The following is a 115,343-nucleotide window of genomic DNA, read 5'->3' as shown; positions in this document are numbered from 1 at the left end:
TCATTTGCCAATATACCAAATTCGTTTTCGGTTTTCAGATTCACCCGTTCAGACAGATTCCCTTCGCTTACGCTACGGGTGGCCTTTCGCAGTTTTTGCATAGGTACGATAAAAGATCTCAGAATGAAGAAAATAATTACACTGGCAATCAATACAGATATAACAATGACCGTTAGACTCGATACCATAATGGGTTTCGCTGCGGCGATAAAATCTTCATGGCCCATCAAAGCAATGACATTCCAACCCGTCAAAGCGTTAATACCGTTATACACTTCCAGATCATACGCCAGATCCGTTCTAACAAATTGGGAAAATGCCATCGGTTCATCGGAACTTGAAGCCGTATTAGGATGGACTGGAATTCCCTCAATAAGTGCTCCGCCGAGCTCTCCTCCTCCACCTTTTGCAATCGCACCGGACCAAGCCGCAATCGTTCGATTGGAGTCAACCACAATCAGACTTCCATTCCCTCCGACATCCACAAGCGATATTTCATTTGCTAATCGCTCCAGATCAAGTTTAATACTTGCTACACCATGTTCATCTGAAAGAGCTTTTGAAATCTCTACGTAAATCTTCCCGGATGCCGGATCATTCATAATACTCGAAAAATAGAGTGATCCATTGTTACTTATACCATTGGTGTACCATTCTGTGCTGCGTGGATCATATGTTGCATCCTCAATTGCTGGAGAAGATATAACACTGCCTTGGTCGTTGCCTACGGTTATGGCAAGAATATCAGGATATGTATCAGCTAACTGGTCGATTCCTAATTGTACTGCTTCGTTGTTCGCCTGACTGGGATTGGAACCATACATGCTGTCTATGTAACTCAATAATGCTGCTTTTTCCCCCACCAGATTGTTAATATGTTGTCCTGTCATCGTTAATATGGTATTGATGGGCTCTGTCATTTTTTGTTGTACTTGATCTTTGGCACTATGATACGAGAAATATCCGATAAGTGCAGTGGGGATAATAAGTACCGCAAGGAAAGCTGCAATGAGTCGAGTACTCATTAATCGTAAAACGGCTCCTCCTTTCTTATAAAATGACCTTTTTTCACTTTCCTTTTTCAAGTTCAATCTTCCTCTCTTTATTCATTTTTGGTAGAACTAATCGGCCAGTAAACGCAAAAAAACCCATATATATGCACACCCAAAGAAACTTTGAGCATGTATATACATAGGTATTGCCTGAATGAATTCAGTAACAAGCCGTATTTGTTTAGTATTATAACATAAATAAAAAGGGTTTGTTAACTATGATTGGGTCTTTATACCAGACATCTGTTGTTTATAATCCGTAGGACTTAGCCCCGTATACTCTTTGAACACCTTCGAGAAATAGTGCTGGTCGCTAAATGACAACAAATCGGATACTTCCTTAAACTTCATGTCGGGTTGACTTTCCATCAGTCTGCAGGCCTCCTGAATGCGAAGCCGGGTGTAATACTGAACAAACGTAATTTGCGTTGCATTTTTGATCACTCTGCTGACATACGACGGGCTAACGTGAAACTTCAAAGCAATGTCGTTGATAGATAATTGAGAGTATTTATTTAGTTTTACGTAATCGTCGATCTGTTCGAACAGAATCGCCTTGCTTTTTCTAACGTGGGATTGCAGCATATCGAAGCACTGTTCCGTCCATTCCGTCAGTTCTCGGCAAAAATCGGCATAGGACTGTGCTTGGGCGAATTGTCTTGACCGAAGCTCCAGACCCAATCTCATGCCCGCCCCTTGTTCCTCGTACAGATGAGCAAACGTGTCTACGATCAATCCGATAAACCGCTCCACCTCGGTCATATGTACATTTTCCTCTGCCCATCGATTCAGTAATTCGGATAATTTAAGAGCAAACCGTTCTTTCTGCCGAGCCTGTATCATCTGTACAAAAGCAGATTCCTGCACCGGATCCAGACAACCTGTCTCGGATCTGGCCATCGACACCGGACTCCCGGTATCCAACACCATTCCTTGTTTCAACCGTTGCTGCTCCGACAAAATGGTCGACACGCGGTGATAGAGCTCAGGCAGATTACCAGACTCAGTGAATAGAAGTTGTCCTCCAATGATCGCATCGATGTCATGCGCAACCAAATGCCGTCGCAACGACTCAAGACATTCATGTACGGAAGAGTACACCTCAAGTGCACTCTTGTTGATAAAAGCAACAAATTGATATGGGGTTTGACTAGTGTAAACACGACAAGGATGGAATGCAAAAAAATCCTGCACTATACCCTCAAGTTTCACCTGCACCCATCGTTCATGCCCTGCGGTAAAAGGCTGTTTGCTCATAATGATCATCATCTGGCTGAATAAAGGCGGAAACGCCTCCCCCTGTTTCGGCGTAGTCTCACATTGGGGATGAATGATTTCCTGCAAATCCAGCAGTTCCTTGGACATCTGTTGATCAAGTTGGTCAATTACCCGACCCATGACTTCTTCAAGCGCCTCTCGCTCGACAGGTTTTAACAAATAGTCAAACACTTGCAGGTTCAATGCTTTTCTTGTGTATTCAAAATCGCTATAACCGCTAATCAAGATGACCTTCAGATCCGGGTTGGCAATTTTGGCTTGCTCAATCAGGGACAGCCCATCCATTTTCGGCATTCGTATATCGGTCAACAGCAGATCAATCGGTGACTGCTTGATCGCTGCCAAGGCTTCTTCTCCATTCGTTGCCGTAGCCGCTACACGAATCGGGAAGCTCAGCGTCTCCAAGAGCATTTTAATATTACGTAATATCGGTTTGCTATCCTCAACGATCATAACGTTATACATCGCCTGTCCCTCCTCGCTAGTAAAAATCTCTCGTCAGTGAGCCGATGATTTGAATCGTTGCTCCATGTTGCTCTTCCGCATGATTGTTAAATATATTAATAAAGAGCCGGTTGTTATACATTAGTTTGAGTCGATTGACACTGTTGATAATTCCCATGTTACCAAGGGCTGTCCCACCATCGGCAGTCTGGTTCATTCCAGAACCCGATGCCTGAATATTGGTTAAAATCTCCTGGATCTTATCCGGTGGAAAGCCCTCACCGTTATCTTTGATCTCCAAAGCCCATAATCCGTTATATTGCTTCACGGTAATCTGGATACGCCAAGGCGGCGCGGTGTTGGCAAAGGCATGTTCAATGCAGTTTTCCACAAATGGCTGAATGACCAAGCGCGGCAACCGGATTTCGTTCGCCAGCTCGTCTGCACGGATGTCCCACTCCAGATCCTCTTCGTACTTTTGTTGTACAAGGGACAGATAATGTCTCGTATGTTGAAGCTCCTCAGCCAAAGTCACATGCGCGTAGGGTGAAGAGACAATATAACGCAGACTGTCCGAAAGATGTTTGCACATATCCGATACAACTTTGGTCTTCCCCTCTTGGGCGGCAATACTGATCAGGTATAGAACATTATGAATAAAATGAGGTGCAATCTGGGCTTGCAGCGCCGAATTACGCGCCTTTACTTCTTCATGAAGCGCCGATTTTTCCCGGTCAATTGACTGTTGCAGCCTCTCCATCAGATCCTGAAAGGCTTCATTCAGCAATAAGAGATCGTTATTCTTCGGCGTTTCATCCACCTTCAGATTCATATTGCTGTAGTTCATGCGCCAGATCTGACCGCGCAGCTTGCGGATAGGCAGCAGCAGGTTACGTGTCGACAGGAAGATATACACAAATGAAACCAGCATCAGTGCCGTAATCAGCAGAATGGACATCGTCTGAACCGAATGGATCGAGCCAAGAACAGATTTTTTGGGCGTTATGATATACGTGATCCAACCTGTACTGGGTGAAGTGGAATGTGTGATATAATTGTCGTTTTTGTCCACATCCAGTCCCTCGTCTGATGCAGGCTTTGTCCAATTGGCAAATGTCACACCTGCTTCCGAGCCCGTCATCTGCTCCCCTTGCGTATTCAGAATATAGACATCACCAGCGGTAATGCCCTCCGTTAGGTTCTGTATATAGGCCTGTTCCATCTGGATGCTAAGGTAACCGTACACCTTGCCGTTCTGATCATTGATCGTGCGCACAAAGGAGATCGTATCATCTTGACGCAGCAGAACAAAACCACTTTCCGTCCAATCTCGTCCGATCTGACTACTCTCCATCATGGTGTTCAGGATTGCGGGAGGGTTGCCTGAGCCCAGATATGTTGTCAGGAGAATCCCGTGATTGTCGTAGATGGACATGTCTTTGATATTCATACTCGGCCCGATGGCCTGAAACATGATATCTTTGATGATCCGAATCTGTTTCAGCCTTTCATAATTACTATGCGCTGAGGAGCTCTTGTCCATGGCTGCAAATATATTTTTACTGGATAATATTCGCTGTGACATCTGGTTCTGTTGTTCTACGTAGAGATCAACTTGCTCTCTTACCTTCGTAGCTGTAACGAGCGTATCCTGCTCTGTTTTCAGTTTGAGCGGGCGGACAACGATCACATTGACATACACGATAAAACAGCCCAGCACGAACAAAAGTAGAGCCAGAAATGTCAAAAACACCTTTGTCTGCAAACTGAATTGAGTTGCCTTATGTATGAGCTTTGCCATTCTCAGAGTTACCCTCCTGTTCTGACATGATGTGAAATCCCTTAGATTTATGTCCTACTGTATCACGGTACTTCATGAAATGATAGCGATTTCAAGTTCAGGATTTTACACATCAACGTTCAAGCACAGACATGTACCGGGGCGATAAAAGAATCTATAATCGGATTTGTAAACGGATTCATCAAACGTTTTAGAGGGGGATTTGCATTGAAAACAATAAAAAGAAAAAAAGCGCTTTCTATTATTCTGGCCAGTTTATTATCGGTCTCGTTAACGGCTTGTGGATCAGGAGGTACCGATTCCGGCACAGCTGCTGGCGGGGACAGCAAGAGTGGCAAAGTCACATTGGAGCTGGCCATCTCTAAAAGTTCTCAGGACTCTGCTTTCATCCAGCAGGACATTCTCGATGCATTCGAAAAACAAACGAATATCCGCGTGAATTTGCAGCTGATTCCAGCGGAACAAACAACGACGGTACTGCAAACCAAACTGGCTGTAGATGAAACACCTGACATTATTCAATATAATCTGGCGAGCGCAGTCACGGACCTGAACCTTGAACGTAACTTCGAGATTCTCGATAACGAACCTTGGGCGAGCAGAATCGTGAACAAAGACGTCCTCTCATCTGGTGGTCACCTCTACAGTTTCCATGTTAGCCAAGATACGGGAATGCAAGGGGTCGTGTATAACAAACAAATCTTTGAAGAATTCGGGTTGTCGATTCCAACCAACTACGAAGAATTTCTGGCGCTCTGTGAAAAAATTAAAGCAAGTGGCATTACTCCCGTATTCATGCCTTACAAAGATGCCTGGGCTGCCAACATCTGGCCTGCTGCAGCTTTTGCCGATTTTGTAGCCAAAAATGAACCGACTTTTTTTGATGAGTTGAACAGCAATAAGAAAAAATGGTCTGATATCCCGGAATTCAAAACATTCCTGGAACAACAATATGAAATTTACACCAAAGGTTACACCAACACGGATGTGCTTAGCGACAGCTATGACATGGCCGTAGGTAAATTCCTGAACAAGGAAGTAGCCATGATGTTTATGGGCGATTGGTTAATTGAAGGCGTTGCTGAGCAAGATCCAAATATGGAACTGGGCGTGTTCCCGATTCCATCGTCAGACAATGCCAGTCTGGGTGCAAGTCCACTGGGTGGGCAATTGTTCATTCCGAAGAAATCCAAACATCTGGATGAAGCCAAACAGTTCCTTGATTACATCGCTTCCAAGGATGTCGCACAACAGATCGTGGACTCCAAAGGATACGTATCCAATTTCAGTGACGTTACTACACCGGAACTGCCAGCTTACAAACAGGATATTGTAGACAATTATATTACGCCGAAGAAAACCGTGCTGACAACGGATGCATATATGCTGGTTGATCGCAGCGAACTGTATCGGTTGTTACAGGATCAATTTGCAGGTGGATTGTCACCGGAAGAAGTACTGAAATTCTGGGATGAGAAGTTCAGTCAGCTAATGCAGGATAAAGGTGTAGAAGGTTTCTAAAGAGTGAAATATAAGGCAGCATAACAGGATCGATCGTTATGCTGCCTGGTTATAATGGAGTGTGAGACATGAAAAGGACTAAAAATCTGTACTCGTATTACATGATATTTCCCGCACTGATTATCTACTCCATCTTTTTTGTTGTGCCTGCTCTCGCCGCTTTCTATTATTCATTCACGGATTGGCGGCTGGATCGGCTGGAGCTGAAGTTCATCGGGTGGGATAATTTCAAGAAAATTTTCTCAGACAAAACGCTTATTCTGGCGCTGAAAAACACGGCAATATTTGCAATCGTCACCGTCGTTGGCAAAAATGTCATCGGCCTATTGCTGGCCGTAGGACTTAACATGCGTTTAAGAACGAAGAACCTGCTGCGCGCCATCTTCTACTCCCCTTCCATACTCAGCATTCTTGTGATCAGCATTCTGTTCACTCCCATGTTGCGTACCGAAGGTACAATCAACAATTTGTTGGAATCTGTAGGATTACATTCGTTAAGCCAAGCTTGGCTTACCAACCCATCGATTGTGATCTGGACGATTGCCATCGTCTCGATCTGGCAGAGTGCCGGGTTCCAGATGGCCATCTATCTGGCGGGCCTGCAGTCCATTTCTCAAGAGTATTACGAGGCAGCCAAGATTGATGGCGCAAGTTCGTGGAGAAGTTTTTTCAAAATCACACTACCACTCTTGCTGCCCGCGATTAACATTAACCTGATGCTGACATTGATCGGTGGACTCAAAGTATTCTCCGAAGTATATGTCATGACCGGTGGTGGCCCGGGTAACGCTTCCCAGGTCGTAGGTACGATCATTCTGCGATCTTTCGGCGAAGGCAACTGGGGACTTGGTACGGCGGTCAACACCCTTCTCTTCGTGGTCGTTACCATTATCGCTATACCGCTACTGATCTTCATGCGGCGTAAGGAGGTTACGGAATAACATGGGCTATACACGCAAACTCGCCATCCGCAACTATATCGTGGAAGGTTTCCTGATTCTGGCCTCTCTTATCGTTCTGTTGCCACTTGTCATTCTGATCTTTGGTTCATTCAAAACCAGCGCCGAGGTGCTTAGCTTCTCCCTGAGTTTTCCGGAAACATGGCAGTTCTCGAACTATGTTCGTGTCTTCCAAGAAGGCGGACTGTCGCGAGCGTTCCTCAACAGCATTTTGATTACTGGCGTATCTTCCATCATTAATATCGTCGCTTCTTCGGCAGCGGCATTCATTCTGGCACGTCGGGAAACCAAACTATCCGGCACGATCTACATGTATTTCTTCATGGGACTGATTGCGCCAATGTCGATTATTACAACCATACGGGTTGTACAGGGATTGGGATTCTACGGCAGCATCACAAGTGTTATCCTGATCTACGCTGCGTTAAATACAGCGTTCAGTGTATTCTTGTATAGTGGATTCATCAAAACCATTCCACGAGCACTGGACGAAGTGGCATTTCTGGAAGGGGCAAGTGTGTTCGGGGTGTTCTTCCGCATCGTCACACCGCTCATTCTGCCCGTTAACGCAACGGTAGCCATCATGGTGTTCATGTCCGTCTGGAATGACATCACGATTCCTGTGTACTTCCTGACAGACAGTTCCACATGGACGATGCCACTGTCGATCTACAATTTCTACGGCAAATATAGCCGGGACTGGAACCTGATCTTCGCTAATCTCGTGCTTACTTCCCTGCCTGTATTCATCCTGTATCTATTCGGGCAAAAATATATTGTCAGCGGCCTTACTGCCGGTGCAGTTAAAGGTTAAACCTCATATTCTCACCGTTCTTGAAGGAATGGAATTAGAGAATTCATGACAGACTTAACCCCCACCAGATCTGGCGGGGGTTGTTTTATTTTTAGCGAGAAAATGCATCTACGCCTCTTTATTTTTGAAACAATTGCGGGTAAAGGGCAGCAACACCACCAGCAAGACCCTGTTGTACATTCCGACTGGTATCATCAGCAATAATTTCGTAGAGATCCGCTTCGATGGAATCTATTGCAATTTTGGCAATATCCGTTGGGCTCGTTTTTGGTGCGTCAATACCTGCTGTCATATCCGTATCCATGAACGCGACGTGTAATCCGGCAACGCTAACATTCTTAGGGGCTAATTCGAGACGTAATGCATTCGTAATTCCCCACTGAGCGGATTTTGCAGCTGAATATGCACCTGAGTTACCAAGGCTGAGCCAAGATAGAGCAGACAGGATATTCAGTATCGAACCTCCCCCATTCTTCTCTATTACCGGTGCAAACGCACGAATCATTGAAAGCGTACCGAATACATGTGTATTGAATTCCAAGTGAATATCGTTCAGCTCACCTGTGAGCAGAGAAGCACCCGTAGCGGAACCGGCATTATTAATTAGAAGGGTTACATCACTAGCTACCTCAGCTGCAGCCATGACAGATTGAGGATCCGTAATATCGAGTTGCAGTGGAATAGCCCCCGGCAGATCAATGGATTCAGGGTTTCGCGCGCCAGCATACACTTTGGCTCCTCTCGCCAGCAGTTCAAGAGCAAGTTCCTTGCCCAAGCCTCGATTAGCCCCACTTACAATAGCAACTTGTTTGGAAATATTCATTTATTATTACTCCCTCTCATTGAGAATGTATTCATTTTTGAGCTGTTATGAGAATGATCATTCTCATAACTCCCACTAACAATCTATCACATCGGGAACGATCAGTAAAGAATAACTTTTATGATCCATGTCTTTATACAAAGAAGATGCCCGATAACCTTTAAAAAAAGGCTCCGAGCATCTTTCTTTAGTCCTTCATTGAGAACGGATTTACATATGGATTATGATTTTATGTCATACAGATTCGCAGGTAATGCCTGCACAAACGGTGACCACTCACTCGTTGTGTATAGATGAAGTCTGTGCATGGCCCGTGTGCATGCCGTATACAGAAGCTTGCGATCATATTCCTGGCTGTAAGCGACGGGTGAAGCATCATAGACCAGGACAGCATCGAACTCAACGCCTTTCGCGAGATACACAGGAATAACCATGATTCCTTTTTCGAAAATCTGTGTGTCTTTTGTTATGAGCTGTAACCCTTCGCCGCCTTGACTTTGCAACCTTTCATAGGCGTCACGGCTTTCAGCCGCGGTCTTCGTAATCACAGCGATGGAATCAAACCCCTCAGCCTTAAGCGAGGCGATGTCTGCGAGAATCTGCGCACCACGCATCTTTTCGTCCTTCACTCTTGTTAAAAGAGGCTTCTCATCTCCCCTTTCAAACGGTCTGATCTCTTCCCCCCCTGGTAGCATGCATTTCGTGAATTCAACAATCTCTCTGGTTGAACGATAACTGCGTACCAGCCGGATCAATGTAGTTTCGCCTTCTCCGTAAAGGTGAACCAGTGGCGAGTTGGATGCTGCCAAATCCGTAGCCTGCATAAAAATCGCCTGCCCGAAATCCCCCAGCACCGTCATGCGGGCACGAGGAAACAGTTTCTTGAGATATTCGTATTGAAACGCTGAATAATCCTGGCCTTCATCGACAAAGACATAACGAATCTCTGTGTTCGTCCGGACGCCTTCGATCATCTCTTTTACATATAAATACGGAGTAGCATCTTCATGGAAAAGCTTGTTCTGAAGGATCATGGCCTTGGTCTGTTTACAAATCTCAGGCCAGTGCTGTGGGGGGATTGCCCCATTCGTTTGTTCCCGATAAGCGGCTTCATCTACAAATAGTTGTTCGTATATCCCTTTCACATCCACGAACTGGAATTTCCGCACACTCTTTCTTAACGGTTTAAACATGTCTTTCACCAGTTTCTGACGAAGCAACTCCTCTTCCCGCACTCCAAAGTTAAAGGCACCCTCATCTTGCTCTGCGCTGTTATTACCGTTATCTCGAGCTGCGTATTTTTCCGCCACATCGAACACAGGCTTTTCTTTGTGCAACATGCGGAAAGCTTCCACATACTCATCCGTGTCCAGATAATTCAATTCCTCCTGAACCCAGTCTGCTTCCCGTTCCAGACGTTCCAACGAAACGAGTTCTCTCAGCAACCATTCCTGCAAAAGAAGAATACGGTTAGACAAGGTAAGATTTTGATCCAAACTGTAAAATTGAGTCTTAATTTGGTCCGCAGTGATGAATTCACGTCCCCGAAATTGAATACCGTTAAACCGCATGCCCTCCCGCCCCAGCCACTTACCGTAGTTTTGGAGCACTTGCAGGAATGTCTCGGAAGCTTTGTACTTAATCGCCTCCAGACGAGCTTCATAACCCGGATCTTCTTGGGCTGTCAGCACATATTCAATCTGATCAAAGGCATCCTCTGGTCGTAAGGAGGAATCCAGCCAATAATTCAGATATTCCTGGAAAGTTGTCTGCTGCATGTTCTCTTCGCCAAGTTCCGGAAGCACGGTGGAAATATAACTGGTAAACATCGGATTCGGCGAGAAAAGTACAATTTGATCTGCTTTGACGGTCTGGCGGTGTTTATATAGTAAGTAGGCCACTCGCTGTAACGCAGCGGACGTCTTGCCACTCCCAGCTGCCCCTTGAACGATAAGCATTCGGCTTCGGTCATCACGGATAATGGCGTTTTGTTCCTTCTGGATTGTTGCTACAATGCTCTTCATTTGTGAGTCTGCACCCTTGGCGAGCACTTGCTGCAACAATTCGTCACCAATCGTCTCAGTTGAATCAAACATGCTATGAAGCTGCCCATGTTGAATCTGGAACTGACGCTTGAGCTCCATCTTTCCGTCGATTCGTCCTGAAGGTGTGTCATAACTTGCTGGCCCGGGAGAGTGATCATAGTACAGACTCGCAATTGGCGTACGCCAGTCATAGATTAGAAAGTTCAATCCATCTTCATCCATGAAGGATGATACACCGATGTAGATCTGTTCAGTCCATGTCATGCCTTTTTCCTTATAGTCGAAACGGCCAAAATACGGCGTTGGAAGCAGTCTCTTTGTATTTTTCCATTGTTGTGTTAACAGCTTGTGTCCACGCTCCCTCTCGGCCAACACTCTGGACTGCTGATTAATGGTATAAAATGCATCTTCAAAATCCGTGTACGAACCCGTATTAATTGTCACTTCTTCCCAGAACCGTTTACGAATTTCGGCAGCCTGTTCATGCAGTCCGGCAACCTTCGGTTCTAACTCGTCGAGTCGTGCCTGAAGTTTGTTCCTCACCTGTACTAATCTTTCCTCTTCCAACTTCCATTCGTTTGTTTTATCCATGAATGAGTTCACTCCATTTTCCATTTATTAGGACCAAAAAAAGAGCATTGACAAATCGGAATGTCGGATGTAAAATTAAATTAGGAGAAATAATGATTCACCCTTTATATTCAATAGAAATGTCAATTGCGCTATAGATTATATCATGGCTTTTTTTCACGTTCAATGCTTTTTTTCTGTTCTGTCTGAATTGAAAAATAATTCATATTAACTAGATGTCTCTTGAGCTACACTGGGGGCATCTTTTTTGTGTCCTGGGCATGGTTCATACCCTGAATGCGGTAAGCTATACACCCCTTTATAAATTCGATAAAATGAACGAAACATGAAGCATAAGTTGATGCATTTGGGAGGGATACATAAACATGAATATAGAACCTGTGGAGGACCGTTGTCCTGTTGAGTTTGCAGTCAATATGATTGGTGGGAAATGGAAGCTATTAATTATAAATCGGCTCATCCGCCATTCAACAATTCGATTCAATGAATTGCAGAAAATGCTTGACCCCATTACGCATCGCACGTTAACCAGGCAATTACGAGAACTTGAAGAAGCTGGTTTGATAAACCGTGTTACCCACCCTGTAGTTCCGCCTAAAGTCGAATATTCTCTTACAGAAAAAGGACAAAGCCTGACTTCGATCTTGTTCCAGCTAGGTGATTGGGGATCGAAACATATGTAAAACGCCTTCTCATAGTATCCCAAGGGATACTTTATATCATTAATGTGCGTACTTACGCTCCTATTCTAAATCCGTTATGCTGAGGTCAATGCTGAGTGTTAACTCATCCATTCCAATGACATATTGAAAGGAAGTTATTGACCACTATGACACAGAATGATCGATTTTTAGTATATGGAGCATCGGGCTCTCAAGGCGGCGCTGTCGCTCAAATACTCGTTCAACACGGTTGTGAGGTTCGCACGATTACTCGAAATGAGGCAACAGCCAAAACACTAAAGGAACAAAACATTGAAGCTTTCATCGGGGATCTATCAGATGTGGAACAGCTCCATGCGGCGCATCAAGGTATAAGTAAAGTATTCCTGAACCTCCCGGTGGAGTTCAATCCGGATAAGATCAGACAATATACCAAAAATGCAATTGATGCTGCTATACAGGCAAACGTTAAATTGATTGTAGTTAACACGGGCACCTATGTTCCTGACCCTATCACCCATTCCAAAGGAATTGAATTGAAACGTGAAGTTATCCATGAATTGCAGCAAAGTGGTCTTCCATATATCATTGTGGAACCCATTGTATATTTGGAAAACTTCCTGATTCCCGGAATACTGAACAATGGTGTTTTGGCCTACCCGGTACCAGCAGACAAGCCGATCTCCTGGATTAGCTTAAACGATGCAGCTCAATTCCACTTTTATGCCTTGACTCATTCGGAATTGGCAGGAAGTATTATCCCAGCACCCGGATTAGAAGCCCTGACAGGTGCACAATTAGCGGAACAATTCAGTGCTGTATTAGGTGAAAAGATCAGCTTCATGTCTCTACCTTTTGATCATTTTGAAGCAGCGATTCAGCCTTTGTTGGGAAGTGAGACAGCAGCAGGTCTTAAAGGATTGTACCAATGGATTGATGGGCATACAGATCTTCTTCCACGATATGAAGAGTTGGAGGATAACATCAAAGCAAATCTTAAATTAACCAAAATTAGTGATTGGATTCATCAAACAATCATTAAACAATAGTTTTCCTTGGAAATCCCCTCTCGCTGCTATTCATGAACAAGCCCTTTGAATCTCCAACGAGAGAAACGAATTCAGATATTCTGATAGGATTAGGCAAAACTTTGATAGTAATGTGGTACAGGTTGTTCCATTTGTTATGACATAATAATGTGTAAATAGGTCACCTTACAGGTGGCAATAATAAACATTAGAAAGGATTTGAACATAACATGGAATATACGAAACTTGGTAACACAGGCTTGGACGTATCTCGATTTTGCCTCGGATGTATGGGATTTGGGGACGCCAGTAAATGGGTTCATGAATGGGTACTGAATGAAGAAAATTCTCGCCCGGTGATCAAAAAAGCGTTGGATCTAGGCATTAATTTCTTCGATACAGCGAATATATACTCTTTGGGTACAAGTGAGGAATATCTTGGTCGGGCGTTAAAGGATTACGCAAATCGGGATGAAGTTGTCATTGCTACCAAAGTACACGGACAAATGCATCAAGGACCCAACGGTTCTGGCCTTTCCAGAAAAGCCATCCTGAGTGAGATCGATAAAAGCCTGAAACGATTGGAAACGGATTATGTAGATCTTTATATCATTCATCGTTGGGACTACAATACGCCTATTGAAGAAACCATGGAAGCCTTACATGATGTGGTGAAGTCCGGTAAAGTGAGATATATTGGGGCCTCAGCCATGTTCGCTTGGCAGTTCCAAAAAGCATTACATGTAGCAGAGAAACATGGTTGGACCAAGTTTGTCTCCATGCAAAACCACTTGAACCTCATCTACCGTGAAGAGGAACGAGAAATGTTGCCTTTATGCAAGGAAGAGAAGATTGGTGTAACTCCCTACAGTCCTCTTGCTTCAGGCAGATTAACTCGTGACTGGTCCGTATCGACACTCCGATCCGAGACAGACAAAATTCAGAAATCCAAGTACAATGCGACAAGTGATGCGGATCGGCTTGTTGTTGAACGAGTTGCATCCATTGCAGAAAAATACGGTGTCCCTCGCACACACATTGCACTTTCGTGGTTGCTGCAAAAAGACACTGTAGCGGCTCCAATTATCGGTGCCACCAAAATATCGCATCTGGAAGATGCGGTAGGTGCTCTTTCTGTTAAGTTGACCTCAGAAGACGTCTCATTCCTTGAAGAGCCCTATGTACCTCACCCTGTAGTAGGTGCTCAATAATCCCTTTTGCTTAAAATATAGAAGACCTCCTCTTTCCGTATCTGGAAGTTGGGGGTCTTCTTTTTATATCGCGATTTATTTGCGCCAGAATGTTGAACATTCTGCCTTGTCCTTTATATTGAACTCAATCATTCTCTCAAGTAACGAAAAATCAATCTCCTGTTTCCACTTCATTCGCACCAACTCTTTGGTGTGATCATACCCCGCCTGAGTGATCTCTTCCGAAAAACGATTAATTCCTGCCTTCTCGGGAGCAACAGCCAAATGTTGCTTGGATACACTAAATCCAATGATGAAGGTCTCATGGTCGGTAAACATCGGTTGGTTCCAGGCTATTTTTTGTTTTAAATTCGGGAATTTTTCAGTGACCCAGTTCAAAACTTCTTCCGTTCGTGCCTGGTGTTCCGGGTTATCGATGCGTGCTATAAATTCTGCAAAGGTCTCCATTGGTTTCCCCCAAATCATGAAATATACTATTTAATTTGACCCATTCATACTCATTCTATCATGAATATCAAATTCAATACCCCTTATCGGTTGTTTTAATGCAAAAAAATTTGTAACAACAAAGTTCTCTTTAATAGGTCGATGTCTATAGTCATAGCGGAGCTATTACCCGCAAAGACTTTAGTAATTCCTTTCAGGATACTAATCTTACGAGGGATATACTAATATAAGGATCTATATCCCTTGAACCCAGTTGATAAGAACTGTTATCACCGTCCCAAGCTCACACAGTTCCATTTTTCTTTACAGCATAAGCAACATCTGTGTTTTCTGCTATATCAACCACGTCAGTAAGTTTGACAGATACCAGTTGGACAAGAGGTTCTATATGCTAAATAAATGCTTGATTGTCTCAAGTGTTTTATTAGCATAGGTTGGTCGACAGTGACCAAGCTCATCAATTAGAAAAATATTTTTTTGATCTTTAGCTATCTTACCTTATTCCTCTTTCGTGATGCCAGATAGGAACGTTTTGATTTCTCGAGTCGAACTCACATGAACCTTATTCTCCTAGTTTAAAGACTTTCTCAATACTGAGATAACTCTTATACTGCCCGCGCCTATACTTGAGTAGAATTAAACATGCCTTCAAGAATCAGCTGGCTTTATCTAATCTCTAAAATGACTTGAACCGCCGTCGAGTTTATCAACTGCGCAATTCAGTAATATTAACGTTCATATGTTCAACAAGTATTAAAAGGTTATATCCACTTCCACTTCGCTCCACAATAGTGTCATTTTATGAATGCAACCTCTTACCGAATAATCTACCGTTAAACTCAGCTCAGATCTCTTTTCATCTATGATTGTTTATAATATTTCTTTAAGATTAACTTGAAATTATCACCTAAATATTATAAAAAAAGAAAAAATGATATACTCTAAATATTTATATATAATTGTTATAGTTCGGGTCTTCGGGATTCTTAATTAGTTCAAGTTTGAAATTTAAATATTAAGTATATCTATATTCGAACACATAAGTCAGGAGGACTTTACATGTTTAAACCAAACGATAAATGTTTCTGTGAATCAGGTAAAAAATTTAAGTATTGCTGCGGAAATGTACAAAAGAACGATGAGAAAGAAATTACATTTCAAAATTATGAAATTCGGAAGATGGAAAAGAAATTAACGGAAGCGAAAAAAAGTCATAATTATACTTGTCTATATCCGGGTTGTGAAGATAGATCAATTTCATCACACTCAATACAAGAAAAAAGATTCTTAAACAAATTAGCTACTAATGGACATGTACTACAGGTTGATATTAATATAAGAAGTAAAGTTGCATATATTAACGCAGAAAAAAAGGGAATAAGTCAGGATGCATCAACTTTTTTCGGTTTCTGTTCAGACCATGACACTAAAATTTTTCAAAAAATTGAAATAGAGGATACTATTTTTTCAACCCCAGAACAGTTTTTTTTATTTGCATATAGAGCATTATCTCAAACACTTTTTACTTCTCAGGAAATGTACTACTTAAATGTTGTTGCGGTTAGAGAAAAACCTTTACTAGTAAAAGCTCCTCTATTTCAAAAGCAAGTCATGGAGAAAAAGTACATAAGAGAGTCCTTTCAGAAGTATAAGGATCAATTTGATCAAATTCTACTTACATCTGATTTCGAAAAATTAGAAACCGTCAAGTTTACTCTTCACAAAAAAGCAGATGTTGCTATATCTTCCTGTTTCACTTTACCTTTTGATATTTTCGGAGAGCCCCTTAATTACAAAGAACAACCTAAAAAGATAATGTTGACCGTCTGTTACGAAAAGGAAAAAACGTTTATTCTTATTAGCTGGCTTAAATCAGAGGCTAATTATTTTCGAGCACTTAAGGCTCAGTTGGCACTGTTAAACGAAGAACAAATTGCACTTTTTGTTAATAACATTATACCCATGTATTGCGAGAACTACTTTATAAGTTCAAAGCTTTTTGATAATTTTAGTCCAGAGGCAAAAGAAGAATTTTTAACAATTAATGAATTGGGTTTAAACTATAGTTTATTAAGAAATCTTCAAACCAAACATCAATATAGTTTTTTTACGAAGCTTAAAACAGTTCAAGAAATTTAAGATTGGATTGCAAACCTGCTTCCAAATATATTGAACCTTCATAGAATATAAAAAGCCGTTGATTGTTGTTATCAACGGCACTCCAACTATTATTTAGTTACCTTGTATTTAATCAGATTATATCGGTGGTCGCTAACCATGGTGCGATAGACCACATTTTCGGACGAGTCATATGCAAAGTTACTCTTATGCACATTGTCTAAAACAAAGTATTTACTAAGCATAATGTCTCCATTATCGTTCATTAAGGTATACCTCTCTCCCCATTTGCCATCAATGGTTCCAAAGCTAGTATACTCAATATAGCTATCGTTTCGATAGGAGCTCATCAAACCATTAAAATTAAGCTCTCCTTCATATGCACGAGAAAACAGCTTTTTGAAGTTATGATCATATAAAGTGATACTGTGTTCAGATTTGTTATCGATTAATAGTTTACTTCCGGTCGAATGCATAGAAATATTCATGTTTCTATTAAGCACAGTGTCCCATTTGAGTTTACCATTAACTCCATAAGCCATTAATTTCTGTCCACCATATGAATTGGATCTTGCATATTCTACAATTAGTGTACCGCCACTTAATTGATGATAACCCGCAACGTAGAATCCACCAAAATTTTTGGAGTTAATCGTAAATAACGGCTTTTTCAAAGAGGTTACATCTTTAAAAACCTCGATTTTATTTTCACCTACAAAATGGAGTACATAACCAGAAGTCAGTACTTCAGTTTTATAACCTAACACAGTTTGGCTTGTCGTTATTCCTTTGGAATTTAATGTGATAAAACGGGACTGATTTTTAAGATAATCTGTTTGTTGTAGAACAATTCCGTTTTTATACGGATAGATATTTGAGAAACTTAAATCCTTCTTCTCGAATAAACGCTTTCCTTTCGCATCCAAACTAAGAATGTTAAACGTTTTCCCGTGATTCGTAGAATACTGATAGAATATACTTCCGCTCTCGTTATAGAACCAAGCGTGATTCAAAGGGTAAAAAATTTTCACTTTATTTTTAATGTCGTACGCCCAGGCAAATTTCCCTGTCTTATTATTTATCGTGTATAGGCCGAAGTTATTACCAGACAAAGTGCCCGGGTTTAGCATGACAAGCTGAGCAGCATGGTTAATATTGTCTTGAGGATTGTAACCTAGATCAAAGCTCAGATAATTAAATTCTTTAGGAAGAGTATGTACCCATTCCTGCTGTAGCCCTCCGTGCTCCTCTAAGCTTAATTCGGTAAATTCTGCATACATCTGATTTGTGCTGGCTAAATACAAAGTTAAAACTACGAACATTGCTATGAATCTTTTAGATATCTTACCTTTCAATACTGGCACAGCCCTTCTCTTATCTTATGAATTCTATTTCTATGAACTGAACGAACATTGTTATCATTTAAAGGAGAGGTAACAGATTTTTTGTTACAAAGAATATCCTAATGTAGCTTACTTCTGATGAACTACCGTCATTGTGAGTGCATGAGAGGTTAATAATAATATGCATCTACTTAGAAGGACGTATAATTGATCCGAAATTAAATAATGAAGTAATTCCGCCTACTTTTAAGTCGTAATCACCCGTGGTAGTCGCAAGTGGTATATCAGCATAACCCTCGTATCGTGTTCCCTTTATAAAGTGGATTGGATGATCACCCATAAAGGGATCAAATATAACATTACTATCTTTATTGAAACTTTTAAGCGTAAATTCAAATTTAATTCGTATGTAGTACTCTCCGTATCTTTTAGATTGCATTGCCATGGAAGGTTCTGCCACTACATTCCCTGTAATAATAACTTTATTCTGTTTCACATACGTAACGTATCGTTTCATTGCTGGAAGCATCCCTAAATTCCCACGATTAGCATACGAGAAAGCTCTCGTTGCCCAAGTATCATCAATAGTTCTATAATCTACATTTAGAATTTTTTCGTAGTACCCCTCCACATTATTTTTCCACATATCAAGTATCGGTTTTGAATTATAGGCCAGATCCGTTTTCGAGAGCTCGATAGAGGTTGTATCTATTGCCTGGTAAGGTTTCATTTCATACATTTCATTCGGATACTCTTCTAAGATATAGGGATAGTCCTTTGCATTCTTAGGCAAGTTAGTCGTACGAATAACATGACCCCAATAGTCCGTTGTTGCATTCATCGCTTGTTCAGCTTTAGCTAAGGCGACTTCATCCACTTTCAAAGTTTCTCCATTGCGTATTTTTTGAATACGTTCAAGAATGATCAGTGCTTGAGCACGAGTCGTTGTCCCTTCTGGATCAAGTTTTCCAATTCCTGTTCCCGAAATAAGTCCGTTTTTTACAGCTATGTACATAAATTCTTTGTCCGTACTTGCTTTTTGATCAATTGCTCTCACAGCAACGTGAATCATTTCCAAACGAGACATGGGCTTAGTCCAATCATCGACTGGAAAATCAGACTCGCTGTAAAGTCCCTTTAATTTAGCTGATTTAACATATACCTCGTACCATAGGCCATGACTTGGGATAGAATCAATCTCTGTTCCGAATGAACCCGCAATGAGCTTCAAAAATTCTGCGCGCGTAACCTGATTATCGGGATAAAACATTCCGTCAGGGTAGCCACTTACAATACCCTGCTTAATAGCATTCAAAATACTAGATTCTGCCCAGTGTCCTGAGATATCGATAAAATGATCCAATACATTTTTGTCATTCTCTCCTGTTTCTGCGGATAGATTTGGCGTACTTTGAGTGCTTTCTCCAGATGATACGCTAGTTTCTAAAGCATATGTTGTAGCATGTAAGTCTGCCATTGTTAACAACAGGATAACTGCACTTGATGTTAGAAGAACTTTCTTCATCTTTTAAACCTCGTTTTCAAATAATGATGTGGGTGGGTAGTCCAATTCAATAATAACTTGTACGTGATTCAGTGTCCAACGAATTCCGGAAAAACAGTACAACTAAAAGAGGATATAGAAAATTCAACAATAGTACTTAGCCAACGCTATATATGCACTGGAATATCCATTATTTAGATGTATATCATGTGATAAAACTTTTTGATTTTTCAAAACTGTATTATTAGAAGCTTCTCAAGTGAACTAAACATTAAATTGCTTATAATTTGAAATTCCCACATATCGATATTTAGGTTTACTGAAAAATAAATGATTATTTCACTGTGTTCATATCTACTGTAAGTAGCCGATGCAGCTTGCTAAACTGCTCATTGCTTTTTGAACTATCGTTTTCCGTTAGCTTAATGAAAGCACCTTATTTTTTCTCAAGTAGGGTCCAAGTTATCTCAAGTTCATCTCCTACTAGGTTTTCATTCGCTCCTTCTAGACTTTAAATGTTTTCTTTTATCCAAGGTCGCAACTTATCCGCATAGAGAGCGCGTTCATCTGGATCAGACTGAGAACCATTTGACAGATAAAGTTGATCATTCACGTATCTAGGGTAAACATGGAGATGATAGTGCCAGACGTCTTGATTACTAGCAGGCTCATTATGTTGCCGTGTCGAAATCCCATCACATCCATATGTACTTTTCATTGCAAATGCTGTAAGCTGAGCCGCGCGGTGAATTTCAACAGCGTATTCCGCAGGGAGTTCAAAGATGTTCTCGAAATGTTGATTCGGAACAATAAGAACATGTCCTTTATTGTTTGGCCACCATTTGCCCGCTATAAATGCCGTTACCTTTTCATTCTGATAGATGATATCCCTTTGTTTTGTTCCCTGATCAGGTCGCTCGATACCCCAAATATGACAAAATGGACATTCGTACCCCTCAGGCTGATGTGAAAATGATGCCTTCATCTTTCTCATTCCACTCCTTTCATGTTTTCTTCAACTAGTTATTAGACGCAGGTATCTTCGTTCGTTGCGATAAGAAGGTGGATTATAGAACGAATCAGCAATTAACAAAACAGAACAGCAGCTGACCTTATCGGCAGCTGCTTTCTTCTATCTTTAACTACCACTATTGCACAGTTCACAATTACATGGTGCTGATATCAATAACAAAGCGATATTTCACGTCGGAAGCCAGTACACGTTTGTATGCTTCGTCAATCTGATCGGCGGAGATGACCTCAATGTTAGGTGCAATATCATGTTCTGCACAGAAATCAAGCATTTCCTGCGTCTCACGGATACCACCAATCATGGAACCTGCGAATGAACGGCGATGACCGATAAGAGAGAATACGTTTACGGCTAGTGGCTCAGCAGGAGCACCCACGTTCACGAGTGTACCATCCAGTGTGAGCAGTGAGAAATAAGCGTTAATGTCAATATTCGCACTTACCGTGTTAATCATCAGATCAAAGGTGCCTGCAAGTTTCTCGAATGTTTCCGGTTCGCTTGTGGCAAAGTAGTGATCTGCACCAAATTGCAGTCCATCTTCTTTTTTGCTCAAGGATTGGGAGAGAACCGTTACTTCGGCACCCATCGCATGTGCAATTTTGACAGCCATATGACCAAGACCACCCATACCTACAACGGCAACTTTCTTACCTGGGCCAGCTCCCCAGTGATGCAGTGGCGAATATGTCGTAATACCGGCACAGAGCAAAGGTGCAGCAGCATCAAGTGCAATGTTATCAGGGATGCGAACGATGAAATCCTCTACGACAACAATGTGAGTTGAATATCCACCTTGCGTAGGCTCACCGTATTTGTCTACCCCAGCGTACGTGGGAATATTTCCTTTAAGACAGTATTGCTCTTCACCTTTGCGGCAGTTATCACATTCACCACAAGAGTCAACCATACATCCGACCCCTACTCGGTCACCGACCTTGTATTTGGAAACTCCGGTTCCTACATCGGTCACAATTCCGGCAATTTCGTGTCCAGGAACGAGTGGATAATTCACAGGGCCCCATTCACCGTGGGCAGTATGGATGTCAGAATGGCAGATACCTGCATATTTAATCTCGATTAATACATCATTGGTATCCAGATCACGTCGTTTAATTTCAGCACTTCTGAATTGTTGGTCTGGTCCGTCAACGGCTCTGGCTTTAGCTATAATCAATGGGATAACCTCCTAGTAATTTAAAGTTCAAAATAATCTTACCCCCTCTAGTTAACTCTAGGTCAAATGTTTATCTTATTTTTTTATCTCGAACTTACTTTGACATCCAGTAATCCAACATGTTAGAATTCACTCGGATCAATCCTAGAGTTAACTCGAAGTCTACCCCTAGTAGAAAGGAATTCATTCTAAATGACCTATTCAATCGGTGAAGTTGCCAGAAAATTAGACCTTACGGTATATACATTGCGTTACTACGACAAGGAAGGACTCATGCCTTTTGTAGAACGTACCACAAGCGGAACACGTTTGTTCAAAGACTCCGACATTGACTTTCTAAAGATCATCCAATGTCTGAAGCTGACCGGCATGCCTATTAAAGACATTAAAGACTTTATTGAATGGTGCTCAGAAGGGGACTCCTCGCTGAAGCAAAGATATGACATGTTCACAGAGCGAAAAGCTATTGTGGAAGCACAAATGGAGGAACTAAGAAGAACCATGGAAGTCATTGAGCACAAACGCTCCTACTACGAAACAGCTTTGGAGGCTGGAACCGAAGAGATTCACAAAATTAAACCGATGGAAAATGCCATCACCAATTGATGGTTCATACTTTCTATTTTCTAAAATTAGCGCACAAAAATAGTAGCTTGAAGTCCTCTAACGGATTTCAAGCTACTTTTTTGGGTATGTCTCTACTTATCATTTTTCCAAAAGTTTCATCGTTACATGGATAATCCGGTTTAATTTTTCCTTATCCATCGAGGTTCTTGCCATGGCTCTGATGCCGACAGAAATATTGTGTAGGTACTCTGCCATTTCCTTCGCATCATGATCAGAAGAGAATTCTCCCTCCCGCTGCCCCCATTGAATAATCTGCTCGAACATACGCTCAGCTTCATTAAACGATTCAAGAGATCGGTTGTCCACTTCCTGATCACGTGCGCCCAGCTCCACAGCCGAGTTCACAATCAAGCAACCCGATGGTGTCTCCTCTGCTTCACTGATCATAACATCGAAAATTTTATGCAGTGCTTCCACTGCCGTCTTGGATGCCTTGATTTCTGCAAGTAATGTGGTACTGACCTTTCCTCTGTAACGATCCATTGCCTGCAAAAACAGCGAATGTTTGTCGTCAAATGTATCATATATACTTCTGCGATGAATTCCCATATGCTCAACCAGATCACTCATCGACGTCTTCTCGTAACCTTGTTCCCAGAAGATCTTCATTGCTTTATCCAATACTTCGTTCACTTCAAACTCTTTACTTCTAGCCATTCAACTTCCCTCCCAAAATCAATCTAACACATCGGGAACGATCAGTAAATAAAAGATGCAGATACCCTTTTCATTCTCTTCTGATCATGTATTAGCTGAACCATAAGTGTATATCTTCTGTACTTGTTGTATATCATGACCTGTGTAATTGTGAATATGCAACCAGCAATCAGAATGTCTTATCCATTCACATCAAATGTTTGCCTATTCCTATCCGTTTCTTACCGCCTTCGGTCAATATACGATAGAATGTGATTATTATGTTGTGAGGGAAAAAGGAGAACTTTGCATGTCTGATCAAATACACGAACAACAGAACGAATTAGCCACACTCATTGACCATCATTCTGACAAGGATGGGGTGCACCTGACGGCGATCCCTTCATTATTTCTAATCCGTGAATCGGTCGTTACTGAACCTATATTTAGGGTGAATGAACCATCCTTCTGCATTATCGTTCAGGGTGAGAAAGAGGTCCTGCTGGGACAGGATCGTTTCCGGTATGGTCCAGGAAGTTATATCGTGGCAACCGTTGACTTGCCGGTTAGTGGACAAGTGATTCAAGCCTCGTCTGAGGCTCCCTATCTGGCCCTGAAACTTGAATTCACATCCAGTGAGATTCTGGAGGTATTGAACCATTCCGATTTTCCAGCAAGACCGCGGAAAACAACGAGGCGTGCGATGTTTGTCAGCCAAGCTGAGCCTTCTCTGCTGGATGCGGTTGTCAGGTTAGCCCGTTTGTTAGAAGATCATTCGGAAGATATCCCACTACTCGCTCCTTTGTTCAAAAAGGAAATCCTCTATAAAGTGCTGAAAGGTCCTCATGGGATTGCTCTGGAACAAGCTACCATGGAGGGCAGCCATACCTATCGCATCAGAGACGTTATTGAATATATTATGAATCATTCTGATCAGAATTTTCGGGTTGAGGAATTGGCGGATTTGGCAAATATGAGCACTGCCTCACTGCACAGACATTTTAAAGAAGTGACTGCCATGAGCCCGATTCAGTTTCAAAAACAACTTAGGCTGCAAGAAGCTCGCCGCTTGTTATTATCCAAGTCCACCGATGCAGCAGATGTAGCATTTCGGGTAGGTTATGAGAGCCCTTCCCAATTCAGTCGTGAATACTCTCGCATGTTCGGATTCCCACCCAGAGAAGACATTAAACGCCTGCGAGGTAAAACCGATGAGACGACTACTTGACTGGTTACTGGCTAGTATCGTTCCCTTACCTCTAGTTTACCCCAAAAAGGACTCCTTCTGTTTTGTCAGTCGGAGTCCTTCCCTATGCAAGGATTAATGAAGATCATTAAATCGTTAACATGAAGTCTTTAATACATTAAAAACCATTCGTATATTGTTTTGGAACGTCCGTTGTCTTGCGCAAAGCAGACGCAGCTTCCAAGGCCCAGTAAGGATTTCTTAACAGCCCTCTGCCAACTGCAACGAGATCAGCTTCTTCATTGCCGATAACTGCATTCGCCAATTTCGGGTTGTCCAGTCTTCCAACAGCAATCACGGGTACATCAAGAGCTTCTTTGATTGCTTTAGCGAGAGGTACTTGATAAGCTGCGTGAGTTCCTGGTCTGCCCGATGCACCAATAGGTCCCTCGCCACCAGATGAGATGTCAAATACGTCAACGCCTGCCTCTTTATAAGCTTTGGCAAACTCGGAACTTTCGTTAATGCCATAGCCACCTTCGACATATTCTTTGGCTGAAATACGCATCATCAGGGGCATGTCTTTTGGTATCTCTGCCTTTGCAGCCTGAATGATCTCCCGTCCAAATAACGTTAAATCTTGACCATATTCATCTTCTCGCTTGTTTGTTAGTGGAGAATGGAACTGATGAATCAAATATCCATGCGCGCCATGAAGCTCAATCGCATCAAAACCAGCTTTCACAGCACGGGCTACTGCACTACGGAATTTCTCAACCATTCCTTTTACTTCATCCGTTGTGAGCGCTCTTGGCTGCTTGGAATTCTCATCAAAGGCGATCGCCGATGGAGCTACTGGAACCTCGGCATCTTCTGCTTTGCGGCCCGCATGAGCGATCTGGATAGCGACCTTGGCACCATAACTGTGACACGCATCTACGATTCGTTTCAGAGCCGGGATCTGTTCATCTGACCATAACCCAAGATCATAATCTGAGATCCGGCCATCCGGCTCCACATCTGTCATTTCAATGATAATGAGACCTGTTCCTCCCACGGCACGACTAACGTAGTGCATATAATGCCAATCTGTTGCAATACCATCTTTTTGCTCAACTGAATATTGACACATTGGTGCCATTACGACACGGTTTTTAAGCTCCAGGCTTTTAAAAGAATATGGACTAAACAAATCTGTCATCAAAATAAAACTCCCCTTTTCATGAATCATGTATAATAAAAATGCATGCGCAAGCATCAAAAAAGTGCCTTCGCTAAATAATTCCTTATGATTAAGAACTCGCATGTATCTTTTAGTTCATTTACTTCATCACATAAAGACATTCAAACCCATGCTTTCGCAAAATACGTATAGCCTTTTTGGATTGAAGCATACCAGGTGACATTATAATTACGTTATCTTCTCGAAGAAGGTATTTTTCCCAGGTGAAAGCAAGGCGCCCCAATGAGATATTAATCGTATCCGGAGTAGGATTAGCCATATAATCCGTCGCATCTCGAATATCGATCACTTTATATTGCCGAAAATCACGCTCTTGTCTGAGAAATACTTGATAATCTATATATTCAAGATTGCGCAGTGGCCAAAATTGACGTACAACAATGAAGATACCTAAAATGAAGGTCAAAAGCATCAACATAATCATTGTATAGCCCTCTCTTAACTCATCTGATATCGTCGAAAATTTTGTTTTGGATCAGAGCCCACTCAATGCCTCAGATATTGTATCCTCACCAGCGATTAGATCAAATGAACACCTGTAGGTATTCTTCTCACTCAAACTGGCCAAAATCACATGAGCTACATCTTCACGAGTGATGTTACCGGATGTAATATTCTCAGCAGCAGAAACTTTACCTGTTCCCGGCTCATTCATTAGAATCCCTGGACGTATAATGGTATAAGTTAACCCACTGCTCTCTAACAATTTATCAGCATAGTGTTTCGCTACATAATATGGAAGGATGTTATCATGCCAGTTCTCACGATTATTGGCTTGGATCGCACTCACCATGATAAATCGATCAATACCCGCTTTTTGAGCCGCTTCAATGGTTTTCCCGGCACCATCCAGATCAATCAGGAGTGTTTTATCATATCCCGTTGTACCGCCAGAACCAGCTGCAAATACGATCGCATCACAACCCGTTGCAGCAGCTACAAGTGAGTCAACCGTACCTTCCAAGTCGGCAAGCACCGTTTCCACACCCTGTGCTGCAAATGAATCTGCCTGCTCTTGTTTTCGTACCATAGCAAGAACAGTGTGCTCTTCACTATTCTTCAAAAGATGAATAAGCTGTTGACCAATCTGTCCATTTGATCCTACGACGAACACCTTCATGTTCAATGCCTCCTTAATACATGAATCACCGCTCTATATTAAATTCATGCGCATGCATTTAATTTAAAGGATATATTAATGAGTGTCAAGTCTTCTTATAGGGTAAATGACTACATTACCCTATATTCACCCTGGCCTTAGAACAATTCTTTAGTGAGGTTCTCTAATCGAGTCTCAAATCCATCCTGTTCCAATTCAGTTTGCAAGACCTGATTAAACGTTTGAAGTGCTTTCTTGTATTTATTCTCTCCAAGCTCCGTAATACGAGTGTAAATGCCACGCCGGTCATCTTCACATGCATGTCTTTCCAGCGCCCCACAGTCTTTCGCTTCCATCCTAACGACGAGCCTGGAAGTAGCACTTTGGCTCAACCCCACCAGTTCTTGAAGTTGTTGTAGGCGTAACTCCTTACCCTCCGCATTATATATGAAATTTAACACATAAAATTCCTTCAAAGATAAGTCATATTGTTGAAGCAGAGCTTGTTCCAGCTTCTCGTTCAGATGGGTATGAAGGTTAGAGAAAGCCAACCAAACATTCAAACGTTCACTTTTTTGCTGCAATCTAGATCACCCCACTTGATATTTAATGTTTATCAGCAGTTATCCTATTGTATCAAGCTTAATTACATTGGTCAAAATCAAACCAAGATCGACTCTTATATAAAATTCTATGCTCATAAGAAGAGCATTCCCTCGTCTTGTAGCAACGTTTCGGAAATGCTCCAGTATTACCATGTATATGGTTCTATCTTATTTTGCCGAAAGCAAGCTGTCCGTAATAAACTGCAGCTGTCCTTCCAGGGTTACCGGATCATTGTACGTGTCTGAGGTAGGGTCAAGCTGAAACACCTGGTTTCCCTTCACCGCAGGCAAGTTCTTCCATAATGTATTATCATATACGATCTTGGGATCAGTCGTATCTCCCGACCACGGGCTGGTGAAGATGATATCACCTGCATACTCCGGCAATAGTTCCATGGAAATTGAAGCCCATCCGGTCCCGCTATCAATTGCTTCAGCTTGAGCCTTGGCTGGTGCCTTGAGACCAAACTCCCCGTAAATAATTTCACCGCCTCGACCATAGTTATGACCAAATACAAATAATCCTTTGGCGTACGGATTCAGTATGGAAACGGTGCGATCGCCTACAGTTTCCTGAACCTTGGGCTTCAATTCGTTGATCTTCGCTTCCCAGTTAGCATTCCAGGCTATTGCGGCGTCTTCTCTATGGGTGAGCTTACCCATTTCAAGCATTAGATCCTTGAAATCACGCTTTCCAAATGTAATCTGTACGACAGGTGCAATCTGCTCCAGCTTGTCGATGCCTTCTGTTCCAGTGTACACAATAAATAAGTCAGGTTTTAAACTGATTAGTTTCTCTGGTGTAGGCTCTTCACCCAGATCACTGGTACCCGCTGCTGCAAGTTGATCCTTGATATATTTGTTGTTCATCGCTCCTGATAAAGCGCCGACTACCGGTGCATCAAGGGCTACAAAGTAGCCTGTCGAAAATGAGGTCAAATCAATAATGCGCTTAGGATTCTTCGGTACCTGTACTTCGCCTGCATCCGATTGATATGTAACCAGCTCCTCTTCAGTAGTGGCACTGGTTTCAGCGGAAGAAGCTGCATTCGAGTCCGTCTTGGTTTCTGTATCCGCAGCTGCATTGGTGCTGCCCGCGGTTGTACTATTGGTCTTGGCAGATTGTCCACATGCACTCAGTATTAGTAGCAAGATGAGTGACATCATGAACCATATTGGTGTTCTCTGTTTCAGCAAAATAAACCCACCTCTTCATCGATATTGATAATCGTTATCAACGATAACATGCTCTGAATGTTTTTACAAGACAAGTTTATTTCACTCACTCTATGAATTCTAACTTGCAAGTCACCACGTTAAACAGCTATCATCAATAGAGTAAATAATAATACAAATAAAGGAACACATTGGAAAGCCAATGAAACGTATTCAAGGAGGAAAACATGGAAGAGATTATATTGTGGTTAAAGTATTTGTTTTTAGGTATTGTTCAAGGTGCGACAGAACCAATCCCCGTCTCCTCAAGCGGTCACCTGATCATCGCTCAGAGACTTATGGGCATGAAGCAGAATGGATTGTCATTTGAGATTTTAACGAACACGGCATCACTTATCGCTATTATTTTTATATACCGGGAAGATATCAAAAAGTTGATCATTGGTGCACTAGGTTACCTGCGTACTCGTAAAGAAGAATATCGAGCAGACTTCATGTTTTGCTTATACATAATTATTGGTACGATCCCTGCTGCTGTCGTTGCAGTCCTGTTCAAGGACCGGATTGAAGAAATTTTCTCGTCCGTATATACCGTTTCCATCGCGCTATTGATCACCGGGGTTGCCTTATGGCTGATTCGTAATCTCCGTGGTCGCAAGCAAGACGGTGATCTGTCTACAAAAGATGCATTGTTGGTAGGTCTGGCTCAGGCGGTCGCTCTTATTCCGGGCATTAGCCGCTCAGGTGCAACTGTAATTGCGTCCATCGCTGTTGGCATGAAACAGGAAACAGCTTTGAAGTTCTCCTTTATGCTGTACATTCCCATAAGTATTGGTGGACTCATTATGGGGGTATCCGACATCGCCAATGATCCGAATCGATCACAGCTGGCTATCCCTTATCTGATCGCATTCATCACGACGCTTTTCGTCACGTATTTCTCCATGAGATGGTTTATGGGCATTATGGCCAAAGGCAACCTGAAATACTTTTCGTATTACTGTTTTGCCGCAGGTACTTTGTTGCTGATTTTCTTATAAAAAAAGTCCACACACCAAAAGGAACAACCAGCGATGGTTGTTCCTTTGTTGTATAGTGGCAGAGCCATAATGACCTATAGCAGGAGCTAAACGGTCAGGCGCGTAGCCTTGTTGCTTCTGTTAACCAGCTCTGTAGCCACGAACATGACACTGAACAGAATCAGCAGGATTAGGGGTACCATTGACATTCCCCATTGGCTTGCTATAAGCCCCATACCCAACGGGATGAGTGTTGAACCTGTATAGGCACTGGCCATTTCAAGTCCAATTACACTTGGAGATGCCTTCTCACCGAAGCGTTCCGGTGTCGCATGAACAATGCTCGGATAGATCGGTGCTCCGCCCAATCCCACGATGAATAAAGCCCCTGCGGCAATCCAATAAGGAATCGGCATAACCAGGATAACCAGTCCGACGCATCCAACGATTCCACCATACCTGATGAGATTTTTACTGGATACATGAGTCGAAAGAAAACCTGAGATTACGCGTCCCAAGATAATGCCAATGAAAAATAGGGAGGATAGTGCTGCGGCAGTACCTGGAGAAACTCCTTTGCTAACAATGAAGAAAGAAGCCATCCACAGACCGGCAGCAGTTTCGGAACCATTGTAACAGAGCATCGCAAGCATCGACATTTTCACGCCGGGGATACGTATGGCCTCACGGTTGCTTACGCGTTTCTTCTCATCACCTGAACCCTCTACTCTTCCCTTCTCAAAAATCCTCCATAGAGACAAAGTTGATAATAAGACCACCACGATCCCAAGCAAAATCAACCCCACAGTAACGTATCCTGCACGCCAGTTGTTTGCTTGATTCAGCCAATATGCCATAACGAGTGGGCCTGTCACTGCGCCAATTCCCCAGAAACAATGCAACCAGTTCATATGCTTGGCTTTGAAATGCAATGCTACATAATTACTTAGTGCCGCATCCACCGAACCTGCACCCAGACCGAGAGGGATCGCCAGAATCAGTAAAAACACAAAATTCTCAGAGAATGAGAATCCCAACAGCGCGATCGTTGTTGAGAGTATACTGAACAATGTGACTTTACCCGTTCCGAACCGGTGTAACAATCGGCTGGCAGACAGACTTGACACTACTGTACTAAATGAAATGATTAGAGATATATAACCAGCCATTTCTGTTGTCGCATGTATATCGTGTTTCATAACGGACCAGGCACTGCCAAGTAAAGCATCAGGTAATCCCAGCCCTATAAATGCGAGATAAATAATGATTAACAATAACGTGACCATCTGGGTGTACTCTCCTCAGTTTGTTTGAATTCTGATTTGCATTGAACCACCCATATAATAATATTGATATTTGTATTGATGATCTTCCTCAATATTGACTTAATATATCAGTATCCTGATATATTCTGGCGACTTATAACCTATATCACTGGTTCAAAATAGGAATTTCTCCAAGCAAATGCTTCAAGTTAATGGCATCCCACGGCATATGCTCAGTTATTCCTAATCCAACTACATCTGTTTCTTCAGACAGTTCTTTGATCAGATGAAGCAAGTGAGGTATTTGCATGGTTCCCGCTGGCGAAAACACATAAGGTTCCCCTGGTTTGGCGAATAACAGTGAACGAAACATGTTGGGATCAAGCACATCCAGATCAAGGTGAATTGCCAGATGTTTGAACCCAGTCTCTTTAATCCACTTCTTAATCGAATCCATGCCATAGGTTAATTCTTCAGTTCCAGCCGTTTGGATACCCAATCTTTGAATCACTTCGGTTTCCTGTTCCGTGGGGGTTGTCAACCCGGCCATGAAGACATGTTCAGGTTTCAAAGGGACTCTCACATGTTTGGCAAACTCCGGATCTCCTTCCCCAAGAAGGTTCCCGAGCGGTAAAGTATGACCGTTGTCATAGCCCTCGTATCTAACCAAATCACCGTGAGCATCAATCCATATCAAACCAAGTTCTCCGCCATATCGTTCATTTAAATAAGCAAACGGGGCTTGTTCAACCAAACAGTCACCACCAAACATGACAATGCGATCAGGCTGGTGAGCTTGAATGATATGCTGGGCAGCCAGCAATTGCTGAAGTAGCTGTGTTCTGCCTTTTATCCCGTTCTCGCTTACCAGAGGTGTTCCATCATAAGCCTCAACAGGAACATGAATGAGAGGTTGATTATTGTCAGGTGCGAGCCAAGCAAGCAGTTCCGCTCCAAAAGAGTAGTTCGGATTATCTCCACCTTGCCATTGAGGCATAAGCAGACGTATTGTTTTTTGAGTCATCGTAAATCTCCTTTACATCAAGGTAAGGTTAGTATAAACTGAGCCCAAACAAATAAATAGTACGTTCTTTTATGATAGGTACTACCCGAAAGGATAGTGTAAATGATGAGTATGGCTGAGTACCACGGTAAAGTTAAAAACATTCAAGATACCCCTTTTGGATACACGTTGTCTGTCATTGGTGGCAAATGGAAAATGGTGATTATGTATCTTCTGGCTGATAACCAGCCTGTTCGTTTTAATGAACTGAAAAGACAGATTGGCGCCATCACGTATAAAACGCTGAGTTCACAGCTCAAAGAATTGGAAGCAGATGGTATGGTGGAGCGGAAAGAATATCCCCAAGTCCCTCCTAAAGTCGAGTACCGTCTGACAGCGAAAGCTGAAACGTTATTGCCCGTTTTGGAAGGCCTATGTGAATGGGGTGTCCAACATCAAGACCCTTCGATCAATAATAGCGCAACGGATTGAACGCTTTTGTCTATATACTCAGATGAGATAATTGGACTAAATGGAGTATGTTAAAACGCAAAAAGTCGCCAATCGGCGACTTTTTTACTTTTATCTTGTGTTCCTCTGTCCGTTCAGCATCATAAAAGCTGTGATTCGTAGAATTATACTTTTTCGTGTACCAGATCTTTCTGATATGCCAACACTCTGTCCCAATTTCCGCTGAAAACAGGAATTCGATAATACCCTACACGCTCATACAACGCTGCAGCTTCTGGTTGCAAGGGACCTGTTTGCAGTTTCAGATTGGTATAACCAAGTTCGTTCGCAATACGCTCTGCCTCGGCCAAAATCGCCTGGGCAATGCCCTTACGGCGGTAACCACTCCGTGTATACATGCGTTTAACTTCTACAGATGTTTCATCAAGGGGCCGAAGTGCTCCGCAACCAACCGGATACCCGTCGATCCTGGCAACGATAAAAGCCGCACGTGGCACCTCAACGTCTGACAGTTGAAATCCCGCAGTTCCATCACCGCCATATAACAACCCGAGTTCTTCACTCAGTTCCTTGATCAGTAACAGCGAATCTTCGCTTCGAATATCTTCAGCTGCTGCATGCACGATATGTGTCATCCCACATACCCCCTTTATCTTATTGGACTTATTGGTTTAAATGATATATCTAAATTATCATTCCCAACAGCAAGCGTCAATTCCCTCATTCATTGAATATTTCTATAAGCATCTGAACGTATCTTTTTGCCGTCTTTATTCGTTTACATAAGAAATATAACGAGCAACGATGTATATGAATTCCAACTCTCGGAGGTCTGATATTATGGAAATTTCAAAGGGAATAGCAATGCTTCAGCTTGATTTTGAGGGGAATATAATTCACCCTGTTCTGATATGGGATGAAGAAATGGCTGTGTTAATAGATACCGGTTTCCCTGGACAATATGACGATTTATGTATCGAACTCGAAAAGGTAGGTGTGCCGATCAGCCAACTTAAAGCAGTGATTTTGACACATCAGGATGTGGACCATATCGGGTGTCTTCCCGAGATTTTGAAAGAGTGTGGCTCACAAGTCAAGATATATGCATATGAGCTGGATAAGCCATATATTGAGGGACAGCTCCCTCTTCTCAAAGATGGTCACCTTGAGCATCCTCCGATGGGCAAAGTAGATGAAACGGTGTCTGATGGTCAGGAACTGCCGTTTTGCGGTGGAATTCGCGTTATTCATACACCTGGTCATACACCAGATCATATCAGTCTATATTTGAAGCAAAGCAAGACGCTCATCGCCGGTGATTCAATGTACAGTGTAGACGGCATGCTTGGAGGCATTCATGAACCAACTACGCTGGATACAGAGACAGCTCGATTCTCTTTGAAAAAGTATTTCGAACTCGACATTACATCTGTGGTTTGTTATCACGGTGGACGAAGTCATAGGAATGTAAATGAACAGATCTCAGAACTTACTCAAGGATTATAAATATTAAAATTGCTGATCCGCGATTGGTTACCGTCTAAACCCAATAACCATTCTTAGTCTTAGCATAGTCTTCCTATTGCTTGGCATATTGCAAAATGGCTGTAGCCGCACGAATTCGCAGCTCTTCTTCTTCACTGTGTAACGCTTCTCTCAGCACCTGGAGAGCTGTTTGAATCGTGGCTTCATCTACCCCTGTTGAGAGAGAGTTGGTTGCTTCGGCTGTTACACTGACTGCAAGACCTCGATCCAGCTGTGCTTGTGATATGGGATATTCAAACTTCGCAAGGATGACTGAATCAATTTGCAGTGCCTGCACTTTGTCATTCAGCTCAGCAAGAGGAATACGACCTAACCATGTAACTCCCCGACGGTGACAGATCAAGTCGTTTTCTGTGCCAGTGGAATCGTCGTAATAATAATCCCCGATATCCCCAACATACGTCCATTCATCATCGCTAATTATTACATAATCTCCATCCTGCATGAGGTTAGCAAACATATGTAGTGTCGCGAGTGTGCTCGCCAATTCTGCTTCATCCAAGCTATAGTGTTGAACCAACTGTTCCTTCCATAGCTCCGGGGGCGTTTGTTCCAGATCCCCTGTACCTGACCAAGCAATACCAATATAATTGTCTTCCAGAAATGATGTTACTCTGTTGACTCCGTGCACGGTGGACTGGATGTGATATAGATTCATGCGTACCGCCTTCCTTTCAATCATTCGTATGAACGTAGTTCACCATTGTAACATTAGTGGGGTCTATTTCAAACGTAATGATCTCTTTCGCATTTGGCGGGTTATGTGGACCGTAGAAAGTTCTAACTTCCAGAACGGTTCGAAAGTTATAACCACCTTGTATATGCCTTTTAAGTTCCAATACATGGATATCATATAGACCGTAGCTAGGGATCGGCATATGATTTGCCTGATAATAGTTGGTAATCTCACGGGAAATGTATGGGTTGAGTATCGTAAGTGCTAACGGCTTATAGTTTTCTTGTTGTACATACTCAGGATCTGCATATGTAACATCTGTGGATAGGAAAACACTATTTAACATTAATGTTATAGCTACAAGTATTGAGAAGAAAATTTGTTTTTGAATTACCATACTCATCCACCTTTTTACTTTCTATTATCCCGAGTGAATGCAAAAGCATACAGAATATTATTACGATCTAATATTAATCCATAGCTATATATCTGAATGTAAACGTGATGAAACTTGATATATTGATAATCTTTCTGTCATCGGAGTGGCAAGTGTAAATACTCGTTAGTTCAACTTATAAAGCATATACTTTTGGATATAGCCCCAGGCTATAACTAGGTATAATTTAATGGAATTACATTATAACTCCGGATCTGTGATAAATTTTGTGTAACATAAAAGCAGAGGGGTTTTAAACAATGACAAAAAGTAGTGTATTGGGATATCCGCGTATTGGTGCTGATCGGGAATGGAAGAAAGCGTTGGAAGCGTTCTGGGCAGGTAAGCTGGAGGAAAATGAATTTCACGCACGTTTGCAGGAGATCCGTATCAATCATTTGCGCAAGCAACAAGCAAAAGGCATCGACATCATTCCGGTTAATGACTTTAGCTATTATGATCATATCCTAGATACAGCCGTGATGTTTGGCATTATTCCTAAACGTTTTGCTTATAGTGGTGGCTCTGTTCCGTTGTCCGTATATTATGGCATCGCTCGGGGAACAAAAGATGCCGCAGCAAGTGAAATGACAAAATGGTTTAACACTAACTATCACTACATAGTACCTGAGCTGGACGGGGCTTCCCCAACTCTGACGGAAAACAAACCACTTCTCGCTTATCGTGAAGCAAAAGAAAAACTCGGCATTGAAGGCAAACCGGTTATTGTTGGACCGTTAACCTTCCTGAAGCTCTCCAAAGGTTATGATAAATCCGAGACAGACGCTTGGTTGGACCGCTTGCTGCCACTTTACACTCAATTGCTTCAAGAACTTGCAAGCGAAGGCGTTCAGTGGGTGCAGATCGACGAACCTATCCTGGTAACCAAATTAAGCGATGAAGACGTACAGCGTCTGAATAAAATATATAAAACATTTGCCGCAGCCGTTCCAGGCCTGAATATCATGCTGCAAACGTACTTTGAATCTGTAGAAAACTACAACGAGATTGTTGCACTGCCAGTTCAAGGTGTAGGACTTGATTTTGTACACGGGCTCTCTGGTAACACACAATCTATTCGGACATCCGGTTTCCCGGCAGACAAAGTGCTCGGAGCAGGTATTATTGATGGACGTGGGATCTGGAAAGCTTCCCTTCAAGCAAAACTGAATTTGCTGAATGAATTGACTGAGTTCGTGACACCTGAACGTATCATCGTGCAATCATCTTGCAGCCTGCTGCATGTGCCAGTAACCACAGACCGCGAGGCAAAACTTACATCTGAACTGAAGAATGCACTCGCATTTGCAGATGAAAAGCTGGATGAGATTGTTCTTTTGACTACAGCCTTATCTTCACCAAGTGCAGAGATTACCGCCAAAATAGACGAAGCAGAGCTTCCTCTTCTGGCGCTTCAGCAATCCGAAGATCGGAACCGTACCGCTGTACAGAAAGCCGTTGCTTCCATCAGTGTTCAACAGCCAGAACGCTCGCGTCCTTTTGCAGAACGTCATGAAGCCCAACAGGCCAAATGGCAATTGCCACTCTTCCCGACAACAACGATTGGTAGTTTCCCACAATCTGCTGAAGTCAGAAAAGCACGTCAGTTGTGGCGCAAGGGTGAGTTGAACAACGAACAGTATGCTGCCTTCATCCGGGAGCAGATTGATATCTGGATTAAGATTCAGGAAGAGATCGGAATTGACGTACTGGTGCATGGTGAGTTTGAGCGTACCGACATGGTTGAATTCTTTGGCGAGAAACTGGCCGGTTTTGCCTTTACACAGTTCGGCTGGGTACAATCATATGGTTCACGTTGCGTGAAGCCACCTATTATCTTCGGCGATGTTGCATTTACGGGTGAAATGACGGTGGAAGAAACGAAATATGCCCAATCGCAGACTGAGCGTCCTGTCAAAGGCATGCTGACTGGCCCGATTACCATCATGAACTGGTCATTCGTACGCGAAGACATTGCTCGTGAGCAGATTGCCTATCAATTAGCGTATGCGTTGAGACAGGAAGTCGAAGCACTTGAACAGGCAGGCATTGGTATGATCCAGGTTGACGAGCCGGCTGTTCGTGAAGGACTTCCGCTGAAAGAAAATGAACAAGCCGATTACCTGGCTTGGGCTGTCAAAGCGTTCCGTATCTCTACGTGCACAGTGCATGAAACGACTCAAATTCATACGCATATGTGCTATTGCGAATTCCATGACATGATTGATTCCATTGAAGCTATGGATGCAGATGTTATCTCCATTGAGACATCCCGTAGTCACGGTGAACTGATTCATAGTTTTGAAGAAAATACGTATGAGCTCGGTATCGGTCTTGGCGTATATGACATCCATAGTCCACGTGTTCCGAGCGTAGATGAAATGAGCAGCATGATTGAACGTGCCCTGCGTGTTCTTGATCCGAAGTTGTTCTGGATTAACCCGGACTGCGGATTAAAAACCCGTGGACAGGAAGAAACGGTAGCTTCCCTGCGTAACATGGTTGACGCAACCAGAATCGCTCGCACCAATCACGCTTCAGCTGCTGTATTGTAATCAGCTGCGAAGCAGCATAGCTTCAAAAGTAAAGCCGGACACCCCTTCGTTAAATGGGTGTCCGGCTTTTTATATGGTTACTTTTTGTAGTTACTTTTAACGTACATTCATTTCACTTGTAACATGGCGATCTCTGGCGTTCCTGCCCTTTTCTCACCACCATCCAAAGCTTACGACTAGATACTCTCTTCCAGCCATTGCTGCAACGGCATATCTTCGGTCAGTTCACCGAGCAGTATGTGACGGAACTCCCCATCCCCATCAATAACCATCGTTGCGGGCAAACCTGTAATACGATACATACCTGATATGTTGCCCGTCACATCAATAATCACTGGAAAATCAAACGCCTGCTTATCCATAAACTCACGGATCGTGCCCTTCGATTCCCCCACGTTAACAAACAGGGTTTCCACATCGTTCTGATAGTCCTGAGCAATCTGGTGAACGAGCGGCATCTCCCTTACGCAAGGTGTGCACCATGAAGCCCAGAAGTTAATCATGACGGCTTTGCCCTGATAATCGGACAGGCTGACTTGTTCCCCTGCTGAATTAACCGCTGTGAACTCAGGGGCTTTTGCACCTGCTTCAATAGCGTTGCCTCGCTGAGATTCGGGTGTCGATACATTTTCGAAAATGGCCCATGTACCTGCGAGCAATGCAACTACACCAATCAAAATTGTAAGTGTACGTCTGCTTTTAAAACTCTTTTTCTGCAATAAACTCACCTTCACTTTAAACCAAGACTTTGATGAAATGCTGCATGGAGCGAACCGAATTGATCACAAAAATCGTGAGTCGAGCCCTCTCCAACATTACGTCCATGGTTCATGAATATCACCTGATCCGCAATGTCGTCTGCAATCTCCAACTGATGGGTCGAGAACACGACCATGTGACCATCCTGTTTGATTCCCTTGAGCAGCTGAGTTAATTCCTGCATCCAGAATGGGTCCAATCCATTTGTTGGCTCATCCATGATGAGCAGTGGAGGTTTGGACAGCACAGCTTGAGCGAATAACACACGCTGGCGCATGCCTTTGGAGAAGGTCGTAACCCGTTTGTTCTTTTGATCCGCCAACCCTACCATGGTCAGTACTTCCTGCACTCTCTCCTTGGGAACTTTCCTTAGAGAAGCCCAGAACAGAAGTACTTCCTCTGCGGTCAGTCCCTGATTAAATTGATAATCGTCCGGCATATATCCAATCTGCTGTGAATAACGGTTGCGCTCCTTCAACCATCGCACATTGTTCACCACAACCTCACCGGAGGTAGGCCGAAGAATTCCGGCGATCATACGCAGCACTGTGCTCTTCCCTGCGCCATTCCCTCCACAGAGGGCAAGCACTTGGCCTGAAGTTATGCGAAAGGAGATATCCTGAACAATTTGTTGCTTTTTAATGGATTTACACAATTCCATCACTTCGAGTCCCACTTTATCCATGAGAACGCCCCCTCTCCCAGATTGCATATACCGCTACGACAGAGAAGGCAATCCAGAACAGGCATATCCCGATGAAGATCCAACTGCCACTGGGTTGCTGCACCCACTCCACCCATCGATAATATTCTGGTCCCAGAATAGAGCCGCCCCCAAGTTTGATCACGACATACAAGCGCACCAGCTCGGCCGGATTGATGAGCGTTAGCATAACCAGCAGCGGTTTCACCCACAGATAAGGCATCAGTCCCAGCACAGAGAGCAATAAGGTCGGCCACCCAATGACTGCGAAAAACCATACGGTCACGGAGATCGTCAACGACTGCCACCGATTACGCGACAACGAACCGATAAAGAGAGCCAGTGTCAGGAATAACAACACCAGTCCACAGGAAAATGCCAGAAAGAGAAGATATGTCATGACATCCATTGGATTCCCGATTACTCCGCTAATGACCCCCATCAGGCCGTATCCAAACGCAACAATGGTGATTAAAACAATCGAGAGCCCGAGATACTTGCCCACAATAAAAGACATCGTGCCGATGGGATACGTGGATAGCAGTTGCCAGCTACCGTCTTCCTTTTCGGATGTTAGTGAGAAGGAACCGAGGAATAGCGTCATTAATGGCAAAAGGTAGAGAATGAGATTCAACATGGAACCTGTGGTTCCCGAATATCCTTCAACCAGATTCTGTGAATTCAGAAGTAACAAGCTTAAACTAAAGGTACAAAAAAGGATCAGAAACGAATACGCCCAAGGATTGCGAAATCCCATTTTCACTTCTCGTCTTGCAATCTGTATCATATCTGACATCATTGATCACCATTTTCTATTGTCATTCCTAGTGGCCTGACTCTTCTTTCTTCTCACCTTCCTGGTGCATCTCATTACTGTCTCCTTCATCATCATGTCCGTGCTTACCATGCCCATGTTCACCCATCATGTCCATATTCTCCGTGTTCTGCTTCCAGTCATGAGAAGCAAGATCCTCAGCGGTCATAATGGTTCCCACACCTTGCTCTGCAATGAAAGCTTCAGCCGAGGGCTTGTCCTTAAAGTTAAGAATGCCATAGGCCATAGGCGTGCGTAATGAAGCGTCGTATACATACGTGGCTTTGCTGTATTCAATCCATTCCTTATCATTATAATCACGTACATAGTCCATGCCGATGTTATCGGTGCCATTTTCTGTTTTCCACTGGTTCATGCAACCGATATCATCGAACTTGTAATTTTGGCCGTCTTTCGTAGTGAGCTGTGTTGCATATGCGTCGTCCTTCACCTGCATTTTACAGATCGCACAGATATCCACGTCCTCATTGATCGGCAATGCCGCGTATTTTGTTCCGCAAGCGGTTAACAATACCATGCCAAACATAAGTACCATGACCAATGTCCATCTTCTATTCAAGCCTTTGTTCATTTTCGTAATACCCCCATATAGATGATTATAAAAGTTGCCATACCCAACAGAACTAACCCGAACATCCACACCATCTTGGAACCTGTAGCACTTTCCACTGACATGTTCAGATCAGATTTCGTATCCATGCTCATTCGTGGCGATTTGTCGGTAGTCCATTGTTCTCTGCCTTCTGTAAACAAGTCACTCAGAAAGACCATACCCGGTGATTGGAAAAAGAGCTGATACGCAGAATTTCGACTGACCAGTTGCTCATAAAAAGGATTGATGGCATAGGGAATTTCACTGATTCCATCCTGATTCAGATCGAGCCCCTGAAAAGAGTCCCAGTAGTTCTCCATCAGGACATTATTCGGGCTATCCAGCGCGGAAGCCTCAATGACATTGGATACCAATCGATTACGTGTAAACTCATTACCTTCTGCCAGGACCAGCTGGATTCCAACAAAATTCCGAAGCACCGCATTGCCACGGATCTCATTGCCTGAGGATTCTGCAATATTCATGCCGACACGATTACCCTCCACTACATTGTTGTGAACAGAAGATTGATGTACGTCATACAACAGAATCCCTTGGGAGTGAACATTGGTACTTTGTTTGCGAAAGGAATTCCCCGATATGACCGTATTCTTGACACCCATAATCATGGCACCTGTCATGTTCTCCTCTCCGGTATTGTCCATGACAGAAGAGCCGTCAATGTACATACAGTGGATGCCATACCTTGTATGTAACAGCCTGTTATTTTGCACGGTAGACTTTCGACTGTTCTCCAGATAGATTCCATCCCTCATGCCAGTGATCTCATTGGCCTCAATGTAGCTATCATGGGAGTTGTACAGATCAATGCCATTGCCCTTCTGGCGACTGGAAGCAGAATCAGCCCCCAACCAAGTAATGTTGTTCCGTTGAATCGTTGCATGACTCGAATTCCGGATGATCATCCCATACCCTTGGGTCTGAATATGCATATCCGTAATTTCACTGTTTTTCCCTTCAACCTGAATCGCTGCAGTCTGTTCATTCGTATCATGTTCAATTGTAAAACCGCTCAATTTCACCCCATCCGAGCGAATCATTATCGTAGAGGTGGCTTCCGCATTAACAACTACGACCGTAGGATCACCCTGAATGGTGATGTTTTTGTCAATCGTCACCGGTCCAGAATAACGACCTGATGCAAGTTTAATGACTTCTCCAGGTGTAGAACGGTCAATCATAGGCTGAAGGGGAATGAGCTCACGATGTCCGGAGGAGGCCATGATTGCACCTTGCGGAAGAGATAGTAGGAGCATCATCATTCCGATTAGAAAAATTACACCCGTAACCCGACTCTTCTTACAACTGTCGAATGCACCCAATCCTGCCCGAGGATTACCCATGAATCTTCACGCGCAATTCTGGCTTCTTGTTACAGTTACTTATTGCTGTGGCAATGCATTCAACCAGTCTTGCGTTAATCCCATGTATACGTTGGTTGTACACACCATCCCTCCATTCCACTTAAAATCCAACATTTCATGTCTCTCATTCATTGAAGCAACGTAATAAATGAAGCGTTATCACAATCCTGATCACAGTGTACTTAAAATGTTATTTATTCCATATAGCTCAATTAGGCTATAGACACTACATTTTTGTGTCGATATTGTGATGTAAATTAAAAAAAAGCCGCCATATAGGCGACTTCCTAAACGAAGGTGTATTGTGATCAATAGTCTTCTTCTTCCCTCTTACCCAGAATTCCGTAAAGAAACAGCTTGCCCAAGTCTTTTCGCACATTTACATTAAGTTTTTCTGCAAAAGATGGTTCGCTCAACATGGTCATGATCCCATTCATAAAAATCATGATGGCTTCTGCCGATACGCCTCCTTTTATTTTTCCCTCGGCTTTGCCTTGTTCGATCAGCTTCATAAGCTCAGGGATGACAACGTTTCTGGCATAATCCTCAACATGCTCTTTGAATGCTGGATCTTCGAACATAAAATTCTTAATGCCCTCACTATTCAACGTCTCTTGATTGTTTACGGATACCTCATACATTTTACTCATCTTATCTTCAAAAGGAATATCGGAGTTCATTACAAGACTGAATTCCTTTCCCGATTCCTCAATTTGATGGTAAAAAATCTCCTTGGCCAATTCTTCTTTGCTTCCAAAAAAGTTATATATGGATGCAGGAGAAACACCAGCATGTTGCGCGATCTCCCTTACACCGATTTCTTTAAAATTTCGAGTCATGATCATATCGATTAGTGATTGCAGGATTTGCTTTTTTTTCTGTTCTCTGCGTTTTTCGAAGCCATTCATGGAATCTACCGTCCTATCCTCCGCGAATTATGTAACAAGATATCTCTATGTTATATTTTTATTGACATCCATTCAAGCTAGCAATATTATGTAACTAGAAAGAATATTGTTACATAATTATCCGTGGAGGTTGAGGTCAATGATCAAGGTCCACTCTTTAACCAAGATCTATTCAAACGGTAAGGGAATTAGGGATGTGAGTTTTGACGTTGAAGAAGGAGAGGTCTTTGGATTTCTTGGGCCCAATGGAGCCGGAAAAACAACTACTCTACGTCATCTGATGGGATTTGTGAATCCCTCCAGCGGGATGTCTAGCATCAACGGCTTAGACTGCAGAAAGGAAGCAGCACAAATACAGAAGAATTTGGGTTATGTGCTTGGTGAGATCGCATTTTACGATAACATGACAGGCATGCATTTTCTGGAATTTATTGATGATTTAAGAGGTCGTAAGGACATATTGCTCCGCGATCAATTAATCAACCGATTCGAGTTGGATTCAGGTCAGAAGATCCGCAAAATGTCCAAGGGGATGAAACAAAAAGTAGGGTTGATCGCCGCTTTTATGCACGACCCTGCGGTGCTTATCCTTGATGAACCTACAAGCGGGTTGGATCCGCTGATGCAGAGAAGATTTGTCGAATTGATTATTGAGGAAAAAAACCGGGGCAAAACGATACTCATGTCTTCCCACCTCTTTGATGAAGTCGATCACACTTGTGAACGTGTGGGCATCATACGAGAAGGGTCAATCGTAACCGTGGAGAACCTAAACTCGCTAAAAACGACACTGCCGAAGAGCGTTGTAGTCGCTCTGGCGCATGCGGAGGATATAAAGGTGCTTCAAAATAACGGCCTCCTTTATACTGAATTGGGTCCCTTACGCGTGGAGATTAAGATTACGGATGGATATGACCAAGTGCTCAGGGTACTCTCCCAATGTAAGGTTATTGATATGGAGTGTCCTCCCCAAACGCTTGAGCAAATTTTCATGGACTTTTATGGGAAGGAGCAAATTTAATATGTCTTGGGCATTATTTAAAGCAAACATGCGGGCCAATCGGTTCATTTGGTTTCTTATTGTAGCCATATATTCTTTTTACTCCATTATGCTGATAGGTATGTTCGATCCTGATAGTGTCGATGCACTAAAAGAAATGTTGAATATGCTTCCTCCTGAGCTCATCAATGCTATGGGAATGAACGTTGGAACCACTTTGCTCACCTTTCTTTCCGGAACACTTTACAGTCTTCTTCTCTATTTGTTCCCCATGATTGTTTCCATCATTACGAACCACCGAATAATGGCCGCTCATGTTGATAAAGGAAGTATGTCCTATCTGCTTTCAACGTCCAACTCAAGAAAACGTATTGCTGTTACCCAAGCGGTTTACAGTCTGATTTCAATAACAGCGATCTTTTGCTGGATTACGGTACTAACTCTTGTTGTATCATCTATCATGTTTCCGGGGCTTATGGATATTAACAATTTCATTTGGCTTAATCTTTACGCCCTTCTGATGTATTACGCCATCAATGGCATCTGTTTTTTCGCATCTTGTTTGGCAAATGAAAGCAAGTATAGCCTTGGATTCGGGGCCGGTGTTCCTGTAGCGTTTGTACTACTGCAAATGCTGGGCGATTCAGGAGAAACGTTAAGCTGGATTAGCAATATGTCATTATATTCCTTGTTCGATCCGGTGCGATTGTTCGCAGGTGACAGCTACGCGTATGTGGGAATGGCTGTGTTCGCAGGACTTGCAGCACTTCTGTATGCTGCAGGAATTATTATTTTTGATAGAAAAGATTTGCCTATATAATCCGGGTATAGTTTGATCTACTCCCGCAAAGGGCAGCAATGATGGATTAACGTAAACGGGACGAAGCATGGATAAACCTCTGCTTCGTCCCGTTTGAACGTGTGCGACTTCCGTTGAATCATTTATTCAAATGGATAGGTCCAAAATGTTTCTCTGCCAAAACGTTTCTTGATTTCTTCGTTATTCAGCTCACGATTTCCTACAAGCTCTGCTGCTTGGAATTGTGAACGGTGGGCACGAATCGACGCCATTTTCCGATCCAAAAATTCGGATACGTCAACGAATACATCCGGTTTGCCAATGTACTGTTCCTGATTATTAGCGAACGCAACGCAGTGAACCATCGGACGTTCATCCACAGGAAGTTTAGCGATTGTACGTATAACAGCGGCTCCCGTTGCATCATGATCGGGATGAACACTGTACCCTGGATAGAACGTAATGACCAGCGTGGGGTTCAACTCTTTAAGTAGCGACGTAATGGTATCTTCCAATAACTGTGGGTCTTCGAACTCCAGCATTTTATCGTGGAAACCCAGCATTCTCAGGTCCTGAATACCAATCGCTTCAGAAGCTTCGATGAGTTCCTTTTTACGGATGGCAGGCAACGTCACTCGGTTGGCAAATGGAGGAATCCCCATATTGCGCCCCATCTCGCCAAGTGTTAGACAAGCATAGGTTACATGGGCACCGCCATCTATGTATTTGGCTAACGTTCCCGATACAGAGAAAGCTTCATCATCTGGATGTGGATATACCACCAAGATGCGCTCATGCTCGTTGTGTGTAGTATTCATGGTTATTCAATCCTCCGCTTTCATCAGAACATCTCTCGGCTTAATTGTAACGCCACAACTAGTTTACCTTGGCTGTCGTGACCGGCGAGAATCAGTCTTTCTTGTTCCTGCTCATCAATATGTGTAAGTCCTTCGGCGTAAAGCCATCCCTGCGTTGTTTTCAGACCAACACGGTATGGACCTGTACCTGAAATGGACCCCTGCGTATATCGTATGGCCGCATTGGTAATGAATGCCGATGCTGGATGTTTTGTACTGTCCATGTGTTGTGCGTAAGCACCTGACGTAAGTTCTAGATGTACGTATAAGTCCTGATCAGCAAGATTATTGATCCGGAGCTGAATGTCTTGAGGTTTAATCGGTTGCATAGCGGCCTCCTTGTCTAATGTAATTGTACGAATTTCATTTTAACATAACCACAAGAGAATATACATGGAGTGACCCTGTCGACCTCTCATAGAGCCCTCTCATGATGATTCCAGTTTGAAAACAAGAACAGATTTGCGTGGTTTTTTCTCTTTTTATTCATGGATCATATCTATATTATGAAGTGTAGGTAAAAACGACCGTGATGAAGAACCTTGAATTCTAAATGAATCTTGCTCCAACATGTTTGGAAAGGAGTTTAACTCGACTTGAAATCTCTAATACAACTACTTCATTTTGGCTATCATCAGGCCATGAGCTGCATATTTCCCGTAGCGATCTTTGGAACACTGGCCCTGTCCAGTGTAATTCCTATTCCTTTCCTTCATCGGTATGATGCCATTCTGCTCGTATTACTTGCTGTGCAGTACCTGATGTATCGAAGCGGCTTGGAAACCCGGGATGAAATCAAGGTCATCTGTGTATTTCACATTATTGGCCTGGTGCTGGAGATTTATAAAGTATGGATGGGATCTTGGTCTTACCCTGAGCCAGCATACACCAAAATCCTGGGTGTCCCTCTTTATAGTGGATTCATGTATGCAAGTGTAGCCAGTTTTATGTGTCAGGTGTGGCGAAGACTGCGAATGGACATGACCGGATGGCCTGGTTTTGCACCTTCGATGCTGCTCGGAGCAGCCATCTATATTAACTTTTTCACTCATCATTTTATGCCCGATTTTCGCTGGTGGCTGACGGCGCTTGTATTCATTGTCTTCTGGAAAACCTGGATTATTTACCGGGTACGAGCAACGACCTATCGAATGCCCTTATCGCTTGCTTTTATCATTGTTGGTTTCTTCATTTGGACTGCTGAGAATATCGCTACATTCTTCAATGCCTGGAAATACCCTGATCAGCATGATGCCTGGCAACTGGTTAGTTTTAGTAAGATCAGTTCGTGGTTCCTGCTGGTCATCATCAGCGTTATCATCGTTGCGCAGCTCAAATATGTAAAGGCCAATCGAACCGCAGGTGATTCAAAGTCCAGTTAATTATTCATTCTCTAACCGTAAAACAGCAGCAATCTTAGACTCGTACCTAAAGTCTTCGAATGCCGCTGTTTTTTTGCTGTATTAATGCATTTCTCACCTAAATGGTAATTCTGTATACGTCTTAAGCATCAAATACTGTTGTCTGCTTCAGCACCAGTTTCCCTCCAGCTTCAATTTCAAGCTCATAGATGCCATTCTCATCCAGTTCACATAGACAGGCACTTCTGCTGAGCATCTCGCTTCCTTTCACCCATTCAGGAATATGAAGTTTCGTATGGATCCGCCGGTCCGCGACAAGTTCTGCCCGGAAGAAGCCCGTGCTCCGATTCCATGTACAGGACATTCTACCTCCTGGTATGCACCAGTCATGAATGGAACCTCGTACCCACCGTTCTGGCAATGCCGGCAGCAGCTTGATGCGATGTTCTGACACATAGAGCAGCATTTCCTGTACTGCATTAACCCAGCCCATATTGGCATCCAGCTGAATCGGAGCTGCGGGCATGGACATACATATTCCCATATTGCGCCAGTCATTATGCAAGGTATACCCATTACTCAGAACACAGGAGCGCGCAAGAATATCGAGACTTTCCAGCGCCCGCTCACCATTGCCAAGTCGAGCATATATGGATGACATATGTGCAAGGGACCAACCACTCTGAGCACCAAGCCTTCGCTGATCAACTGCTGTCTCGAACGCTTGGAACAGTTCTGGCTGTTCTTCATGGGTGAGCTCCTGTCCTGGAAAAACAGGATACAGGTGTGAAAGATGACGATGATCACGTCGATCTTCAAACGCAGGATGCAGCCATTCTTTCACAGCTCCCTCCGTATCAATTAGATAGTCGGGCATATGCTCCAGCATGGCTTCCCAGCACGGAATCTTAGTCGTATGCACTCCAGTTAGTCGACTGGCTGCAATGACATGCTGTAGCAGTTCTTTAATAATAGCAATGTCCATGGTGGCATTAATGGCTGTAGGCATAGGATGCGCCAGTGGCTGTCCATGCTTAGGCATAAAATTCTCAGGTGTATTCTCTGGCGAAACAGACGGGTATATCTTGTATTTTCCGTCTTCACCCAGCACCAGAAAATCTTCATAGAACTGAAGAGCCTCCTTCATGAAGGGCAAGGCTTCCTCCAGCAGAAACTGCTTATTCCCAGTGAACTGATAATGTGCATAATAATGTCTGGCGATCCATCCTGCTGCTCCCGTCCAATTCATGATTACTGGAACAATCTGGTTAGGCACGCCGATACCCGGTGTTGTTCCAGCGGGAATGTAAATCCCTCGGCAGCCGTATAACTTACGAGCATTGTCCCGAAAGTCATCTATTAATCCGTTGTAATAGCGGAACAACGAACGATTCAGATTGGATAAACCACCTACGTCAGTGTGCCAATACATCATTTGTACATTCTCATTCGCCATATTGTGGCCCCAGATCAAGCGATAATCTCCACCCCACAAGCCGTATAATCCAAATGGCAATCCGCTATGTTCAGAGGTTCCACTGATAAATAGATATCGACCATAGGCCCACATTTTGCGCACGAACCCTTTAGGTGCTTCACCTTCATAGGATTCCAGAAGCAAGTCTTCATTACAGCGCCCGTCATCCGTTTTATCATCCAGATCTAGCTCAGCGGACCGAATCAACGGTTGATGCAGTGAGATATGCCGATCCAGCAACGTATTGTAGTCGCTCTCAAGCGATGCGAGTTCCTGCTTCAACCGTGTCCATTCCTGCGCTCGTCTGCCCGTAGCAAACATTTTAACAAGCACAAGCACTTTTCCAGAGGTATGGAAATGAAGTTGCCTGCTAAGCATGTCTTCGTTAGTTTCGCTTTCCTTTTGTTGATCATGACTCGCACCAGGGATTTCGTTCAATTGGATCAGTCGCAGCACCGCTCCGTAGTCCTGTCCATCGTCATTTTGCCCGCCATAGCACAGGTAGTCTCCACTATGATCCCGATCGATTCTTATCGTTATAGACGACTTTAGTACGTTGAACTCATCGTCTTCTCTTACCCGGTCGCCCTGCGGGAATTGCAGACCTATCGTCCCCGACAGCAATGAATGCTCAGCCGAACCTGTTCCCTGCGCACTTGCTCCATCATTCCCTCTATGAGTCCGGATCTCATAGACAATACAATCGTCTGCACGCGAGACGAACAGACTTCTTGTATAGTTGTGACTTCCGTCCTGCCAGCACACCAGAACTTCCCCTGTGTCCATATCCAGTTCCCGCCGATATTTGCGAAAAGCGTTATTACACGTCATGCCCACCGTCATGGTAGCCAGTGGATATCGGGAGGACAGCCTGGACGCGTAACCTTCTGCTTGCAGTGTACGGGTCAGATGCCAGCTTGCTTCTAAATATCGTTCCTCATCCATTAACTTACGGGTTTCTGATAAGGTATGACTGACATCGGGCAGCTCATCTTTGCGCCCCCAATGCCATAATTCACTGTGCTGCAAGAGCACAGTTTCCGCCTGAATTCCGCCTTGCACTGAAGCACCAAGTTTACCGTTTCCAGAAGGTAGCGCTTCTCGCCACATCCCTTGCCACCAAGAAGAGGGATATTTCATCAACAACTTGTTCCTGTCCGGCCGTATGCCTGTAGTGTCTGTCTGGTCCTTGTGTTGGTTCACGCTTCTTCCGCCCCAAGTCTCTCCATCTCAATACTGGCTAGCAAGAACGGGGCTACGCCCATTTGCACATCGCTAACGACCTGTTCACTGATGTAATATTCATAAGAACCGTCTCGATACTTCTTCCCACCGAGTCCGGCACCATGACAGATGTGGTGCAGATGCACCCCTTTTTCATCTTCAGTGACTAACCGCTTCAATATTCCTGCATAGGCCTGATCAACGACTTCACGGTCCAGTTCAGCCAGATAATGTAACCGGAGGCCTTTCGCGAGTGCATAGGTCAGCATACAGGAAGCAGAGGCTTCCAGATAATTGCCCGCTCTTCCGTTCTGATCCATCACTTGGTGCCAGAGTCCACTATCATGATCCTGAACATGAGCAATAGCGTATGCCATTCGTTCAAATATGCCCATAATCTGTCCGCGCTGTGGGTGATCCACGGGAAAGTGCTCCAGTGCATCCACAACGGCCATTGCATACCATCCCATGGCCCGGCCCCACACATGAACGGATCGACCAGTATCTTGAGCGCACCAGCGTTGTTCCCTGCTCTCATCCCAGGCATGGTGGAGTAGGCCATTACGCGGATTACGGGTCTTTCGCTCGATCAACAAAATCTGTCGTGCCACTTCATCGAAGCTCTCGGGATGATCGAAGGTGCTCGCATATTCCGCCAGAAAGGGTGAAGACATATAAATACCATCCAGCCACATCTGAAACGGATATATTTTCTTATGCCAGAATCCACCTTCACTTGTCCGAGGCTGTCCTTTAAGCTGGTCAACCAGGTGTTGAATTGCCTTAGCATATTTGTCATTGCCTGAGCTCTTCCACTGGCTGAACAGATTTTTGCCTTCATTGATCATGTCCAGGTTGTAATCATTCAACCGATAGGTCCGAATGGTACCGTCATTCTCGATGAGGTCATCCATGTGACGCTGGACAAATTCCGCATAGCGAGATTCTTGATTCCATTCGGCGGCGCGTTCCAATGCCATCAGCGTCATCCCGCCAACGTAGCCCCATTTGCCTGCAATCTTGGGATGATTGCCATTCTGGCATTCGGAAAGCAAGGTATCTGCTATTTTGACAGACATTCTGCGTTCCTGTGTCACTGCCTTTGTCGAAGTTCCAACCATATCAAAATCCTCCTTCTGATGGATTATGCCATCTGTACCGTTCATTCGGGGTTTAACGTTCTGATGATTACATCAATGGATGAAGGCCTTCCCACTTCACAGTCCAGCTTCCATCCCGTGGAAATCCCGGATTCGCTTGTTCTCCTGCCCCTGTCCAGCCGGCGGCCATCATGGCGACAGCGGTTAGGAGACCACCGTTCCCGGGAAGATATGCCCACAACCCTGCTCTCTGATAGTTGTGTCCATTAGGCATATACGTGTTCTTCGTGGCATCCATCATCAGGAAATCCACTGCAAGCTCTGGTTCATTCAATCTGGCTGCGGTCATCGCGCACATCGGAAAATCCCAACCCCAGGCGGATTCCCAGTCCCAGCATTCTTTGACCTTGAGCAACGTATTTCTCATGATCTCCGGATCGATTAATGAACCTGGCAATAGTCCAAGTGCTCCAACCATCGAGGGATGATCATGGTTTTTAACGGTGTAAGTGTCCGGACAATTCTCGTGTGCGAGATAAACTCCGTTCTCATGTCGAGGTTTAGCCATGTGCGAAGCCACTCTTCGCCAGTCTGGATTGGCTGGATGATTCAAACGCTCTGCCCACAGGATGGCTATCTCCAAACCGAATTTCCAGTACTCCAGTTCATAGGGCGGATTCAAACTATCGTTCATCGCGTGATTCTCCTGCGCAGGGATAAGCGGCGGACCTAGCACATACGCTTGCCTTTTCCCATCCCAATGGGCATAGGACACCATAAATTCAGCCGCTTCAAATACGATATCCTTATACCTTGTTAACATGGCAGGGTCAGGCCGGGACAGATAACACATCTCAGCTAGTGCCATGGGATGTGGTTGCTGCCAGATCAATCCTGGAGCTACCGGCGACGGAGTCTGATGCCCGTTATAACCCACCATTTTGGGCCATCGCGCACCGACATAACCTTGAGAGCGTGCCAGTTCGTGTGCTTCTGGCAGGATGGTCAGGTACCAGTCCATACTCTTGCACAACAGATCGGTCCGATTCCAGAGCGGAAAATGCGCTGCATGCCACCAATGCATCTCCAGATGCATTTTGCCGAACCAGCTGTTATACATATATCCGGTCTCTTGTGGTGGCATGGACCCACCACTGTGCACCGCACTCAGAAACTGGGATAGGACCACTCTACGCTCCAGTTCAGCGGCACGCGGATCTGAACTGCCTTCAAAATCTATCACTCCGCCATCATTCCAGAAATGATTCCAGTGGACCGAGCTTGATCGCAACACTGTATTTGCTAGCACGGTTTCCGGCTTATGTGCAGCAAAAGATACACTGCACGACCAAATGTCCGAGTCTGGTACGGCCTTGGGAGATAGTGTGAATTCATGAGTTCCCGTCTGTTCCAGTTGGCCTGCGTCCCAGATCCATTCTAATGCATACTCATCTTCATCCAGCACACGTTTCAATGATGCGGAAGTTGAAGTGACCGATGTCAGCACAGTAGAATGTCTGTCATGTTGCTTCCAGTCGGGGAATACTGATTTTGACCAGCTCCGGTGTGTCATATCGGGCGATGGAAATACAACAAACAGTTGCAGACGCTGCTCACGGATTAATTCGGATTGTACACGAATGGCGATACAATCGAGCCGTGGGTCACAGGCTGTCTCTACACGCACTTCTTCCCCCTGCACGGTAAATTCACTGTGCAGAATTCCGGTCCATAGATTCAATTCCTGACGTACCGGGACGACATGGGTGACATCCGTCTCCTGACCATCTTCTCCTAGCAAACGAAATGAAATGCGTCCAAGCTGAAGTCGATGCGGGTTCTGCCTAAGCCAGTGATAGGCTTCTTCCTTGTCTTCGGGCTTCATGGGGTATGGCACTTTGCGGCCATATGTCTCAAATGCCTGATAGACAATATCCTCATCTCCGAATACATGATGACCGCCCGTATAATGCCAACCCCAGTTGGATTGGGTACCAAGAGGTATTTCATACAGATCTGGATATGTCTGTAGTCCCGTAAAATCAGCACTGAATGCAAATTCTCCATTACCTACAGATAAAGGCGATCTCGGCTCAATCTGCGTTAATACCGGATGATTCCTGGTGACGACCGATTGTCGATCCATCAATGGCTCTGCCTCCTTGTCATTCTATGGGTCAAGATTCCCGTAGTACACCCCTGCGGCTTCGCATTATCTCCCTGTACTTGCCCGGTGTAATGTCTTTGTATTTTCGATACACACGAATAAAGCTGTTCTCATGCTGATAACCCACCATCGTTGCGATCTCGGAAATTCTATAATCCGTATCCAGCAATAGTTCACAGGCACGTTCCATCCGAAGCTTAGTGAAATATCCGTGGATGGTATCACCTATTTCCTGCTTGAACAACTGGCTTGCCAAACTGCTTCCGATCCCGGCATGCTCGGCAATCTCCTGAATGCTTACCGGGTCTTCCAGGTGGTTGTTCATAAATGCAATCATCTGTTGACACAGTATGAAATCCTTGCTGAGCATAAGACTACCGAACCATTCTGCCAAACCTTCGATCTGGCTTCGCAGCACTTCACAGACAGCCTCCAGATGCATGGTCTGCATATCCACCATTTCGAGTCCGAAACCTTCTGTCTCGCGCTTCAGGCGAATTCGTTCAAGTGTAGCTGCAACAGCTTCAAGAAAGGCCAGCGCTGATGAAGGATGCCATTGCTCGTGGGTCATTCGACCGACTATCTTGTCAAAAGTCCTCAGGGCTTCTTCACCCCTGCCTGCTTCGACGGTCTCCGCCAGTTGAGTCATGAATTCATGTTCTTCCAATGTGTTCTCGGTCGGTTGCAGACCCGAGATCTCGTCAAATGAAATAACTCGTTCATACCCCTGGTAGAATCTGTAATCCAGCGCACTCTCCGCCTCATGCATGGCTCGCTGAAGTCGCATGAATCCGTCGTGCCCCCCGCTTACGCCGCTCGACACCTGAAACTTGAGTAAACGAGGAATCATGCCAATGGTCTCTCTTATTGCTGTCGTTATGCTCTTGCTACCGCCAGAATGAAGCGGTTGCAGCATCACGAGCATCCGGTCTCTGCCCAGATCGGCTGATAACACTCGCCATTGTCCAGACAACAGTTCAGCTATGATATTACCAATGGCAAATTTCAGCAGGGAGTGATCTGACTTCCTAAAGCGCTCACACCAGGCCTTATAATTGTCAATCGACAACATGGCAATAGAGAGTGGCTCATCGCTCCAATCCTTGAAATAACGGCACCATTTCTCGCTAATTTCCCGACTTCCTGTCATATGTCCGTTATAGATATCCGTCAGAAATTTGGATGAAGCTTCCGGAAGGGTCTGCCTGAGATTGATGGCCTGCTGAGCATGATCCGTTAGCAGTTGACCCGTTATTTTCTCCAGATCAATCTGCTCCGGATGGATTCTCTCCTGGTCGTATCCGCTGAGCAGTTGTCTCATGCGTCTTACCGGTCTAAAAGCAGCTGCATTGTAAACTGTGATCGTAACCGCTCCTGCTACAAGAGCCAACAAAGATACGATAAAAACAATATTGCGGATCTTCTGTGCATTAGCCAGGAGACTGTCTTGTGATATCACGGACAGATAACGCCATCCGGTGTACGGTGAAATGGTCTGTGAAGCCAGTAAAAGCTTACCTTCATGTTTAAACTCACCAAGCTTTTCACCATCCAATTGGGTGAGTACATGACTGACCGCTTCCTCTCCGACGGCATAATTGCCGAGATCATATAAAGGCTGGTTGTTGGTGTCGAGGATGAACCGATGGCTGTCAAGGTCGGAGACGGATGAGAGCAGCATGTGCTCGAACATCTTCTCTGTCTTGAAATTAACTGCGATAATCCCTTTCAACTCGCCAGCGATCATTATTTTTCGGTAAAGTGTAATTTGCGGCATGGACGCACCAGAAGATGTGGAAATCTCACGTTGTTTGACCAGCATGGGACGCTCTTCAAGTTCATCGGCAACGCTAACCCAATCCGAATCCGGGAAATTAACCTTGCTGGAGCTGTAGCCTTGTGGGAAGGAAACAATGCTCTCTCGATTCATATCAAAAATGTAAGCGCTCTTAATAAAGGACGTACTACTGATTAAGGTTTCCAGAAATTGTACCAGTTCCGTAATATTGCGGTATGATCCCTGTACTTCATTGGTGAGAAATCGGTATACATTACTGTTCAGTGCAATTTTCACTGCAATCTGATCACTTTCCCGGATCACTTCATCAATATCATTCATGCTGATACGCAGCATCTGGTGTTGCGGCTCACTTAATTCCTGCTGTAACACCGATTTGGAAGAATAATACGTCGTCATCCCCACCGCAATAATAATCATGAAGACAACAACAGTCAGAATCAGCAGCAGCCGGGTCTGGGTATTGGTGACATTGAATTTTAGCCACTTTAAGAAGGAAAGGGTCACAATTATCCCACCTCATATGCAATATACCGATATTATACCGTTCCCATATGCCCAATACGACCCGGTCCAACAGCCTATTTTCTCCCTCTAAAAAGATGATTTCTCCAATTTCTCCGGTGTTCCAACCCTTTCCATAGCGAAAACCGGCGTGTTTATCTGCCATTCTTGCATGGAAATAGTTTCAAGCCCAGCAAGAAGTACAATGCCGATCCCATGGGTATCATTCAGATTCCAACCCAGTTCATGCTTGTAATAGTGATTCGTGAAGGAGTAGCTGGAGCCACGACATACACTGTATACATTGCCTCTTTTATCAATTGTGCGCTCCGAAATCCCCTTCCACCCTTGATACGCCGCTTGTGCATAGGGTTTCGGATCCAAAAGCCAGCCCTTTCGCACCCCTCGGGCATACGCATAGATGAACATGGAGGTACAGGATGTTTCCTCATACGACTCCGGGTCCGTTAATACCTGATGCCACAGTCCGTTTCTGCCCTGCAATGCCAAGTACCCTTCACACAATTCCCTGTAGAACTGAATGAGAACTGTATAGGATGGATGCTCTTGAGGAAGGGCCGTCAGCAGCTCCGATATAGAGAACAACACCCAGCCGTTGCCCCGACCCCACGGGGTCCGTGTTGGCTCACCTCGCTCCACATCGAATACATGGGACATGATTTGACGCTCTGGAATATACAGATACTTTTTATACAAAAGAACCTGTCTTGCCGCTTCATCCAGCAGCTTATCGTCACCCGACCATTCGGCGTATCTACACAGGAACGGGATGCTCATATACAGATCATCACACCACATCGTGTTATCCATTGATCTGGAGACACCAATCTTGCGGTATAAAGTGCCATCTTCCAGACGGGACTGTTGATGCAAAATATAGTCAGCGATATGAGCTGCCGTCTCTGAAACGCCGTCCAACTTGCGTTCCCGATCGGCAAACAGCATGGTGGCGCCGAAAGATCCACAGTCGTCCAGGCTGTCGATATGGGAGAGCTGATTATTCAGCCCAGCTGCACCATAACGCTCTCTGTCCCATAAGGAGTAGCTGAAACGTGAAGAGGCAAATTCAATGTGATTCAGCACGTAATCTCGAATATCCGATCGCTGACCTGCTTTGCCGAGCTGAAGCAATCCGTATAATGTGACGCCTAGGGGATAGTTCCATCGGCCGAACCATTCATTTTCCAGAAATGGACGTACCTCTCCGTCTGGCAACTCTGTTCGCCAGTATACGTCTTCACCTGTTCCGCTACGAGCAGTCCGCTTCATCTTCTGGCAGGAAGCCAGATCAATCTCCTGTTCCGCTTGAAAAGAACCCAGGTACAGCCACTTGCCTCTGTGCCCTTTCACATCCAGTGCGGGTGTCAACATCTCATCTGTAGTTGCATCCATACGGAATCCCCAATCCCGGTCTCCACATACACAGTTCGCTGTCAGATCTTGCGCGGCAGCAGACAATGGCAGTTCCAAGCAAAAGCGTCCGGCCTGCTCTTGGTGGAATACCACCTTACCCTCCACCGAGAATTCAATCGGGCTGTAAGCCTCACCAGAGATTAGCACAGTCTCCTTGCCACATTTCGTACCACTTATCTTCGTCCATGCATACGCAGACATGCCACGGGTCAGTCCATACATCCGTGCCAACTGTCCATAAGGCGATGCCTTCTCGGGGGCTTCCTCCCGTGGCAACCAGTTAACGCCAGTGGCCTTCTCTCGCATGGGGCCAGAAGGAATTTCCGACAACGGAAAATCCAACGGCTCGCTGTAGAGCCAGCCTTCTTCCCCATCTCGTTCGAGCGAAGGCACAATGAAGTGGAGTGGTTTGTTCTTCCGGGAGCCAGTGCCAAACTGGCCACCTACCCCCTTTTCCCCTAATTTGAATTCAAGAACGAAATGATTCCAGCCTCTGACCATTCCACATTTCAGTTTCAGAACAGGTATAGCTGGATATTCCTCTTCAGGTGCAGAACCGTAGATCAGCACACCATTATGATATAGCCTAACAGGTCCGAAGCAGGTGATATGAAAAATAAATTCCTGATCACTGTCACTCCACAGTTTGGCCCATGCATAGACCTGTTGTCCTCTCTGCATGTCGGGGAATAGATCCTCCAATGGAAAATCATAGCGGTGATCATTGGACTTGCGCACAAGTCCTGGCCTACTCACTCTGTAGACCGGGGGATGCGGAGGATTGGCTCCAATATATCTTCCCGCAATGCTCATCAGGGCGTGCATAACGTCTTCACCACTGTGATAAGCCATGCTCTCCTCCGGTTCAAAATACACAGCTCTGCTCATGTCACTTCTCCCTCCCTTTGTGCGTGGGCACTCTGCTGTTCCAACCACCAAGCACTTCGTCTATGGAAATAGGCCGATGCTCTTCCACAGATCGCCACACTGCTTCTCCAGCGGCAACGGAATAAGCGCCGTCTTCAGCGCCAGACAGAATTCGGTAAGGGCGTCTCTTATCTTCGCCGAGGAAAATATCCTCCAGCAGCAGTGGATCTCCTCCTCCATGTCCGCCTTCACGATGAACAACATGGATCGTTTCTTTTGAACCAAAGAGCGGAAAGTAATCGATCGTCTGGACGGGTGTGGGAAAAGGCGTCCGGGCCGGCATGTGATACTCCAATGTTTCTAGCCTGCCCTTCGTGCCATTTACCGCCAAACGGTACCCTTCGTATGGAAGTGAGAAATTGACCGAATAACTCATCAGCGCGCCGCCGCTATATTTCACGGTTGCGGCATACGTGTCTTCAATCTCAATGGTGGAATCGAAGATACACTGGTCGGGACGGTATGAAGTGTAGGGAAACTCCTGCTGGCTTGCTGTACCGAGTTGGTTCAGATGGTCATCCGGTACCCGAATCTGACGACTCCGGGACGTCCAGCGGGAATAATAGGCGCAATCTTCTGAGACATGGCATGTACGGCAATGTCTTCCGTCCTCCTGTGCCGGATTCCATTCGCCTTCAGCCCCGTAATAGTTCAGTGCTCCATAGGCAAAAACTTCAACTGGCTTTTGATTGATCCACCACTGGACCAGATCAAAATGGTGAGTACTTTTATGGACCGACAGACCGCCCGAGAATGCCCGTTCACGGTTCCACCGTTTAAAATAACTGGAGCCGTGATGGGTATCGATATACCAGTTAAGATCGATGGAAGTGACGCGACCGAGTTTCCCCTCCTGAATCAATTCCTTGATGCGCATGTGGATCGGCATGTACCGATAATTGAACGTTACGATGACGCTGCCCTTACTCCTTGCTTCTGCTTCAAGAATGCGTCTGGCATCAGCGCCTGTAGTCGTCATCGGCTTTTCGGTGATAACATCGAGATCCCGCTCCAACGCGGCAACAATATAGTGGGCATGAGTATCGTCCCTGCCAGCCACGATGATACAGTCAGGCCGAGTCTCATCGACCATGACCCCGAAATCCGAAGCGCCATATACCGATACTTCTGTGTGCTCAGGAAAACGGGTACGATAGACTTCAAACCGTGCAGGATCTCTATCCAGCAGGGCGACAACCTCTGAATTATGAGAGAACAGCTCATGAATTGGTTTTGCAAATTGTCCCAATGCTCTGCCGCTGACCCCACATAGGGCATATCTCTTTTTCATTTTCTCACCTTCTCATACCATTCCTGTACACGCTGGGTGACCACTTCGCCCCCGGAAGCATTCCATTTCTTCACATATTCATCATAAGCCTCGATTGGCAGCTCGCCGATGACAATCTTGGTCAATACCTCTTGAAACAACTTGTGAGACTGGATATCAGGAAAACCTTCATACACAGAGGCTGGCAGACCGTCACCCGCAATTTGCCGTGCATCGGCAGTACTGACTTCGAACATGTCTTTGACCATTTGCTGCTGATCTTCCGGATATGTCTCTTCAATTCGCTTATTCATGTCTTCTGCTGTAGTGAGATTCTTCATACCCAAGGCAAGCGGTTTGTTGTCAGCAGGTGGGAGAATGACTTTGCGTCCATCCTTGACTTCATGCTGCTCACCTTCAAGACCAAAGCGACCGAACTCATCATTTTCAGGATTATAGAAGAAGTCCAGCAGCTTCAGCGCATTTGGCGCATTATCCTGTTTGGTGGCTGGGATCATCCATTCCGGTTCACCCATGCTCTTCTGGGTGACAAAAGCTTCAAACCCTGCGGCTTTGGGTAACGGCATCGCTGCAATGTAGGCATCTGGTGCCTGGGTCAGCATCGCATTGTACCGATCTCGCACATTTGCAGGCAAATGGTACCAGCTGCCTACGAGGTTATTATTGATTTTGGCCTGCCACACTTCCCCTTTGTTCAGGAAGGTTTCATTGTCCAGCAGTTTTTCCACATATAACATGCGAATGAACTTGATTGCTTCCCGCATATTGTCGGTAGTTCCTGCGTACTGGATCTTTCCATCGTATTCATCCCATTCGGGATAACCTTCCCACATCGCTACCCCGTACATCGCAAACAAATGGTCCATCCATCTGCCGAATTCCCTGCCGCTTGTTGGCAGTTCATCCGGTTTGCCGTTGCCATTCGGGTCCTTGTCACGGAAAGCTGTGAGCAGCTCGACATAATCATCAGTGGTCTTTGGCATCTCCATGCCCACCTTATCCACCCAATCCTGACGAATTAACGGTGCACGTTCAGGCACAAGGAATACCTTGGGTACATAATAGATTTTGCCATCAGGGGAAGCAGAGCGAACGATATCCCAAGCTTCCTGAGGAATACTCTCCCACACATGGGGTGCATATTCAGGCAGGAGTTCATCCAGTGGTAACGCGCCTCCCTGCTGAATCAGTGTCTGCTCAATGCCTCCAATCGGACGCAGGATATCTGGCAGTTCATCGGAGGCAATCATCAGGTTCAAGTATTCGGATGGCTCCGAACCGGGAGGCGTTGTAATGAGCTCATACTGGACCCCCGTCTGTTCAGCAATGTATTTCACATGCGGATTATCCGCAGTTGGCAAGCTGCCAACGCCCATATGGCTTTTGAATACTTTGACTTTTACAGCTCCACCACTGCCTTCGCCGTTACCAACGTCATTTCCGGAACTTGTAGTAGTAGAGCCACAACCAGCGACCAACAGCATGGCTAGACTGAGCATTAGCGGCATCATCTTGCGACTCAGTTGTTTTCTCATGGAATCATCCCCCTGAACATGGTTTATTCTTTCAGTGATCCGAGCAATGAACCTTTCACAAAATACTTCTGTAGATAAGGATACACCAAAATAATGGGAACGCTTGCAAAAAGTATCGTCGCTGCCTTTAACGTGGTTGTATTGAAGTTGTAATCCCCAAGAAACATATTTACCTGGGCCAGTTCCTCCGGGCTGGTTAAATACGCTCGCAGCTTCATCTGCAAAGGCCAGAGCCCTGGATCACGTAGAAACAGTACCGCCCGCTGGAACGTGTTCCAGTATCCCACCGCATAGAACAGACTGACCGTAGCCAGAACCGGCTTGGATAGCGGCAAATAAATCTGAAACAGAATTCGGAAGTCATGGCAACCGTCGATTCGGGCCGTGTCATCAAGTTCTTTGGGCAAGCTCATGAAAAAGGTACGCAGAATGACCATATTAAATGTGCCAATTACACCAGGAATAATCAGGGACCAGATGGAATTCATCATGCCCAGCTCCCTCACCGTCAGAAAGAACGGAATCATCGGTGCATTGAAAATCATCGTAATTACGATGCCCAGCATCACTTGTTTGCGGATCATGAATTCTCTGCGCGATAACGGAAAAGCGGTCAACACTGAAAATAACATACTAAGCGCAGTACCCACTACCGTAATAAATACGGTTACACCAAACGATTGCCATAAGCCCGAGCTTTGTAGAATGTGTTTCCATGACGCGAAAGTAAAGCCAACGGGCCACAGAAATACTTCTTTGGAGTCTGCCGCAACCGGCGAACTCAGGGAAACCGCAAGCAGATGTAGCAATGGAAGGAGCATCGTAAAGGCCGCAAGTGTCAGGAAAATGTAGTTGGCGGTTTGGAACAGCTTTTCTCCAATCGTCTGCTTGATCATTACCACAACCCCTCTCCTGATTTTCTCGCAAGCCGATTGAAGACCCAGAGCAGAATGAAGCCAATCACCGACTGAAATAGACCAATCGCTGTTGTTACGCTATATTGCCCTTGCAGGACACCAGAGCGGTATACATACGTTTCAATGATATCCCCTACCGAGTAGGTCATCGGTGTCAGCAGGTTGTAGATCTGATCAAAGCCAAGTTCCAGGAAATTGCCGATATTCAGCAGGAACAGGGTTAAGATCGTCGGGAACAACGCAGGCAATGTAATGTAGATCGTTTGCTTCCAGCGATTTGCTCCATCCATCACAGCCGCTTCATATTGCGTGGGGTCAATGCCACTTACCGCAGCGAGGTATATAATCGTTCCCCAACCTACCTCTTTCCAGATGGAGGACAGGACAACAATAGGTCGGAAATATTGCTCCTGCTGCATATACAGGATCGGCTCGAACCCGAACCATCCACGGACAGCATTTACAAAACCACCCGAGGCTAGCACCTCAAACACGATCCCCCCGACAACAACCCAGGAGAGAAAATGAGGCAGATAAAACAGACTCTGCAAAAAGCGTTTGGCAAGCATTTTTCTCACTTCGTTGAACAATAGCGCTAGCAGAATGGGAGCAGGAAATCCGATCACCAGTTTGTATAAGGCAATCAGAGCTGTATTCCGAAGCACATGATAGAAATCCTGATACGTAAAAATAAACTTGAAGTTATCCAGGCCAACCCATGGGCTGCTCCATATGCCTTTCATAATCTGAAAGTTCTGAAATGCAATCACGCTTCCGCCAAGTGGAATGTACTTGAAAATAATATAGAACAAAATGCCGGGCAGGATCATGACATACAACATCCAGTGTTTTCGAATGTTACGCAGATAACTTGGTTTGACGGGTTTGTTGACTGTAACCCTGGGTTGCAACGTTGATGTTTCCGACAGCTCAGCCATACGATCGCGGGCCCCCTTTGACAGAATGATGGTGAATGACGAGCAGACTCCTCTGTTCACATGTTAAGGGAGAGCGGGGTCAGCAACAATCGTTCAATCAGCCATAGCATGAGCCAATCGCTTGCGTGACGCGGGTTTGCAGGATCGGTTCATTCACTGGCGGAATGGTTGGTACTACATTGGCAACAAAAAAAGGCCGCCAAAGGCGACCTCCTAATGATTCCAATGAAGTTACTCTCCCAGAAAGATTACTTCGGTTTCCAATTCAACTTGGAACGTATCATATACTTTCTTCTGAATAAATTGGATCAGATCCATATAATCCTGGGCAGTAGCGTGATCCACATTTACGATAAAACCTGCATGCTTCATGGAGATTTCAGCACCTCCAATGCGAGTGCCCTGCAAGTTGCAATCCTGAATCAGTTTCCCTGCAAAATGTCCCTCGGGTCGTTTAAATACACTTCCACAAGAGGGGAATTCAAGCGGCTGCTTGGATTCTCTCAGGAACGTTAATTCCTTCATTTTGCTCGCAATATCTTCCTTGTTTCCTTTTTTGAGCCCGAATTCGGCCTCCAGTATGATATAGTGATCCATTTTGAAGAGACTATTTCGATAACCAAACTTCATCTCCTCTCGCGGGATCTCCAACACTGTACCGTCTTTGGTGATCACAGTCGCACGTTCAACAACATCGGCGATCTGACCGCCATAAGCACCGGCATTCATGTAAAGTGCGCCCCCCGTGCTGCCGGGAATACCGCAAGCAAACTCCAAACCGGTCAAGCTATGCTCCAAAGCAAGCCTGGAGACATCAATGATATCAACGCCGCTCTGCGCAATCATGCTGTCCTCACTCACTTTAATTTGATCGAAGTGGCTAAGAGAAATCGTTACTCCCCGGATGCCCCCGTCTTTAATAATGACGTTTGAGCCTTTCCCAATAACCGTCAGAGGTAACTGATGTAAGTTGGCAATTTCCACGATTTTAGTGATTTCGTCTATCGTTGTTGGATGGATGAGAATATCTGCGTTGCCACCTATTTTAATAAACGTATGATTTTTTAGCGGTTCATTGAATTTCACTTTTTCCAAAGGTATCTGATGCTCAAAAATATTCATGATTTTCTCTCCCTGAATTCATAAAGAAATGATTGCACCATCGCGAAAATGAGATGCTCCTTCTTTATTATATGCTAAATAGGAGATTTTGTTTGAAATTATGTTGTTTTCATTATAATTAATCGTATTCTCTTTAGATTTTGAACTTTTCCGTGAGCTCCTGCATGGAAGCAAGCCGTTGCTTTGTTGCCGCAACTACATGATTATGAGAGTTCTATGTCTGTTTGAGTCAGCTTGGCCGATAGCTCCCATAAACGAATAGCTTGCTCAGGGTCGATAGCATACTTCTTGACCCCGTAGAAACCTCCATCCTCTGGAGCCATTTCACTGATGTCACAATCCTCGCAGTAGACACCGCCTTTTCCCTCAAGCTGAGGTGAAGTTGCTGCCCAGACTTGCGTTGCTGCCCCCTGCTCAGGTGTTTTGAACGCAGGGTTGGCCACTTGTCCAGATTCATCAATCCAGCCCAGAGCAATCATTTCCTCTTTTGGCATATGACGCTGTAGTGGTGTCATAATTCCGCCTGGATGAACGGAGAAAGCCCGTACTCCGTGCTCCGCACCTCGACGATCAAGCTCAACGCTGAATAAAATCGTTGCTGTTTTGGACTGTCCATAGGCAGGGAATTTCTCATAGCCATGTTCATATTGGATGTCATCCCAACGAATCGGTGAGAAATGATGTCCCGCTGATGCCAAGGAAACAACACGTGCTCCCCCCTGACTTGCAAGTGCTGGCCATAACAGATTAGTCAGGGCAAAGTGGCCCAGATGATTGGTTGCAAATTGAGCTTCCCAGCCAGGACCAACCCGCGTCTCCGGGCAAGCCATGATGCCCGCATTAAGAATCAGCATGTCAATGTTCCGATCACTCGCCAGAAACCGCTCGGCAAAAGCACGAACGCTGGATAAATCAGCGAGGTCCAATGCATCTATTTCAACACCTTCCAGACCAGAAAGTGTTTCCTTCGCAACCGCTGGACGACGCGCAGTCACCACTACACGGGCTCCCGCGTTAACAAGCGCACGTGTCGTCTCCAACCCGAGGCCGGAATATCCACCCGTTACAATAGCAAGCTGTCCTGACAAGTCCAGATCTCTCAATACATCCTCCGCTGTACTGTTATAGTTGAAGCCAGAGCCCATTTTATGTTGTAAAGTTCTAGTATTATTTTCCTGTGTCATTCTGTTCATCTCCTTTGGGATCGTTGCTGATGTTAGTCTACACCTTAGAGTGTGCTCTAAGTCAAATGGAAGTGAATATTTCATCTCGCAACTTCTCCATGCAATCTGCAAAAGTAAAAAAGCCGCCAGTTGGCGACTTTCGTTGAAAATATTATGGTCATCTAGTTACGAATCACCCTGAACGGTGGATAACGAAACAAGGACCGGGCTGGCGAAATCAGAGGCCTCTTCTCCTTTTGGATTATGAAGACGGAATAAAAACGCGTTCCCTTCTTCTGATTTCCAGACCATATAATCACTAATTCCTTCTTCACCTGAGGCCTGAAGATAGAGCTCGGCATAACCAAGCGGGTGTTCTACCAGTTCTCCACTATAATCGGATACCTTACCGGTTTTTTCTAATTCTTCTTTACCCGCTGTCTCCAATTCTGCCAGATTATAATCCGAAGGCAGTGGTTCAATATCCACATAATAGTCACCGTTACTAGTCAGTGACAGACGGCCTTGAGCAGCATCAAATGTGAATTTCTCGAATACGTACAAGGAAAATTCTCCTCCTTGTTGTAAGGTCGCCTCTAGTGATTGATTGCCATCTGCGGTCAACATTTCAAAACTTTCGGTCTGTGGACGCTTCGTTTCATTCGCTTCTTCTGTTCCACCTACTGGCGTTGATGGTTCCGGGATAGCCGAAGGTTCATTACTACCAGAGCAAGCTGCAAGTGTTAGAACTATAACGATTAACGAGATGCTCATCATAATAGAACGTGGTTGAATCATCAGGTTCATTCCTCCCTGTCTATATTCTGCGCTTACATGTTATTACCCATGGCAAAGACTCGGAACCCATAGGTCCAACCTATGAGTTTATCCATAATCAGTATTTCCCTTGATCCCTTCCAGTTTGTAAAATATGGAGAAAACATCAAGGAGTGATGAGCACATGGAATTCTCAGTAAAGCAGCTGTTTGATAAGGTAGCCCAAGATTATGATGTGCAGCGAAAGCAGCTTATCCCTTGTTTTGATGATTTTTATGGAATGGCTCTGAATCTAATGGAAAGCCCGCTCGATTCTCCACGTATTCTTGATCTGGGTGCAGGAACGGGACTGCTCTCCGGATTGGTCCTGCAAAAGTATCCCAACGCGCGATTAACCCTGATCGATATTAGTGATCAAATGCTCGAAGGGGCACGTCGAAGGTTTGCTGATGCTACACAAGTGCAGTATGTGGTCGGGGATTACTCCAAGTACGATTTCACCAGTTCCTACGATATGATTATCTCCTCCCTGTCTATTCACCATCTGACCCACGCTGACAAAAAAAAGGTGTTTGACTCTGTACATAAGCTGTTAGAACCAGGCGGATGCTTCATCAACGCAGATCAGGTTCAGGGAAGAACCCCCGATACGGACGCCTATTACCGCCAGCGCTGGTTAGAAGCGATTCAACAAAGTGGTTTGTCTGAGGAAGCCATCTTGGCTTCGATCGAAAGACGCAAGGTGGATATCAATGCCACGCTGGAGGATCAATTGATGTGGTTGGAGGAGGCGGGGTTTCGCGTGGCAGATTGCATGTACATATACTTGGACTTTGCAGTGTTTTATGCGCAAAAATAAAAAAGACCGGATTATGAGCAAGCCATGACGTAATCCGGTCTTCTCCCATATTTTTCATTCTGAATCACTTATTTCAGCGACGCTGGCAGCTTAACGCCGAGAAGTTTGCCTTCGGCTTGGATGATGATCATTCCGTTTGTCTTCAATGTCGTGTTATGCAGATCTCCCCCGGTAGCGACTCGAAAAGCTGACTGACCCGTCATCATGTTGAGGGCAAGCAGGGTGCCGTTACGTTGCGCTCGATACATTCCTTTACCGTAAACATCGATCTGAGAAACAGGAGCATCACCATGCCACTGAACCTCCTGACCATTAGCCAGCTTAATGCCTGTGAGTTCTCCCGTGTTGTCGTTTTTGAAGATCAACCTTTCCAGTGTAATGCCAAGCCACAACATATTTTCTCCGTAAGGGCGCTGAAACGTTCGAAGTGGCGCGGGACCCGGCTTGGTTGAAGTTAACGAATACTCCGCTATCTTATCCCCTTGTAAAATGTATAGTTTGTCTTTATTGGAAAATATCCCTCCATACCCATTCACATACGGTGGATCCCCCGGCATGGTCCACTTATACTCCTGACTTCCTTTCAACACACCGGTCTTCAAGTTGTACGCATTAACTTTCCATTTGCGTTCTGGTGAAGACTCGTCATTTTCCAACATCGAAGAATAGTAGTCCGCTGAGTATACAAGACCGTCTTTGATCTGAATAGCTTCCCCCTGACCAAAATGACCCCATAACTTCTTACCCGTTTTCTTGTCATATGCATTAAGCTGTAAGGATGTAAGTGCCCCTTGGACAAAAAAGGTTCTCAGCACCACACCATTAGATTCTCTCAGATACTCAGTACCTTGACCTTCGCCTAATGGTTCATCTGCTTCCCAGCGCAGTTTGCCTGACTGGATATCCAGTGCAAACGTTGTACTCCCCTTAATCACGTAGAGGGTATCTACCGTTGGAATCAGAGCTTCCGTACGGTTATACGTATCAATCCAGGTGGATGTGCCTGACTGCCATTTTGCTTTGCCTGTCTTCGCATTCAAGGCATATGGCTTGTGATCAATGGTCAGTCCGTAGAGAATCCCGCTTTGATAGGTAATATAAGGAGTCAGTTCTTTGCCGTAAGTCCACAACCGTTTACCTGTTGTCGCATCAAATGCAATCAGCTTTGATCCAGCAAACGTGAATACTTTTCCTTCTTCTGCGATGGCATTAACTCCAACATACGTCTCGTTCATATTCAGATAGTTATCTACTTTCGCTGTCCAAGAAGGTTTCAGTTCAGGTACAGTGATTCGTTGATACGAATACCAGTTACGGATGGATACATCCGATGCTTCAGCATGTGCCTGCGATGGCAACACGCCGATAACGCCGTGAACCATCAGCATTCCGGCAGTAAGGCCTGCAATGATGGGTCTTCCTGCTCTTTTTTTCCATTGCATAGTCATTTGACGTTTATGTCTATTGATCATAGATAGTGATTCCTCCAGTTGAAAAATTAGCCTGATATATAACTACATAAACATAACGCGTGGTGGGGCCAAATAGTTACCAGATTGTTAAATTATTCTAAAACTGAAATCAAAAAAAGCCGCCATACGGCGACTTTCTGAATACGACATTATTTATGTGACAAGTTACAAATGTGATTTTGTAACGCAGTCCCTACTTTACTTTAATTCAATCTGGAATACATCACCGGCATCCCCACCAAAAACGATAAAACCACTTTTCGGGAGCTTCGTCGATTCCTGATTGGTTGCTACAGAGAAGTCAACCATTTCCCCTTTATCATTATACACTGCATAACCTCCGGTCTTCGGAGAATCCACCGTGATGGATTTGTTACCCGATCGGGCATCGATCGCATACCACCGGGCTTGACCGTTTGCCGGAATAGTTGTAATTCCTTTCTTTCCACCAAAGATTGGAGTAATCGCATCCTCGGCAATGTATTCCTGCCCATCCTGGAGCATAATCTCGGCGCCATTCTTCGTGTAAAATTTCAGATCAAACGCGTCTCTTCCATTCATCACAGGAATCTCGGCGATATTCTCTGCGTTGTTCGCATCCATAATTTGCGTGCCATTAGCATAGCCATTTTTGGCATCAACGGAAAGGTTCTTGATCAGCATCGATGGAAGCAGATAAAAGATCGATGTTATTTTTTCATCCAACGCGTAATATTTCGAGCCGTCACGAGCTGTCCATTTCTCTTTTGTTGCTACATCCAGTGCATTATGATCCAGTTTTTGATAATCATACGTGTTCATTACCGTTTGGCCTATGCCGGGTAACGTAATCATGCCCTGAACTTTAACATACACCTTGTCATTACGTTCCTTCACAAAGCTAGCTTTTACACTGCCATCCGCACTTGTAAAATGTTCGTCGCCTGTGTACACATAGGTCTGCTCAGGAATAATTCCTCCCAGCAAGGCAGGCAGTTGCATCTCACCATCATTGATCTTTATGTCCAGCGTTGCACCTACCGTACCATACAGACCTGAGTAAGCATTCAACTTCGTCGGCATCTTCACTTTGACAGGTGGTGAGAATGTCTGATCAGGCTGAACATCGTCGATGATGCCCTGATCCTCCAGAACGTCCAGCAGCACTTTGCTGGCAAACATCTGATTGTAGACGGAAGATCCGCCAGAGGATAGAACCGCCATTGAAATATCATGTTCCGGTATGGTGATTAACACGGCATGATATAGCATGGTGTCTCCGCCCTTGGCAAGCGCGGTAATCCCATAATCGCTGAACGGTGCAAGGTCAACCGCGTCCCAGCCCAAGCCATAATTGATCGTATTTTGTTCATCTGATACCCATATGCCATTACGATATTCATGAGATTGCATGGCCTTCACAGCAGATTCGGACAGAATATCCGGTCTGTTCCCCATTAAAACCTCTCCGAATTGACTCAATTCTTCTGCGGTAGAGTACACTCCGCCGGTGCCGATAATGTTAGCATTTTCGGTAGGCATCTTCATCTCAAGTGTAGGCCAATAGGTTTCGGATAACTGTGCTCTGTCAAAGGAATCTAGTGGTGTCTTCGTTGATTCCAACTTCAACGGCTCGCTGATATACTTGGCGATATATTCGCTGTAGCTCAAACCACTCACCCGTTCAACCAGGATTTCAAGCAATTGAAAACCGTCATTGGCGTAGACGGAGTATGCGCCAGGTTTGGATTTCAGTTTTTCGGACTGAAGCTTGAGCAATAACTCATCATGATTGCGGGTGTCGTTATCGTCAAACAACATGCTGTTTCCATAATGTGTACCGTAAAGACCGGATGAATGATTCATCAACATGCGTGGTGTGATTTGAGTATATCGCGCATCTGCCATTTTAAATTCTTTGATATACGAAGTAAGCGGCTCATCAAGATCTACTTTACCGGAATCGACCAGCTTCATAGCGGCTGCTGTAACAACCATTTTGCTAACCGAGCCTATGCCATACATGCTATCCGTGTCTATTGGCTTCTGTGATGCCTTATCGTGCAATCCGACACTATCTGATAAAATATATTCCCCTTCATCCATGATCGCATATTGCACACTGGTGACACCGTAGGTTTGCACCATCTCCTTGGCGATCTGCTCCGCCCGTGCCTCAATCGTTGCACTGTTATTCACCTCTGCGCTGACAGATGTCAGCGGCGTAATTACAAGCACCGCTGTACATAAAAGACTAATTAATTTCTTCATCCTATGTCCTCCCTCAAATGTTCTTATGAATGAATTCATCATATCCGGGAAGAGACTGTTCGAACGCAAACGGACCCTGAATGGAAAAAAACAACCCCTGAATGGTAGATTCAGGGGTTGTCGGTGTGGAACGGAAGTACGACCATGTTGTTAAATTTCCGATGCTGATGCTCAATACTCATATGTCCACCATATTTCTCGCACATTCTCGATATATTGGTTAGACCGATCCCATGGTACTCCGGATTGGGCTTGTCACTTTTCAAGTCAACTATCGGTTGCTCCACATGATTCATAATCTGGATGACAAGTGCAGATGATGTGGAGTGAATGGCAATCAGGATATATCGATCCTCGGCTTGTCTGACCTTCTTGGAAGCCTCGATCGCATTATCGAGCATGTTACCGAGCACCACGCACAGATCATATCGATCAATCTGCACATGTTGCGAGTGAAGCTGGATTTTGGTGTCGATTTTGATCCCGTTTGCCTGCCCCATAGCCAAGGTATTTGTAACGAGTGCATCAATGACTAGATTGCCGGAGTTCACCCGCTGGTAAGCACCTTCAATCGTATTCAGTGTAGACTTGATATGGTCACCTGCCGCCGCCAGTTCGTTACGTTGGATACATTCATCAATATACAGAAACTGCTGGTTAATATCATGGATGATGCTTTTAATGTTTTTGAAACTGTGAACGGTCTTCTCATAGTTGGCATCCTGATGATCCATCTGACGCTGTAACTGGGCATTTGCATGCACAAGCTGTACCTTTTCCACCATATTATCGAACACATAGACTATGAACACATTGAGAAAAAGAGAGCCCAGTACAGAAAAGACGTAAAATATGTTCTTTTCACTGTATATGGAGGCCACATTGATCTGATAGATCGTAATGATCGGTACGATGAGAAACAGCAAATAATACCGATAGTGAACGGCAAAACTTCTACGTTTGGCGACGAGACGGACAACTTGAATGACAACGAACATGATGCTGCAACCAAGCAGCATAACCTTGGAGAGAACCCAGTGGTCTTCTCCGTTAAACTGATCCATTGAACTGTAATCCGCGGATTCCAGAACACCGAGAATATATACAGCGATGGCATTTGCCATAGTAATTAGAACCCCATACAGGATGGTAAAAACAAGCTTGATTTTAAACTCTACTTCATAGGATTGTGCCAGACTGAAGATTAATAGCAGAGCAACCGCAGTGGAACCAATATCAGAGAAGGAAGAAACCCAATAAAAATAACCCAACATGACAAATACCAAGAAATAGATCGCTCTACGCGGTTTACGGTTGGACTTGCCCAACACAGAATCAAAATAAAAATTCGCCTGAAATGCCATAAGTAAAGTCACGAAGAAGATAGAAAATATCATATACGTATCCATGTCATTGAATCCTCATAATCATGTATTTGGTATAGGCATCCTTGACTTCCTTGACCTTGGAGCGACCTATGGGCAGTTCCGTTCCATTCAACATGACGACTTGGGTGCCGGAAAACTTCTGAACATGCATCAGGTTAATGATAATTGAGCGATGAATCTGCAAGAAACCATGGTCTTTCAAACCGGTAGCGTAGCTGGATAAAATGCCTTTGGTCTCATATACATTTTCCTGAGTCACAAAATTCAACTTGTTCTTGATCGTTAAACTTTTGACGACCTCAATCCAGAGAATATCATCATATTTCAAAAGCAGTTCATCATAATCTGATTTGATTAATATATACTTTTTGTCCAATGCCTGAAAATATTGACACAGCTTAATCATCTTTTCCTCGAAAACTTGCGGCTGGATTGGCTTGATCAGATATTGAAAGGTGATGACATCAAAGCTCTCCACCATATATTCCGGGTAACTGGTCAGAAACATAATCTGTACATCCAGAAACTTCATGTTCCTGATCTCTTTAGCGGTCTGAATCCCGTTCATTCCGCCCATCTCCACATCCAAGATGAGAATATTGAATGTATCCCCAACCTCTCTGTAGTGTGAGAGCAGTTGTTCACCAGATGTGAATAGGCTAATTTGAAAATCAAAATTGGTTTTTAGAGATAAGGAGACCAGCATGGATTTCACACGTTCTCGTTGCTGCTCCTCATCATCACAGATTGCAATATTGAACATGGGGGAACATCCGCCTTTCATCGACATCGACTCTGAATTTCACTCTCGAATATACTATTTTAGCATAGGTTTGGGAGTCGAATTGGGATGAAATGCATTATTCCGACCCTCAAACGCAGATCAACAAAAAAAGTCGCCACATTGGCGACTCTTGAACTTGAAACCTTCTCCAGCCATTTCTATGAAAAGTGCGGTCTGTTATTCTGATTTTTTGGGCACAGCGTGGCGGTAATATCGTATTACCTTGCGATACATCGTCTTGTCCTTTAATTGATTGAATATATATGGGTCAGGTTTGACATTCACCTCAATAATCCAGGGTTTCAGACTGTGGTCAAGGCCGATATCTACACCAATTTGCTTAAGATGCGGGTACTTTTTTTTCATATGACGAGCTATGCGAAGGCTAAGCTCATTCATCTCCTGAACCAGTTCATTCCTGCGTTTAGTGGATGCATGTGATTGTAGCAGCTTGTGAATATCCATCGGTGTACCACCACTATGATAATTGGTTACGATTTTCTTTGGATGACCCAGTCGGCCGATGATTCCGGTAGCTTCCCACTGTTTGGTCGGGCTTAGCTGTATCATGACTCGGATGTCAAAACGTCTGTTATTATGCTTAAGCAGATGGATTCCTCTCTGAATCAGATAACTTCTTTTATGCACCAAACGAGTCAGACTGCTATAAAACGATTCAAAGCTGTCAAACGTCAGGCGTTTTTGCTCTATCTGATAGACAAAATGTTGCTGACTTTCCATCTCTGCCTTAATAACACCCATCCCGAAAGTACCTCTCTCGGGTTTGACATAGACCATTCCATATTTACTGATCATGGATTTCAGATTCGATTTGTTATATTTCTGTGTGTCGGGGATAAACGGTTTAATTGATTCATTATTAATGATCAATTTTGTTTTTAACCACTTGCTTCTTAACGGCTGCAATTTATCAACTCCCATGTCGTAAACTCTCCCTTCAGCAACCGCATCAAAGCCTGCTGATTGATCAAGATCCTGCAAGCATTATATGTAATACCGATAAAGGAACCCTCAACAAAAGCCCCTATTCGTAAAAATGTATATTTGCACATGCCCTGACCAAAACACTTTTGCACACATAACATATAATGAGTCATCACGATTTGTGCAAGGAGTTGAGAAGATGTCCGTCCAGCCTGGAATCCGATTGAATAATGCGCCTAAGATTGATGTTCTTATACCCGCGATCGAGAAAGATTTGGCTACCCTTCCCCTCGTCATTGATAACATTCGCCGTTATGTAAAACATCCCATTGGAAGCATATATATTGTTTCTCCGGTCAGCACCAAAATCAGAAAACTTTGTTCCCTTAAAAACTGCATTTTTGTTAATGAGCGATCCGTCCTGCCTATAACCAAAAACGAGATACACTACCAGTCCTCCCGATGGAATCGGTCAGGCTGGTTATATCAGCAGCTGCTCAAAATGAACGGAGATTCCATTGTAAAGGCAAAGCACTTTCTAGTCATGGATGCGGATACTGTACTGATTAAACCTCATACATTTATTGTAGAAGGCAAAACAGCCTTTTACTGCCGTGACTGGAGCCAGCCGGAATATTTCAATACCTACCGCAAGTTGTTAGGCATGAAAGCTCCACGTCCCCGCTCTTTTGTCACCCATTATATGCTGTTCGACAAATCGAAACTCGCTGCCTTAAAACAGAAAATTGAAGCGGTTCATAAGCTGCCATGGTACAAAGCGATCATCTCCAATATTAATAAGAAAAAGCAGTTTGGTTTCTCCGAATATGAAACGTATGCCAATTTTATGTATACGAAAAACCCAGGCAGCATGGTCCTTAGAAGTTCCAAGAATAAAAGTCTGAATGTGAACGCTTCTTCGTTAAACGAGCAACAAATCCGTAATCTGGCTCTTAAATACCGATCTCTTTCCTTTCATAAACGGAAAATCTATAGTAAAGCTCCCCGAGCTTAAGGAGGAAGCCCATGCATATCGTACTGCTGTGCGGCGGCTCTGGCAAAAGGCTCTGGCCGTTATCCAATGAGCTTCGCTCCAAGCTGTTCATAGATATACTTCCATCACCCGCTGGAGGTAGGGAATCCATGATCAGCAGAGTATGCCGCCAGCTTGACAGTTCATGCCTAACGGATTCAACACTCATTATTTCACATCAGGACCAGGCTAATATTACGGCTCGACATACTCAAGGCAAAATACCAGTCATCGGGGAACCTTATAAACGAGGCACTTTTACTGCGGCGGCCTTAGCGACCTTATATCTGCAATCCTTCCGAATGGCCAAAGATGACGATGTGATCTGTATCGCGCCAGCTGATGTGTTCGCAGGTGAAGATTTTTTCAGCAACTTCCAATTACTGCCGGACATATTGAAACATTCTCAAGCCGATATCGCTTTAATTGGGACAAGGCCTACACATGCTTCAGAACAGTATGGATACATCCTGCCGGGTGGGCAAGAACGTAATATTTATGCGCCCATAACACAATTTATAGAAAAACCCGAAGCCACCATTGCTGAAACTCTGCTACAACGTGGGGCACTATGGAACTGCGGTGTGTACGCATTCACCGTCGCGTTTATGATATCCCATATTAAAAAAATGGGGCTTCCGGTTCATTATGATCAATTGTCGTCCCTGTATGAAGCGTTGCCTGAACGAAGTTTTGACAAGCATGTTGCAGAGAAGGCACAGCGGGCCGTAGTCCTGCCTTATAAGGGATTATGGCAGGATATCGGAAGCTGGGATACGCTGTGCGCACAGTTAGATACACATGTAATCGGACACGGTGGAATCTCGGGTTCTTCCTCCAATTCCTATATTATTAACGAGCTTCCCTACCCCATCCAAGTCATTGGCGTGCCAGGTATTATCGCTGCCGCAAGTCCGGATGGCATTCTCATTGCCAACAAAAATAATTCAAATGAAATTAAAGCGCAATTGGGTAGCTTGCCATTAAAACCGATGTATGGTGAAGCAACCTGGGGCAGTTATCGTGTCATTGAGAGTTCGTTAGAAGATGAGAATACAACTGTAACCACATTAAACATAACGGTTCTACCGGGCAAACATATCGGGTTGAACTGGCATAGAACTGGGTGTAGAGCATGGACCGTGCTTGCAGGCAGTGGGCAAGTGCTTGTCAACGGAAAGGTCATGCAAGTGAATATGGGCAATCAGTTCGCGATTACCAAGGAGAGTCTCTTTTCTATTCTGGCTGAAGCCAGGATGGTGATCCTTGAGGTCCGGATCGGAGTAACAGAGGATAAAGACAACATACTTTTTGAAGAAGAAGATTGGAATGTAATCCTAAAAAGTGCAGGTTCATCTAACGCTTAATGGGAAAATGAACCGATTCATTCTGCATGTCTTATAGCCCCTTCCATTCGCGGAAGGGGCTCATTGGCATATTTAAGGGAAACCTGACACTTCTTCTCCCTATATCTTAGTTAAACAACTTGCGAAGTTCCTCTACTTCCAGACGTGCAACTGGCTGGTAAGCGGAACTTTGTACATAACGCTGGAAGCTGTATAACAACTGTCTGCCCTCCAATGTAGTCATCAGACGCTCCAGATTCAGCGCTCCCATCAGCACTCTCCCCTTCCGGACCCGACACTCCATCAACAAGCCGAGCTTGTGGTTTCGCTCAAAATTGTCAATGGTCTGCACGATCGGCGTAATTTCTGGCCCAAGTTCATCCAAAATCATCGAGGACGAGTTGGATACGATATTCCACCACGGATAGGTCGAGTAATCTTCCGTGACAAAATGTTCGAATGCTGGATGATCCCTCTGAATCAACAATCCCATTGTGCCCACGGGAACCTCTCTTTTCATATTCTCTGATATGGAACGAAACATAGGATAAGACCAGAAATCGGTGCTATAGAAACCTTGAATCGCATGTTGAATCTGGTCGGGATTTGGGAAAAGCATGATATCCTCTCCCTGCTCTAGCAACACCAGCGCTGCTTCGGAAAGTTCGGTAAAGAGATTTAATCCGGTCAATTCCACGTCCAGTTGGCTCGGATAGATCCACAGGTCGTAAGACTTACGGATATCCGTACCCGGAATGGACAGTCTAAGCTCCACTTTGGTCATATTGGAGACTTCAGGAATGCGAATGCTGAGATCCGCGACATTCACATAATGTTCTCCATGGGTCGCTGGCAGGTCTGCTTTCCCTTCCAATAGGACGCTTCCTTCGATCTGCTCGCTTTGAATTTCCCACTTCAATTGAAGTCCATCCAATGCTTGTCTCCGGAAGTAACTTAGTTCAATGCGTGCTTCGAACAATTCACCCGCTTGATAATTATATTTGGGGAATCTCGCCAACAACACAGCGTCGGAACAAAACGTTCTCCACTCCTCAGGTGTAATCATGCCTTTGGAATCCATGAATGCGTCCAGTACACCCACAAGCGCTGTTCCCTGACCACTGAAATCCTGAAGATCCAGCAGCTGGAACCCGGCTAGTTGCTGCGAACGAAAAGCAGCTTCCAGTTCTTCCTTGTAACATGCGACCGCGAGTTTACCAGAAGCTCTGAAGTATGCTTCCGCCAGATGTCCCAGTCCTTTGGCATTCAGACGCTCTCGAAATACTTCGAAATTCTTGGCTTTGAGAGAACCCGTATACTTGTTGATCTCCTCGAAATTAGGAAACGTGGCGTACTGTCCAATTTCATGCGAGATGATTGGTACGTGTGAGACAAGTTGGTCACTTCCAGCTTCGGCCTGTACTGTTTTGGAACCTGTCCCATACTGAATCTGAATCTCTTTGTCCCCAGTCTGACCAGAAGGGTCAGCATCGCTGCCTTGCTCAGGTACAATGTTTGAATCGTAATCTTTCAATGTATTTGGCAGGTCGGTCTGCACGTGACCGAGCGGAGCATCACACATCGCATACGAACCTCTGAACAGGCGTTCTTTCGAGAAACGAACCCCGCAGAAGAATTCACTTTCCTCCAGAATGTCCGGCACAAACTGAAAGTTATTCGAACCCTCGGTGTATAGATGACGATGATCATATGCTTTGTATGCCTTCAGGATCGAATTCAATCTGTCCTTGCTTCCCCATAGTTCATTCCCCATGGACATCATGACAAACGAAGGATGATTACCAAAAGCACGCAGCATCGCAAATCCTTCGCTAATCAAGTAATCCTGCTCGGCTTGATTATGTCCATCCGAAGATTCATCCGTAATGGTTCCCCAGAACGGAAGTTCAGGCTCCATGTAGATGCCGAGCAGATCCGCTGCAATAAAAGCAGCCTCCGGAGGACAACAGGTATGGAAACGGTAGTGATTGATACCGTAGGACTTGGAGATAGCGAGGATACGAACCCATTCATCCACATCTGTTGGCGCGTATCCCGTGAGCGGAAAGATCAGCCCGTCATGTTTGCCTCGAAGAAAAGTTTTGCGACCATTAATGGTGAATTTGTCTCCGGCAGCCCGGAATTCCCTTAATCCCGTCCATACTTCGGTGGAATCCAGCACTTCGCCGTCCTGATCTTGCAGATGAATATGAAGTTGGTACAGGTTAGGTTCATCATCACTCCATAACATCGCATCTTCGCCAATCTTGTACGTCAGCTGGATTTCCTGCGAATCCGGGGCGAAAATCTGTTCCTCGGTCGTATGAACTGGATCTGCACTGACAGCAACAGCTGATACCACGATTCGTACTTCTTGCAGGTCACCAACAAGTGCTGCCTTGATCTCGAAAGATCGAGTCGCAAGATCGGGATAGACCTGAACATTATCCAGGAAAACACGCTCGAAAAATTGAAGTTCCAATTTCCCGGTGATGCCGTTCCAATTCGTCTGCGTGTCTTCGGATGTAAGATGACCACCTTTGGTTGGATAATTGGTATTGTCCACTCGTATGGTAATTGTATGAGTCCCAGCGGTTAGCCCTGCCTCAATCTCGTAACGGTGAGGTGTGTTCAGACTGTTTTGTGTTCCGCATTCCACCCCATCGATCCAAACTGTGGTTACTCGTGTTCGTTCCAGATGCAAGAAACAACGTTTGCCAGCCAAGTGTTCGGGAATTTCAATCTCTCGTGAAAACCAGGCATAACCCTCAAATAAGTACTCATCCGTCAGCGCACCGATTAACACATTCTCGTTTTTCTTGCCCTTGGCCGCATGAGATGTAGTATTTGGCAATGTAATAACGTCTGAGAAATCCAGACCACGTTCTACCTTATGTTCATCGAGTTGGAGTTTCCATATGCCTTCCAGATTTATTGCTTCTATCATGATATTGTCCCCTTTAAGATTCATATAATCGATACAAGTAATCGCTTCCAATAAAACAGAAATCGTTTTCGAGAAATCATACCTGTATTATAAACTCGATTGACGCCCTCGCATAGATCATTTACAAATAAAAAAGCCGCCAATGCTGGCGACATCTTATGGATACTATCCTGTATCCTGAACAATTTTAAAATATGGTGGGAACCATGCCCCCGTCCATCCGGATGGGAGAGCCTCTGAAGGCTGAAGCATATGGGCTGCACACAAATGCAGCGAGTCTGCCTATTTCACTTGGCTTGATGAATCGCTGTAATTCGGACTGTGGCAGATTACTCTTCATAAAATCTTTCTCTTTTTCCTCGAAAGTCAACGTCTCATCAGGATATATGCCCTCAATAATTTCTTGTACGTTTTCAGACAGTGTTGGTCCTGGCAGGATCGTATTAATGGTAACCTCGGTCCCTGCTGTCAGTTTGGACAAACTTTTGGATAATGACAACAGCATTGACTTGGTCATGCAATACTGGGGCATCTGGCCTGAAGGCATAAGAGCTTCTTCACTTGCGATGAAAATAATACGCCCGTCATTGTTCTTCACCATTTTAGGTAAATAAAATTGAGACAAGCCATTGGCAGCAAGTACATTAGTACGGAAATATTTCTCCCACACTTCATCATTTATGTCTTCATAACTCATGATTTCATATATCCCCATGTTATTGATTAATATATCAACTTCAGGAAATTTCTCGAATAAAGCTTGGCGTTGCGCCAGATCCACAAGATCAGCGGTAGCCTTTTGCGGAGAGATCTCTGGAAAAGTGGACTTGATTTCGCGAACTGTTCGTTCCACCTCTTCATCATTACGTCCATTAATCAGAACATTTACCCCTTCTCGGGCGAGTTCTATAGCAATCGCTTTACCGATCCCTTTTGTTGATCCTGTAACTAAGGCTGTTTTCTCTTTTAGTCCCATATCCATCCTGCATTTCTCCTTCTTGATTACAACTATCCGGCAGCACCGGATAGATATAATATTAAGCAGTCTGAAGAGTCTAGTAACTAGCACTTTGCGCCAGAATTATTGCCTTACACGCCAATTTGAAGGTGTATCCCCTTCCCAGGTCTTGAAAGCACGATAGAACGAATTCTGGTCTTCATATCCAACCAGAAATGCCACTTCTTTGATATCAAGTGAAGGATCTGCAAGATACGCTCGGGCCTGCTCACGTCTGGCCTCGGTTAATAATTGCTTGAAGTTTGTGTTCTCCTCCGTCAGTCGCCGCTGCAAGCTGCGCTCACTCATGCGAAGCTCTTTGGCGACCGTCTGGATGTCAGGGCGCTTTCCTGTGAGGCTGCGTTTCATAATCCATTTGACCACTTCAGTAACGGAACGATTGCTCTCTTGTTCGTCGAGCGACCGATCCAGTGCCGGGGTCAGAATCTCCAGTAACTCCTCGTTATACGATAGAAATGGAAGACTCAGATCTTTCCGTTCCAGCGTCAGCCGATTATAGTTGGAATTCGTATCGACTCGGCAGCCGAAGTAATCCTCAAGGGTGGCTACGTCACCCATCGGTTGGGAGAACTCAACCCGTTTTGCAGTCAAAGGTTGCCCTGTACCCCTCCGTCCAAGTTCGATCAGAAATGCCAGCGTAATACCCACCAGTAATGGCGGACCTGGTTGCTCCTTATGTAACCATCCTAGTTCAATGAACCATTCCTCACCTGCTTCGGTAATCTGCAAACTCTCGGGAGGACACATTTGCTTGTAACGCACCATGCGATTCAACGCATCACGATAATCACGAGCATGATACATCGCCAGTACAGGCGGAGGATACTTCGATATTTCATATCCGGTTGCAAGTTTGATGATGCCCTCGGCGGTGTTCCTATTTAGATCAGAGTAGGCCTGCCAGATTGCGAAGTATTGAGATTGGGTCACTACAGGTTGATTTATTGTCTCAAGAGATAGTTGTGCTGTCCGAGCGATGTCATCAGCACCAATCCCTAATTGATGTAATCCAGCCCAAAAGCCTGGATGAACTTTAATTCGATCATTCGGTTGAGGTTGCATATATACAGACTCCTTTAACTTGTTCCATTTTTATTCTGATTTCTAATTATAGAATGGATGTACCTATTTTTGAAACTTACCTCAGCGAGCCATTTCCGGGTAATACGCAAACACGACTGCCCATGAATGGTCAGTCGTGTTCAAGTCAATCATTCAGAATATTATGAAAGAATGCACATTTTGTATGTTCAGCTACTCATTCAACGCAGTTTTGATCAGGGCATTCACCCGCGAGTTAAACAGCAGACCGATATGGGATACGAGGGAAACCGAAACGTTGTTCGCCCCGTTCAACCGGGAAAGTACCGGGGACACAATCGTGTCACTGGTGGAATAGATCGAAGTCACCTTTATTCCACTCGGAGCTGTCGTTGTGGTCAATCGATTAGCCCCGCCAAGGGTAATCAACTTATCCACTTTGGAAGCGCCTCCACGGTTAAGTATGTAATAGAGACTATTAGCTCCACCCATGCTATGAGCTATAATATTGACTTTTGTATGACCCGTTTCGCGCAGAACATCATCTACGAATCGACTAATTGCTGCGGAGTTCAACAGCTGGTTTCCTTGTTTGCTAGGAAGGTCAATTGCGAATAATTCGTCTCTTGTCCACCCTTGGCTACGCAAATAACTCTCAATTGCTGTAAAATTGCTATCTGAACCAGTCAATCCATGTACCAATACAATGGGTGTACGTGCCGTAGCTGCAGAAGCCTTTGAACTCGATCCTATTCCAGTTATTGATAAGGCAAGGATCATACTCATGAATACAACAAGTATTAATTTGGTCTTTTTCACTTCATTCACTCTCCTGTAAAATGTTTTATATTCCATATATTACAATCTAACATATGGAATATAAATGAACCTTTAGTCTCATTTTTACAGGAGTGTCTAAAGCAGACTACAACCAACATGATTATGCTTTTATCAAACTCTAGTTCTGTACTTCTTATCCTTCAACGATATCTGCACGTAGATCCGTTGCAATCTCAATCATTTTGGGAACAATAGCTTCGTTAGAAATAGCTACATACAGATCCCCCATGTACAAACGAAAAGCAATCTGTGCACCCTCAAGGTCCCACATAAAAAAGTCCCCCTCGATGGTCATGGTGCTCTCAGCTCCTACAATGTTAAGAACCGGTGAATAGGTAAAATCGGGTTGGGATTCGAAGTAGAGTTTGCACTCTTCCAGCGAGATGGATTGTTCCGCATTGCTTTCTTGCATGGATCGGGTAATTCGAAAACGCTGATTCATTGATTTGCCTCCAAAACTTTATTAATATATACATGTTCCACAGCAATATATTTTCTCATTTCCGTCTTCCACTGTCAAAACCAACCATGCTCTCTTCTTACAATTCATATATACTGAATACAGTGCACAACGAATTTCTACAATCAGGAGGAGTCAAATCAATATGTTGAAAACAGAATTCATTGATGTACTATCCATTGTCTCACATAAATTATATGATTCGGCTGCTAACGTCATGGACACGGCAAGCAGGTTAATTCCTGCAAATACGTTTTGTATTGCCCAGTTGGATCATCTATCTACCAAAGTTCTGAACGTATATAATCGTGACAAACTAATTCTGGGTGAGGGGCTGGTCGTTGATAACGCCGAGTCATACTGTGCACTTGTGACTGAACATTCCCAAGGCCCGTTAGTAATCAATAATAATCTAACCCATCCACTAACCAGACATATGGACGCAACCGAATTCGTAGGTGGATGCTCATTTGTCGGTGTGCCCATACATAATGAGAACGGAGAAATTTACGGCTCCCTCTGCTCATTTGATCAGGATTTCTATTCCTATCAACAAAAGGACGTGGATCTGCTTCTGGCCTTGTCTTCATTTTTCACGAGTCTTCTTGAGATGGAAACAACTCTGCAACAGTTAAAACAGGCGGAAGAGACCGCTGCAAAAGTGCTTGAAGAAAAGAAAAATTTGCTGGCCGTTCTCAGCCACGAAATCCGGACGCCAATGAATGGTGTTCTTGCAATGGCCAATCTGTTGCAATCGACCAGGCTGAGTGAGGATCAATCGTTATATGTTAATGTCATTGAGTCAAGTGGTACCAGCCTTCTGTCGATGATGGATCAAATTCTAGACTACTCCAAAGCAGAAGCTGGTGCGATCTCTCTGGAGATCAAATCTTATAGTGTCACTGAAACAGTTGAACATGTATTACAATTATTCTCTTCTGAAGCACAGAAAAAAGGAATTAGGTTGTACGCAGAATACAATATTACTGATCATCTGATGCTTATGGGTGATCAGCACAAAGTTCGTCAGATTCTAATCAATCTCGTTGGGAATGCGCTTAAATTCACTGAAAAAGGGGAAGTATGCATCTCTACTGAGGTATCTGCTGATACAAAAGGTACTCTCCATGCATCCTACGAGATAAGAGATACGGGCATCGGTATCCCGCAGGATCGTCAGGATCTGTTGTTCAAATCCTATTCCCAGATTCATGGTAATTCAGGAAAGTATGGCGGAGCGGGGCTGGGCTTGTCCATCTGTAAACAACTCGCTGAATTAATGGGTGGCGTTGTATGGCTTAAAGAGTCCAGTCCTACGGGCAGTCGGTTTGTCTTTAATATCTCCAGCGCTGCACCCTCCGTCCATGCGAAAATCTGAATGATGAATATATTATTCTATCTGAACGGATAGGAGGTATATATGTTGACACAATTTCTGGATGCAAGATCATCGCAAAATGCTGCGTTGTTTAATTCTATTTCCATACCGATTCCAGTGATTAACACGCCTCAGTTATTCGGCCAGATTGGTCTGCAGACTGCCGGAGCGGGACCCAACCTAAGAGTCTCCCTAAAAGGAACCATAACGGTACAATTACCACTTGCCCTATTTCAAGTGAGGATTATTATTGTAAGAGGTACAGTTGCAACCGATCCGATTGTTTACTCCGGAAACTACACGTACGGTCTGAACGGTCTGCTTAACCCTGAAGTGATCGTTTTCTCTGCCAATGACTTTAACACACCGATCGTGCCACAATTAACCTACAGCGCATTTATCAGTACCAACTTGCTCGGAACGGTTCGGGTAGGCCCCGAGAGTTTCGACGGATTTGTCGTTTCGGATTAAAATGAACACCTCCACCCCCATACTCTTAATCTGTTTGTTCATAAAGATTAAGGTGTGGGGGTGTTCCAGTTTACATTGAATCAGTTACCAAAATAAACATCCAGCTTACCCGTGGGCGGCGTTGTGGCCATCCACACTGCTGCGAGATTATCCGGACTAACTGTAGCCGCAGTAATATAATCTCCAATGAGTACTGTGGGCATCGGAGAGTTGCCGTTTGGATTAAAAGATGTAGTTGTGATACGTCGATTGGAGAAGCTGGTCCCGCCATCAAATGATTCCGCAACAAAAACGTCCAGCAGGAATCCGTCAATTCGATTGGAGTAATAAATAACCCTGATCGTCCCTGCAAAAGGTGATACGGTTATCGACGGGAAAAAATTCTGTGTACCCGGTGGCGCGCCTGTGATACTGATGGGGTCTGACCATAAAAGGCCATCCGGAGATTCACAGAGTAAAACATCGGTATACCCGGCACGTGCATCATTCCAAACGGCATACACAGTTCCACTGTTAGGTCCAACGGAAATATCTGCTCCCAGACTTAGGTTGGTCTGCACTCGAAAAGCATAATTTGGCACAGGTAAAGGCGAAGGTGCCGGTACTACGGATGAAATAAACGTTGCCTGTCTTTCCAGAAGAGGTTGATAGGTAATGCCCCCATCGTACGAAATACGTAATAAAGCGGACGGACTGGCAGGACCCGTAATGATATATCCTGCATAGACTTGACCCGAGAATCCAACAGCCAACGCTGCCCGGTCATGAATTCCTCGCGGATTCGACTGTCGGTCAGGTGGCTCCCAGGTTATCCCCTGAGTGAGCGATCTTTGCGTAAATATAGCGGAAGATGCGGTAGCAAGCGGAGTATATCCGACATATGCATGGCCTCGATAAGGGCTACCTGGAGAACGATCAACAGCTATTAAAGGCTCATCATTATGAACAATAGTACCGAACCCCGCTTGGACGATAACCGGTGGCTGCCACGTAAGTCCATCATCAAAAGAAGTATAACTCGCAATCGTCCCATCATTGATCCCGTTAAACAAATGTACGGTAACGATAAAGGTATTCGGAAACGTATAGTCTATCGTAGGCGCCTCTGCTCCTGCATACCCTGCCGGTTGAGGAAGCACAGTGGTGGTCCAGGTACTGCCTCCATTAATGGAACGATAGAAACCAGTCAATGTTGGCCCGGTACTGGTATCCACAGCTACCACGCACATAATATTCGGGTTCAGCGTATTAACTGCAATTGAGGGTTCGAATTGACTGCCTGCCAAAGCCCCGGTAATATTCACAACTACCATCTGCTCACCTCGATTCCTTTAAGGGATATTTGTGAACCGGTCAATTAATATCATCTCCGATTGAAGTACACGTTGGATGATCTGACCTGTAGAATTAACACCGTATACATGAATGATCGTACTTGTAGCACTAAAATAATCGCTTTGCACCTCGTAAAAAGCAGCATTGATCAATGGATAGATTAAGCTTCGGGTCGCTTGAGGTAGTAATTCAAACAGATCATGACCTATAGGTATGCGCGCAGTTTGAGTGGTGTCCCATCTGAAAATTTCCAACTCAATACTGACTGGAGCATTAAGGGAATCATTAATGCACGTTACAATGAGTTGAGTGGATTGGGTTTCACCCGATGTTGGATTGTAAATAAAACCCGTAGAGTTTGGCAAAAAGCACACTCCTTCCGCAATATATAGTAAAGTATATTCGTTTTTCTGCTACCGTTATGACTAGGATCTCAATTGAATATTGGATCTACTTGCAAATTTTGTTATGCTAGATTACTAGATTACTGTTCATAACAAAATTCTACTATCATGTTCGGAGTTGGAGGACACAAATCATGCTTATTAAACGTGTAGGAAAAATCGCCGCGGTTACTGTAATTGCTCTCTCTATCCTTGGAAGTACACCCAATATCGGTGGAGCCTATGCTGCCCCAGCCATTTCAGTACACTTGGATGATGTTCCCCTGAAGTTTGATGCAGCTCCACGAGTTGATAAAGGTGTCACTTACGTCCCGTTTCGGACGGTCGGGGAAGCCCTAGGTATCGATATTACCTGGAACAGCAGATCACAGACTGTAAAAGCAACGAACACTGTGAAAGGACAAACTACTGAGGTACTATTACAAGTTGGCAGCACCACAGCGACCGTAAATGGAAAAAAAGTTACACTTGCTGCAGCACCCGTTCAGCGCGAAGGACGCGTGCTTATTCCACTCAGTTCTTTTAGTAATCAATTCGGTGTAAGTGCAAGCTGGAATCAGGCAACCAAGACGGTCTCCCTTATCTCCCCACAACGCGAGATGCACCTGAGAGCCTTCTATGCATTGCAATCTTTTCAAGAAAAGGACCTTATTACTTCCATGAATTCCGTGGCCTTTGGCTGGAGCCGCATTGATCGTGAAGGTCAGTTCACGCTCCAAGGGGATGAGTACCGTCTCCCTGCTGCTGCGGGTGATGTTACACCGCAGTCTATCGTTGCTGACGCAGCAGATCAACAGATCCAACCACAGCTCATGGTGTATGCATTGGATGGAAACGGCGAACTGACCAAAGTTCTGAGCGACAGCAGTCTGCAGCAGAAATCGATTGAAGGTATAACTGCTGCTGTAGCAGAGCATGGTTTTGGCGGAGTTGTTCTGGATTTTGAAGGACTGGGCTTCAAACTGGATGCGGTAGAACAACAGAGGCTGCTCAATGCTTACGTGAAGCAATTAAGAAGCTCCTTGCCCCTGGACACAGCTTTATCTCTGGCGGTACCGCCGCTAAATAGTGCTTATAAAGGGTATGATTACAAAACACTTGCCTCCATCGCAGATGATCTGATCATTATGGCCTATCAGTATAATCCGGTTGGCACCAAATCTCAGGTACCTGAGCCAAATAGTCTTGTGGATCAGGCGATCCAATTAGCCATACAGGCCGGTGTCCCAAAGAACAAGCTTTTGCTCGGAATCAGTCTAAGCAGTGAAACGCCGTCCTCTGTTGATGATAAGCTCGGTCTCGCCAAACGTTATAACCTCAAAGGAGCCGCGTTCTGGCGTCTGGGTCTGTTCCGTTCCTACAATACGAAAATGGAAGATGCCGTGAATGCTTCTGTGATTAAAGAGTAAACATTCTGACTGGATGCAACTCACTACTCACTTAACTAAAAGAAGGACCGCGCCTCTGGTATGCAGAGAGTGGTCCTTCTTTTTCCCATCATCTTACTTTATAAATTTATCCACACTTCCAAATATAAGCTTCACAAACTGGGTAGGACCAGGCAAACGTGGCTGAAAGAGAAGAATGATCCCAATTACTGCCGCCACAGCAGTAAATCCCGCGCTCACTATTCTGGCTCGCTTTTCTTTGCTGCTCTTCCACTCTCCATACACTATCGCAGTCGCCAGCATCAATATTCCAAGGATTGAGCCTAGCTTCATGCAATCACCTCTATTCTCAGGCTTGTAACAGGAGCCGATTCTGTTCAACTTTCGTCCTCATCAGGTATCCCCTGTGGTCCTGTTGATTTTCCGGTACGTTCTACGTGTGCATCTACTTTGACTTCCACGTCCAATTCAGGATAGATGGTTTCCCAGTTCTTCTCCTGCGCTTTCCATTGATTTGGATAATATCTGCGGAATTCAACTGCGAATTTGAAGAAATCGGAGCGCAGCTCTTTCTGGGACATGTCTAAAGCATCATGAGCCAAAGATGTGAGCTTAGCCGACCATTCCTTTTCCAGTTTAGTTAATACAGCGGGGTCAGTCAGATTGGCATCCGTCGTATTTAACACCACTTCTCCCCTGGTTTGGATGTCGACCTTCATACTCCACTGTTGGTTTACAATTCGCGGCTTCATGGAAGTTTTATTTTCAATGATTCTTATCGAGAAAGAACCCTCTAACGGCTCAAACTCAACAGGCATGATAATGTTGTTCAGTTCTTTTGCAAGTAGTAATACACCTACGCTTAGTGGTTCTTTGACCGTCTTGACATAGCGATCCTTCTTATACATACTCAGACCTTTCACATATGGCGTAGTTGTCAGTTTATCCTGATCGGGCTCCGGGGGTAAGATTAACATGCGAGATAAAATGGCGGAACTGCTCGGACCTTCAATAGATTTAGCCAGTTCAAGGGCAGTAACACGTGTACCTAACTTCAGATTGGCCATCTCACGTAGCGATTCGGCAGAACTTCGCTCCAGTGGATCAAGTAACGCAAGGATATCTTTCGCAGCCTTTTCGCTGGAAAAGACATATGCATGCTCTCTGAACTGAGGGTAACGCAGGAAAAAATCGATATACTCGCGGATACCACGTTTGCCGGCTTGCTCACTAATGATGATGACTTCGCAGTGGCCCCAGAACATATTTCGTGGAACTTTACGTTGTAACCGATTCAATGCCTCGGCAATTGTACGTCCTTCCGCTGTTCGAATCATTGTTACCCCGCTTGGACTGCCTCCACTCCCACTGCTATCTCCTGCACTCGCCTTTCGCGGAATAAAAATCTGTGAAGTCAATTGTACTTTGCCATCTTCATAATCTATCCCAGTAGCCAGCACGATAGCCAAATCGTTAATCTCGATACGATCCCAACATCCACTTAAAAGCACACAACACAATATTGGCATTAGTAATACTCTAAATATTCGCAAGTGCTCCTCCCCCCATCAATCAGGTGTTCGCTCGATTCTTCCGAAAATGTGCCCACCCTTTCTTCAGCCATGCAACACCATAGATCATAGCCGGAAGGATTAATAAAATGCTGATCGTATACAAATTGGCTGAAGCACTAACCAAACTGGAAACACCAGATCCACCGGACACAACCCAGTAAGCAAATACCATGCACAGAAACGAAAGTGGACCAACCACAGGTTTGTAGTCCCGCAAACCAAACCATTCCGCGGTTGATGTAGCAAAGATATATAGAAAAACGGAAATTTTAACGAAAATACCGAAAATCCAGATGGCAATAATAAGGGATTCGATATGCTGCAGAAAGTCTGCAATGGTTATGTATCTTGCTGCGATCATGACTGGAAATACAAATGTATCCGTCAAATCACCAATTAAAAACAGGCAAAACAGATTGGTAACTGTCATTGCAGTTGTTGTAAATACAAGGGAACCCAGCATGACCCGGGTTATTCGTTTTTTTTCATTCACATAAGGTAGCAGAAAAGCCAACACAATATACTCACTAAACCATGCAGCAGGTGCAGCAGCCCCGGTAATAATGGGAATTGGACCTTTCTCCATAAAAGGAAACAGCTCGGCAGGATTCAATTCACCAATCAACAATATAAAGATCAAAGCCAGCAGCACGATCAGCAGGGTAACAAACACCTGAGAGGTTCGTCCGACAACTTCAATTCCGAGTCTAACATTAATCGCACATACAACAACCATCGTACCCATCACAACAAACAAAGGTGTACGCGGAAGTGCATTATTGACAATGAATTCACCGTATTCCCGAATAATCAAGCCCGTCAGGTGGGGCAAGAAAGCGATATAGATCAGACCGAATAACTTGCCCGGAATCCGACCGACGATCAATACACTGGATTGAATGAGCGTTTTTCCTGGGTACAGACGATCAAGTCCAACGGAAATACCAATAGCAGCCAAACCAACGATAGAACCTATGATTGGAGTCATCCACATGTCATGTCCCGCATAGTGCATTGTAATTCCAGGCACAGATAAGATAGCCGTCGCGATAATGGCGGGAAAGACCATAAATGCCAATTGAGTCACCGATATTTTCCCTTTGTCCGTCAACATATGTAATCCCGCTCCCTGTTTGCTCGAATGTAGATTGTTCTAGTGTGGTTTGTTCCTTGGGGATGGACGCCACCATACATCCTTAAGTTCCTTAGCCATCGTAGGTGCTACCGGTGAGAGATAAGGTGTTCCAAATGAACGAAGACTGCTTAGATGAATGACAACCAAGATGACTCCCAGCATGACACCCGTGAGGCCCAGCGTTCCTGCCAGAAACATCATGGGAAAACGTAGCAGACGGGTCGCGATGCTGGCAGCATAGCGAGGGATCATGAAAGAAGCGATACCAGTAATCGCGACAATGATAATCATGGGGGCTGAGACAATTCCGGCACTCGTCGCCGCTTGCCCAATAATTAAGGCTCCCACGATACTGACCGCTGATCCGACCTGCTTTGGCAATCGGACGCCAGCCTCACGCAGTGCTTCAAAGGCAATTTCCATAATGAGCGCTTCCACCAGTGCGGGAAAAGGGATCTCTTCTCTCGCCCGAGCAATACTGAGAAGCAATACGGTAGGAATCATCTCCTGATGAAACGTAGTAATCGCTACATAAGCCGATGGAAGCAGCATGGATAAAACAAAAAAAATGTATCGCAGCCAGCGTACAAAAACACTCATGAACACATTTTGATAATAATCTTCAGGGGATTGTAACATGGAAAAAATGGTTACTGGCGCGATAAGGGTAAACGGCGTTCCGTCAACGAGAATAGCAAACCGACCTTCCAGCAAGTTGGAAGCAACGACATCCGGACGCTCCGTCGCAATCATCTGTGGAAATGGTGAATATCGCTCATCGACAATCCCTTCTTCAATGTATTGACTCTCCAGTACGTCTTGGAGCTTTAAATCGGCAAGTCGTGTCTGCACTTCCTTAACAAGTTTGGGGTCAATAATCCCCTCCATGTATACAAGTGAAATACTGGTGTTTGTACGTTCTCCCATGTTACGTGTATGAATCTTCAATGCAGGTGTCTTGAGGCGTTTGCGCAGTAAAGACATATTCATGGTCAACGACTCTGTGAACCCATCCCGTGCACCACGCACGGTCGATTCAGCTAACGGTTCCTCCGTTGAACGATTTGCAGCTTGGTATAGAGGATATGTAGTTCCGCCTATTGAACCGTCCAGCAGTAACAGAGCTTCTCCTTCTAATATGGCCTGTACTGCCTGAGTAGTCGTTTCAACATGCTTAACTGAAGCTAGAGGAACTTGCGCAGCTTCGATCCCTGTTTCCTGAAGGGGCGTTAGTACCTGGCGTTCCAGCCGCTCCGTATCGCATACACCAACACAATATACGCATAATGCTGATGTAAGACACGCGGTTTGGAATGTATGAAATACAACGTCCGAGCAACCCGCAAAAACGGAGCGTAACATTTCTTGATCAATAGCAAGATTTCCGGTTAATGGCAGGTCCTGTTGTGTTATCTCTGATGTGTCCATGACGCCTCTCCTTTCCGTAAACACTCCGTCCAGATATTCTCAGTTAAAGGTATCCTTTACTTATCAGATGGGATATATACGCAAAATATAGAATGCCAAAAAAGCCGCCCTCATGAGCGACTCTGATGATATAAAACGTTAATCATTTCTGCGAATCCGTTGATCTTGCTCTTTGCAATTCCCTATTTTCTATTAATCACTATCCTTTCACAGCACCCAAAGCAACACTCCCAATAATCTGTTTGGAAAATATAGAGAATACAATAATAATAGGCAGGATTGAGATCGCTACCCCCAAATACAAGAGCCCATAATCCATCCCGTAGTACCCCTGCACTAGCGCAACCAATACTGGAAGCGGATATTTATCCAGGGAGAAAAACAGCACAAGCGGTGTCAGGAAATTATTCCATGATCCGATAAACGTGAATATGCCAAGGGCGGCGATTGCCGGCCCCAGAATAGGCAGTACAATCTGATTGAACGTCCGGAACTCACCGGCACTGTCCACCCGAGCAGATTCAATAATCTCATCCGGGATGCTGCTCTCCATGAACTGCTTGATAAAAAATACATTAAACGCATTAGCCGCAGCAGGCAAAATAATTGCGGCATAACTATCCAGAAGTCCCATCATGCTGAATAGTCGATATACGCCAATCAAAGCCAGTTGACCCGGTACCATCATGGTTGCTAACAGAAACAGGAACAATCCGTTTCGTCCTTTGAATTTAAATTTGGCAAATCCATACGCAGTTAAGGCCCCAATATACAGAGACAATACGGTCGATGTTCCGGCAATAAATATGCTGTTGGCAAACCCACGCCATATGTTGATTTTGGATACCATGTTCATATAGTTATCAATCAAGAATGATCCGGGAAGAAAGGTGAACGTTGAAGCAATCGTTGCATTATTGTGTGTGGAATAGATAAGCATCAGATAAAATGGAATAATGCATAGCACGGCAAGACCTGTCAGCAACAGATAGATGATGATTTTGCCTGCCGTCAGCCCCCTTGTATTGGCATATTGCTGAATCGCCGCATTTGGTTGTTCAACTGATTTTGCAGTTTGCATAAGAACTCCCCTCCCTATGAACGGCTCTTCCGCTTGGTCATGATGAAGGATGCAACGGACAACAATATGATGATAATAAACAGGCAAAATGCGATGGCAGCACCGTAACCAAATCGTGTGCTCTGAAATGCTACATTATAGAGATACATAATGCTCGTCATGGCTGCCCGGTCAGGACCGCCATTGCCGTTGGTTAGTGTAAATGGCTGATCGAAAATCTGGATGCCCCCAATAATGGATGTAATCATCTGAAACAGAATAATTGGACGGAGCATCGGCACGATTATATGAATGAAAATATGTTTCTTTTTCGCGCCATCCATCTGGGCAGCCTCCAGCAGAGAAGGGTCAATGCCCTGAAGACCAGCTAAGTAGATGACCATCGAATAGCCAAAGTATTGAAAAAACAAAATGGATGATACAATCAGACGCATAAACCAGGGATCATTTTTCCAGTTAATTGGATCTTGTATTATGCCGGTCTGCACCAAAAAATGATTCAGTCCGCCAGACTGCCAGTCAAAAATCAAGCTGACAAGCAATCCAAGTGATGCCGCCGTAACGATGTTGGGAAAAAAGTATACGGCTCTGAAAAAGTCCCGTCCTTTGAGCAGCTTATCATTCAAGATAAAAGCCAACACAAGTGAGATTGTCAGCTGCGGAACCACGGAGACTCCCCAGATGAATAACGTATTAAACAAGGTTTTGTAGAACAACGGATCTTGTAATACGGCAACGTAGTTACCGATCCCTACAAAATCAGGTGTCGTGATCCCATCAAAGTTGGTGAAACTGATGTAGAGGGAATATAAAATGGGATACAGCCCAAAAGTGGTGAAAATAATAAAAAACGGAGCAATGAAGTAGTAGCCGTAATGGTCCTTGCGAATCGTTTTGGCAAACATGTTCTATCCCCCCAGTTATCATCGGATGTGTATATTCATTCGCTTACTTCTAGGGCGTGTCTGAAAACTCCGAAGGAAGCAGATTTTGCCGAATTTTCGTTCCAAGCAAGGAAGTTTTCCGCAGGCGTGCCGGGGCACGTCAAGGGAAAGTGACACAGCATGGGGCGAAAAGGCGGTAAAAGATGCACTTCAGCGAGTTTTGAGACACGTCCTAAGCTAATCCACTTCCAGTTCCGGAAATCTCAAGGTAACATCACGTTTGATTCGCTTTACGACTTCATCTTTGGTCTGAATGTCCTTATTGAGATATAACTGGAGTACAATCTTGTAGATATCATTGTTAATCGTGGCATCATATTTGGTGCGTTCGTATACAGGTACCCGTTTTGCAGCCTCCGAGAAAAACTCGAAATGCTTCTGTCCTCCCAAATAGGACGATGAGAGAGACGGGGCAAGTTCATCATTCACAACCATGTTGCTGGTGAAATAATCCTGTTCTTTTGCTAACTCGGACAGAAAATCGTGGTCAAAATTATAAAACTCAATAAACTTCCAGGCCAAATCCTTTTTCTCACTTTTACTGTACATCGCGATATAGGTTCCACCTGAACTAAAGGCTGAAGGTCCCTGGGCTAAGCCCCACATGCCTTCGGTATCCGGAGCGTTTGCCTTGAACGTATATTGCAAACCCCAGGTTGCCCCGGGATAGAACATGACCTCTCCTTTTTGCATGGATGCAGCGTAACCGGCACTTCCATCTTCATACTCGGCAAGTACATTCCGCTCACGTGCTTCACGTACAAGATCGAGCACTTCCAAGTACGTTGGATCGATGACAAGTTTGCCGTCCTTCACCCAAGGTATACCATCATATGAATTCGATATAGCATTCCAATTCGCCAATGCATGTACTTTATTCCCGCTAAGTTGCTGTACCTTCTCTCCAATCTCGAAGATCTTCTCCCATGTATCGATCTGTGAACCCACCTGCTCAGGATCATCGGTGCCCAGATATTTCTTGGCCAAATCCCGACGATAGTAGATGCCCCCTGGTGTTCCCTGATAACCTATCGCTCTGACATTTCCATCACTGTCCTGTTCATTGGCCTGAACAAAAGCATATTGTTCCTGGATAAGTTCATTGGCGTTATACGGCGAAGCTGATAAATTCTCCAGATATGGAACGTCAATCAGCTCTCGAATATTCGCATTTTCAATCATAAATACATCTGGAGCCTTCGAGGTTGTCTGTAGCGCAGATTTCAGCTTGGTGATATAGAAATTACCGGGGATGTTGACAAAGTTCACTTTGATGTCAGGATATTTCTGTTCGAATTTCTCGATGGCGTACCCTGCTTCATCCGTAAAACTCCACACGGTAATCTCCTGTTGCTTGGTTTGATTCGATGGACTGAACTGACAACCAGCTAACAACATCACTGCACATACAAATACAATAGTTGGCTTAAACCACTTCTTCATAGGCCCCCTCCTTCAAAAAGGAAACGCTTACAATTTATTAGAGTATATTGATTTTGGAGAGGGCTTTCTCCATAAATATTGTGCATTACCCTTCATATTTTGTGATATTCGTCCGATGTTTCTTACGAAATTCGGAGGGTGTACAGTCATTATATTTTTTGAAAAGACGATTATAGGAGTTAACATTGTTAAATCCATGTCCAATCGCAATCTCCAGAATCGTATCCTGACGGAACAATAAGGCCCACTCGGACTTGATAATTCGAAAATGATTCAAGTATTCCATCAGTGTTACTCCCTTGATCTCTTTGAACAGCTTGCAGACATGGAACTTGCTAAATTTAATATGTTCCGCCACCTGTTCCAGCTTAATGGACTCAGCATAGTGCTCCTCCAGGTATTCACAGACCGATTCAAGGAATTCAAATTTTTTGGAGGAAGTACATGCCCATCCTGAAGATGAAGATTCATCGGTGGTAACCGGTACTTTTGTACGCAATAAAAGTATGATGAGATCATACAACCTGGATACCATTAGCCATCGGTATCCCGGCTTCTGATTTTTCTTCTCGGTAATGATGTCATCTATATATTGAGTCAGATTGTTCTGACTTCCCGTATTCGAGGGAATAACTGTTGTTTTGTTGAACAGTTGCCCGAGATCCTGAATTTCGGCTTCGGTCGTGAAACTCCCGGTTAACAATTCGAGTCGGAACAAGATAATGGTCAAGTGTTCTGTCCCCGGCAAAAAGCAGTGCACATCCCCTGGTTTGATCAGCAGCACATCCCCTTTTTCCAACTCACACACGTGGTCGTTCACACCAATTCTGGCGCTCTTACCATTGACGAGAACCAGCTCAACCTCATCATGCCAGTGTGCAGCATAATTGAACTGATTTCCTGTATGAATTACCCGAATGGGAAAACCTTCTTGCATATGGCCTGTCTCCAAAAAAGTGGGTACACCCATCGTATCACCCTCCATTTATTTCCAACGCAAATAACTCCTCGTCTTTATATTATGCATAAATTTCTACTCTCCTTTCTTTTTAAGCATTTAAAATTTCTATAGAATGGAAAAAACTCCTCAACTCAGGTTGAGGAGCCGAACAGAATCACGTTCCACGCATTGGATGTCCAGTGTATATAACCTCTCTACGATCTCTCCGTTCAGCAGTTGGAAGAGAACATGACCTGCAAGCTGGCCTGCATCCCTCTTCGGCTGACGAAATGTGGTTAGAGGTGGATTCATGTACTGAGATGCAGGTATATTGTCAAAACCAATTACGGATAACTGCTCAGGTATTGAGATATCATGCTCCCTGAAGGCTTCCAAGCCGCCGATCGCCATTTCATCATTGGCAAAAAATACAGCGGATGGCAACTCTCCTTCTCCTTCGAGCAGTTTCTTGGCTGCATTGTAGCCATCTTGCTTCATGTATTGTCCGCCAATTTTCCATTCGGGGTTCTCTTCAATGCCTGCCTCCTTCAAGGCTTTCAAATAACCTCGATAACGATGGAGATTACATTCCGATTGTGACGGGCCACTAATATAAGCTATTGTCCGATGCCCTTTATCGATCAGATAACGGGTAGCCAAGTAACCGCCTTGCGTATCACTCATCAAAACCTTTACAATATGTTGAGCATCCAGATCCCGATCCATGACGACAATTGGAAACCCTGCTTCAGATGCTTCAATCAGCAATTGATCTTGAATATTCTGAGCGATAACAATAGCTCCGTCAATTCTTCTTTCACGAATGTAACGATGGGCTGTCGACTTCTCTCCACCCAACGAACTACATACGATCATATCGTATCCATGACTCATGACGACGGTTTCTATTCCGTTCACCAAATCCGAGAAATACGGGCTGGACATGTCATGGACAATAATACCAATGGTTTGTGTACTATTTCGTTTTAATTCCGATGCAGGACCATGCCTAACGTAATTGAGTTGGCTCGCTGCTTCAAGTACTCGGAGTCTTGTTGGCTCACTTACATTCCCTTTATCGTTGAGTACGCAAGATACGGTGGAACTGGCTACACCAGCCATCTTGGCTACATCTTTAATCGTTGTCATCATATATACTCCTCAAAGACAGTTTCATCTGTTTAGTCCATTATGGCGTAACACAGCAATACACATGGATAGTTCACTAGCATTTTAACACGTCAGTTCGGTCATGTCTCTTAGCAAAACATCAACTACGAAAAAACATATTAAAGAAACCGAGGTGCTTCATGAGATTTAGTGAATATGTAATAGGTCAGCGCTACGAAACCACATCCTTGGCATTATCCAAGCGTGATATTATTGAGTTTGCCACAATCTATGATCCACAGTACATGCATTTGGATGAGGAAAAGGCCAAGCAAGGCCGCTTCGGCAGTTTAATTGCTTCTGGCATGCAAACGATGAATATCTCCTTTAAATTATGGATTGAGGTCGGGGTCTATGGAGAGCATGTCGTGGCGGGCACCGGAATGAATAACATTCAATTCCTGAAACCGGTCTTTCCGGATGATGAACTTCATGTCATTGCAGAAGTTATTGGACTGTCTCCCAGACGCAAAGGAAATGGGATTGTTACGGTGCTGCTGAGTACTTTCAATCAGAAGAATCAAAAGGTATTTCAGGCAGAATTAAGTGCATTAATCGATAATTAAGGACGAGAAAAAGCCCAAAAAAGCCGCCGATTGGCGGCTTTTCGTAGATATATCACATTGAAGCATTTTTAAGCGTTATACCCTTTCAATACCTGCCCCAAAATCTCTACACCCTTGACAATCTGTTCGTCTGACGGAGTTGAGAAATTAAGTCTGATGGCATTACAAGGGTCTTGCTCGTTCACCAGGAATGCATTTCCCGGTACAACCGCAACCCCTTGAGCTGCCGCTGTCTTGGCATAATCAAGCATGGGCACATGTGCTGGCAGATCACACCAGAGGAACAGTCCACCATCCGGTTGGGTATAGGTAATGGACTCACCCATATGCTCTTGCAGCTTGTCCATCATCAATGTTGCTTTTCTCCGATATACCTCACGAATGCTGTTAATATGCCCCGCGTAGTCATACTCTGTCATGAACTTGTACGCCAGAATCTGTGGAAGCATGGCCGTATGTACGTCTTCTCCCTGTTTGGCAACAACCATCTTCTCCACGACTTCATGGGGCGCTTGTACAAAACCAACGCGCAGTCCCGCCGACAAAATTTTGGAGAATGATCCAACATAGATAACCAGACCCTCATCATCCATAGATTTGATGGTTGGCACATCATCTCCATTGAATCGAAGCTCTCCGTACGGGTTATCTTCCAAAATCATAACGCCATACTTCTTAGCCAGCTCGTATATGGCCTTACGTTTTGCAAGACTTGTTGTTACACCGGTCGGATTCTGGAAACTTGGGATCACGTAGATCAGTTTCACATTAGGCTCCGTTTGCAGCGCCTGTTCCAGCTTCTCGATATCCATACCGTCCATCTCCATCGGAACACCGGCAAGCTTTGCACCGGATGCCCGGAAGGAGTTCAGGGAACCGATAAAGCTCGGACTCTCGCAGATAATCGCGTCCCCTTCATTACAAAACACTTTACAGGCCAGTTCAATCCCCTGCTGTGCTCCAGATACGATGAACAATTGATCGGATGGTTTACCGGTATCAAAACCTGTCTTCAAATGTTGAGTCAATGCTTCCCTGAGGGGAACATATCCTTCCGTTATCCCATATTGCAGAGCTGTGACCGGGTCATGCTCCAGAATGGATTGAGTGAATGTGCGAATCGCCTCGATAGGAAAGGTTTCTGGAGCAGGATTTCCCGCGGAGAATGGAATCACATTTTGTCCCGAAGAAGCCTTCAGAATCTCACGAATAATGGATGGTTGCAGTGCTGCGATACGATTGGAAAATGAATAGTTCATCTTAAATAGTGCCTCCCGACATTTCATCTGAATTAACTCTCTATCATTACATTAGATTCTATTATACGAGCATTTCCCGAATTTCCAAACTGTCTCCACAAAATTAATGTTTGTACGCCAAAAAAGAGGCCGCCGTTAGCAACCTCTTTCGCAAAAGTATTGAGCAAAATTTCAGCCTATTAGCGCACTGCGTTCATCTCAGATAACCGTGTGGCCTTCACAACATAAGCGGCTAGACCGGGGATCATCCGAGCCAGACCAGGATAGAACTTATTGGTCTTGGCAAAAGCCAGCTTTTGAATTCTTCTTGCACGTCTGAGCAATTGGGTGAATTCCCGGCTTGCTTCCAGCGTGTAATTACTCTGCCAATCGGCATGTTCAATATCGCCTTGCAGGTACTTGTCAGTCCACCTTGCACACAGGAGTGAGGAGCGAAGGGCAATGGACATTCCGTCTCCACATAAGGGCGGTATCATCAGCATGGCATCCCCGATATGCGGATATTGAGACCACGGCTCAGGAACGTTGGACAGATGCAGCGGCGCAATCGACACTTGCGTTCCATCTACAGGCTTTCCTTCAGCTAAACGGGCCGCCAAACTCACGTTTGTCAGCGATGCCGCCTGTAAAATATCGTTTACAGACTTGCCACTTCCCTGAACGGTATCCAGTGTTAACAATGCGGCGACATTCACAATGCCATCCTCAATCGGAGAAATGCCCACGTAACCACCCTCGCAAAAATATAACTCTACCCGTGCGGGAATCTCTATCCCGCTGAAGTGGGACTTAACGCCAACATATATGGTTTGGTCCCGCAGATCAGGTGAGGAAGCCATCCCCCGCGGCTTTTTGGTCCCATGTGCTCCGATAACGGCTTTGGCTCTGTAGCTGATCCGCTCATCTCCCTGTTTCACCTGAACCTCATAACTGGCATCCTCAAGCTGCTCGATGCTCGTTATGGTCGCTTTGGTCACAATCTGGGCTCCGGCCTCCAGAGCCTTCTGATGCAAAATCTGGTCCAGCTCATATCGACTTATGCCATATGCGAATCCCGGCAGCGGTGCTTCGATCACTCCGCCATGTGGCATAACGATTTTGGCATGATCCATGGTGCTGGGTTTCTTCGACTGGTCCAGAAGGTGAATGTCCAGAACTTCTAACATCTCTTTGGTTTCGGGTGACATGAACTCACCGCAGGTTTTGTGCCGCGGGAACTCCTGGCGATCCAGCAAAAGGGTCCGATGTCCTTTCCCTGCCAGTTGCATTGCACATGTACTGCCGGCAATTCCGGCTCCGATGACAATCACATCTATCGATTTCGACACGTAAGATCACCTGCCTTTCGTGGGAATAACAACAGAGTAACGGAATAAGGGCTTCCATTCATAGGTCATCGTATCATGATTGAGACGTTGTTTAAGTTCCTTCCAATCCCTCCCTGTAAAACCTTTGGCTACGGAAAGAGGCCCATCATGACGAATGTACCGATTGCGCGAGATCATCCGTGTAGTAATCCAGACCGCCTTATAGGATACGGGATGGCGGTGAATATCATTAATAACGACACCGTATCTGGATGCTCGCAGCATATGAGAAACCATATCAACCAGTTGATCTCCGTCAAAATGATGTACAAACTGGGAACCTGTCACGATATCTGCTGAAGCATCCGGCAGTTGCGTAAGATCGGCACGTTGTACCTGGACTCGGGGTTCGTGACGGAATAGTTGTCTCGCTTCCTCACACGCCTCTTCCGTCAGATCAACCAGTGTAATCTCCAGCTGAACACCCTGACGATCCGCCCATTGTAGTAGTTTCTGGTTCACATCTCCTGAACCTGCGCCCACATCCAGCAGGGTAAGCTTATTCGGCTTACCGACGGAGTTCCATAACTTCTCTACACCAGCCAGAGTTGGGCCAGGTGCTGCAAATATTTTGTTAAGGCGTCTCAGATGTCTAAGCGCTTCACGCAGCTCCTCCCCTCCCAGAGAGAAGTCATCCATCAGTTCATCTTCCTTGGCCCGAATGGACAATGTTCTAAAAAAGGACATGATCGTGCTCCTCCATCACTGAAGATAATGAGGGTACATAAGTGAATTGCATCAACTCTGCGGTGAGTCCCGGTCCAAATGCCATGGCTACACCATCTGTGGAGGATTGACCCTGTACCTTCATGTCCTCACGCATCGCGTTCAGTACAAACAGAATGGTATTGGAGGATAAGTTACCAAACATTCTGAGGACATCCCTGCTATACTTCGTTTGCTCGTCTCGCAGCTTCATTACATTCTGCACAGAGTCCACAATCCCACGTCCTCCCGGATGAATGGCCCACAGTTCAGGCAGCTGTTCACTTTGCAATAAAAGACGCAGTTCCTCTTCCAGATGAACACCTAACAGCTTCGGAATACGAGGGGATAGATACAGGTCATACCCCAGATTCCCCACCTCCCAGGTCATATCTTCAGTCGAATCCGGAAGAAGCACAGAATAACCCGTTCCCAGACTCAAATAATGCTTGTGCTGAGGTTCTGGTGTGCCCACTACACAAGAAGAAGCAGCGTCTCCGAAGAATGAAGCTGCAAACAGCGCTTCCCGATCTTGTACAGGCTGAAAATGAATGGTGCACAACTCTACACAGACAACAAGGACCTGTGATCCCGGAGCACCCTGCACGACATCTCGTGCCATCTGAATGGCTTTCAACCCTGCGGCACACCCCTGAAAGATCAGCGGCAGTCGATTAACTCGGGCAGACAAACCCAAATGACGGATGAGCATAACATCAAGACCGGGCAGATATTGACCGGTGCAGCTGACCGTGATGATATGCGTGATGCTCTTAGGAGATACGCCTGAATCCTCCAGGGCTTTCTCTGCAGCCTCAATCCCGAGCGGAAGCGCCTCTCGCTTGTATGTATTCATTCGTTCTTCGGTTGTCGGGATGTCTGATCGTTCACCGGAGGGCAGATAACGGCATTCTTCCAGTGAACCCAGATAGCTCGGTTCCACGGTATATCGTGTTTCAACACCACAGGACTTGAATATTCGTCTGGCAAAACGGGCCAAATCTGGCCGATCCTGAAGAGAAGAAGCGATTAATTCTGCAATATCTGACTGTGCTACGGGGTGAGCAGGTAGAGACGTTCCCATGCCAAGAATCGCGATATCGGATGGACTGTTATATTGGTTCATAATAAACCTCCTGTATTGGTCATTATTTCCTCTAATTTAACAACTCTTACCCTTAACGATATCGTTATAATCTCAATAAGGCTCCTAATCTAGTTTATTAACACATCCGCAAGCTCAGAAGCTTGGTTTCACCAAGCCATTGAAGCAATCACACCAATGAACGAAAAAAAGCCGCCATTAGGCGACTTCAAGGTAACTATATTCCTTCTAAGTGTCATTCTGATGCAAGTTATTTGGAAAATGCTTCTCTGATCTTGTCACTCATTCCGTACCAGGCATCCTCAGCCATCTGGAGATCCCCAGAATGCGTAAATCCATGAGCGGCTCCCTCGTACTCCTTAAGAGTCACCTTCACACCGCTTGCTTCCAGCCTTGCTGCATATGTTCTTGCTTCTTGGGCCAGTGAATCTTTCTCCGCGGTAATAATCAATGCTTCCGGAAGTCCCTCTACTGATGTTGCGAGCACAGGTGAAGCCAACGGGTCATGCGCATCTTCTGGCGTTTCAAGGTACATGGCATTGAACGTTCTGGCGATATCGGCTGGAATGGCTTCTTCAAAACTCGGTTTCTCGGCCGGATCTGTAGCCACATCCAACACGGCATAATCGATAACCTGAAGTACAATGGGCAGCTTGCTTCCACGTTGCTGGTTCAATAAACATACTGCTGCAGCTAGATTACCACCAGCACTATGCCCCCCGATAGCGAATAGAGACGGGTTAACCGATAAGGATTGCGGATTGGCGTGGACCCACTGTACAACGTCGTAACATTCATGGACTGCTGTTGGGAACTTATGCTCTGGTGCAAGACTGTAATCGATATTAACGACCACACAATCAGCACGGTCAGCGATCAGGCGACACCATGGATCATCCATCTCTGCTTGTCCCAAGATGAAACCACCCCCATGCATATTGAAGAAGACCGGCAGAGGCGCGGAATGATCCCTATCCGGTGTATACACAAGTACACGTGTATCACCTTTAGTTGTAGGAATCATGACTTCTTTTACTGTGACCGCATACGTGGAACTGGGTTGAAGAGCTGCGCCTGTACCGACGACATTTTGACGCATACGTTGTACCATTGCCAGTTGTTGTTGTTGATCCATAGATATCACTCCTTTAGTGGATTGCCAATAATGCTTCATTGTTTACATTCAGTTCCAGGAGATCGGTTTGGATCCGTGCTTGTTTCCCTTTTTTTGTGGAACATCATCCAGATACCCATCAAACAAAATAAAACGCTGCACCCCATGCCAAACAAGCTACTGGTTTTTAAAGCAAGAGGTGAGCCTTGCATGGTAAGTAATGTCGCTTGGGTCACCACGATGGATACCATCGCATCGGTGAAGTTAATCATTTTCAATGTAGATATGATCGGGTTATGGAGATGACGGTTAGCCCAGGTTCCATACACGGCAAAAACCAACTTGGTAAAAGCAACTGCAGAAACGATATACACGATAATACCCTCATATATGAAAGCATCGCCGATTAGATACATTCGCAGGCAGACCATCGAATAGGACGCACCCAGTAAACACAGGAACAGACCTCCGCGCTTATATACCGTAAGCTCTAATCTATATCTTTCTTCGGGAGAGTCCATCCTTTTGGTAACTGTATATTTATGGAGCACTTGGCCTTTCGCTACACACAGAATCAGATAATATACAGCATTTGTAATGAACCATCCCGAAAGCAGATATATGCCCAGGATTAACTTGCCTATCCCTGTTACAGCATTGATAACAAGGGAAGCCACATTATACAAGGCCGTTCGATCTTGTTTATTTCCAAGGTAATGGAACCAAATGGACTTCAAATATGTCTTCATTTTCATAGGATATTCATTCTGTTAGTGAAGCAGACCATTAGCCTTTTACCTACCTCATTTATTTCTTCTTATCTCTTACCGTTCAGAGAATCCCGAATCCTTTTCGGAAGGGATTGGACAACCCTATCATAGGAGTGATCAATCATGACGTAGACATCTTCATCGGACAATGAACCATCCAGCGTAATGGTATTCCAGTGTTTTTTGTTCATATGATATCCTGGTCGAACCGCTTCATGCTGCTCTCTCAGGTTCTCTGCAATTATAGGATCACATTTTAAGTTTAATAGACCATTTTCTTCTTTGTCTTCGAAAAGTAATGCAAATATTTTCCCTCCGACCTTAATAGTTACAGGATCAGGACCAAATGGATAATCCTTGGTCGCACCTTTTTTCTTCAAACCGTATTCAATTATCGTATCCTTCAAGTCAGTACCTCCCTTTCACCAGTGAACGATATAATGATACCGAATGTAAGTTCGTATGTAAATAAGGTTGTTACACATAAAAGCGCATAATAAAACCTCCTCCATATGAATGGAGAAGGTTTGGTCTGGATTTATTTAGATCTTAATTAGCTCTATCATTTCTAGTTTTGCTGCTGCGGCTGAATGAGCCATGGTTAGATTTACTGCTACTGCTGTTTGATCTACTGCTATTGGGTCTACCGTCGTTTGAACGACTACTGTTTGATTTACCACTCTTGGCAAACCATTCGGACTTGGGCTTGCGTGCCGGGTTAGCTTTGGACTTCGCCGGTTTGCCTGCAGCCGATTTGTTGAACGAAGGTTTACTGCCTGATGCTTTGCTGGTTTTATCAAACACAGGTACACCTGTCATTGGATACGGATGACCTTTCACTTCAGGAATCGTCTTTTTGATTACTTTCTCGATATCCTTCAGGAATGGAAGTTCATCCTTCTCACAGAACGAGATGGCCATCCCGCTTTTGCCTGCTCGACCTGTACGTCCAATACGGTGAACATACGTTTCTGGAATGTTAGGCAGGTTAAAGTTAATGACATGTGACAGTTCCTCCACGTCAATTCCTCTTGCCGCGATATCCGTCGCAACTAATACACGTGTTGCACCACTCTTGAAGTTGTTCAGTGCCCGTTGTCTCTCGTTCTGAGACTTGTTGCCATGAATAGCCTGTGCCGTAACATTCACTTTGGCCAAATCACGTGTAACCCGGTCAGCGCCGCGCTTCGTTCGTGTGAACACCAATGCCGTGACGATGGATTTATCCTCCAAAATTTGGTTCAACATCTGTTGCTTCTTGCCGTTCTCCAGCAAATATATAGACTGCTCAATGCGGTCTACTGTGGAAGATACCGGTGTGATTTCTACTTTGACTGGATCAACCAGCAGGGTTTTAACCATTTTGGTGATTTCAGGAGGCATCGTTGCTGAGAAGAACAGTGTCTGCTTTTTGTTCGGCATTTTGGCAATGATTCTTTTCACATCATGAATGAAGCCCATGTCCAACATCCGGTCTGCTTCATCCAAAACGAGAATCTCAACCATCTTCAGATCAATACGTTTCTGGTTAATCAGATCGTTTAATCTACCAGGCGTTGCGATAATAATATCTGCACCTTGATTCAGCGCACGCTCTTGCACTTTTTGCGAAACGCCGCCAACGATTGCCGTACAACGAATGTCCGTATACCGGCTATATACCTTGATGTTATCCGCGATCTGAATAGCTAGCTCTCGTGTTGGTGTCAAAATTAATGAGCGAATATGTCGTACGGACTTTGATCCTTGTCCTTTGGATCTTTCGCTTAATAATTGAATGATCGGCACTGAAAATGCTGCCGTCTTGCCTGTTCCTGTCTGTGCACATCCCAGCAGATCTCTGCCAGCTAATACAGCTGGTATGGCCTGTTCCTGTATAGGTGTAGGATTAGTATAGTTTGCTTTGCTTAACCCTTCCATAATAGAGGGGATAATATTCAAGTCCTTAAATGTCATGTTGTCTCCTTCATTTACGCACATCTATCAATAAGACGCATCTTTTATTTCACACGTAACGTATAAGGATACCATTAAAAACGTAATCTGTACATTATCTTTTTAATATCACTTTGTTTAACTGACCAATTTAAGGCCGACTGCTGATCCCAGCACCATAGCGATAAACAGAATTCTTAGGGCATTTCGAGGTTCTCCATAAAACACCATGCCCAGAATGGCACCACCGGAAGCCCCGATTCCCGTCCATACGGCATATGCTGTTCCCATCGGAAGAGTTTCCATTGCAATGGATAGGAACAGGAAGCTTAAACCAAACCCGGCTACCAATAGAACCAGTGAAATGAGATTACGGTCTTTGTGCAACTTGTTTATCATCAGCACTCCGATCATCTCAAATACCCCTGCCAAGATAAGAAATACCCAGTTCATTATAGCTGCACCTCCTTATTCTTCTCTTTGCTCAGCATTTTAAGACCGATTACGCCGAGTAAAAGTACACCAATGAGTACCATTTTTCCGGTTTGGACAGGTGCATTAAACAGAACAATCTCTGAAAGTACTGTACCTGCGGTACCCAGGCCAACAAATACTGCATACACGGTTCCCACAGGCAATGTCCGCGAAGCTGCAATCATCAAGGAGAAACTAATGATAATTGCAACCAACGTAACCCCCCATTCCAGCAGACCACTGGCATGTTTCAACCCAATGACCCAACCCACTTCAAACAACGCAGCAATCACAACCGACATCCACGTTTTATTCATTCATGTAACACTCCTTCTCTACTACATTTTTTTGTACAACCTGTAAAGGTTCATTAGCGAAAAAACAAAAAAGCCCGGGAAACAAACTGCATGTAGCAGTTCATCTCCCAGGCTTTTATCCCTCCGTGGCACAACCAACAGGTTGCGGGTTTTCTCTCGGACCAGACCGACACATCCATCGCGGAACCCTAGAAAACCTGTTTTTATTCTAATGTGTCTCCAATTATACACACTTCCACTACCTTGGCAACCCCTTATATGTGATCATGCCATTTATTTGATAATCAAACCCATTAATCCTACAAATGTGGCGGCTTGATGTGGTGAAATCACACAACCGTTGAGATCTTCCATGGTCAGCACCAAGGAGTCAAATTCGCAATCGCTAAGGTCCAAATCCTTCATTTTGGTCCCCGTTAAGGAAGCTTGGTCGATGTTACATTGACTGAACTCCATTTTTTGCAGCGCCAGATAGGCAAAGTCCGCACCAATCAAGGTACTTTCCGAGAAGGAGACCTGTTTCAGATGGGCAAAACGGAAATTGCTGTAGTCACCTAGACCATGAAGGAAACTGACATTTTGCAATCGGCTATTGGAAAAATCAGTTCCGACAAACTTGCAGTTAAGCCATTCGATCCGATGCATGAAGGCACCAGAGAGATTGACATTGGAGAAGTCACAGTGTTCGAACCGGACATCGGTGAATTCAAATTGTTCCAAGGTTGACTCCGAGATTGTCACATGTCTAAATACAACATTTTCAAAAGAAACCTTACTCGCTTCCTGTTGATCCAATGTAATGTTCTCGATCAGTTTGTAATTGTACTCCACTTTGGATTCCAGGAATGCCATCGTTTCCGGTTCGAGCAACTGCTCCTGAATCTTGGGTTTGTCCATTTTCATCCCGTATTCCCCTATTCTTTAATAGCTACAACTCGCAGTCGGCTTCTGTCCAGATACCACTGTCCATCCCGCATCAGTTGTGGCTGTATCCTTTTCTCAACAGCATCCATAATAACATCCTGTTCCGCAGGTGTGATACCACTGAATAAATACTCCGCGAAACTGGTCAACCACTTTCTGGCACCTGGCTTGAACGGAGTAAATTGGTCCACGTGCTGGACCAGACTAACTCGAAATCCGTGTTGCTCCAGAAGGTTAGCATATTCACCAAGGGTTGGATGATACCACGGATTCCGACCTTCCCATTTGTATCCACGGGCATCCAGTTCTTCCTGTACCGCTGTAATTAATATAGCGGTGTTGCCATTTGCAGCAAACTCAGCCACGAATCGCCCGCCCGTCTTGAGCGCTAACTGTATTGATTGTACTACAGCTGGAGCATCCTTTATCCAATGCAGAACGGCATGAGAGAAGACAGCATCAAACGGTTCTTCTGTCCGATAATGACAAGCATTTGCTACATTAATATTCATATCAGGGTATTTCTGTTTAGCTTGCCTAATCGTCTCTTCTGAAAAATCTATGCCTGTTGGTAGCGCTCCTGCGGCTGCAATTTTGGCTGTCAGATCCCCATTGCCACAACCTACATCAAGGATTCGTTCACCTTGGGATGGCTGGAGCAAGGATAAGATATGTGTTTCCTGTAACGTAGCAAAAGGAGCGGAATGACCACTCCACGATTCGTTCGTTTGGCCGGATGAATGTCCGTTATTCATGGATTATAATCTCCTTTTCAATTAAGGATCTAATATATCTATAATAACTTCAATATAAAGGAACTGTCAATTCACTCATCAAATCACCATAAAAAAAGCCGCCAAATGGCGACTTTAACATTAAGAATTCGGATCAACTGAGATTTCGTGTTAGCCCACATATTCCATATTTCACACTCTCCTTGAATTTGTTCTGTAAACTGAAGTTCACTCGAAATCTTCGGTAACTAGCTCTAACCAGCATGTGAAGTATATCTCTCGATGTACGGAATTTTCTTCATACTTAATTTGTGATTCGAGCCTGTCAATCAAAATTTGCCTCACATGGTTTGATAACCACTTCTTCACCTTGTTCACCCAACTTTTCAAATAAACTTTAATCGCTTGGCTCTGTTAACATACTCTTAGTATGCCGAGTCATGGGCTGCAAGCGGTATATCAATCGTCTTAATTGATTGCCTGATCCTCTCAGGCCTCCTTTTGATTCTGTACGGTAAGCTTTATAATGTATGTAGGTTAAATCTGTGAGGAGGATACGTATGACAGAAGAATTATTTCAACCAAAACAGGAATTAAGTGACCTGATCGAACGCCATTCCCACCATAACGGTGCAATGGAAACAGCGATTCCTTCCTTGTTTGTCTATCACCATTCCAAGATTAGTGAGCCGGCATACAGAGTATATAAACCTTCATTTTGTGTAATTGTTCAAGGGTTGAAAGAAGTATTGCTCGCACAGGAACGTTATGAATATGGACCATCCAACTACCTGATTGCTTCCATGAATCTCCCGGTCATCGGGCAGATTATCAAGGCATCCGCTGATGCACCCTACTTAAGTCTCAAGCTTGAATTCACACCGAACCAAATTCTCGAAGTACTTAACGAATGCAATATCAAGGTAACATTCAACGAAAACGCCAGACGAGCCATGTTTGTAGGTCAGATGGAATCGTCCATTCAGGACGCTGTACTCCGACTTGTTCGATTGCTGGATACGCCGGGAGAGATACCGTTTCTGGCTCCGTTATACGTTAAAGAAATCCTGTTCCGCCTCCTTCAAGGGCCTTACGGAGGAGAACTGGCGCAGATTGCGGTTGAAGGCAGCAGCACTTATCGGATCAGAGAAGCGATTGAGTACATCGTTCATCATTGGGAACAGCCATTTCGTATTGAAGATCTGGCTGAGACCGCCAGCATGAGCGTCTCTTCATTCCATCGTCACTTCAAAGAGATCACAGCTATGAGCCCATTACAATTCCAGAAACAATTAAGGTTACAGGAAGCCCGCCGACTTCTGATGGCTGAATCTGCAGATGCGGCAGATGTAGCATTCCGGGTTGGATACGAGAGTGCTTCCCAATTTAGCCGCGAATATGCACGCATGTTCGGTGCGCCGCCAAGAGCCGATATCCGACGGTTGAAAGAGAAATATGACATGGCCTTTAGTGAGTAACCGAGTATGCACTCCATATCTCACAACTATCACACAGAAGGCAAACCAAAAAAGGACAACCACAATGGGTTGTCCTTTAAGATTAGACCAATGCTTCGACCCGTTCAGGAACCTTGATCTCTTCGTGCAATAATTGAGTGATATCACGAGTCAGTGCATCCACATTCTCCTGCTGCGTTGCCCAGCTGGTACAAAATCGCACCGCACTGTGTGTATCGTCAACCTTTTCCCAGAAGGTGAACGTATAACCGCTGCGTAATTTCTCAAGCAAACGATCAGGCAGAATCGGAAACTGCTGGTTGGTTGGTGAATCGTACAGGAAGCGTACCCCCTGCTGTTCGAGTGAGTCATGAATTCTCAAGGCCATATCTACGGCATGGCGAGAAATATCGAGGTACAGACCATCTTCGAACAACGTTTCGAATTGGATTCCCAGCAATCTGCCTTTGGCAAGCAGGCCACCTTTTTGTTTGATCATATAACGAAAATCCGGTTTCAGCGCTTCATTCAGGATAACAACCGCCTCTCCCATCAATGCGCCAATCTTGGTTCCCCCGATGTAAAACACATCACACAAGCGCGCAAGGTCAGCAAGTGTCATATCACTATCGCGTGAAGCGAGTGCATATCCAAGACGTGCTCCATCCACGAAAAACGGAAGACCACATGCCCTGCTCACTGTATGCAATGCTTGCAGTTCTGTCTTGCTGTACATCGTTCCATTCTCCGTTGGCTGGGATACGTAGACCATTCCTGGTTGAACACAGTGTTCCGGTGACGATTCATTCATGTGCGCATCGTAGACGGCTCTAACCTGCTCAGCCGTGATCTTTCCGTCCTCGCTTGGAACCGTGAGTACTTTATGTCCCGTTGCTTCAATAGCTCCGGTTTCATGAACCGCAATGTGTCCAGAGGTGGCAGCAATCACACCTTGATATGGACGCAAAATAGATGCAATCACCGTTGTATTTGTCTGTGTACCGCCAACCAAGAAATGAACATCAGCGTGCTCATTGTCACAGGCCTGACGAATAAGCATTCTCGCCCGTTCGCAATGCTCATCCGTACCATACCCGCTCGTCTGTTCCATATTGGTTTCCATCAGTCTTTGTAAAATTCGTTCATGTGCACCTTCGTTATAGTCACATTCAAATCGTATCATCGTGTGGTCTCTCCTGCCTTTTTGTTCAACTTCTCTTGTATGTTCATCATGGAGGTGTACACCTCTTGAATCTCTTCTTCATTCAATTCTTGCATCAGCTTCAGGATCTGTTGATCGGATCGATCATTCAATTGGGCATAAAGTTCCTCACCCTTGGCTGTCAGACGAATCAGACTGACCCGGCTGTCGGCAGCAGAATCCACTTTCACCAGCAGTCCTTCCTTGGACAGCTTGTTCACAATTCGGCTCATGTAACTGCGATCAATGGTCAGTGCATCCACTAGATTGTTCGCAATGCTTTCTCCCCGAATTCCAATCTCAATAATGACCCGTACTTCTGCAAACGAGTACCCTGTTCCAAGAATATGCTTATCGAGTACACCGAGTATGTTGGTATAAAAACGGTTAAAACGTCGCATGTCAGCCAGTATATCTGGATTTATGTACTGAGAGTTGATGTCAAACCCTCCTTTTTAGTGGACATTGTCAACATTATAATAATCACGTTAGTGGACGTTGTCAACATTATCTTTTACATAGCATTTGATAATCTCATTTTTAACATCCAAACAGAAAAAAGCCACGCATATGCGCGGCAAGGTTGTTCTGTCACCGGAGTGACGAGTGTAAACATTTTTTGTTCAATTTATATGGATTAAGAGTGACTATATTGCACCTGATGAAGACGGCTGTATATCCCTCCAGCGGCGACCAATTCCTCGTGGTTACCCTGCTCAGCGATGCCATCTGTGTTTACTACGATAATTCGATCTGCATTCTTGATAGTTGTCAGTCTGTGTGCAATTACAAGTGTAGTTCTGCCCACCGACAATTCAGCGAGTGATTGCTGAATCAGTGCTTCCGTTTCCGTGTCCAGCGCAGAGGTTGCCTCATCCAGAATAAGAATGGGCGGGTTTTTCAAAAACATACGTGCGATGGACAAACGCTGTTTTTGTCCTCCGGACAGCTTGACTCCACGCTCCCCAATGACTGTATCCATACCGTCTGGCAACGTAAGAATTAATTCCTCCAACGAGGCACGACGGGCGGCATCCCAGATTTGTTCATCCGTTGCACTCAGATCACCATAAGCAATATTCTCCTTAATGGTACCCGAGAACAAAAATACATCCTGTTGAACGATTCCAATATGCTTGCGCAAGGATTGAAGCTTAACGTTACGAATGTCGACGCCATCCACAGTAATACGTCCCTCTTCAACCTCATAGAATCGGGGCAGCAGACTGCAGATCGTCGTCTTGCCTGCACCCGAAGGACCCACAAAAGCTACGGTTTCCCCTGGTCGAACAGATAGACTGATATCACTCAGAATACGCCGACTGGATTCATATCCGAACGAGACGTTCTCGAAACGAATATCACCCTTCACACTTTCGAATTCAACGGCGTTTTTGCTATCAGCAATCTCTGGTTCCGTATCAATGATCTCCAGATAACGCTTGAAACCAGCGATGCCCTTTGGATAACTTTCTATGACAGCGTTAATTTTCTCGATCGGGCGGAAGAAGATATTGGACAGAAGCAGGAAGGCCATAAAGTCACCCATATTGATTCTGCCATCGATATAAAACCAGGCCCCGCTGATCATGACAAATACGGTAACCAGTCGCATCATCATATAACTCACCGAGATACTTTTCGCCATCGTTTTGTAGGCAAGCAGTTTGGTTTTACGGAAATTCTGATTGTCCACCGCAAAAAGTTCTTTCTCATGTTCTTCGTTCGCGAACGATTGTACAACACGCATGCCACCAACGTTATCTTCAATGCGTGCATTGAAATTGCCGACGTCTCCGAAAAGTCGCCGATACGTCTTTGTCATGCGGCCACCAAATACGATAATAACCCAAGCCATAATTGGGATAATGATAAAGGTAAGCAGCGCAAGCTCCAGATTAATGTTAGCCATCAGCCAGAACGATCCGATTAATGTCATTACTGCGATGAATACATCTTCAGGTCCATGGTGAGCAACCTCGCCGATGTCGTTCAGATCATTCGTAAGATGACCAATTAAGTGGCCTGTTTTACGATTATCGAAGAAACGGAAGGACAGCTTCTGCAAGTGAGCGAACATCTTCTCACGCATGTTGGTCTCAATGTTAATGCCCAGCATATGTCCCCAGTATGTAACGACATAGTTCAATACAGTATTAAGTGCATAGATGGATAACAGCACAACACAGGCAAGCATAATGAGAGGCCAATCCTGACCTGGCAACAATTCATTAATGAATTTGCTGACGGCAAGGGGGAAAGCCAACTCCAGAAGACCTGCGAGTACAGCGCATCCAAAATCAATTAAAAACAGTTTTTTATAGGGACGATAATACGAAAAAAACCGACGAATCATACTTATTCACTCTCACTCTCCAGATTCTTATTGGGGTTTACATCTTCATTTTGCAGCTCGAATAGATGGATATACTCGTCGATGACCTGATCAATAGCTTTTAACTCCCCACTGATCACCGGGCGAATATGTTCATACTCCTCCTGTCCAAGTTGTCGGACAAGCGTTGTTCTCCGATTCTGCATTTGTTCCAGAAATACAAGAATTCGGCCGCGACGGAATGTCTGCGCACCACGGCCCCGTTTTCCCTCATGTTCACCATGACCTCTTCCACGTCTGGAACGTTCACCACGTTGCTCATTGTCACTCATATCGCGTCTCGGACGCTCACCTTGACGTACACTTCCATCCACTTCTTCGATAGGACGATCTCTCATTTGTGCCACCCCCATTACGTGTATACATATGTATACAACGTGTTCATGTATACGATTGTATACGCGACAAAAAGAAGTGTCAACCTAAATTTTCCAATAGATAACGAAGTATGTATATTCACCATCTCCCTAACAGAAAAAAGCCGCGATTTCGCGACTTCTTTTGTTGGCGACACTATTTTATCTCACTCATAAACTTTCTATATTCTTGAACCATTTCTTTGGATCGGGTGTGATGCAAATAATGTTCTCCATCAAATGTCATCACTTTTCCATGCACAGAATCTTTGACTTGCTCTTCATGCAAGGGTATCCAGCCTTCTGTTTCCGTATCATTTGCTTGTAAGAAGAAAATCACAGGAAGATCTTTGGGGAAGGACAGGTTCTCAGCTGCTTTGAAATTAGGACCAAAGTTTTCACCTTCATTCAGGTTGTTCGGATTAAACGTATTTTTGAGTGAAAGTACTCTAATTTGTTCTCTGGTCTCATCATCAACATCGGGTGCAATCAGTTGATCAGGGGCCAGTTTCATTAACAATCGGTAGAACCCTGATTTTTTAAGCAGTTTGTACGTTTCGGTTGGAAATGGATCATCATTACCTCCCTGCGTTGGGACACTACTCTCAATTCCGACAAATGAACTTACTTCGTTTGGATATTTGTTCACATAATCCAGGCCGTATATTCCTGAAATGGAGTGAGCCATGAGCGTGTAATTATGAATACCAAGTTGCTGTAACGCTTCATGAATTTCACTAACCATATTTTCAGTGGTACGCTCTTTTTCAGTAATATCACTTAATCCATAACCAAAAGGCTCAATGACAACAACTTTGTAAAATGGAGATAACTCATCGATGAGGGGTTTGAAATCAAGGGCTGGGGCAGGTGTTCCGTATCCAGGAAGCAATACCACCGTTTCTTTGCCTTTTCCTTGAATCAACACATTCATGTTTTTCCCGTCAACTGCTACAAACTGACCATAGGGTTTTATTTTCCCTTCTTCCGATTTGTTGCTAAATACATTAACAATAAAAACAGTGGCAATAAATAATGCAAAAGCGATAACGATGGCTCCGAATATTTTGAGCAAAATGATTAATATTTTTTTCATCATGATGGTGTTCTCCTGTTGAGTTCGTTTGTTGTACAGCCGTTTGAAACGCTATTCATTTTACTTTTTTAATGTAATTTCAAATTGAGAACCAGCCTCACCTGCAAATACAATACGACCGTTTTCTGGTAAAACAACTTCATTTTTACCGCTGACCACGGTGTGATTAATACAAATTCCGGTCTGATCATAGACGGCAAAGGCTCCCTTTGCAGGCATCTTCACTGTCATGACTTTCCCTTTCGCAGTAGCTGGTACCGAAAACCATTTGGCATATCCATCTGCTTGAATGGTTGTGGCGGATTGTTTACCCGAATAGATGGGTTTTACCAGTTCCTCACTGGCGTATACATAACCTAAGGCTGTAAGATACTCTCCACCGTTCTTTTTAGAGAATTGAATGTCCATCGTATCACGTCCGGCAGTACCCGGAATCTGCAAAAGATTGGCTGCTTCGTTTGCTCCAATAATCTTATGATTGGACATATACCCTGGATTCTCTTGATTCATATGAATAGGCAGGATCGATGAAGCATTGAGATAAACCATGGATGTGTATTTCTCATTCACCAGATAATATTTTTTACCATCGCGCTTTGCCCATGCGGCATTAATCTCCTTGGATAATTTATTGGCTTCAAGCTTCTCCCCGTTATATTCTGAGAAAGCCAGCTGTCCGAGTCCTGGAACGGATATATAAGATCGTGACCACAAGTAGGTTTTCCCATTTTTCTCCACAACGAATTTTAACTTGTCTGTACCTTCGTTATTAACAAAAGTACCATCTGCTGTATATGTGTATTCTTGAGCCGGATTACTCGGAGCTGTAAGTGAAGATACAGTCATTTGTCCAGCCTTATTTATTTTGATCTTCATAACTGAATTATTGCTACCATATATACCTGCAAACTTGGAGACTTCCTTAGGCATATTGGCCTTCACGGGTACGCCAAATGATTTTTCTGGCTTCCGTTCTGTAATGATGTCCTTTTCCTCAAGTGCGCCGAGTAATAATTCATTCGCAATGAAATTATTGGTTAAGCTTGACCCGCCTGAAGAGATAACGGCTGCAGCCATATTGTATTCCGGAAGTACCACTAATGAAGACTGATAAGATAACGTATCTCCACCTTTCATAACGGCCTTAATGCCGTATTCGTTGAATGGGAACAAGTTCACACTATCCCCCCCCCAACCCGTAAGACATCAGCGTATCGCTATCCTCTGGCCACATGCCTCTTTTATACTCTTCTTGCGCCATAACTTCTACAGACTTACTGGAAAGAATACCATCAACTTCTCCCGTGAAGATTCTTGAAAATTTGACCAGATCTTCAGCGGTGGAATACAGACCTCCAGTACCGATGATATTATAATTCTCTTTTGGAAGTGGTCCCTCATAAAAAGGGGAATAGATTGCCGCCATGTCTGACGGATTAACCACATCCTGTGGTGATTTGGTATGTTTCATATCCAAAGGCTCCGTGAAATACTTGTGTATAAATGCGGTATAACCGATGCCGCTCACTCT

At 44.6% G+C, this 115,343-nt stretch carries 102 protein-coding genes, 1 pseudogene and 1 riboswitch (2 of these 104 only partly in view); of the genes and pseudogenes, 24 read left to right on the top strand and 79 right to left on the bottom strand.

What is annotated here, in order from left to right; all coding sequences use genetic code 11:
- The 3 genes from ACE04G_RS16305 to ACE04G_RS16295 all read right to left on the bottom strand — a co-directional run.
- Positions 1-1,025: the 5' portion of a methyl-accepting chemotaxis protein gene (locus ACE04G_RS16305; protein ID WP_339308426.1), read on the bottom strand. Its footprint begins 961 nt before the window's first position; 1,025 of the gene's 1,986 nt are visible here — the first part of the coding sequence; it begins with the start codon at positions 1,023-1,025; its stop codon lies beyond the left edge, outside the window.
- A 243-nt stretch (positions 1,026-1,268) separates the two neighbouring features.
- Entirely contained in the window at positions 1,269-2,795 is a 1,527-nt protein-coding gene (locus ACE04G_RS16300; protein WP_221819372.1) for a response regulator, read from the bottom strand.
- Positions 2,796-2,811: 16 nt separating this feature from the next.
- Positions 2,812-4,575, bottom strand: a complete 1,764-nt coding sequence (locus ACE04G_RS16295; protein ID WP_221819373.1) for a sensor histidine kinase — start codon at positions 4,573-4,575, stop codon at positions 2,812-2,814.
- A gap of 207 nt (positions 4,576-4,782) precedes the next feature.
- Between ACE04G_RS16295 and ACE04G_RS16290 the strand changes: the two genes are divergently transcribed.
- The 3 genes from ACE04G_RS16290 (at position 4,783) to ACE04G_RS16280 (ending at position 7,869) form a co-directional block, all read left to right on the top strand.
- The gene (locus ACE04G_RS16290) at positions 4,783-6,096 is read left to right on the top strand and encodes an ABC transporter substrate-binding protein (protein WP_221819374.1); all 1,314 of its coding nucleotides are present in this window, start codon (positions 4,783-4,785) and stop codon (positions 6,094-6,096) included.
- Positions 6,097-6,164: 68 nt separating this feature from the next.
- On the top strand, positions 6,165-7,037 hold the full coding sequence (locus tag ACE04G_RS16285; RefSeq protein ID WP_036616033.1) for a carbohydrate ABC transporter permease: 873 nt from the start codon (positions 6,165-6,167) through the stop codon (positions 7,035-7,037).
- A 1-nt stretch (position 7,038) separates the two neighbouring features.
- Positions 7,039-7,869 (top strand): carbohydrate ABC transporter permease, encoded by an 831-nt coding sequence (locus tag ACE04G_RS16280; protein WP_221819375.1) that lies wholly within the window; start codon positions 7,039-7,041, stop codon positions 7,867-7,869.
- 118 nt (positions 7,870-7,987) lie between these two features.
- Here ACE04G_RS16280 and ACE04G_RS16275 read toward each other — a convergent pair whose 3' ends face one another.
- Entirely contained in the window at positions 7,988-8,692 is a 705-nt protein-coding gene (locus tag ACE04G_RS16275) for an SDR family oxidoreductase (protein WP_221819376.1), read from the bottom strand.
- Between the two features lie 221 nt (positions 8,693-8,913).
- Positions 8,914-11,328 (bottom strand): RNA polymerase recycling motor HelD, encoded by a 2,415-nt coding sequence (gene helD, locus ACE04G_RS16270; protein WP_339185023.1) that lies wholly within the window; start codon positions 11,326-11,328, stop codon positions 8,914-8,916.
- A 365-nt stretch (positions 11,329-11,693) separates the two neighbouring features.
- On the opposite strand from helD, the gene ACE04G_RS16265 reads away from it, so the two are divergent.
- The 3 genes from ACE04G_RS16265 (at position 11,694) to ACE04G_RS16255 (ending at position 14,229) form a co-directional block, all read left to right on the top strand.
- Positions 11,694-12,011: a winged helix-turn-helix transcriptional regulator gene (locus ACE04G_RS16265; protein WP_017688544.1), complete on the top strand. Its 318-nt coding sequence runs from the start codon at positions 11,694-11,696 to the stop codon at positions 12,009-12,011.
- Between the two features lie 146 nt (positions 12,012-12,157).
- Positions 12,158-13,039 carry an SDR family oxidoreductase gene (locus ACE04G_RS16260; RefSeq protein ID WP_221819378.1) on the top strand — a complete coding sequence of 294 codons (882 nt, stop codon included), beginning with the start codon at positions 12,158-12,160 and terminating at the stop codon, positions 13,037-13,039.
- A gap of 209 nt (positions 13,040-13,248) precedes the next feature.
- Complete coding sequence (locus ACE04G_RS16255; RefSeq protein ID WP_221819379.1) at positions 13,249-14,229, top strand: aldo/keto reductase; 981 nt, start codon at positions 13,249-13,251, stop codon at positions 14,227-14,229.
- A gap of 75 nt (positions 14,230-14,304) precedes the next feature.
- Here ACE04G_RS16255 and ACE04G_RS16250 read toward each other — a convergent pair whose 3' ends face one another.
- Positions 14,305-14,676 (bottom strand): iron chaperone, encoded by a 372-nt coding sequence (locus tag ACE04G_RS16250; RefSeq protein WP_017688547.1) that lies wholly within the window; start codon positions 14,674-14,676, stop codon positions 14,305-14,307.
- A 1,059-nt stretch (positions 14,677-15,735) separates the two neighbouring features.
- Here ACE04G_RS16250 and ACE04G_RS16245 point away from each other — a divergent pair.
- A complete protein-coding gene (locus ACE04G_RS16245; RefSeq protein ID WP_221819380.1) occupies positions 15,736-16,815 on the top strand; it encodes an SEC-C metal-binding domain-containing protein in 1,080 nt (359 codons plus the stop codon).
- An 89-nt stretch (positions 16,816-16,904) separates the two neighbouring features.
- On the opposite strand, the gene ACE04G_RS16240 is transcribed toward ACE04G_RS16245, so the two are convergent.
- From ACE04G_RS16240 to ACE04G_RS16225, 4 genes are all read right to left on the bottom strand, one after another.
- Complete coding sequence (locus ACE04G_RS16240; RefSeq protein WP_449004562.1) at positions 16,905-18,158, bottom strand: hypothetical protein; 1,254 nt, start codon at positions 18,156-18,158, stop codon at positions 16,905-16,907.
- Between the two features lie 166 nt (positions 18,159-18,324).
- Positions 18,325-19,662, bottom strand: coding sequence for an S-layer homology domain-containing protein (locus ACE04G_RS16235; RefSeq protein ID WP_221819382.1), 1,338 nt, complete (start codon positions 19,660-19,662; stop codon positions 18,325-18,327).
- A gap of 490 nt (positions 19,663-20,152) precedes the next feature.
- On the bottom strand, positions 20,153-20,626 hold the full coding sequence (locus ACE04G_RS16230; RefSeq protein WP_221819383.1) for an HIT family protein: 474 nt from the start codon (positions 20,624-20,626) through the stop codon (positions 20,153-20,155).
- Between the two features lie 181 nt (positions 20,627-20,807).
- On the bottom strand, positions 20,808-21,848 hold the full coding sequence (locus ACE04G_RS16225) for an NAD(P)-dependent alcohol dehydrogenase (RefSeq protein WP_047842906.1): 1,041 nt from the start codon (positions 21,846-21,848) through the stop codon (positions 20,808-20,810).
- A 192-nt stretch (positions 21,849-22,040) separates the two neighbouring features.
- Between ACE04G_RS16225 and ACE04G_RS16220 the strand changes: the two genes are divergently transcribed.
- On the top strand, positions 22,041-22,454 hold the full coding sequence (locus ACE04G_RS16220; protein WP_221819384.1) for a MerR family transcriptional regulator: 414 nt from the start codon (positions 22,041-22,043) through the stop codon (positions 22,452-22,454).
- A gap of 99 nt (positions 22,455-22,553) precedes the next feature.
- Here the strand turns inward: ACE04G_RS16220 and ACE04G_RS16215 are convergent, their stop codons facing one another.
- Positions 22,554-23,132 carry a TetR/AcrR family transcriptional regulator gene (locus ACE04G_RS16215; RefSeq protein ID WP_221819385.1) on the bottom strand — a complete coding sequence of 193 codons (579 nt, stop codon included), beginning with the start codon at positions 23,130-23,132 and terminating at the stop codon, positions 22,554-22,556.
- Positions 23,133-23,421: 289 nt separating this feature from the next.
- On the opposite strand from ACE04G_RS16215, the gene ACE04G_RS16210 reads away from it, so the two are divergent.
- Positions 23,422-24,339, top strand: a complete 918-nt coding sequence (locus tag ACE04G_RS16210) for an AraC family transcriptional regulator (RefSeq protein WP_449004561.1) — start codon at positions 23,422-23,424, stop codon at positions 24,337-24,339.
- Between the two features lie 136 nt (positions 24,340-24,475).
- Here ACE04G_RS16210 and ACE04G_RS16205 read toward each other — a convergent pair whose 3' ends face one another.
- The 5 genes from ACE04G_RS16205 to ACE04G_RS16185 form a co-directional block, all read right to left on the bottom strand.
- Positions 24,476-25,498: an NADH:flavin oxidoreductase/NADH oxidase gene (locus ACE04G_RS16205; RefSeq protein WP_221819387.1), complete on the bottom strand. Its 1,023-nt coding sequence runs from the start codon at positions 25,496-25,498 to the stop codon at positions 24,476-24,478.
- Between the two features lie 121 nt (positions 25,499-25,619).
- Positions 25,620-25,964, bottom strand: coding sequence for a rhodanese-like domain-containing protein (locus tag ACE04G_RS16200; protein WP_145317423.1), 345 nt, complete (start codon positions 25,962-25,964; stop codon positions 25,620-25,622).
- Between the two features lie 51 nt (positions 25,965-26,015).
- A complete protein-coding gene (locus ACE04G_RS16195; protein WP_221819388.1) occupies positions 26,016-26,660 on the bottom strand; it encodes an SDR family oxidoreductase in 645 nt (214 codons plus the stop codon).
- Positions 26,661-26,797: 137 nt separating this feature from the next.
- A complete protein-coding gene (locus tag ACE04G_RS16190; RefSeq protein ID WP_145317429.1) occupies positions 26,798-27,223 on the bottom strand; it encodes a MarR family winged helix-turn-helix transcriptional regulator in 426 nt (141 codons plus the stop codon).
- A 189-nt stretch (positions 27,224-27,412) separates the two neighbouring features.
- Entirely contained in the window at positions 27,413-28,441 is a 1,029-nt protein-coding gene (locus ACE04G_RS16185) for an ABC transporter substrate-binding protein (protein WP_260632625.1), read from the bottom strand.
- A gap of 206 nt (positions 28,442-28,647) precedes the next feature.
- Here ACE04G_RS16185 and ACE04G_RS16180 point away from each other — a divergent pair, with 206 nt between their 5' ends.
- A complete protein-coding gene (locus ACE04G_RS16180) occupies positions 28,648-29,460 on the top strand; it encodes an undecaprenyl-diphosphate phosphatase (RefSeq protein ID WP_221819389.1) in 813 nt (270 codons plus the stop codon).
- Between the two features lie 86 nt (positions 29,461-29,546).
- On the opposite strand, the gene ACE04G_RS16175 is transcribed toward ACE04G_RS16180, so the two are convergent.
- Together ACE04G_RS16175 and ACE04G_RS16170 are read right to left on the bottom strand one after the other, a co-directional pair.
- Positions 29,547-30,725: an MFS transporter gene (locus tag ACE04G_RS16175; protein ID WP_221819390.1), complete on the bottom strand. Its 1,179-nt coding sequence runs from the start codon at positions 30,723-30,725 to the stop codon at positions 29,547-29,549.
- Between the two features lie 145 nt (positions 30,726-30,870).
- Positions 30,871-31,728, bottom strand: coding sequence for an arginase family protein (locus ACE04G_RS16170; RefSeq protein WP_221819391.1), 858 nt, complete (start codon positions 31,726-31,728; stop codon positions 30,871-30,873).
- 105 nt (positions 31,729-31,833) lie between these two features.
- On the opposite strand from ACE04G_RS16170, the gene ACE04G_RS16165 reads away from it, so the two are divergent.
- Complete coding sequence (locus ACE04G_RS16165) at positions 31,834-32,199, top strand: winged helix-turn-helix transcriptional regulator (RefSeq protein ID WP_449004572.1); 366 nt, start codon at positions 31,834-31,836, stop codon at positions 32,197-32,199.
- Positions 32,200-32,342: 143 nt separating this feature from the next.
- Here ACE04G_RS16165 and ACE04G_RS16160 read toward each other — a convergent pair whose 3' ends face one another.
- Positions 32,343-32,813 (bottom strand): GNAT family N-acetyltransferase, encoded by a 471-nt coding sequence (locus ACE04G_RS16160; RefSeq protein WP_221819392.1) that lies wholly within the window; start codon positions 32,811-32,813, stop codon positions 32,343-32,345.
- Between the two features lie 205 nt (positions 32,814-33,018).
- On the opposite strand from ACE04G_RS16160, the gene ACE04G_RS16155 reads away from it, so the two are divergent.
- A complete protein-coding gene (locus tag ACE04G_RS16155; protein ID WP_449004560.1) occupies positions 33,019-33,684 on the top strand; it encodes an MBL fold metallo-hydrolase in 666 nt (221 codons plus the stop codon).
- 73 nt (positions 33,685-33,757) lie between these two features.
- Here ACE04G_RS16155 and ACE04G_RS16150 read toward each other — a convergent pair whose 3' ends face one another.
- Together ACE04G_RS16150 and ACE04G_RS16145 are read right to left on the bottom strand one after the other, a co-directional pair.
- On the bottom strand, positions 33,758-34,381 hold the full coding sequence (locus tag ACE04G_RS16150; RefSeq protein WP_221819394.1) for a hypothetical protein: 624 nt from the start codon (positions 34,379-34,381) through the stop codon (positions 33,758-33,760).
- A 16-nt stretch (positions 34,382-34,397) separates the two neighbouring features.
- Entirely contained in the window at positions 34,398-34,796 is a 399-nt protein-coding gene (locus tag ACE04G_RS16145) for a DUF3888 domain-containing protein (protein ID WP_221819395.1), read from the bottom strand.
- 299 nt (positions 34,797-35,095) lie between these two features.
- Here ACE04G_RS16145 and metE point away from each other — a divergent pair, with 299 nt between their 5' ends.
- Positions 35,096-37,390 (top strand): 5-methyltetrahydropteroyltriglutamate--homocysteine S-methyltransferase, encoded by a 2,295-nt coding sequence (gene metE, locus ACE04G_RS16140; protein ID WP_221819396.1) that lies wholly within the window; start codon positions 35,096-35,098, stop codon positions 37,388-37,390.
- Between the two features lie 176 nt (positions 37,391-37,566).
- Here metE and ACE04G_RS16135 read toward each other — a convergent pair whose 3' ends face one another.
- From ACE04G_RS16135 to ACE04G_RS16110, 6 genes are all read right to left on the bottom strand, one after another.
- Positions 37,567-38,118, bottom strand: a complete 552-nt coding sequence (locus tag ACE04G_RS16135; protein WP_339184983.1) for a TlpA family protein disulfide reductase — start codon at positions 38,116-38,118, stop codon at positions 37,567-37,569.
- A gap of 2 nt (positions 38,119-38,120) precedes the next feature.
- Positions 38,121-38,834, bottom strand: coding sequence for a heme ABC exporter ATP-binding protein CcmA (gene ccmA / locus ACE04G_RS16130; protein ID WP_339184981.1), 714 nt, complete (start codon positions 38,832-38,834; stop codon positions 38,121-38,123).
- Positions 38,827-39,648: an ABC transporter permease gene (locus ACE04G_RS16125; protein ID WP_339185400.1), complete on the bottom strand. Its 822-nt coding sequence runs from the start codon at positions 39,646-39,648 to the stop codon at positions 38,827-38,829. Before ACE04G_RS16125 ends, ccmA begins: the two co-directional genes overlap by 8 nt.
- Positions 39,649-39,676: 28 nt before the next feature.
- A complete protein-coding gene (locus ACE04G_RS16120) occupies positions 39,677-40,258 on the bottom strand; it encodes a nitrous oxide reductase accessory protein NosL (protein ID WP_339184979.1) in 582 nt (193 codons plus the stop codon).
- On the bottom strand, positions 40,255-41,643 hold the full coding sequence (locus ACE04G_RS16115) for a right-handed parallel beta-helix repeat-containing protein (RefSeq protein ID WP_339184977.1): 1,389 nt from the start codon (positions 41,641-41,643) through the stop codon (positions 40,255-40,257). Before ACE04G_RS16115 ends, ACE04G_RS16120 begins: the two co-directional genes overlap by 4 nt.
- Positions 41,644-41,972: 329 nt before the next feature.
- The gene (locus ACE04G_RS16110; RefSeq protein ID WP_221819399.1) at positions 41,973-42,572 is read right to left on the bottom strand and encodes a TetR/AcrR family transcriptional regulator; all 600 of its coding nucleotides are present in this window, start codon (positions 42,570-42,572) and stop codon (positions 41,973-41,975) included.
- A 139-nt stretch (positions 42,573-42,711) separates the two neighbouring features.
- On the opposite strand from ACE04G_RS16110, the gene ACE04G_RS16105 reads away from it, so the two are divergent.
- Both ACE04G_RS16105 and ACE04G_RS16100 read left to right on the top strand, forming a co-directional pair.
- Complete coding sequence (locus ACE04G_RS16105) at positions 42,712-43,593, top strand: ABC transporter ATP-binding protein (RefSeq protein ID WP_449004559.1); 882 nt, start codon at positions 42,712-42,714, stop codon at positions 43,591-43,593.
- Position 43,594: 1 nt separating this feature from the next.
- Positions 43,595-44,392, top strand: a complete 798-nt coding sequence (locus tag ACE04G_RS16100; protein ID WP_449004558.1) for a hypothetical protein — start codon at positions 43,595-43,597, stop codon at positions 44,390-44,392.
- A gap of 122 nt (positions 44,393-44,514) precedes the next feature.
- Here the strand turns inward: ACE04G_RS16100 and bshB2 are convergent, their stop codons facing one another.
- Entirely contained in the window at positions 44,515-45,189 is a 675-nt protein-coding gene (gene bshB2 / locus ACE04G_RS16095; RefSeq protein ID WP_339308403.1) for a bacillithiol biosynthesis deacetylase BshB2, read from the bottom strand.
- Between the two features lie 23 nt (positions 45,190-45,212).
- On the bottom strand, positions 45,213-45,557 hold the full coding sequence (locus ACE04G_RS16090) for a YojF family protein (protein WP_017688572.1): 345 nt from the start codon (positions 45,555-45,557) through the stop codon (positions 45,213-45,215).
- A 267-nt stretch (positions 45,558-45,824) separates the two neighbouring features.
- Here ACE04G_RS16090 and ACE04G_RS16085 point away from each other — a divergent pair, with 267 nt between their 5' ends.
- On the top strand, positions 45,825-46,610 hold the full coding sequence (locus ACE04G_RS16085; protein WP_221819403.1) for a DUF817 domain-containing protein: 786 nt from the start codon (positions 45,825-45,827) through the stop codon (positions 46,608-46,610).
- A gap of 121 nt (positions 46,611-46,731) precedes the next feature.
- On the opposite strand, the gene ACE04G_RS16080 is transcribed toward ACE04G_RS16085, so the two are convergent.
- The 12 genes from ACE04G_RS16080 to ACE04G_RS16025 all read right to left on the bottom strand — a co-directional run bounded on the left by ACE04G_RS16080 (position 46,732) and on the right by ACE04G_RS16025 (position 64,984).
- A complete protein-coding gene (locus ACE04G_RS16080; RefSeq protein ID WP_449004557.1) occupies positions 46,732-49,269 on the bottom strand; it encodes a glycosyl hydrolase family 95 catalytic domain-containing protein in 2,538 nt (845 codons plus the stop codon).
- The gene (locus ACE04G_RS16075) at positions 49,266-50,411 is read right to left on the bottom strand and encodes a glycoside hydrolase family 88/105 protein (protein WP_449004556.1); all 1,146 of its coding nucleotides are present in this window, start codon (positions 50,409-50,411) and stop codon (positions 49,266-49,268) included. The genes ACE04G_RS16080 and ACE04G_RS16075 overlap by 4 nt, the downstream gene beginning before the upstream one ends.
- Positions 50,412-50,478: 67 nt before the next feature.
- On the bottom strand, positions 50,479-52,536 hold the full coding sequence (locus tag ACE04G_RS16070) for a glycoside hydrolase family 65 (protein WP_339185399.1): 2,058 nt from the start codon (positions 52,534-52,536) through the stop codon (positions 50,479-50,481).
- 31 nt (positions 52,537-52,567) lie between these two features.
- Complete coding sequence (locus ACE04G_RS16065) at positions 52,568-54,862, bottom strand: AraC family transcriptional regulator (RefSeq protein WP_449004555.1); 2,295 nt, start codon at positions 54,860-54,862, stop codon at positions 52,568-52,570.
- Positions 54,863-54,949: 87 nt separating this feature from the next.
- A complete protein-coding gene (locus ACE04G_RS16060) occupies positions 54,950-57,181 on the bottom strand; it encodes a glycoside hydrolase family 88/105 protein (RefSeq protein WP_449004554.1) in 2,232 nt (743 codons plus the stop codon).
- A gap of 1 nt (position 57,182) precedes the next feature.
- Positions 57,183-58,511, bottom strand: coding sequence for a Gfo/Idh/MocA family protein (locus ACE04G_RS16055; RefSeq protein ID WP_339308392.1), 1,329 nt, complete (start codon positions 58,509-58,511; stop codon positions 57,183-57,185).
- On the bottom strand, positions 58,508-60,046 hold the full coding sequence (locus ACE04G_RS16050) for an extracellular solute-binding protein (protein ID WP_449004553.1): 1,539 nt from the start codon (positions 60,044-60,046) through the stop codon (positions 58,508-58,510). Before ACE04G_RS16050 ends, ACE04G_RS16055 begins: the two co-directional genes overlap by 4 nt.
- 23 nt (positions 60,047-60,069) lie before the next feature.
- Complete coding sequence (locus tag ACE04G_RS16045) at positions 60,070-60,939, bottom strand: carbohydrate ABC transporter permease (RefSeq protein WP_083679484.1); 870 nt, start codon at positions 60,937-60,939, stop codon at positions 60,070-60,072.
- A gap of 2 nt (positions 60,940-60,941) precedes the next feature.
- Entirely contained in the window at positions 60,942-61,901 is a 960-nt protein-coding gene (locus tag ACE04G_RS16040; protein WP_221819409.1) for an ABC transporter permease, read from the bottom strand.
- 231 nt (positions 61,902-62,132) lie between these two features.
- Positions 62,133-63,041: a UDP-N-acetylmuramate dehydrogenase gene (gene murB / locus ACE04G_RS16035; RefSeq protein WP_373888062.1), complete on the bottom strand. Its 909-nt coding sequence runs from the start codon at positions 63,039-63,041 to the stop codon at positions 62,133-62,135.
- 185 nt (positions 63,042-63,226) lie between these two features.
- Positions 63,227-64,207: an SDR family NAD(P)-dependent oxidoreductase gene (locus ACE04G_RS16030; RefSeq protein ID WP_449004552.1), complete on the bottom strand. Its 981-nt coding sequence runs from the start codon at positions 64,205-64,207 to the stop codon at positions 63,227-63,229.
- A gap of 165 nt (positions 64,208-64,372) precedes the next feature.
- Positions 64,373-64,984, bottom strand: a complete 612-nt coding sequence (locus ACE04G_RS16025; protein WP_449004551.1) for a hypothetical protein — start codon at positions 64,982-64,984, stop codon at positions 64,373-64,375.
- Between the two features lie 163 nt (positions 64,985-65,147).
- Between ACE04G_RS16025 and ACE04G_RS16020 the strand changes: the two genes are divergently transcribed.
- The gene (locus ACE04G_RS16020) at positions 65,148-65,822 is read left to right on the top strand and encodes a class I SAM-dependent methyltransferase (protein WP_449004550.1); all 675 of its coding nucleotides are present in this window, start codon (positions 65,148-65,150) and stop codon (positions 65,820-65,822) included.
- 68 nt (positions 65,823-65,890) lie between these two features.
- Here ACE04G_RS16020 and ACE04G_RS16015 read toward each other — a convergent pair whose 3' ends face one another.
- The 5 genes from ACE04G_RS16015 to ACE04G_RS15995 form a co-directional block, all read right to left on the bottom strand.
- Positions 65,891-67,294: an outer membrane protein assembly factor BamB family protein gene (locus ACE04G_RS16015; protein WP_339308380.1), complete on the bottom strand. Its 1,404-nt coding sequence runs from the start codon at positions 67,292-67,294 to the stop codon at positions 65,891-65,893.
- Between the two features lie 198 nt (positions 67,295-67,492).
- On the bottom strand, positions 67,493-69,544 hold the full coding sequence (locus ACE04G_RS16010; protein WP_449004549.1) for a serine hydrolase domain-containing protein: 2,052 nt from the start codon (positions 69,542-69,544) through the stop codon (positions 67,493-67,495).
- Between the two features lie 110 nt (positions 69,545-69,654).
- Positions 69,655-70,953: a sensor histidine kinase gene (locus ACE04G_RS16005; RefSeq protein WP_339184941.1), complete on the bottom strand. Its 1,299-nt coding sequence runs from the start codon at positions 70,951-70,953 to the stop codon at positions 69,655-69,657.
- A gap of 1 nt (position 70,954) precedes the next feature.
- Positions 70,955-71,695, bottom strand: a complete 741-nt coding sequence (locus ACE04G_RS16000) for a LytR/AlgR family response regulator transcription factor (RefSeq protein WP_221819416.1) — start codon at positions 71,693-71,695, stop codon at positions 70,955-70,957.
- 198 nt (positions 71,696-71,893) lie between these two features.
- Positions 71,894-72,658 carry a YheC/YheD family protein gene (locus tag ACE04G_RS15995; RefSeq protein WP_449004548.1) on the bottom strand — a complete coding sequence of 255 codons (765 nt, stop codon included), beginning with the start codon at positions 72,656-72,658 and terminating at the stop codon, positions 71,894-71,896.
- Positions 72,659-72,860: 202 nt separating this feature from the next.
- Here ACE04G_RS15995 and ACE04G_RS15990 point away from each other — a divergent pair, with 202 nt between their 5' ends.
- Positions 72,861-73,676: a DUF6492 family protein gene (locus tag ACE04G_RS15990; protein WP_449004547.1), complete on the top strand. Its 816-nt coding sequence runs from the start codon at positions 72,861-72,863 to the stop codon at positions 73,674-73,676.
- Between the two features lie 11 nt (positions 73,677-73,687).
- Positions 73,688-75,061, top strand: a complete 1,374-nt coding sequence (locus tag ACE04G_RS15985; protein WP_449004546.1) for a sugar phosphate nucleotidyltransferase — start codon at positions 73,688-73,690, stop codon at positions 75,059-75,061.
- A gap of 106 nt (positions 75,062-75,167) precedes the next feature.
- Here ACE04G_RS15985 and ACE04G_RS15980 read toward each other — a convergent pair whose 3' ends face one another.
- The 5 genes from ACE04G_RS15980 to ACE04G_RS15960 all read right to left on the bottom strand — a co-directional run bounded on the left by ACE04G_RS15980 (position 75,168) and on the right by ACE04G_RS15960 (position 81,328).
- The gene (locus ACE04G_RS15980) at positions 75,168-77,987 is read right to left on the bottom strand and encodes a glycoside hydrolase family 2 TIM barrel-domain containing protein (RefSeq protein WP_449004545.1); all 2,820 of its coding nucleotides are present in this window, start codon (positions 77,985-77,987) and stop codon (positions 75,168-75,170) included.
- A gap of 187 nt (positions 77,988-78,174) precedes the next feature.
- Positions 78,175-78,969, bottom strand: coding sequence for an SDR family NAD(P)-dependent oxidoreductase (locus ACE04G_RS15975; RefSeq protein ID WP_449004544.1), 795 nt, complete (start codon positions 78,967-78,969; stop codon positions 78,175-78,177).
- A 99-nt stretch (positions 78,970-79,068) separates the two neighbouring features.
- Entirely contained in the window at positions 79,069-80,067 is a 999-nt protein-coding gene (locus ACE04G_RS15970) for an AraC family transcriptional regulator (RefSeq protein ID WP_449004543.1), read from the bottom strand.
- 192 nt (positions 80,068-80,259) lie between these two features.
- Positions 80,260-80,832, bottom strand: a complete 573-nt coding sequence (locus tag ACE04G_RS15965; RefSeq protein WP_223869139.1) for an esterase/lipase family protein — start codon at positions 80,830-80,832, stop codon at positions 80,260-80,262.
- A 187-nt stretch (positions 80,833-81,019) separates the two neighbouring features.
- Positions 81,020-81,328, bottom strand: a complete 309-nt coding sequence (locus tag ACE04G_RS15960; protein ID WP_221819423.1) for a hypothetical protein — start codon at positions 81,326-81,328, stop codon at positions 81,020-81,022.
- 163 nt (positions 81,329-81,491) lie between these two features.
- Between ACE04G_RS15960 and ACE04G_RS15955 the strand changes: the two genes are divergently transcribed.
- Together ACE04G_RS15955 and ACE04G_RS15950 are read left to right on the top strand one after the other, a co-directional pair.
- Positions 81,492-82,724 (top strand): GAF domain-containing sensor histidine kinase, encoded by a 1,233-nt coding sequence (locus ACE04G_RS15955; RefSeq protein WP_449004542.1) that lies wholly within the window; start codon positions 81,492-81,494, stop codon positions 82,722-82,724.
- Between the two features lie 42 nt (positions 82,725-82,766).
- On the top strand, positions 82,767-83,195 hold the full coding sequence (locus ACE04G_RS15950; RefSeq protein ID WP_397376242.1) for a hypothetical protein: 429 nt from the start codon (positions 82,767-82,769) through the stop codon (positions 83,193-83,195).
- An 80-nt stretch (positions 83,196-83,275) separates the two neighbouring features.
- Here ACE04G_RS15950 and ACE04G_RS15945 read toward each other — a convergent pair whose 3' ends face one another.
- Both ACE04G_RS15945 and ACE04G_RS15940 read right to left on the bottom strand, forming a co-directional pair.
- Positions 83,276-84,508 (bottom strand): sialidase family protein, encoded by a 1,233-nt coding sequence (locus ACE04G_RS15945; RefSeq protein ID WP_221819425.1) that lies wholly within the window; start codon positions 84,506-84,508, stop codon positions 83,276-83,278.
- An 18-nt stretch (positions 84,509-84,526) separates the two neighbouring features.
- Complete coding sequence (locus ACE04G_RS15940) at positions 84,527-84,895, bottom strand: hypothetical protein (RefSeq protein WP_449004541.1); 369 nt, start codon at positions 84,893-84,895, stop codon at positions 84,527-84,529.
- 173 nt (positions 84,896-85,068) lie between these two features.
- Here ACE04G_RS15940 and ACE04G_RS15935 point away from each other — a divergent pair, with 173 nt between their 5' ends.
- Positions 85,069-86,343: a stalk domain-containing protein gene (locus ACE04G_RS15935; protein ID WP_449004540.1), complete on the top strand. Its 1,275-nt coding sequence runs from the start codon at positions 85,069-85,071 to the stop codon at positions 86,341-86,343.
- A 356-nt stretch (positions 86,344-86,699) separates the two neighbouring features.
- On the opposite strand, the gene ACE04G_RS15930 is transcribed toward ACE04G_RS15935, so the two are convergent.
- The 8 genes from ACE04G_RS15930 to ACE04G_RS15895 form a co-directional block, all read right to left on the bottom strand.
- Positions 86,700-87,875, bottom strand: coding sequence for a Ger(x)C family spore germination protein (locus ACE04G_RS15930; RefSeq protein ID WP_449004539.1), 1,176 nt, complete (start codon positions 87,873-87,875; stop codon positions 86,700-86,702).
- Positions 87,876-87,894: 19 nt separating this feature from the next.
- Complete coding sequence (locus ACE04G_RS15925) at positions 87,895-89,010, bottom strand: GerAB/ArcD/ProY family transporter (protein ID WP_221819430.1); 1,116 nt, start codon at positions 89,008-89,010, stop codon at positions 87,895-87,897.
- A 39-nt stretch (positions 89,011-89,049) separates the two neighbouring features.
- The gene (locus ACE04G_RS15920; RefSeq protein WP_339308368.1) at positions 89,050-90,459 is read right to left on the bottom strand and encodes a spore germination protein; all 1,410 of its coding nucleotides are present in this window, start codon (positions 90,457-90,459) and stop codon (positions 89,050-89,052) included.
- 199 nt (positions 90,460-90,658) lie between these two features.
- Positions 90,659-91,540 (bottom strand): carbohydrate ABC transporter permease, encoded by an 882-nt coding sequence (locus tag ACE04G_RS15915; protein ID WP_083684212.1) that lies wholly within the window; start codon positions 91,538-91,540, stop codon positions 90,659-90,661.
- Between the two features lie 14 nt (positions 91,541-91,554).
- Entirely contained in the window at positions 91,555-92,445 is an 891-nt protein-coding gene (locus ACE04G_RS15910) for a carbohydrate ABC transporter permease (protein WP_036608160.1), read from the bottom strand.
- Positions 92,446-92,661: 216 nt separating this feature from the next.
- Positions 92,662-93,927: an ABC transporter substrate-binding protein gene (locus ACE04G_RS15905; protein WP_221819432.1), complete on the bottom strand. Its 1,266-nt coding sequence runs from the start codon at positions 93,925-93,927 to the stop codon at positions 92,662-92,664.
- Positions 93,928-94,012: 85 nt separating this feature from the next.
- Positions 94,013-94,897: an AraC family transcriptional regulator gene (locus ACE04G_RS15900; RefSeq protein ID WP_449004538.1), complete on the bottom strand. Its 885-nt coding sequence runs from the start codon at positions 94,895-94,897 to the stop codon at positions 94,013-94,015.
- Between the two features lie 117 nt (positions 94,898-95,014).
- The gene (locus ACE04G_RS15895; protein WP_449004537.1) at positions 95,015-96,019 is read right to left on the bottom strand and encodes a LacI family DNA-binding transcriptional regulator; all 1,005 of its coding nucleotides are present in this window, start codon (positions 96,017-96,019) and stop codon (positions 95,015-95,017) included.
- A 158-nt stretch (positions 96,020-96,177) separates the two neighbouring features.
- On the opposite strand from ACE04G_RS15895, the gene ACE04G_RS15890 reads away from it, so the two are divergent.
- Positions 96,178-96,603, top strand: coding sequence for a MaoC family dehydratase (locus ACE04G_RS15890; RefSeq protein WP_339184899.1), 426 nt, complete (start codon positions 96,178-96,180; stop codon positions 96,601-96,603).
- A 68-nt stretch (positions 96,604-96,671) separates the two neighbouring features.
- Here ACE04G_RS15890 and ACE04G_RS15885 read toward each other — a convergent pair whose 3' ends face one another.
- The 12 genes from ACE04G_RS15885 to ACE04G_RS15830 all read right to left on the bottom strand — a co-directional run bounded on the left by ACE04G_RS15885 (position 96,672) and on the right by ACE04G_RS15830 (position 107,328).
- The gene (locus ACE04G_RS15885; RefSeq protein ID WP_449004536.1) at positions 96,672-97,862 is read right to left on the bottom strand and encodes an aminotransferase-like domain-containing protein; all 1,191 of its coding nucleotides are present in this window, start codon (positions 97,860-97,862) and stop codon (positions 96,672-96,674) included.
- 179 nt (positions 97,863-98,041) lie between these two features.
- The gene (locus ACE04G_RS15880) at positions 98,042-99,190 is read right to left on the bottom strand and encodes an NAD(P)/FAD-dependent oxidoreductase (protein ID WP_339308361.1); all 1,149 of its coding nucleotides are present in this window, start codon (positions 99,188-99,190) and stop codon (positions 98,042-98,044) included.
- A 6-nt stretch (positions 99,191-99,196) separates the two neighbouring features.
- On the bottom strand, positions 99,197-99,916 hold the full coding sequence (locus ACE04G_RS15875) for a methyltransferase domain-containing protein (RefSeq protein ID WP_221819438.1): 720 nt from the start codon (positions 99,914-99,916) through the stop codon (positions 99,197-99,199).
- The gene (locus ACE04G_RS15870) at positions 99,903-101,060 is read right to left on the bottom strand and encodes a type III polyketide synthase (protein ID WP_449004535.1); all 1,158 of its coding nucleotides are present in this window, start codon (positions 101,058-101,060) and stop codon (positions 99,903-99,905) included. The genes ACE04G_RS15875 and ACE04G_RS15870 overlap by 14 nt, the downstream gene beginning before the upstream one ends.
- Before the next feature lie 229 nt (positions 101,061-101,289).
- Positions 101,290-102,174, bottom strand: coding sequence for an alpha/beta hydrolase (locus tag ACE04G_RS15865; RefSeq protein ID WP_449004534.1), 885 nt, complete (start codon positions 102,172-102,174; stop codon positions 101,290-101,292).
- Between the two features lie 35 nt (positions 102,175-102,209).
- The gene (locus tag ACE04G_RS15860; protein WP_449004533.1) at positions 102,210-102,908 is read right to left on the bottom strand and encodes a hypothetical protein; all 699 of its coding nucleotides are present in this window, start codon (positions 102,906-102,908) and stop codon (positions 102,210-102,212) included.
- A gap of 62 nt (positions 102,909-102,970) precedes the next feature.
- Positions 102,971-103,330 carry an MmcQ/YjbR family DNA-binding protein gene (locus tag ACE04G_RS15855; protein WP_339308355.1) on the bottom strand — a complete coding sequence of 120 codons (360 nt, stop codon included), beginning with the start codon at positions 103,328-103,330 and terminating at the stop codon, positions 102,971-102,973.
- A 142-nt stretch (positions 103,331-103,472) separates the two neighbouring features.
- Positions 103,473-104,879 (bottom strand): DEAD/DEAH box helicase, encoded by a 1,407-nt coding sequence (locus ACE04G_RS15850; protein ID WP_449004532.1) that lies wholly within the window; start codon positions 104,877-104,879, stop codon positions 103,473-103,475.
- Between the two features lie 117 nt (positions 104,880-104,996).
- Complete coding sequence (locus ACE04G_RS15845; RefSeq protein WP_221819443.1) at positions 104,997-105,311, bottom strand: DMT family transporter; 315 nt, start codon at positions 105,309-105,311, stop codon at positions 104,997-104,999.
- On the bottom strand, positions 105,311-105,649 hold the full coding sequence (locus tag ACE04G_RS15840; RefSeq protein ID WP_221819444.1) for a DMT family transporter: 339 nt from the start codon (positions 105,647-105,649) through the stop codon (positions 105,311-105,313). Before ACE04G_RS15840 ends, ACE04G_RS15845 begins: the two co-directional genes overlap by 1 nt.
- A gap of 102 nt (positions 105,650-105,751) precedes the next feature.
- Positions 105,752-105,852: riboswitch (guanidine-I (ykkC/yxkD leader) on the bottom strand.
- A 70-nt stretch (positions 105,853-105,922) separates the two neighbouring features.
- The gene (locus ACE04G_RS15835) at positions 105,923-106,552 is read right to left on the bottom strand and encodes a pentapeptide repeat-containing protein (protein WP_449004531.1); all 630 of its coding nucleotides are present in this window, start codon (positions 106,550-106,552) and stop codon (positions 105,923-105,925) included.
- A gap of 11 nt (positions 106,553-106,563) precedes the next feature.
- Positions 106,564-107,328 (bottom strand): methyltransferase domain-containing protein, encoded by a 765-nt coding sequence (locus ACE04G_RS15830; protein ID WP_339308349.1) that lies wholly within the window; start codon positions 107,326-107,328, stop codon positions 106,564-106,566.
- A 539-nt stretch (positions 107,329-107,867) separates the two neighbouring features.
- Between ACE04G_RS15830 and ACE04G_RS15825 the strand changes: the two genes are divergently transcribed.
- Positions 107,868-108,785, top strand: coding sequence for an AraC family transcriptional regulator (locus tag ACE04G_RS15825; protein WP_449004530.1), 918 nt, complete (start codon positions 107,868-107,870; stop codon positions 108,783-108,785).
- Positions 108,786-108,867: 82 nt separating this feature from the next.
- On the opposite strand, the gene ACE04G_RS15820 is transcribed toward ACE04G_RS15825, so the two are convergent.
- From ACE04G_RS15820 to ACE04G_RS15795, 6 genes and pseudogenes are all read right to left on the bottom strand, one after another.
- Positions 108,868-109,947: a threonine aldolase family protein gene (locus ACE04G_RS15820; RefSeq protein WP_221819448.1), complete on the bottom strand. Its 1,080-nt coding sequence runs from the start codon at positions 109,945-109,947 to the stop codon at positions 108,868-108,870.
- Positions 109,944-110,366: a MarR family winged helix-turn-helix transcriptional regulator gene (locus ACE04G_RS15815; protein ID WP_221819449.1), complete on the bottom strand. Its 423-nt coding sequence runs from the start codon at positions 110,364-110,366 to the stop codon at positions 109,944-109,946. Before ACE04G_RS15815 ends, ACE04G_RS15820 begins: the two co-directional genes overlap by 4 nt.
- Before the next feature lie 236 nt (positions 110,367-110,602).
- Positions 110,603-112,321 (bottom strand): ABC transporter ATP-binding protein, encoded by a 1,719-nt coding sequence (locus tag ACE04G_RS15810; protein ID WP_036670808.1) that lies wholly within the window; start codon positions 112,319-112,321, stop codon positions 110,603-110,605.
- Positions 112,322-112,323: 2 nt separating this feature from the next.
- Entirely contained in the window at positions 112,324-112,698 is a 375-nt protein-coding gene (locus ACE04G_RS15805; RefSeq protein WP_449004529.1) for a hypothetical protein, read from the bottom strand.
- Positions 112,699-112,873: 175 nt separating this feature from the next.
- A complete protein-coding gene (locus ACE04G_RS15800; RefSeq protein ID WP_449004528.1) occupies positions 112,874-113,815 on the bottom strand; it encodes an alpha/beta hydrolase in 942 nt (313 codons plus the stop codon).
- A gap of 57 nt (positions 113,816-113,872) precedes the next feature.
- A pseudogene (locus ACE04G_RS15795) lies at positions 113,873-115,343 on the bottom strand (serine hydrolase domain-containing protein) (it continues 627 nt past the right edge of the window).

This window comes from Paenibacillus sp. AGC31 (assembly GCF_057334655.1).
The sequence above is the reverse complement of the archived record's forward strand: the minus strand, read 5'-3'. Positions and strand labels throughout refer to the sequence as shown.

What these genes read in the sequence shown, in the direction of transcription:
- ACE04G_RS16300 (WP_221819372.1), bottom strand. Translation starts at nt 2,795, where the DNA reads ATGTATAACGTTATGATCGTTGAGGATAGCAAACCGATATTACGTAAT.
- ACE04G_RS16295 (WP_221819373.1), bottom strand. Translation starts at nt 4,575, where the DNA reads ATGGCAAAGCTCATACATAAGGCAACTCAATTCAGTTTGCAGACAAAG.
- ACE04G_RS16285 (WP_036616033.1), top strand. Translation starts at nt 6,165, where the DNA reads ATGAAAAGGACTAAAAATCTGTACTCGTATTACATGATATTTCCCGCA.
- ACE04G_RS16280 (WP_221819375.1), top strand. Translation starts at nt 7,039, where the DNA reads ATGGGCTATACACGCAAACTCGCCATCCGCAACTATATCGTGGAAGGT.
- ACE04G_RS16275 (WP_221819376.1), bottom strand. Translation starts at nt 8,692, where the DNA reads ATGAATATTTCCAAACAAGTTGCTATTGTAAGTGGGGCTAATCGAGGC.
- helD (WP_339185023.1), bottom strand. Translation starts at nt 11,328, where the DNA reads ATGGATAAAACAAACGAATGGAAGTTGGAAGAGGAAAGATTAGTACAG.
- ACE04G_RS16265 (WP_017688544.1), top strand. Translation starts at nt 11,694, where the DNA reads ATGAATATAGAACCTGTGGAGGACCGTTGTCCTGTTGAGTTTGCAGTC.
- ACE04G_RS16260 (WP_221819378.1), top strand. Translation starts at nt 12,158, where the DNA reads ATGACACAGAATGATCGATTTTTAGTATATGGAGCATCGGGCTCTCAA.
- ACE04G_RS16255 (WP_221819379.1), top strand. Translation starts at nt 13,249, where the DNA reads ATGGAATATACGAAACTTGGTAACACAGGCTTGGACGTATCTCGATTT.
- ACE04G_RS16250 (WP_017688547.1), bottom strand. Translation starts at nt 14,676, where the DNA reads ATGGAGACCTTTGCAGAATTTATAGCACGCATCGATAACCCGGAACAC.
- ACE04G_RS16245 (WP_221819380.1), top strand. Translation starts at nt 15,736, where the DNA reads ATGTTTAAACCAAACGATAAATGTTTCTGTGAATCAGGTAAAAAATTT.
- ACE04G_RS16235 (WP_221819382.1), bottom strand. Translation starts at nt 19,662, where the DNA reads ATGAAGAAAGTTCTTCTAACATCAAGTGCAGTTATCCTGTTGTTAACA.
- ACE04G_RS16230 (WP_221819383.1), bottom strand. Translation starts at nt 20,626, where the DNA reads ATGAAGGCATCATTTTCACATCAGCCTGAGGGGTACGAATGTCCATTT.
- ACE04G_RS16220 (WP_221819384.1), top strand. Translation starts at nt 22,041, where the DNA reads ATGACCTATTCAATCGGTGAAGTTGCCAGAAAATTAGACCTTACGGTA.
- ACE04G_RS16215 (WP_221819385.1), bottom strand. Translation starts at nt 23,132, where the DNA reads ATGGCTAGAAGTAAAGAGTTTGAAGTGAACGAAGTATTGGATAAAGCA.
- ACE04G_RS16210 (WP_449004561.1), top strand. Translation starts at nt 23,422, where the DNA reads ATGTCTGATCAAATACACGAACAACAGAACGAATTAGCCACACTCATT.
- ACE04G_RS16205 (WP_221819387.1), bottom strand. Translation starts at nt 25,498, where the DNA reads ATGACAGATTTGTTTAGTCCATATTCTTTTAAAAGCCTGGAGCTTAAA.
- ACE04G_RS16200 (WP_145317423.1), bottom strand. Translation starts at nt 25,964, where the DNA reads ATGATTATGTTGATGCTTTTGACCTTCATTTTAGGTATCTTCATTGTT.
- ACE04G_RS16195 (WP_221819388.1), bottom strand. Translation starts at nt 26,660, where the DNA reads ATGAAGGTGTTCGTCGTAGGATCAAATGGACAGATTGGTCAACAGCTT.
- ACE04G_RS16180 (WP_221819389.1), top strand. Translation starts at nt 28,648, where the DNA reads ATGGAAGAGATTATATTGTGGTTAAAGTATTTGTTTTTAGGTATTGTT.
- ACE04G_RS16175 (WP_221819390.1), bottom strand. Translation starts at nt 30,725, where the DNA reads ATGGTCACGTTATTGTTAATCATTATTTATCTCGCATTTATAGGGCTG.
- ACE04G_RS16170 (WP_221819391.1), bottom strand. Translation starts at nt 31,728, where the DNA reads ATGACTCAAAAAACAATACGTCTGCTTATGCCTCAATGGCAAGGTGGA.
- ACE04G_RS16165 (WP_449004572.1), top strand. Translation starts at nt 31,834, where the DNA reads ATGAGTATGGCTGAGTACCACGGTAAAGTTAAAAACATTCAAGATACC.
- ACE04G_RS16160 (WP_221819392.1), bottom strand. Translation starts at nt 32,813, where the DNA reads ATGACACATATCGTGCATGCAGCAGCTGAAGATATTCGAAGCGAAGAT.
- ACE04G_RS16155 (WP_449004560.1), top strand. Translation starts at nt 33,019, where the DNA reads ATGGAAATTTCAAAGGGAATAGCAATGCTTCAGCTTGATTTTGAGGGG.
- ACE04G_RS16150 (WP_221819394.1), bottom strand. Translation starts at nt 34,381, where the DNA reads ATGAATCTATATCACATCCAGTCCACCGTGCACGGAGTCAACAGAGTA.
- ACE04G_RS16145 (WP_221819395.1), bottom strand. Translation starts at nt 34,796, where the DNA reads ATGGTAATTCAAAAACAAATTTTCTTCTCAATACTTGTAGCTATAACA.
- metE (WP_221819396.1), top strand. Translation starts at nt 35,096, where the DNA reads ATGACAAAAAGTAGTGTATTGGGATATCCGCGTATTGGTGCTGATCGG.
- ccmA (WP_339184981.1), bottom strand. Translation starts at nt 38,834, where the DNA reads ATGGATAAAGTGGGACTCGAAGTGATGGAATTGTGTAAATCCATTAAA.
- ACE04G_RS16125 (WP_339185400.1), bottom strand. Translation starts at nt 39,648, where the DNA reads ATGTCAGATATGATACAGATTGCAAGACGAGAAGTGAAAATGGGATTT.
- ACE04G_RS16120 (WP_339184979.1), bottom strand. Translation starts at nt 40,258, where the DNA reads ATGAACAAAGGCTTGAATAGAAGATGGACATTGGTCATGGTACTTATG.
- ACE04G_RS16115 (WP_339184977.1), bottom strand. Translation starts at nt 41,643, where the DNA reads ATGGGTAATCCTCGGGCAGGATTGGGTGCATTCGACAGTTGTAAGAAG.
- ACE04G_RS16110 (WP_221819399.1), bottom strand. Translation starts at nt 42,572, where the DNA reads ATGAATGGCTTCGAAAAACGCAGAGAACAGAAAAAAAAGCAAATCCTG.
- ACE04G_RS16105 (WP_449004559.1), top strand. Translation starts at nt 42,712, where the DNA reads ATGATCAAGGTCCACTCTTTAACCAAGATCTATTCAAACGGTAAGGGA.
- ACE04G_RS16100 (WP_449004558.1), top strand. Translation starts at nt 43,595, where the DNA reads ATGTCTTGGGCATTATTTAAAGCAAACATGCGGGCCAATCGGTTCATT.
- bshB2 (WP_339308403.1), bottom strand. Translation starts at nt 45,189, where the DNA reads ATGAATACTACACACAACGAGCATGAGCGCATCTTGGTGGTATATCCA.
- ACE04G_RS16090 (WP_017688572.1), bottom strand. Translation starts at nt 45,557, where the DNA reads ATGCAACCGATTAAACCTCAAGACATTCAGCTCCGGATCAATAATCTT.
- ACE04G_RS16075 (WP_449004556.1), bottom strand. Translation starts at nt 50,411, where the DNA reads ATGGTTGGAACTTCGACAAAGGCAGTGACACAGGAACGCAGAATGTCT.
- ACE04G_RS16070 (WP_339185399.1), bottom strand. Translation starts at nt 52,536, where the DNA reads ATGGATCGACAATCGGTCGTCACCAGGAATCATCCGGTATTAACGCAG.
- ACE04G_RS16060 (WP_449004554.1), bottom strand. Translation starts at nt 57,181, where the DNA reads ATGAGCAGAGCTGTGTATTTTGAACCGGAGGAGAGCATGGCTTATCAC.
- ACE04G_RS16055 (WP_339308392.1), bottom strand. Translation starts at nt 58,511, where the DNA reads ATGAAAAAGAGATATGCCCTATGTGGGGTCAGCGGCAGAGCATTGGGA.
- ACE04G_RS16050 (WP_449004553.1), bottom strand. Translation starts at nt 60,046, where the DNA reads ATGAGAAAACAACTGAGTCGCAAGATGATGCCGCTAATGCTCAGTCTA.
- ACE04G_RS16040 (WP_221819409.1), bottom strand. Translation starts at nt 61,901, where the DNA reads ATGGCTGAGCTGTCGGAAACATCAACGTTGCAACCCAGGGTTACAGTC.
- ACE04G_RS16030 (WP_449004552.1), bottom strand. Translation starts at nt 64,207, where the DNA reads ATGACACAGGAAAATAATACTAGAACTTTACAACATAAAATGGGCTCT.
- ACE04G_RS16025 (WP_449004551.1), bottom strand. Translation starts at nt 64,984, where the DNA reads ATGATTCAACCACGTTCTATTATGATGAGCATCTCGTTAATCGTTATA.
- ACE04G_RS16020 (WP_449004550.1), top strand. Translation starts at nt 65,148, where the DNA reads ATGGAATTCTCAGTAAAGCAGCTGTTTGATAAGGTAGCCCAAGATTAT.
- ACE04G_RS16015 (WP_339308380.1), bottom strand. Translation starts at nt 67,294, where the DNA reads ATGATCAATAGACATAAACGTCAAATGACTATGCAATGGAAAAAAAGA.
- ACE04G_RS16010 (WP_449004549.1), bottom strand. Translation starts at nt 69,544, where the DNA reads ATGAAGAAATTAATTAGTCTTTTATGTACAGCGGTGCTTGTAATTACG.
- ACE04G_RS16005 (WP_339184941.1), bottom strand. Translation starts at nt 70,953, where the DNA reads ATGGATACGTATATGATATTTTCTATCTTCTTCGTGACTTTACTTATG.
- ACE04G_RS16000 (WP_221819416.1), bottom strand. Translation starts at nt 71,695, where the DNA reads ATGTTCAATATTGCAATCTGTGATGATGAGGAGCAGCAACGAGAACGT.
- ACE04G_RS15995 (WP_449004548.1), bottom strand. Translation starts at nt 72,658, where the DNA reads ATGGGAGTTGATAAATTGCAGCCGTTAAGAAGCAAGTGGTTAAAAACA.
- ACE04G_RS15990 (WP_449004547.1), top strand. Translation starts at nt 72,861, where the DNA reads ATGTCCGTCCAGCCTGGAATCCGATTGAATAATGCGCCTAAGATTGAT.
- ACE04G_RS15985 (WP_449004546.1), top strand. Translation starts at nt 73,688, where the DNA reads ATGCATATCGTACTGCTGTGCGGCGGCTCTGGCAAAAGGCTCTGGCCG.
- ACE04G_RS15980 (WP_449004545.1), bottom strand. Translation starts at nt 77,987, where the DNA reads ATGATAGAAGCAATAAATCTGGAAGGCATATGGAAACTCCAACTCGAT.
- ACE04G_RS15975 (WP_449004544.1), bottom strand. Translation starts at nt 78,969, where the DNA reads ATGGATATGGGACTAAAAGAGAAAACAGCCTTAGTTACAGGATCAACA.
- ACE04G_RS15970 (WP_449004543.1), bottom strand. Translation starts at nt 80,067, where the DNA reads ATGCAACCTCAACCGAATGATCGAATTAAAGTTCATCCAGGCTTTTGG.
- ACE04G_RS15965 (WP_223869139.1), bottom strand. Translation starts at nt 80,832, where the DNA reads ATGAGTATGATCCTTGCCTTATCAATAACTGGAATAGGATCGAGTTCA.
- ACE04G_RS15960 (WP_221819423.1), bottom strand. Translation starts at nt 81,328, where the DNA reads ATGAATCAGCGTTTTCGAATTACCCGATCCATGCAAGAAAGCAATGCG.
- ACE04G_RS15955 (WP_449004542.1), top strand. Translation starts at nt 81,492, where the DNA reads ATGTTGAAAACAGAATTCATTGATGTACTATCCATTGTCTCACATAAA.
- ACE04G_RS15950 (WP_397376242.1), top strand. Translation starts at nt 82,767, where the DNA reads ATGTTGACACAATTTCTGGATGCAAGATCATCGCAAAATGCTGCGTTG.
- ACE04G_RS15945 (WP_221819425.1), bottom strand. Translation starts at nt 84,508, where the DNA reads ATGGTAGTTGTGAATATTACCGGGGCTTTGGCAGGCAGTCAATTCGAA.
- ACE04G_RS15935 (WP_449004540.1), top strand. Translation starts at nt 85,069, where the DNA reads ATGCTTATTAAACGTGTAGGAAAAATCGCCGCGGTTACTGTAATTGCT.
- ACE04G_RS15925 (WP_221819430.1), bottom strand. Translation starts at nt 89,010, where the DNA reads ATGTTGACGGACAAAGGGAAAATATCGGTGACTCAATTGGCATTTATG.
- ACE04G_RS15920 (WP_339308368.1), bottom strand. Translation starts at nt 90,459, where the DNA reads ATGGACACATCAGAGATAACACAACAGGACCTGCCATTAACCGGAAAT.
- ACE04G_RS15915 (WP_083684212.1), bottom strand. Translation starts at nt 91,540, where the DNA reads ATGCAAACTGCAAAATCAGTTGAACAACCAAATGCGGCGATTCAGCAA.
- ACE04G_RS15910 (WP_036608160.1), bottom strand. Translation starts at nt 92,445, where the DNA reads ATGTTTGCCAAAACGATTCGCAAGGACCATTACGGCTACTACTTCATT.
- ACE04G_RS15905 (WP_221819432.1), bottom strand. Translation starts at nt 93,927, where the DNA reads ATGAAGAAGTGGTTTAAGCCAACTATTGTATTTGTATGTGCAGTGATG.
- ACE04G_RS15900 (WP_449004538.1), bottom strand. Translation starts at nt 94,897, where the DNA reads ATGGGTGTACCCACTTTTTTGGAGACAGGCCATATGCAAGAAGGTTTT.
- ACE04G_RS15895 (WP_449004537.1), bottom strand. Translation starts at nt 96,019, where the DNA reads ATGATGACAACGATTAAAGATGTAGCCAAGATGGCTGGTGTAGCCAGT.
- ACE04G_RS15890 (WP_339184899.1), top strand. Translation starts at nt 96,178, where the DNA reads ATGAGATTTAGTGAATATGTAATAGGTCAGCGCTACGAAACCACATCC.
- ACE04G_RS15885 (WP_449004536.1), bottom strand. Translation starts at nt 97,862, where the DNA reads ATGAACTATTCATTTTCCAATCGTATCGCAGCACTGCAACCATCCATT.
- ACE04G_RS15875 (WP_221819438.1), bottom strand. Translation starts at nt 99,916, where the DNA reads ATGTCCTTTTTTAGAACATTGTCCATTCGGGCCAAGGAAGATGAACTG.
- ACE04G_RS15870 (WP_449004535.1), bottom strand. Translation starts at nt 101,060, where the DNA reads ATGAACCAATATAACAGTCCATCCGATATCGCGATTCTTGGCATGGGA.
- ACE04G_RS15865 (WP_449004534.1), bottom strand. Translation starts at nt 102,174, where the DNA reads ATGGATCAACAACAACAACTGGCAATGGTACAACGTATGCGTCAAAAT.
- ACE04G_RS15860 (WP_449004533.1), bottom strand. Translation starts at nt 102,908, where the DNA reads ATGAAAATGAAGACATATTTGAAGTCCATTTGGTTCCATTACCTTGGA.
- ACE04G_RS15850 (WP_449004532.1), bottom strand. Translation starts at nt 104,879, where the DNA reads ATGACATTTAAGGACTTGAATATTATCCCCTCTATTATGGAAGGGTTA.
- ACE04G_RS15845 (WP_221819443.1), bottom strand. Translation starts at nt 105,311, where the DNA reads ATGAACTGGGTATTTCTTATCTTGGCAGGGGTATTTGAGATGATCGGA.
- ACE04G_RS15840 (WP_221819444.1), bottom strand. Translation starts at nt 105,649, where the DNA reads ATGAATAAAACGTGGATGTCGGTTGTGATTGCTGCGTTGTTTGAAGTG.
- ACE04G_RS15835 (WP_449004531.1), bottom strand. Translation starts at nt 106,552, where the DNA reads ATGAAAATGGACAAACCCAAGATTCAGGAGCAGTTGCTCGAACCGGAA.
- ACE04G_RS15830 (WP_339308349.1), bottom strand. Translation starts at nt 107,328, where the DNA reads ATGAATAACGGACATTCATCCGGCCAAACGAACGAATCGTGGAGTGGT.
- ACE04G_RS15825 (WP_449004530.1), top strand. Translation starts at nt 107,868, where the DNA reads ATGACAGAAGAATTATTTCAACCAAAACAGGAATTAAGTGACCTGATC.
- ACE04G_RS15820 (WP_221819448.1), bottom strand. Translation starts at nt 109,947, where the DNA reads ATGATACGATTTGAATGTGACTATAACGAAGGTGCACATGAACGAATT.
- ACE04G_RS15815 (WP_221819449.1), bottom strand. Translation starts at nt 110,366, where the DNA reads ATGCGACGTTTTAACCGTTTTTATACCAACATACTCGGTGTACTCGAT.
- ACE04G_RS15810 (WP_036670808.1), bottom strand. Translation starts at nt 112,321, where the DNA reads ATGATTCGTCGGTTTTTTTCGTATTATCGTCCCTATAAAAAACTGTTT.
- ACE04G_RS15805 (WP_449004529.1), bottom strand. Translation starts at nt 112,698, where the DNA reads ATGAGAGATCGTCCTATCGAAGAAGTGGATGGAAGTGTACGTCAAGGT.
- ACE04G_RS15800 (WP_449004528.1), bottom strand. Translation starts at nt 113,815, where the DNA reads ATGATGAAAAAAATATTAATCATTTTGCTCAAAATATTCGGAGCCATC.